Below are 115343 nucleotides of genomic sequence, written 5' to 3'. Positions count from 1 at the left end.
TCTTCCCTTGGATTTTTTTCGTGAAGTGTGTCAATGATTGTATTAATCCTATTGCTCCTTACACTTTCATTTTCAAAGGTCTTATTTTTATACATATCATCTTCCGCATCTTTGAACACTTTGGTTATCTCTTCTTCGCACTTATACTTAGTAGCCCATCCAAAGGAGATACTTACATGAATACCATTTACATGTTCCCTGGCATAAATAGTTTTAATACGTTTGACGATTTCCTCAGCCTCTTCATGCTTCGTTCTCGGCAAAAGTATAATAAATTCATCACCGCCCCAGCGGGCAACAATATCCTCGCTGCGACAGGCACTTTGAATAGCTCCGGCCGCTTTCTTCAGAAGGTTATCACCCTGACCGTGGCCAAAGGTATCATTGACTAACTTCAATCCATTGAGGTCCCCTACAATGATTGAAAAGGGAAGATTCCTTTTAGTATCTAAGCGTTTCATTTCTTCCTCGCAAAATCTACGATTATAAACCTCCGTCAGGCAGTCATGATAACTTAAATAAAAGATTTCAGCATTCCTTTTCATTAATTCTATAGCATTTCTAACCTTCAAGGGCAGCGATGTTTTCATTACTTCTATACTCAAAGGCTTTGAAAAATAGTCAAATGCTCCAAGGGTCAAAGCTCTCTCTATCGCTTTTTTATCTTCGATCCCCGAGCAAACAATAACAGGTATATCCATTACATTGGGATCCAGCTTCATATCCATTAATACCTGAAACCCGTCTTTGACAGGCATCATAATATCTAAAATGCACATATGTATTCTATTAGACACTAACTTTTGGTTAATATTAAGCCCATTTTCTGCTTCAAACACACAAACATCATTAAGTCTCTTTTCTAAAATCAACTTAATGAATTTTCTATCTTGTGGAGAGTCATCAATAATCATTATATTACTGGTCATTCTATCTTTCCTCCCCTCCTGATATTCTTTTTAAAGCCTATGCTTATTTGAAGCCTTCCAGTGATTCCTCCATCCTTCCCAGCAAACTGCCAAGCATTTCATAATCCATTAATTTAATAGCTGCTTCGGACTCTAAAGCAAGCTTTGACAGCTCATTCATCCTCACATTTCCTGAAGATCCTTTTAATTGATGCAAAAGCCCGCCCGCTTCCTTAAAGTTATTTTCAGCGCAAGCCTTTTTGATGCTTACTAACCAATTTATGGCCTGTTCATAAACTTCATTCACAAGCTCTTCACATAACTGCTTATCAAAACCTGTGGCTTCCATTAACAGACTTACAGTTTCGGCAAAAGTACTACTATACATCTATTCCTGCCTCCTAACAATTAGGTTTAATTATTAGCTAACCTGCCCTGAAAAAGAAGACTCCCGTTTTCATCCTCTGCCGGTGCCGCGCCAGCGGCATGGGCGGCTACTCCGAAAAGACCCTAAAGACATACAGAAGAATCCCAGGCCCCAAAGCCAGGGCAGCTTCGTCCACAGAAGCGAACCCATTGCATGGAGAGGCGGTAAAAGCCCACAAGACGGTGCGGGGAAACGGAGCCACGGGTTCACATCAGGTACTACCCGGAGGTTTGGCGAAGTCCCGCACCGGCGCGTGGGCCAGCCTCGGAATGCTGCGGTAAGCGGATGTGGGCGAAGCTGCCCGACCCGAGCGTCCTTTTCATCCTTTGCCGGTGCCGCCTTAGCGGCATGGACAACTCCCCGGAAAAAAGACCCTAAAGACATACAGAAGAATCCCAGACCCACAAGCAGGGCAGCTTCGCCCACAGAAGCGAACCCATTGCATGGAGAGGCGGTAAAAGCCCACAAGACGGTGCGGGAAAACGGAGCCAGGGGTTCACATCAGGTACTACCCGGAGGTTTGGCGAAGTCCCGCACCGGCGCGTGGGCCAGCCTCGGAATGCTGAGTGAGCGGATGTGGGCGAAGATGCCCGACCCGGACCCGTCCCTTTTTCCTCCTCTGCTAGGCACCACGACACCGGCATAGCCCCTACTCTATAAGCCCCAGCTTCCTCATAACTTCCAGCAACTTATTCGTATCAATAGGCTTCGCAGCATAAGCCTCACACCCGACATCAAAAGCCTTCTTAACAAAATCCGTTTCCGCTAATGCCGTCGTCATTATGACATTAACACGTTCTTGCTGGGAAACCCCTCGCTTTGCCTCATATTCCCGGATGGCCTTTAACACCTTTACCCCATCAACCTTAGGCATCATAATATCCAAGCATATTAAATCGTAAGGAGTCTCTTTTAAAGACATTAAGTAAGCATCCAATGCTTCTAACCCATCCACTACCAAATCGACTTCTCCATACTTTGCAAGAAATTTAGAAAGAAATTTCCTGCTCGCCAGATCATCCTCGGCAATTAGAATCTTCATTCAGGCTCCTCCTTCTATAGTCCGGATTTTTTATAAACTTCAACATGATTTTTTAAAAGCAAAGAATATTTGATTACTTCATCAATTGTGCCGCGTCTTGCCGCAAGTTCAATCTTAAAAGCATAGGTCTTGGCCTCATCTGCTTCTAAAAGATTACAATTCACTTTGATTCTATGAGCAATCTCTTCAATCACAGAAATGTCCCTGGTGGTTAACGCCGACATAAGCTGCTCAACCTTCCGAAAAATCTCTTCCTCAATGGCTGGCCGGTCAATACACCTGAATGGTTCCGGTTTCAGATTTAAAACTTTGCCGGATTCATTAATTCTGATCTCATCCCCCATAAATTCAGGTGACGGAATATTATGCATAATCTCTTTTTCGACCACCTGCTCCAGGATCGTAAATAAGGTTTCCATATTTATAGGTTTAGGAATATATTCATCCATGCCGCAGGACAAAAATTTTTCTTTGTCCCCCTTAAGTGCATAGGCTGTTAAGGCAATAATAGGAGTATGCCTGCTTACCCCCTCCCTCTGCCTTATATGCTTTGTGGCTTCAATGCCATCCATGATAGGCATTTGAATATCCATAAAAATAGCATCATACTGAGTTCTCCCATGAAGCAATAGTGCTTCAGAGCCATTAGAGGCCGTATCGACAAAATGACCTTTTCCCTTGAGCATCAGGCTGAGGACCTTAAGATTAACTTTATCATCCTCAACAATCAGGATTTTCAAGGGTTTCGCCACAGGAGTCACTCCGGTTTCTAAGTGAGCTTGTTTAGATGATTCCCCGCTGGATGTGAACTTTAGAGTAAAGTAAAAGGAACTTCCGCTTCCTTTTTTACTTTTAAACCCGATCGTCCCGCCCATCTTTTGCACAAGCTGCTTCGAAATGACAAGACCTAAACCCGTTCCGCCATATTTCCTGGTAATTGAACCATCAACCTGGCTGAATGTTCTAAAAAGCCTGGATTGATCTTCCTCCGCTATCCCAATCCCTGAATCCGTAACAGAGAACATTAATTCAATCTTGTCATCCACTGAGGTTAATTCCCTGACTGAAAGTGTTACCCGCCCATATAGGGTGAATTTGACGGCATTATTCAAGAGATTATTCAGGATTTGCTTTAACCTGATTGGATCTCCGACTAAAATCCGGGGTATAGTCGGAGAACAGGCATAATCAAGTCTTAAACCCTTTTTAGCGGCCAACAGCGTATGCATTTTGATGGTCTCCTCAAGCAGATCCTTGATATCAAAACCAATGTTCTCGATGGTTAATTTCCCTGCTTCCATTTTCGAGAAGTCCAAAATATCGTTAATGATCTTCAAGAGCGAGTCCGCACAGGTCTTGGCAATATCAAGGTTTTCTTTCTGCTCCTGATTGAGACTGGTCAGCAGCGTGAGATCGATCATTCCAATCATCCCGTTAATCGGAGTGCGAATCTCATGACTCATATTGGCAAGAAACTCACTTTTTGCTCTATTAGCTGCATCTGCTTTCATGAAAAGTGCATGGTATCTCGCCGACAAAATCCTATGTTTCTCTTCGCTTGCTCTTAGTGCCATTTCCGCCTGTTTACGTTCCGTAATATCCCTGATGATACTGACTATAACTCTCTTGTTCCCCAGCATGGTTCCTTGTGAACTGACATTAACGGGAAAGGTGCTGTCGTTTTTACGTCTATGGATGGTTTCAAAGTAAATGCCCTTGTTATTGGCTTCTTGCAGCTGCTGAGCTGTAACTTCATTATTTTCACGCAGATCAAAAACCTTTAAGGATAATAACTCCTCCCGCTTATAGCCATAGGCCTTAACCGCCGCATTATTGGCCTCAATTATTTGTCCCTCAGTATCAAGGAATAAGATTATCTCCCGGGCACTTTCCAAAAGAACATGATACTTTCTTGATGATTCCAGCGCCAGCTGTCTGTCTGTAATATCGTAAACAATCCCTATGAAACCGGCAAATTCCCCCTGTAAACCAAAATACGGTTTTCCGGAAGTGATACACCATCGATACTGGCCCGGCTGTTTATATCTGCGGCGGTGCTCTATTTCAAAAGGCCTTCTGCTAAGAATCGCGTCTTTAAACAGCTTCGAACACCGTTCCACATCCTCAGGATGGAGGCTTTCCAGCCAGCTGTGTTTTAAAGCATATCTTAAGTCGAGACCGGTAAATTTTAACCAGGTTTTGTTAAAATAGTCATTCCTGCCTTCCTTGTCAGTTTTCCAGATTAGAGCAGGCAGGTCATCCAGGAGTTTCTGATAATAATCTTTGGACTTGATCATGGCAATCTCTTTATTCTTGGAATCAGTAATATCCACAAGCTCTACGACTACACGGCGTTTGCCGCCGATCATAATAGGGTTTATGCTGGCGCGAAACCAGAGTTCGAGTTCGTTTTCGTCCTGAATGAAGATCTTGCAAAATTCCATGTCTGAAGTAGGCTTTTCCAAATCAATCGCCTGCTTAACTGCAATATTGAGTTCACAGTATTGACACTGTAAGCCGAAACCGCCTCCCCGGTCATCTTCTAAGCTGCATTTGCATAAAAAACTGTTGCCAAAACGCTTTCCCAGAACATCCTCTCTTTGTTTATCAAAAAACCTTAACCCGGAATTGTTAATCATTTCGATTAATGAACGGTCATTGAGCACAAACATTCCGATGGGGCTGGAGTTAAATATAATTTGAAAATTATCGGCTTTATCTTCCCGGCAGCTAATTTCCATCTCTCTCACCTGCCTCAGAAATTTATTTGCAAGGTTGTCATACTAATAGAGCCTGTTCGCACATCCATTGCTATGCTTCTGCTCAGAGTCCCGCCTACCTGAGCTTCCATGATTTTCAGGTTCATGCTTGCCAGAGTATCTCTGACGGCCAATAAATTTCTGGGCCCTATTTTAAAAAAATCATCCGCTCTCACCGACAAGGCTCCGCCATAAACCTTTATTTGAAGATCCTTAATTCCACACTCAAACTCGGCGCCCATTCTCTTGATAAGGAGGGGGACCCCTGTCGTAGCATAATATCCCGGCCTTCGCTTACCATCTTCCCGGTCTAAAGGGTCCGGCAGCGCTATATGGATCATCCCGGCCACCTTTAAAACCGGGCTGTAGGCTGTTACGGCAACACAGGAAGCTAAGGCAAAGGTCTTTAAAACGTCTTCGGCATTTTGGGAAATAGCATACTCCCCGATTCCAATAATTTTGTTCATTTCTTCACCTAATTCAACAACGTCAGGATGATTTTAGAAATAGCCGCCAGGGGAGCCTGTTTCTGAACGGCTCCTATTTCATAGGCTACTTTGGGCATGCCATAGACTATGGATGAATGTTCGTCCTGTCCTATCGTCACAGCACCCTTTCGCCTCATTGAGAGAAGCCCTTTTGCTCCGTCATACCCCATGCCGGTGAGTATTATGCCGATCGCCCTGTCACCGGCTTCTTTGGCAACCGATTCAAAGAGCACATCGATGGACGGACAGTGTCCGTTAACTTTCTCACCTGCGAAGCACTCAACCTTATATCTCTCGCCGATTTTCCTGAGCCGCATATGCTGTCCCCCCGGAGCAATCAGGACGCTGCCTTTTTCCACATAGTCCCCCGTCTGCGCTTCCTTAGCCTGCAAGTGAGTTTTTTGATTGATTCTCTCAGCGAACATCTTGGAAAAGACAGGGGGAATATGCTGAGCGATCACGATTCCGGGAATTCTGACCGGAAGCGCTTTAAGAATGGAGAAAATCGCCTCTGTTCCGCCGGTGGAGGCCCCGATAGCAATAATCTTTCCTTCAATAGCGGCATCTTTATTGCCCGCAGGATTTGTTGTACACTCGACAATTTGGTTAAGAACCTTTGCCTTGGCGGCTATTTTGATTTTAGCAATTAATTCATGGATAAAGGTTTCCACATCTCTGGCGGACTGGGCATTGGGTTTGGTTACAAAATCCACTGCTCCGGCATTTAAGGCGTCAAAGACAGCATCACTGACCGAACTAACGACAATAACCGGCAGAGGATACTGGGGCAAGAGCCTTCGAATAAAATCTATTCCGTTCATTCTGGGCATTTCTATATCACAGGTCATAGCATCAGGCGCATATTCCAGGATCTTGTCACGGGCATCGAATGGATCCATTGCTTTGGCAACCACTTCAATCAGGGGATCTGTGGAAATTCCCCGGAATAGCAGTTCCTGAAACACAAGAGAGTCCTCAACAATAAGTACCCTAATCTTTCTCATCATTGCTTTTCCTTTCGATAAACAGCCGGCATGATGTATTTATAATCAGTCTCATTTCGATTGAGGGATTCCGAGTGTCCAATAAACAGGTATCCCCCTGGCTCCGTTACCTCATAGAACTTTTTAACCAGTTTGATTTTTGTTTCGTTATCAAAATAGATCATAACATTTCTGCAAAAGATGGTATGGAATTTTCTCTTAAAGGGAAAGTTCTCATCCATCAGATTAAACTTCCTGAATATTACTTCATCCCTTATCTTCTTAGTCAAAACAGACCTTTCGCTGTCATATTTCTCAAAATAGTTCAGCTTCCAGTAAGCAGGCATTGCGGCTAGCCCCTCATTGTTATAAATCCCTTTGGAGGCCATCTCTAAAACCTTACTTGAAATATCCGTAGCCAAAACTTTTGTGTCCCACCATCGTTTATCCAGGCCAAAGAATTCGTCGATGATCATAGCTAAGGTATAGGGCTCCTCTCCGCTTGAACACCCGGCACTCCAGATCCGCAGGTCTTTATCCCTGGCTGCGCCGGCCAGGTAAGGAAGTACTCTGTCTCTAAAGAAGTTAAAATGATCCGCTTCCCGCATAAAGAAGGTATGATTTGTGGTTATTTTATCAATTAGAGTAATGCCTGCCTCCCCTGTTTTATCGGTTATGAGATAGTTAAAGTAATCAGCAAAACCAGCGAACTGCTTTTCCCTTAATACATTTCTCAGCCTGCCGATCAGCAAGGTTTTCTTTTCGCTCTTAAGGTTAATTCCATAATTAGCTTTAATATAATCCGTTAATTGTTTAAACTCCTGATCTGATATTGTGAGCATAATTCACCCCCTTGCTCATTCTCAGTGGTTACAGGCGGTGAGATACTTGGCGCTCCATGGAATAGGCTGGCTTAATACTTGCCAAATTCATTATTGCTCAGAGAAATCCTGGGCTTGCTGCCCGTTGCTGCCACCTCAGCATACCCCTGGCTGGAGTAAGGATTTTTGGCGCCTTTCTTCTTGTTGGACATATCTTCAAGTACACGCAAGACCTCCGGATTCAGATTATCAAGCTCTCTGTAACCGGTTCCCATGCCTTTCTTAAGTTTGAAGCGGCTGACCAGTTCTCGAAGCAATTCAGCCTGACTGGATAATTCCTCACTTGCGGCTGCACTTTCCTGCGAAGTAGCGGAATTCGTCTGCACAACATCAGAAACCTGTAAAATACCCTGATTCACTTGATTGATTCCCAGCGCTTGCTCATTAGATGCTGACGCGATTTCCCCTACCAAGTTAGTGACTTTAGTAACATCTTCAACAATTTGACTTAGGGCGAGCGCCGTATCGTTGGCGATCTTTGTACCACCCTCAACCTTCTTCATAGAACCTTCAATAAGCCCCGTTGTTTCTTTGGCTGCATTTGCGCTTCTGGCGGCTAAATTGCGGACTTCTTCCGCGACAACTGCGAACCCTTTGCCATGCTGTCCCGCTCTGGCAGCCTCCACTGCCGCATTAAGCGCCAGGATATTGGTTTGGAAAGCAATTTCATCGATCACTTTAATAATCTTAAAGATATTACCCGATCCTTCATTAATATCATCCATTGCCTTAAGCATGCCCTTCATTTGCTCATTGCCCTTGGCGGCTCCCTCCTTGGCAGCCAGGGCCAGCTCATTAGCCTGATTGGCATTCGTGGCATTGAGTTTGGTCTGGGACGAAATCTCCTCCATCGAGGCCGTCAATTCTTCGATAGCACTTGCCTGCTCTGTAGACCCCTGGGACAGCCCCTGGGCGGAATCGGAGACCTGTCTTGCTCCTAAAGCGACTTGAGCCGATGCATTATTCATGTTACTTAGGACTTCATTTAAGGAGATAATAATATTATTCAAAGAATTCTTAATGGACGCAAAATCCCCTCTGTAGTCATTAACAATTTCGACATTCAAATTACCATCAGCCATTTCCGTCAGTACTTTGGATATTTCGTTTACATAAGAGTACAAATTGCCAATAGTATCATTAAGGGCATGCTTGATTTTAGCGTGATCCCCTTTGTAATCCCCTTTGACACTGACCTTAAGGTTTCCTTTAGCCATTTCTTCAAGCACACTTTGGGATTCCTGCAAAGGCTCGATGACCGCGTCAAGAAGTCCGTTCAGCCCCTTGATTAATTCAGCCCAGTCACCATGAAACGCTTTGGCGTTCCCCCGTTGGCTTAGTTGGCCATCATGTGAAGCACCGATCAGCTTATGAACTTCGGAGCTGACTTCTTTCAAATTCTTTCTTAAAGCTTCGATATTATCGTTGACAATGGCCTTTTTACCCGGGAATTTCTCGATCGCCACATTAAAATTGCCCTTGCCGAATTCCCCGATACAAGTTAAGACTTTTTGAATGGTAAAGAGATTACTTTTGGCCATATCATTAACCCCTGTAGCCATAACTCGATAGTCACCGTCAAATTTATCGTCTGAAATAAAGACGTCCGTGTCTCCCGCATCCTGGTGTTTAGCCATTTGATCCATTTCCGCTAATAATCCCTGGAGGGTATCCACAACTTTTTTCAAGCTCTGATTGAGAATATCCTTCTCTGATTTAATATTTACGCTAACTCCTAAATTCCCTGCCGCGATTCGTTCCGTTACATGGACTTGATCCTTGATATTTACCACCATTTTTCCGAAGGATTCCATTAAGATACCGATTTCATCCTTTGTTTTCCTTTTTGTATTAATATCTACATCAACATCCCCCAGAGCCAGCTGATCGGCAGCTTGGGAAAGGATCTTCATTGGTTTGCTGATAATTGAACTGAGGAATACGCCTAAACCTATAGCTATGAGTGCACCTGCGAGGATGATCAGAATCATGACAACTACCGTCCTGTTGGCCTGGCTGGTATTGATTTCCGCCATCTTCTTGGCTTCCCCTAATTGAACCTTAATAACATTGGCGATAGCATCCTGCAATTCCCTGGAGGCAATGCCCGAGGCGCCCGTTTCACTCATAAGAGCCTTGGCCTCTTCGTCCATGTCCTGCCTGGCAAGATCAATTACCTTATTAATCTGTTGAGCAAAGGTATTATTTTTCTTGACCAGATCATTGTATAATTCTTTCATATCGTCTGATTCTATGGTTTCCCTGTACAACTCCAAATCCCTGGAGATATCTGCTTGTCTCTGGGTTATTCTATTGGCAAAGTCCTCTACCACCACAGGATCATCCGTTAGTATTGCGTCGCGTACATTCACCCTGGCCCGTTGAAATTGAGTCGATATGTCCGATAACTCTGAAATAGGCACAGTCATGTTCTGATAAAGCTTGGCATCCGATTGGGCAATCAATTTAATATTTCTGATACCCACAACCCCAACCACTGCCGCAATAACGGCAACCAGCACAAAACCGGTTAAGAGCTTCATAGCAACGTTCATATCATAAAACCATTTCATACTTTCGACCTCCTATTCATACTTGACTCAAACCTTGCCGGCATAGGGTTCTCTAAGAGAGGCTTTCAAACTCATCACCATTAAGCAGCTTATCCGCATCAAGCAGGAGTTTGACATCATTTTCGACTTTCCCTATCCCCTTAATGAATCTATTGCCCTCTTTAGTCCCATTGGGCGGAGCGACAATTTCTTGATCAGGGATGGAGATCACCTCGGAAACACTATCCACAATCAGGCCTATGGAGATATCCCCTATCTCAATGACAACAATGCAGGTTCGATCGTTATACTCTCTATGGTCTTTTTTAAACCGCAGCCTTACATCCATTACCGGAATAATCTTGCCTCTCAGGTTAATGATTCCTTTAATATACACAGGCATTTCCGGAATCTCGGTGATCGGCTGAAGTCCAATGATTTCCGTTACATATCTGATTTCGATCCCGTAGAACTCCTGACCTAAAGCAAAGGTCAGGAACTTGCCTTTTTGCGTGTCTTCTATCTGATCCAGCCTATCCGGTTCAGCATTAATATCCATCTTGGCTCTCCTTTCTCAAACCATGGTTACCCAGATTTTCTCAAACCAATAAGCTCCCCAATATCAAGAATCAAGCTGATGCTTCCATCTCCTAATAAGGTGCACCCTGCTAAGCCCCTCACTTTCTTGGTATTTCTTATATAGGCGGGAAGTGCCTTTACAACAACCTGCTGCTGCCCGATCAGCTCATCCGCAAATAGACAAAGGGTTTTATCGTCTTGTTCTACCATCATAATGATCCCTTCGGCAAAATCGGTCACCCGGGTTTTCACATTATAGAGTCCATGCAGCCTTACTATGGGAAAACACTGTCCTCTGACCATGATCATTTCGTTGTTATCAGGATCTATAATCACATCTGTGACTTTAGGTCTGAAGGATTCCTTAATAGTGACCAAAGGGATGGTATAGCGGGACTGACCCACCTTAATATTCATCCCATCAATAATAGCCAAGGTCAGGGGAATCTTAAGGGTAATTGCCGTTCCCTTTCCGGTCACACTATCGGCCTCTATGGACCCTCTGACCGCCTCAATATTTTTCATAACCACATCCATGCCTACTCCGCGGCCGGAGAATTCAGTCACATTCTCATTGGTTGAAAAGCCCGGCAGAAATACCAAATTATAGATCTCCTTTTCGGTGACTTCGGCTTCCGGTTGCTCAAGCAAGCCTTTTTCATAAGCCTTGGCTAAGATTCTGTCTTTATCAAAACCCCCGCCGTCATCCCGAATACTGATTAAGACATCCCCTCCTGCATTTTTGGCTTCCAGAATGATTGAGCCTGCTCTGGGTTTCCCCCGGGACTCTCTTTCCTCGGGGGTTTCAATACCATGGTCAATGGCATTCCTGATCAGGTGCATCAAAGGATCTGAGATATGTTCAATGATATTTTTATCGACTTCAGTTTCTTCACCGATCAGCTGTAACCGGACTTCCTTGTCAAGCTTTTTACACATGTCACGAACCGTTCTGTTCATCTTTTGGAATGTGTTTGCCAAAGGTACCATGCGCACCGACATGACCGTATCCTGCAGTTCGCCGGTGATTTTCCTTAATTGGCGCGCGGCCTTTGCAAAGTTGTTTAACTCTAATCCTTTTAAATCAGGATTTTGAGTTACCATAGCCTCGGCAATGACCATCTCACCCACTAAATCCATAAGTTGATCTAATTTCGCTACACTGACGCTAATGATGGTTTGCTGTGCGAAGGGAGAACACCCTTCTTTTTCCTTTTCCTCGTGGTCTGTTTCAAGCCGTTTTCGAAATCCCGTGCCCTGATCTTCAAGCAGAATTGTCCGGTTTTTATGAAACTCATTAAATACATCATCATCTTCCATTCGATTTACTTGAAGGTCTTTTAAAAAGATGGTTTGATTAAGCAATTTATAAATTTCTTCAAAGGAATGGTTAGTTTTCAGGAAAATCGTAAATCCCTGCTCACGGATGATACTTGCACTTTCATCCTTATCCAGGTCTTCAGGAAAGAAGTAACAGTCTTCGGCCATTCCCTGCAGATCATTAATGACCCCGAAGGCCCGCAGGTTTTCCATGCCGCACTCTTGTTCAAATCTGATCGTCGCCTGAAAGGCAGAATTTAGCAGGGTCGTATCTGATTTCACTTTACTTATGTAGTATTGCTGCTTCTTCTGGGTACGGTTTTCATTGGATATCATCTCCGGATTGGGACTCTGCCCTTTTAAGCCGGCCAAAAAACTCATCAGCTTATTGATTAGGACAGAAGCATCGCCATCTGCTTCGTCCAGATTTCTTATTTTGGCAATCTCCACTTTGATAAAATCAAGACCCTCAAGCACAAAATCCGATAGCTCAGAATAATCAACCTCTTGAGGCTGGTCCTCACGAAGAAAGAAAAACAAATCCTCAAGGGAATGAGCCAGAGTTGAAATGTTGTTAAAGAGCATCATGGCTGATGAACCTTTAATGGTATGCATGATGCGAAAGATCTCATTGATAGCATCCATTGAATAGGAACAAGCTTTTTCGTTGCTTATGATTATTTGCTCCATCTGTTCAACCAGTTGGGTTGTTTCAAAGATAAATAAATCAAGCATAGGTTCATTGACATAATGATCAGACACTAAAGCCACCCCCCCTAGTGAACAAGTTCACTTAGATGCCTAATACTCTGCTGATGGTTTGATATAAGAAATCTTCCTTAAATGGCTTTACAATGAAGGTTTTTGCTCCGCTGATAATTGCTTCTTTGACCATGCTCTCCTGCCCCATGGCCGATACCATAATAACCTTGGCCTTAGGATCAAATGCTTTAATAGCCTTAAGGGCCTCGATTCCTGACATTTCCGGCATAGTAATATCCATGGTCACCACATCCGGACGTAATGATTTATACATTTCGACACCCATTACTCCATTTGAAGCTTCTCCTGCAATCTCCAGGTTATACTTACTCAGCATGTTTTTAATTGACAACCGCATAAAAGCAGCATCATCAACAATTAATACTTTTTGCACGGTATCACGCTCCTCAATCATTTGGATCCATCCGTTATTCCTTCGATAATAGATCGAGCTGCATTTTAAGTGCCGATAACGTATGGTCTCGCAAAGAAAAGTTATAATTATTAATACGCCACTTAAGGGAAATAAGTCTTTCTAAACCAATAATGATGCCGGCAAGATGCTCACTATCCAAATCAGCCTTAAATTCCCTATGGGCTTTAGCTTCCTCAATTAACAGCTGCATAGTACTTAGCCGGTTGTTAAAAATCTCTTTGATCCTCTTACTAAGCTGGGGTTCACGCAGAAATCCCTCATAGGTATGAATAATAGCAGTGATCTGCGGATAATTTGCATAGTAAGTGACATAAGAATCCACGAAATAGATGATTGCTTCTATGGGGTGATGTTTCTTATCCTCCATTGATTCAATGATTGCCTGGTCAAATTGAGAGAAATGATCCAGCACAGCCAATAGAAGTTCGTTTTTAGTCTTATAGTGCTTAAATATGGTTGATTCTGAAATCCCTTGCCTTTTAGCAACTTCTTTCGTAGTGAGCCCTTGCAGGCCGCGTTCGCTGATAACCTCAATAGCTGCTATTATCAGACCTTCTTTTGTAGACAACAATTTAGGTCCCATCTCATTTATCCCCTTCATAAAAGGCAAGTGATTACTCGCTTCTTACGTGTTATGGTATATAGTTCAAAACTAACTGTCAATGACTGGCTGATACGTTGCTAATTAACATTTAATATTGTCCAAGCCCCTTATAAAACCCTCGTCAAATAAAAATAAGCGTTTTCTTGATTCCTTATTTTAAGATACGACTGGATATGATATTTTTCTTAACATTAAAAAACAAGGCCAAAAAGTTATTTCTATTCAAGCCTCTTTTTAACCTAAAGAGTATCCAGTAAACTGATTACTAGAACATTTCCTTTTTTGTCAAAAAAATGATTCCACCAAAACAAAGAATGACCGACATACCCACGACGATTGCAAAACCGTAGTCTGAGGTCTGTAAGGGGATTTTTACGTTCATTCCAAAGAAGCTGGCTAACATAGTCGGCAGAGCTAAGATAATTGTAATAGACGCCAAGAACTTCATTACCATATTTAAATTGTTAGAAATAATCGAAGCAAAGGCATCCATCATACTGGTCGAAATGTTGCTATAGGTTTCCGCCATCTCTAAGGCTTGTTTATTCTCGATAATGACATCTTCCAGCAGGTCATGGTCCTCTTCATAGACTTTTAGGACTTTTGTTCTTAACATCTTTTCCATGACCTTTTCATTGGATTTTAAGGATGTCGTAAAGTAGACAAGACTCTTTTGCAGGTTCAGCAGCCTGAATAATTCCTTATTCTTCATGGCTTTGTGAAGGGCCAGCTCTATTTCGTTGGTTTTTTTATCAATCTCCCTGAGCAGAGTCAAATATAATAATGCGCTTTTATAGAGAATCTGAAACAGAAACCGCGTCTTTTTATAGGTTTCCAGGCCGCGGATTTTACCATGAACAAAATCTTTCAGGACATCAACATCCTGCAAGCACACCGTCACAATATGATTGTCGGTCAGGATAATTCCAAGGGGAATTGTTTCGTAGATGACTGCCGCATCTTGAATAATCGGTACATTAATAATAACCAGGATCTGATTATTCTCAGTTTCAATCCGGGGTCTTTCTTCATCATCCAAAACATCTCTGATGAAATAATCTTCTATTCCTGTGGCCTTTATTACGAGGGAAATTTCATCCTCCGTAGGGTTAATCATATTAATCCAGGAACCCTTTTCGTCTAGTTTATTTGTATTGACGATCATATTGTCTGATGTATTATAGACTGCTAACATGTTTATGCCCTCCATTTTTTTGGTTATCTTAACTAACTATACAGTTCCTTCTGAACTTATCATCATCCTGTATGGCGCAGGAAACAGATCTTTATAACGGTTTGGTCCATAGGTCCTTATTTAAGTATTTAAACAGGGAGCGCTGCTTTTGCCCTTCTTAGCTTTATCATGGCCTGATCAGGCATTATCTTTAAATCCTCGATCAGCTATTAATTGACAAAGCATTATCTCTGATCCTTATCTGTCTAGGTTATGCTTTTACGCAAGGCTTATTCGCTCCGTACGGCAACAGGACCCGCAACGCCGGTTTTTTTGCGTTGCGGGTCCTGTTGCCGTATTTCCTTAACTTACTTAATAACACTTTTACCCATGAGGTATTTATCAACTTCACGTGCAGCAAGCTTTCCTTCTTGAAGAGCCCAGACAATGAGACTCTGACCTCTTCTCATATCCCCGGCCGTAAATACCTTATCCAGATTCGTCTGAAAAACTTCGTATTCAGCTTTCACATTGCTTCGTGAGTCTCTGTCAAGCTTAAGCTCATCCGCAATCCTATCTTCCGGTCCCAGGAATCCCATGGCAAGCAGCACCAGGTCGGCCTGCCATACTTTTTCAGTCCCGGGAACTTCCTGAGGCACCATTCTTCCCGAGGCATTTTTGACCCAGGCAATTTCCACGGTATGAACTTCCTTAACCTCACCCTTCTCATTCCCTGCCATCTTTTTAGTCGAGATAAGATAATTCCTGGGATCCTTGCCGGACAGGCTAATGGCTTCTTCCTGGCCGTAGTCTACCTTAAGTTTTTTCGGCCATTCCGGCCAGGGATTCGACTCCTCTATTCTCTGCGCAGGCGGTTCCGGCATAATTTCAAACTGATAGACGCTCTTACAGCCATGCCGTATGGAGGTGGCTACACAATCCGTTCCCGTATCCCCTCCGCCGATAATGATGACATTCTTACCTTCAGCACTAATGAACTTGCCGTCCTGCAGATTGGAATCCAGGAGGCTTTTGGTATTCACTCCCAGGAAATCCACTGCATAGTGAACTCCTTTAAGTTGGCTTCCTTCAACATCAAGTCCCCGGGCCTTGGTTGCACCGGCGCATAACACAACAGCATCATACTGATCCACCAGTTCCTGGGCAGGGATATCGTTGCCCACCTCAGTGTTCAGAATAAAGTTGATTCCTGATTCCTTCAGCAGCACAAAACGTCTTTCCACGATGCGCTTTTCAAGTTTCATATTGGGAATTCCGTACATCATCAGGCCGCCGACTCTGTCACTTCTCTCATAGACAGTTACCTCATGCCCCACGGTATTGAGATAGTAGGCTGCCGATAATCCTGCCGGGCCTGATCCGACAATCGCAATTTTCCTGCCGGTGGCTTTACCTTTCCGGGGCACTACCCACCCTTCAGCAAATGCTTTCTCGATAATTTCATATTCAAGACTGTTTATGGTAACAGACTCCAGAATATGACCTTCTGTGCAGGCCCCTTCACATGGTGCGGGGCACACTCTGGACGTAAATTCCGGGAAAGGACTGGTTCTGGTCAGCCTTTTGTAAGCTTCTTCCCACTGACCTTTATAAATAAGCCCGTTCCACTCCGGAATAAGATTGTGCAGAGGACATCCCGAGGCCATGCCATTTAACAGAACCCCGCTGTGGCAAAAGGGAATTCCGCAGTTCATACAGCGCGCACCCTGAGTCTTAACAACCTCGGGGTCCCGGGGCAGTCTTATTTCATTCCAGTCCCTTATTCGTTCTTCGGGAGACCGTTTCTTCGGATTGATCCTTGTATACTCTAAAAATCCCGTTGCTTTTCCCATTTTAGTCCCACCTCATCCTTAAGTCCTGGAAACATCTTTGAAATTCTCTTCAAATGCGGCCATTAAGGCCTCTTGGCCGCTTAAGCCTGCTTCGTGAGCCTTGGCAATGTTCTCAAGCATACGTTTGTAATCCAGAGGAATAACCTTGGTAAATCTCTGTGCATAGTTCTTCCAGTCAGCAAGAATTTTCCTGCCCTGAGGACTGTCGGTATACTCGACATGTTTTTTAATCATCCCGTGGAGTTCGTTTAGTTCTTCTTCAGATTCCGGCTTCTCCAGGGATACCATGGACTTGTTGCAGTAAGCTTCATCAAAGTCCAAGAGGTAAGCTGTTCCGCCTGACATTCCGGCAGCAAAGTTTCTTCCCGTTTTACCCAGGATGACCACTTTTCCTCCGGTCATATATTCACAGCCATGGTCGCCCACACCTTCGACGACTGCTTTTACCCCACTGTTCCTCACACAGAACCGCTCCCCTGCTATGCCATTGATATAAGCTTCCCCTGAAGTCGCTCCATAGAAAGCGACGTTTCCGATCAGGATATTTTTCTCAGGCACAAAGTCAGAGGTTTTAGGAGGATAAACCACAATTTTAGCACCTGAGAGACCTTTGCCCAAATAGTCGTTCGAATCTCCTTCCAGTTCCAAGGAGATTCCTTTGGGAGTAAATGCACCAAAGCTTTGCCCGGCCGATCCTACAAAATTAAGCTTGATGGTATCTTCAGGAAGTCCGTCTTCACCGTATCTCCTGGATAGTTCACTGCCGATGATGGTACCGACAACCCGGTCTACATTATTGATTTTAAGTTTAGCCCGGATTGGTTTTTGATTTTCAAGTGCCGGTTTACAGATTCTAAGCAGCTTTTTCAGATCCAGGGTCTCTTCAAGCATATGGTTCTGAGCCTGGGTATTGAACCGGTTAACATCTGCGCCGGCATAAGGTTGAAAAAGAATCTGAGACAGATCCAAATGCTTAGCCTTCCAGTTTTTTATGGTTTCCTTGGTTTTAAGCCGATCCGAACGTCCAACCATTTCGTTGATTGTCCTGAAGCCCAGTTTAGCCATAATTTCACGCATTTCCTGGGCGATAAATTTCATAAAGTTCTCAACATACTCAGGCTTTCCTGTGAAGTTTTTCCTTAGCCTTTTATCTTGAGTGGCTATCCCTACAGGGCAGGTGTTCAGATTACACACTCTCATCATCACACATCCCAGGGCAATCAGTGGTGTTGTCGCAAATCCGAATTCCTCCGCTCCCAGCATCGCTGCTATGACCACATCCCTGCCGGAAAGCAGCTTACCGTCAGTTTCAACAACCACCCTGTCTCTCAGCTTGTTAAGAACCAGGGTCTGATGAGTTTCGGCAAGGCCAAGCTCCCAGGGAAGTCCTGAATGTTTGATGCTTGTTCTTGGCGAAGCTCCGGTTCCTCCATCATATCCGCTGATCAGAATGACATCTGCTTTTCCTTTGGCCACCCCGGCAGCAATTGTCCCTACCCCAACTTCAGAAACAAGCTTAACATTAATCCGGGCATCTCTGTTGGCATTTTTTAAGTCATGAATCAGTTCGGCCAAATCTTCAATGGAATAGATATCATGGTGGGGCGGTGGGGAAATAAGACTGACTCCCGGAGTTGAATACCTTTCCTTAGCGATCTCCGGGTAAACCTTTCGTCCCGGAAGCTGGCCCCCTTCGCCCGGCTTTGCGCCCTGAGCCATTTTAATCTGTATCTCCTGGGCATTCACCAGATAGTTGCTGGTAACCCCAAAACGTCCCGAAGCAACCTGCTTGATAGCACTATTTTTCGTATCCCCGTTGGGCATGAGTTTGAATCGTTCGCTGTCCTCTCCGCCTTCACCGGTGTTGCTTTTGCCTCCCAGCCTGTTCATAGCAATGGCCAGACACTCGTGGGCCTCCTTGCTGATGGATCCGTAGGACATAGCTCCGGTCTTAAATCGTCTGACGATGGACTCCACCGATTCCACTTCTTCAATGGGAATAGTGTCGCCTGAATTAATCTTAAAATCCAGAAGATTCCTTAAGGTGTAGATTTCCTCTTCATTTATCTTTTTAGAATAGCCCTTAAAGAGAGGGTAGCTTCCTTCTCTGCATGCCCTTTGCAGCATATAAATAGTTTCAGAGTTGTAAAGGTGGATTTCTCCGTCATCTTTACATTGGAAATAGCCGCCCACTTCCAGGGAATCCGTATACGGTGAATTCTCATCATAAGCGCTTTCATGCCGCATCTGATTTTCCAGCGCGATTTCTTCCAGCCCGATGCCTTCCAGTCTGGAGGGGGTCATGGTGAAATACTTATCGATAAGCTCCTTTTTAAGACCGACTGCCTCGAAGATCTGGGCTCCGTGATAACTTCTCATGGTGGAAATCCCCATCTTAGTGAGTACTTTAAGCACTCCTTTGACTGAAGCTTTAATGAAATTCTTTTTAGCCTCTGCGTAACTCAGCCCGTCCAAGAGATCTTTTTCAGCAAGGTCTCTGATGGTTTCATAAGCCAGATATGGATTGACTGCCGTGACTCCATACCCGATAAGAGTACAAAAGTGGTGCACTTCTCTCGGCTCGCCGGATTCCAGCACGATTCCCAAATTCGTTCTGATCTCTCTTCTGATCAGGTGATGGTGAAGTCCGGAGGATGCCAGGAGCGCGGGGATTGCCGCCAGTTTCTCACTGACTCCCCGGTCTGAGAGAATAATGATATTCGCTCCTTCACGGATCGCCTTATCCGCTTCTCTAAATACCCGGTCCATTGCTCTTTCCATGGCTTTTGCCCCATCTGAGACAGGATAAAGTATGGAAACTGTCACTGCCTTCAGCCTGCCGCTGTTTAACTGCTTAATGGTCTGCAGCTGTTCATTGGTCAGTATGGGGTGCTCTAAGGCTAAACTGGCTGAGTTTCTTTGATCGGGGTCCAGGAGATTTCCCGTATCTCCCAGCAGCATGCTTCCTGAGGTGACTATTTCTTCCCGGATTCCGTCAATGGGAGGATTGGTAACCTGAGCAAAGAGCTGTTTGAAATAGAGATACAGCATCTGGGGTTTCTCAGATAATACAGCCAGCGGCGAGTCCATACCCATGGCTCCTATAGGGTCGGCACCTTCTACTGCCATAGGCTGAATGGTCATGGTTACATCCTCAAAGGTATAGCCAAAGGCTTTCTGCTGCTTAATCAGGTCTTCCTCTAAAGCCTCTTTCTTCGCAGTCTCAACAGACAGCTCGCTGAGATTGACGATATGGCGGCGGTTCCATTCTTCATAGGGATACATCATGGAGACGGTTTGCTTTATTTCTTCATCTGAGATGATTCTCTGGGCCTGAGTATCGATAAGCAGCATTTTGCCCGGTTCCAGCCTGCCTTTGTAGGCTACATTTTCAGGCTTGATATCAATTACCCCGACCTCTGAAGCCAGGACTACCTTGTCATCCTTTGTGACATAATACCTTGAAGGCCGGAGTCCGTTTCTGTCCAGTACTCCGCCAATGACCACACCGTCGCTGAAACCCATAGCGGCGGGACCATCCCAGGGCTCCATTAAGAAATCGTGAAAGCGGTAGAAGTCCTTTTTTTCTTTAGACATTTGTTCATTCTTTTCCCAGGGTTCAGGGATCATCATCATGACAGAGTGCGGAAGCGACCTGCCGGTAAGGTATAGAAATTCCAGGCTGTTATCGAACATTGCCGAATCACTGCCTGACTCGTCAACGATAGGATAGACCTTCGAGAGATCGTCAAACAGCGGGGAAGAGATGCACTTTTGTCTGGCCTTCATCCAGTTGACATTACCTCTGATGGTATTTATCTCGCCATTGTGAACAATATATCGGTTAGGATGAGCTCTCTCCCAGCTTGGAAACGTATTGGTGCTGAACCTTGAGTGGACCATTGCCAGTGCTGATATAAAATCAAGGTCGGAAAGATCGAGATAGAAATGTCTCAGTTGCTCTGCTGTCAGCATGCCTTTATAAACGATGGTTTTAGAGGAAAGGCTGGCAACATAGAATGTCCCGCCCTTATCTTCACACATTGGGACAATGGCTTTTTCAGCTTTTTTCCGTATGACATAAAGCTTTCGTTCAAAATCCATCTCATCCGAGATGCCGGCATCCTTTTCGATAAAGACTTGAATGAATCTGGGCATCACAGCCTTTGCGCCTTCCCCCACGGTCGTCTTATCGACAGGGACCTCCCTCCAGCCCAGGATCTTCTGGCCTTCTTCCGCAACGATTTTCTCGAAGGATTCCATCTGAGTTTTTCTGAAATCATCATACTTGTGTGCAAAAATCATACCTACGCCGTAACTGCCCTTTTCCGGCAGGTTAAAGCCTAAAACATCGCATTCCCTTGTAAAGAAATCATGGGGTATCTGAATTAATATTCCCGCCCCGTCCCCTGTGTTTTCATCCGCTCCGCTTGCCCCTCTGTGACTTAAGTTTTCCAAGACAGTTAAAGCTTCATCTATGATGTCATGAGACTTCTCACCCTTGATATTCACAACGAATCCCATACCGCAGGCATCGTGTTCTAATGCTGGATCATAAAGGCCCTGTTTTTTTGGCAAACCATAACTTTGCATATTACTCACCCTTCGTTGCGAATTTAATGTTGCATAAAAAAAGCGCTCTCAAAAGAATGCACCTCAACTTAGGTACAAAACTTTTTCGAGCGCCTTTGCTCTAAATTATTAAATTAATTTGGTCTCTGATTTAACTTAACATAAGAACAGCAATGATTCAACTGTTTATACAATATACTCGTTTGGGATTACAGCCAAATTGCAGGTTTTATTGTAACTATACTAGTTTGGGGCAATTGGTAAATTAACCCTTAGGTCTTTAAGCCGCACCTGCAGAGAATGAAAATGAAGAGACTTTCCGGGATGCCTATTCAACGGACCAGTCAGAGAGATTAAAACCTTCCTTGCCTGTGTATCTATCAAATAAGTAATGACGGAAGCGCACGTATTCGTTATAGTCACACTCCAGCCCTTCTTTAGCTAACTCCTCGACCATTTTTTCGAGATCCGGCGGGCAGCCCCAAAGCTGAATCCCCTTTTTAATATCAGGATTGTCCTTATTCAGGTGGCAGGCACACTTGCCAAAAAGCAGGGAATGATCAAAACCTGCTGAGGCTAACTGTTGTTTGCCGCTTACTACTTCGATATTCGGAAAGGACGAGCCTTTAAAGGCTGAGGAGAGCAGAATCAACATAGGATTAAATTGTACTGAACAGCCTGTACAGAGGCTGCTGTCATACTTGCGGATCGCCAGGCCTGTGATGCCTTTCTTCTTGAACCCGGATGGTCCTGTATTATCCTCGGACCACTCAAAATCATATTCAACCAATTTCTGATGATCCGCAATGCTCTCCCCGGCTATCTCGTAGTCCCATAAGTCTAAACTATATCCGTGATTTTCAGCATACCTGGCCAAGTGCGGAACATCTTTGGCGGGATACCCCAGAACAGCGGCTCCCACAAGGTCACAGGCAAAAGGATCACCGGACGTTATGAGCAGACCTTTCGGATAAGCTTTCCCCGTTGGACCGGGGCCTTTTTCAAGGGTATATAATCCATCGATGATGGTCAGAGCGACCGGAAGCTTTTCTATGATGCGGGGGAAGGTCAGACTAAGCTCCCCATTACCCAAACCGTGACAATACCTTTTTGAATTCTTGCTCAGACATCCTTTGAGGTTTTTGATTCCTAAAGACACCTTTGCCTGATTATGGGTTTTGAGAACGGGAAGATTAATAATTTTATCTGCTTCCAGAGCCTGCTTAGCAATATCCAGTTTAAATCCATCACCATAATCCATGGGTACAAACTCTTCCTGATTAAAATCGACTAATTTGACGCCATATCGCTCCTGAAGCTTTTTATAACCCAATGCCCCATAGACTTCATGCCCGGCGGTGCTTAACTTAGGAAGAGAACCTTCACCAATGATCAGGTTGCGGAAACCGTGTTCCGCCAAAATCCGGACTAAAGCACTCATCACACTGCTGGTGGTCACCACACCATAGGGAGGAAAAGGCAATTCAAAATCCCAACTGACAATGTTTGGCTTAATTAAGATGTGGTCATGAACACTTAACCCTGCCAGACCATTACTTAAGCTTAGACTCTCTTTGAGCGATTCGTATACATCTGAAACTTTTACCAGTGACACTACTGCTCTGTCCACTTAAAAATCCTCCAGTCTTAGGTTATTTTCTATCTCAGCCTTAAAAAGCCTTAAACCTCTGATTTGATTCGTAGACTTTTCCTTGCCTGATTAGATACTGCAAGTGTTTTCTGACCATTACCTCTTCAAAAAAACGGTAAAGCTTTTCAGGTTCCGGAAAGCGATGGTATATAATTCTTCGATCCACTAACTCTTCGATGGTTTTAGAAACCCCTAATTGCTGTAAAATTTGTTCTTCCCGCAGTTCAAATTTATTTAAGTATTCCTTTAATCGTTCAGGGATGTTATCAGTGACAATTCCGCTGTGACTCGTGGCTAAAACCTTTGGCTTTAAATTAATCAGACGGCGGATAGATTCCATAAACATTTCCAGATCGGAACGAAGGTTGCCATACCAAGGTCCAAAGGGCGACAGATCAATATCCCCCGAAAATAATACCCCGGACTTTGGTTCAAAGAGAGCAATATGCCCTGGTGTATGACCCGGAGTGTGAATCACCTGCAAACTCACCGACCCAAACCACAGTACATCCCCGTCCTCCAATTCTTCATCAATTTCATAACTGGAAGGGCCGCCGGGAAAAAGAAGGGGGTCCGGGCCGAGGGTTTCGTTCAGTCCGGTATAAGCCTGAAATTGCTCAACCGAACGTAAAGCAGGCGCATCCAGAGTGTGAGCCCAAATCTTAGCCTGTGGAAAATACTTGTTGCCAAAAACATGATCCAGGTGATAATGAGTATTGATAATTACATCTACTTGACCAGAGCGGATAATCTCCTCAATCCGGTCGTGCCCATAACCTGTATCAACCAAAACCTTTGCTTCGGCATCGATCATAAGACCGTTGCAGTAAGGAAACCGCCCCCCCAGCTCACCCTCCACGAAGTACAAATTGGGCAGCAGCTCCGTAAACATGTTTTCTCTCATTTATTTCACCAAGTTTCCCGTCACCGAAAGAAGGCGATGACAAATAGAATGAACTATTACTGAATTAAAAATATTCAGTAATCACAGGGCGCACCTAACCTGTAAGCTATTAAGAATTATTAACACTGCAAAAATCATACCAGCTGATCTGATTTTAAAAACTCCGTTTTTTCAGCAAAATAGACAGTATAAGCGGATACAACTGTACAAAATAGAGACAGGTGTTGTTTCTTAATAGCCTAAAAGTATACACCAAGGAATATATTCCCTGTTAAAGGACAAAATTCCTGGTTAGATCATCATATTTTCAACAATGGCTGAAATGCCTTGCCCTCCGCCAATACACAGGGTTGCCAGACCATATTTTTTTCCCGTTCGACGCATCTCGTTAATTAATTTGATTAAAATAATGGCACCGGTTGCCCCCAAGGGATGCCCCAGCGCAATAGCCCCGCCATTAACGTTGGTTTTGGCAAGATCCAGGCCGAGCTCTTTTATCACCGCCAAGGACTGGGCGGCAAAGGCCTCGTTCAGTTCAATTAAGTCTATCTGATTTAAGCTTAAGCCTGCCATCTTAAGAGCAGCCTGAGATGCGGCCACCGGGCCGATACCCATAATTTGAGGAGGTGCCCCTTTAGCGCCAATCCCAATGATTTTAACCAATGGTTTCAGGCCGAATTCTTTAGCCTTTTCCGGGGTCATCACCATTAACACGGCTGCCGCATCATTGCGCCCGCTGGAATTGCCGGCGGTCACTGTACCGCCTTCTTTAAAGACAGGGGCCAATTCAGCAAGCTGTGCCATACTGGTTTCACGAGGGTGTTCATCCTGCTCAAAAACGGCGACACCCTTTTTGGTTTTAATCTCGTAGGGAACAATTTCCTCCGCAAACAGCCCCGCCTCAATTGCACGCAGGGCACGTTCCTGGCTAAGGAGAGCAAATTCATCTTGTTCCTGGCGGCTGATGTTATATTTCTCTGCCAGATTCTCCGCTGTCAGCCCCATAGTCAAGCGCCCGTAACGGTCCTCCGGCTGGCAGCGGGGCTGGCTCTCAGTATTTGAGTCCAGAATCACGGAGTTGCCCATGCGAAAGCCATAACGAGCGTTCCTCAGATAATAAGGAGCCGTGCTCATGCTTTCCGCGCCGCCGGCCATGATCACTTCCGCCGTCCCCGCCCAAATAGCTTGTACTGCGTTGTTGACAGCTGTCAAGGCGGAACCGCACTGACGATGTACTGTATAAGCAGGTACTTCTTCAGGCATATCCGCTCTCAGCAAAGCCAAACGGGCCAGGTTCGGATTATCACCGCTCTGTTTTGTGTGACCGAGAATAACTTCGTCAACGGCCATTCCCGGAATGCCGGTGCGATCGAGCAATTCGCGCATAACCTTAGCAGCCAAATAATCAACCTCGATATCCTTCAGAGTCCCGCCCACTCTGCCGATGGCTGTACGTACACCGGCTGCAATAACCGCTTCTTGCATTTCCTCTCCTCCTTTTATAAGGCAAATTCCTTTCTTAGCTGACCGGCGATAATGTTGCGCTGAATTTCTGAAGTTCCTTCGTAGATGCGCGCAATCCTGGCGTCCCGATAAAATCGTTCTACCTCGCACTCTCTCATGTACCCCATACCGCCGTGAATTTGAACAGCTAAATCTGCTACCCGGCCATAAGCTTCCGATCCAAAGGTTTTTACAATAGCGGCCTCTTTGATCACGGTTTCTCCCCGGTCAATCTTCCGGGCAACATCGTAAGTTAAGCTCCGCAAGGCCTCAATATCAATAGCCATATTGGCCAAATAATGCTGAATAATCTGATTATCAAAAATAGGCTTGCCAAACTGGACACGCTGCAGAGCGTATTTTGCACTTACTTCTAATAATTTTTCACAAGAGCCAAGATTCCGGGCCGCTAAACCGGCGCGTCCATTGGCTAATATTTTAAGAGCATTGACATAGCCCTGACCCGGCTCTCCCAAGACATTCTCCACAGGAACTTCACAGTCTTCAAAGATAAGTTCTGCGGTTTGAGATCCGTGCAGACCCATTTTTTTCTCATATTTACCGACAGTGAACCCTTTAAAGCCCCGTTCTACAATAAACGAAGTGATACCCTTGCTCCCTTTACTCTTATCCGTTACCGCCATGACTGTAAATACATCAGCTATATCGCCATTTGTAATAAACTGTTTGGTGCCATTTAATATATACTTATCCCCTTTTAACACGGCGGTGGTCTTCATGTTGCCGGGATCTGAACCCGCTGACGCTTCTGTCAGAGCAAACGCTCCAATCAGTTGACCCGCCGCCATTTTAGGCAAGTAACGCTGCTTTTGTTCCTCATTGCCGGCCATCACAATTCCCACACTGCCAATTCCATTGTGACAGCCGATAATGGACACGAAGCAATTGGGACCGCGGCCCAGTTCTTCAAAAATCATCACTTTACCCAGCATACCTGCACCCAGGCCGTCATATTCCTGAGGAATACTTAAGCCAAACAACCCCATCTCCGCAGCCTTATCCAGTAAACTGCGCGGAACCTTGTCTTCTTCTTCCATCTGTTCACCTAAGGGTTCAACCTCTTTTTTAATTAAGGTACGTACTGCTTGGCGAATAATATTCAGTTCCTCATCAGAAACATTCATTGCCGCCCCTCCTCCTTGTTCGCTGAAGGTCCATTTCATCTAATATTCATAAAATCCTTTGCCCGTTTTCCGTCCCCATTCTTTTTTTATAAACTTCTCCGTGATCGTAGGGGAGGGGCGGAAGGCCGGATCACCGGTTTCCTGAAAACGCTCTAAACCTACTATATAAGTAAGATCAATGCCTGTCAGATCCATTAGTCGAAATGGACCCATGGGATGACCCAGGGCAAGGGTGACCGCTGTGTCAATTTCCTCTGGACTTGCTATACCCATATCTACTAAATAAATTGCTTCATTCTTAATGGCGGTAAGCATTCGATTAACGAGAAAACCATAGATTTCCTTCTTTAACAGAACCGGTGTTTTCCCCATGCTGACACATACATCCATTAAGGTTTGCACAGTCTCCTCGGCAGTATGAGGCCCTTTCACGACTTCTACCAGTTTCATAACCAAGGCCGGGTTAAAGAAATGCAGATTGCAGACCTTGTCCGGACGCCCCGTCACATCCGCGATTTTAGAACTGATAATGTATGAACTATTCGTCGTGAGAATGGTATGGGGCGGACATAATCGGTCTAAGTCTGCAAACAACTTGCGTTTAATTTCCAAGCGTTCTATTACCGCTTCTATCACCAGGTCCGCATCACAGGCAGCCTCCGCCAGATTCTTAGTAAAGGCAAGGTTTGCTCCGGCGGCATCAGCCTGGGCCTGACTCAGCTTTCCTTTAGCAACCCTCTCCGGGAGATAGGTTGTTACAAATTGCTCGGCTTTTTCCAGCACCTCCTCATTCACATCCGTGCATTTTACTTCGAAGCCGGCCAATGCCGCGCTTAAGGCAATCTGATGCCCCATATTTCCGGCGCCAACGATGCAGATCTTCTGGATTTTGTGCCCTTCCACATTCATTCCCCCCAGCATAATTTTCTTCGAACTCTTCCCTTGCTAAAGAAACCCTAGGATAATATCTCTTAATCCCAACGGGCCAGGGGAGTACAAAGACAGGTTGTTTATTAACCGGCCTTTAAGCTCTTTCAAAGATCGTAGCAATACCCTGTCCGCCGCCGATACAAGCGGTAATCAAACCAAGCTGAACATCCCTGCGGTTCATCTCCCAGACTAATTTTGTCGTAAGTATGGCCCCGGTTGCTGCGATTGGATGGCCATGGGCAATCGCTCCCCCGTTTACATTTACCTTATCCCAGTCGAAATGAAGTTCGCGGTCCACAGCTAACACTTGAGCGGCGAAAGCCTCGTTCAATTCAATGATATCAATATCAGCCAAGGAAAGGCCTGCTTTGGCCAACGCTTTCCTGGTCGCCGGCACCGGACCGATTCCCATGATATTCGGATCAACACCGGCATAAGCAAATGTGCGTATTTTAGCTAATGGTTTAAGACCTAAGCCCTTAGCTCTCTCAGCCGACATCACCACAACGGCGGCTGCAGCATCATTTAAGCCTGAACTATTTCCGGCTGTAACCGTTCCGCCTGCTTTAAAAACAGGAGGAAGCTTGCCTAAGCCTTCAAGGGTTGTCTGGGGCCGGGGGTGTTCATCTGTATCAAAAACCATTGTCTTACCTTTCCCAACCGGAATAGTAAGCGGCACAATTTGCTCCTTAAACAAGCCGGCTTCCATCGCCCTGCCCATTTTCTGCTGGCTGTGCAGGGAGAACTCATCCTGCTCTAAGCGGCTGATCTGGTAGTTTTCCGCTAAATTTTCTGCGGTGACTCCCATGGGCGGATTGCCGATTTCATTGGTCGAAAGCTGAAACCCTTTGCGGAAGACAGGTCCGGTCTTACTGAAAAAGTCCATGTGTTCCATAATATAAGGCCGAAGAGAACAGCTCTCTGTGCCTCCCGCGATAAAAACGTCGCCCATACCGGCCATCACGGCTTGAGCCGCCAAATTCACGGCGTTTAAACCAGACCCGCACTGACGGTCAATGGTCACTGCCGATATATCCACGGGCAAGCCTGCCTGCAAAGCACTTAAACGCCCTATATTGCCTCCGGCATTGAGACAGTTTCCGAAGAAAATATCCTCTATTTCATTAGGGTCCAAATCGATACGTTTGATCACTTCTTTAATAACTTCCGCCCCATAAATCTCGGGAGAAATCCTGCCTAAAGCTCCTCCTGCACGACCTATGGGAGTTCTGACGGCTGATACTATAACTGCTTCATTCATGTAAATACCCCCTATTAATTGCTCTAAAAGCGACTCAAGCGTGTGTCATCCTGAAGGAGGGACGACAGAAGGGTCCGGATCACTCGTATGTGTAATAGCCCTTTTTGGTTTTCTTGCCCCATTCACCCTTAACAAATTTCTCAACAACCAACGGTGAAGGCTTATCTTTGGGGTCCCGGCTGCTCTGATAGCGTTCCATTGCGGAGTAGTAAGCAAGATCAATACCCGTAAGATCCATCAGTCTGAAGGGTCCCATAGGATGCCCCAGGGCATTCGTCACTGCCAGGTCAATTTCCTGGGGGGTTGCGATTCCCATGTCAGCCAGGAACAAAGCTTCTTGGGCAAGGGCTGAGAGAATTCTATTAACCAGGAAACCATAAATTTCTTTCTTAAGTAAAACGGCGGTCTTGCCCAGCCTGGCGCACAGGTCCATGGTCACCTGGGCGGTTTCTTCGGAAGTATGCGGTCCCTGCACGACTTCGACCAATTTCATAACCAAAGCGGGATTAAAAAAGTGCATGTTGCAAACTTTATCCGGCCGATTCGTCGCATCAGCTACCTGCGAACTAACGATATAGGAACTGTTGGTAGCCAGTATGGCGTGAGGAGGCGCAATCCTGTCTAAATCTGCAAAAAGCTTCCTCTTAATGACCATTTTCTCAACTGCAGCCTCGATAACAAAATCAGCGTCCCCGGCAGCATCCTCAAGGTTTGTGGTAAAGCGAATATTCTCTAAGGCTTGATCCGCTTTTTCCTGGCTTAGTTTTCCTTTGGCCACTCTCTCCGGCAAGTAAGAGCGGGCAAACCCTTCTGCCTTATCCAACATTTCCTGACTAATATCCGTGCATGCTGTTTTAAAACCGGCTAACGCACAGCCTAAGGCAATCTGATGCCCCATGTTGCCGGCCCCAACCACACAAATAGTTTTAACATCCTCTAACTTCAATTTTGTTCCCTCCTTAACTATTCCGACAATAGAACTAAAAAGCCCCTTCCGGGATGTCCATTGCCGATGTATCATAGTCCTTAATGATCTGAGCTGTAGCCATTACATCAGGTACAATATTGCGCAAATAGAATTGAGCCGAGTAAACCTTCCCTTTATAAAAGTCCGTATCCCCAACTCCTTGGGCCAGCTTTTCCTGCGCTGCCAATGCTTGCTGCAATAACAAGAAAGCACAGTAGACTTCCGCCGTAACCCGCAAAACCCTCGTACTATAGAGCGGCACCAAACGGATATTTGCCTTGATATAGCCAAAAACGGTGGCGATCAGCTCTTGATAAGCCTTTAAAGCTTGACTCAGCATGGCGAAATCCCGGGTTAGTTCGGGATTGGCCGAATTCTCCTTAACAAACTCGCCAATTTCCTGCAGCCACTCCTTGAAAACACTTCCCTTGTCCAGGCCAAATTTGCGGAAGACCAAATCCAATGACTGGATGAAATTTGTACCTTCCCAAATGGAATAAATTTTAACATCTCTTGCCTGACGGGCAATGGGGTATTCCTCCGTATACCCGTATCCTCCATGGACTTGAATGGCTTCAGTAATCATCAGCCAGGCCTGGTCGGAGCTGTAGGCCTTAATTAAAGGAGTGATCAGTTCGATATAACGTTTTGCTTTTCGGACATCCTCCGGATCATCACCGAAATTCAGCATATCAACATAGTAATACCCTTTAAAAATCATGGCCCGCAGAGCTTCAAGAGTCGCTTTCTGGGTAAGCAGCATTCTGCGGATATCTTCGTGTTGGATAAGGGGGACCCGGCTTCCTCTGGGATTATCGATAGGACGGCCTTGAATACGCTCCCTGGCATAGGCAACCGCGTTATTATAGGCAACAGTCGCCACAGACAGAGCACAGTGTCCGGTGTCTAGCCGGGATCCGTTAATCATCTTAAACATCTGGGCGATGCCTTGCCCGACCCCTTTTTCATCAGGGGGCGCACCCAGCAAAAAGCCGCGGCATACCCCTTCCTCACCGAAGTTAAGTACAGCTGTAGCAGAGCCTTGAAGTCCCATCTTATGCTCAATTCCCACGGTTGCAACATCGTTTGCTTCCCCCAGGCTGCCATCTTCATTAACCCATAGCTTGGGAACAAGAAAAAGTGAAAGACCTTTGGTTCCGGGAGCTGCTCCGTCGATTCTGGCCAAAACCAAGTGGATAATATTTTCCGTAAGATCGTGATCTCCTCCGGTGATGAAGCACTTGGTCCCTTTGATCTTGTATATCTTAGAGTCCTCTGTGGGGTAAGCCTTAGTTAACATATCCCCTACATCAGAACCACCGCCAGGTTCAGTGATGCACATTGTTCCGCCCCACACTGTCTCAAACAGCTTAGGAGTGAAAAAGTCGATTTGTTCCTGGGAGCCGAAATGCTTGATGACAGTTGCCACACCGCCGGGCAAACCCAAATACGCTACGAAAGCAGGGTTGGCGGCAATCATATATTCATGGACTGCTCCATACAAAAGTGACGGGAGAGAACCTTCACCGTCCACATCCTTGTTGCTGGCCCCCCAGCCATTATCCGCTATATACTTAAAAGCATGTTTGAACGAAGGCGGCAGGGTTACTTTCCCATCTTTAAAGACGGCCTTAATCCTGTCACCGTCGTCATTTGTAGGCGCAACAACGTCTTTACAAACTCTTAGAGACTGGTCAAGAATACCATCCACATCCTCCATGCTGTATACATCCCGAAATCGTTTTAAACCAAGAATCTTTTCTCCATCAAGCCATTCTTTGATAATAAATTTATGGTCACGGTTACTGTATAGAAAGTTGCTGGCCATGACACTCACTTCCTCTTAGCTTAGTTATGATAAAAAATCTCCCGCTTGTCAGAGATAGATTATTTCCCCTTGAAGTTAGGTTTGCGTTTTTCAACAAAGGCCTGCATGCCTTCCTTCTGATCTTCGGTTGCAAACAATAGGCTGAAGCATTTGTGTTCATACTGCAAGCCCCGGTCCAGATCCATCTGCAATCCTTCATTAATGCAGGATTTGGCCATTTGAACAGCTACAGCCCCGCGGGCCGCAAATTTCCCGGCCATCTTCCTGGCTTCAGCTAACAACTGGCCGGCAGGTACCACTTTATTCACAAGACCAATCCGCAAAGCTTCCTCTGCAGGGATAAAATCACCGCTGAAAATCAGCTCTTTTGCTTTGCCGGGGCCAATCAGCCGGGGCAACCGCTGTGTTCCTCCACCGCCCGGCAAAATACCCAGCTTTATTTCCGGAAAGCCAAGCTGAGCATTCTCGGCGGCGATACGCACATCGGCTGTTAAGGTAAGTTCACACCCGCCGCCCAAGGCATATCCGGCAATTGCCGCAATGACCGGTTTGGGCATATTTTCAATTCGATTGAAGGCTATCATTGAGGGTCTGACACTTGAAGATACCTCCACTGCTGTTGCTGAAGCCATTTGTTTAATGTCAGCCCCGGCTGCAAAGACCTTTTCTCCACCCGTGATAATCACTGCCCTGACTGATTGATCAGCCGTTAACTGAGCAGCAGCCTCACCCAATTCATTAAAGACCTGACTATTAAGGGCGTTTAGTACCTCGGGCCGGTTGAGAGTGATTGTGGCAATTCCTTCTTCGATTTCTACCAGAATTGTTTCGTAAGCCAATTTTTCTTACCTCCTCAAATACTTATTTGTCTTACCTGAAATTTACTCTTAGGACTTAACCTTCTCCGAATATTCCGAAAAGCTTACATACCTTTCTACATACAAGAACCATGCCAATTGCCGAAGACGTATTGCAAGGATCAAATTCTGTTCCCGGAATAGCCTGAAAATACACACTTTTTAAAATAAACCCTTAACCCTTATTTATTAATAATGATCCTTTTTTATAAATCCCGATAATACCAGGGGCATATTTTAAGAAGGAAAAATCATCAGTTATGTATACAAAATATACATCTGCTCCATCCCGGCCAGAAAATGTATACAATTAATACACTTATCATTTTTGAGCATTCATCTTATCGAGTATTTCTTTCACAATCTCCGGCACTTCAAAAGGCAATTCCGCGACCCTCGCCCCTGCAAGAGTTAAAGCGTTTACTTTACCCTCATAGGTTCCTTTGCCCCGCTCGATAATGGCACCGGCATGACCCATCCGCTTTCCGGGAGGTGCGCTCTTGCCTGCGATATAGGCAACCACAGGCTTGGTCATCTCCTTGATATACCGGGCAGCTTCTTCTTCCGCGTTACCGCCGATTTCGCCGATTAAAACCACTGCCTTAGTTTCCGGATCCTGCTCAAATTGCTTTAACACATCCACGAAGGTAAGACCAACGACCCGATCCCCGCCCATACCCAGAACCGTCGATTGTCCGATTCCTTGGGCTGTTAAGTTCCCGACAATTTCGTAAGTCAGTGTTCCGGAGCGGGCTACAACTCCCACAGATCCCGGTATGAAGAACTGATTGGGCGGAATGCCCATTTTGCATTTTCCTGAAGACACAATACCAAATGTATTGGGTCCGATCACGACAGCCTTTAAACGCTTTGCATAGGCGACAATCACCATTTCGTCATGAACCGGGATGTGTTCGGTAACCACCACAACAACTTTAATACCCGCTTCAAGGGCCTCTAAAGCGGCATCTTTAGCATAAGCAGCCGGAATAAAGATGACGGAGGCATCAATCCTATGCTTTTCACATGCTGCTCGAACACTGTCATAAACGGGGATACCTTCAATAACGGTTCCGCCTTTTCCCGGAGAAGTACCGGCGATAATCCTGGTGCCGTAGGCCAGCATTTGCCGGGTATGAAAGACACCCTGTTTACCTGTTATGCCCTGGACTAAAACATTTGTGCTTTCATGGATTACAATAGCCAAATCAATTCCCCCCCGCCAGCTCAACTGCCTTTTTAACTGCATCTTGCATGAAATCATAGGCCTCAATACCAATATCCTTAAGAATGACTCTTCCGGCTTCCTGGTTTGTACCAACCAGACGAATGACGACCGGAACCGGGATACCTCTGGTCTTCTTGACCGTAGCCAAGGCGCTTGCGACATCATCACAGCGGGTAATTCCGCCAAAAATATTGATGATAATTGACTTGGGGTTTCTTGATAGAATAAGTTCCAGGGCCTTAGCTGTCCCTTCTGTTCCTGTTCCGCCGCCGGCATCCAAAAAGTTGGCCGGCCGGCCGCCATAATAGGTAATCGTATCTAAGGTTCCCATGGTAATACCTGCGCCGTTGGCCATAACTCCAATATCTCCGTCTAATTCGACAAAGGAAAGACCCAGGTCGTGGGCGGCTTTTTCAGCTTTGGTACGTTCCTCCGCACGGGGCAGATCTGCTTGACGATAGAGAGCCTCGTCATCAATGGTTAGCTTGGAGTCAGCGGCAATAACCCGCCCCTTACTGATCACCAGCGGATTGATTTCAACCAGTTCTGCATCCTTCCGGATAAAAAGTTCGTACAGGGAATTAATGACTTTGACCAATTCTTTACCATGAGGACTGTTCAAAGGGATACCCAGGCTTCTCACCACATCACTCGCCATGAAGTTTTGCATTCCCAGTTCCACATCAAGGTATTTTTTTATGATATGTTCATCCGCAACCTCTTCAATATCCATACCTCCATAGACTGAGGCCATAAGTACCGGTTGTTTAGCTGCTGAATCAATGGTAATTGCCAAATAAAGCTCCCTATCGATTTGAAGCTTTTCTTCCACAAGGAGAATCTCTACCGGAAGACCTTGGATTGTCATGCTCAATAGTTCCTGGGCTGCTTCTTTGGCGCCTTGCGGATTATTGGCAAACTTAATCCCACCGGCCTTTCCCCGTTTGCCTGAGAGAACCTGAGACTTAATGACCACAGGCCCACCTATTTCTTCCGCTGCTTGAGCTGCCTCATCCGGGGTAGCAGCCATTCTCCCTTTCGGCACCGGAAGTCCGAACCTGGCAAAAATCTCTTTGCCCATATATTCGAACAACTTCACTTTCCGATCACTCCTCTCTCAATTAACCCGCCAACCTCTTGCGGCAGCCTTAAGCATAAGGGTTATGTTTACGCTTTATGGGTTAACCGATATCCTGGCTGACCCTGATAAGACCCTCTCCATTTTGTCGTTGATCCCCTCTAAATCACAAATTAAGCTATTTTCCATTCTTGCTTTAACAAATCCATAGAACTTAACCATGTCGCCCGGACGAACCACGCGCTCAAAACGAACCTCAAGTTCACTGATCGTCCCCTCGGAGCCGATCCAATCCGAGAGCATAGCCGCCAGCTGCGCCATGGTCAGCATCCCATGAGCTATCACTCCCCCTAACCCCACTTGGCGTGCGTAATTATCATCCAAGTGAATGGGATTAAAATCCCCTGAAGCCTCCGCATACTGGCGTATTTGCACATGGGTTGGCACCCACTCCCGGACAGGAAGCCTATAATAGACCTCATAATCCAGTAAGCTCCTCATTCGGTTTCCCCCTTTGCCGGGGCAATCAGCGTGGTTCTGGTAGAAAAAACCAACTCACCCGTCTTATCATACCCCTTTGTCCCCAGAACAACAAACCTCATCTTACCAAGCTTACCCACACGATCATAAACATCGTCAATGCGCCGTTGATAGGTAAGGGTCTCGCCTATTCTGAGCTGACGATGGTAAGTAATCTTTTGTTCTCCGTGGATCATTCCGGGCAGAGGTAATTGAATTCCGGGAAAACCGGCCTGCTTTAATGTACACACCAGGGTCGGGGGCAGCTGATCGCTGAACGGAACCCCAATGGCCTCGGCAAACCTTCGCCCCAGCTCAGGCTGAATTTGCCATTGGACAGGCTCAGTCTCAAGGCCAATCAATTCTTTGCCAATCATATGTTTCCTCCTTTCCAATCATCGCGACCGATCAACTTGTATTCAGCTCTCACTATGGAATTCTGCAAATCACCGGCTCATGAGCTGACTTTCATCATCATTAAATAATATTGCAAAAACTATGCCAAAGCTTTTTAATTCCTGACAATGATTCCGTTTCTTGTTGGTCTGTATATTAACGTTAACGTCCTTGTAGTGCGTGACAACTTCCATTACTCATTCCGTCGCTGTGATTTCCCTCCTGGATTGTCCATTTTCTATCATAGTCGAATCTTTAATGTATAGATTACATACATCAATTTTTCAGCGATTGTTTACTTTTATTATATCGTGCCAAATGAGCCATCCTTTAATCAGCTTATTTTTCTGCCCAAGCTATTCCAGCAAACACAATAAAACCATAAGAGAATATCCTCCGCGGAGCCGGCAAAAACACTAAGAGGATGCATCTTTCATTAAAGACACACCCTCTTAGAGTTTTTAAATAGACTTATCAGTCTTCAATACCATATTTACGCAACTTATCATAAAAAGCCCGCCGGGAAATACCTAAGGCTTTCATAGCTTGAGTACGGTTATTGTTATATGTAGCTAAGGCAGATAATATTAATTCCTTTTCCATTCTGCCCACGATTTCCTTCACATCATAGGGTTTTTCCTCAACGCTCGCCCGTTCATCATTTGTCGGAATAATATGCGCGGGCAAATGACGCACTTCAATCGTTGTACCGCCGCAAACAATGCTTGCATGCTCCAACACGTTCTGTAATTCCCGTATGTTGCCGGGCCACTCATATTTTAGAAGAAACCGTTCCGCCTGTGAAGACAGATTTAGTTCATGACCTAATTCACGGGAAAATTTCTTAAGGAAGGTCTTGGAAAGTTCCAGAATGTCATCTTTCCGTTCACGAAGCGGAGTTAGAACGAGAGGCACTATATTCAGCCGGTAGTACAAATCATGACGGAAGGTACCCTTTTCTATCATGCTTTCCAAATCCCGGTTGGTTGCCGCAATCACCCGTATATTAACTTTAATCGTCTTTGTTCCGCCAACACGTTCAAATTCTTTTTCCTGCAATACACGCAATAATTTAGCCTGCATGGTTATACTCATATCCCCTATTTCGTCAAGAAAAATGGTACCGCCGTGTGCTATTTCGAACTTGCCAAGTTTGCCGCCTTTTTTAGCTCCGGTAAACGCTCCCTCTTCATAGCCAAAAAGTTCACTTTCGATCAAATCCTCGGGTATTGCGGCACAATTCACTTTAATCATGGGCTTATCTTTGCGCCGGCTGCAATTATGAACAGCCCTGGCCAGAACATCTTTGCCAACGCCGCTTTCCCCAAGAATTAACACCGTACTTTCAGTTCGGGCCACTTTGGCTGCCAGCACCAAGGTTTCCTTCAAACGACTGTTTTGCCCTACATATTCTTTAAAGGACATAGGGAGATGTTCCCATTGCTCAAGCTGTTCTTTCAAATAGTCCGCTACACCCTTAGTCTGCTGTAATTCACGATTAAGTTCTACTACTTCTGTAATATTTTTGAAGATCGAAACTGCCCCAATAATGTTCTTCCCATTATACAGGGGAAAAGAGCTGCCCACTACAGTAATATTCAGAGATTCCAAATAACCATTACCTCTGCTCGGTTTCCCTGTATGGAGCATTTTAATCGTCGGAGAATCAGGTTCAATTGCATCCAGCCTCCGACCCAGAACTTTGGCAACAGGTACCCCTAAAATTCTTGCATAAGCCTCGTTGGCATAGACGATAGTGGTATCTGAATCGATGACAAGTACAACATCATGGATATTATCCAGGATTTCAAATAAGAGTTCACGATTCCATTGCGGAATAATACTAGTTGTGACAGCATGGGCTCCGGCACTCATATTTATCCCCTCATTTTCCAGCATCTTATGAAAACATTATAAAGGGCACAGAGTTTTAAGTAAAGCCAAACACAAAATATTTTAAACATTCAAACTATTTATACCAAACCCTTCTTACTCAGTGGAGATCCCTTTTTCATGCTTCCCGCCGGATGAGAAACCCTTAGCCAAAACCCTCTGCCTCTTACTTGCGGTTACCTAAAATAAGTCTATGTTGCCCTATTGCAATTAAGACCCACAAAAGACATGCAGAAGAGTCCCTAGGCCCGCAAGCAGGGCAGCTTCGTCCACAGAAGCGAACCCATTTGCATGGAGAGGCGGTAAAAGCCCACAAGACGGTGCGGAGAAACGTAGCCACAGGTTCACATCAGGTACTACCCTGAGGTTTGGCGGAGTCCCGCACCGGCGAGTGGGCCAGCCTCGGAGTGCTGCGGTGAGCGGATGTGGACGAAGCCGCCCGACCCAAAGGATCTATTTTCATCCTCTGCTGGTGCTGCGCAGCGGCATGGGCGACTCTTCTGAAAAAATTTCATTTTGACTTGCTTAAGCGTGGCAAATCCCAGAATTCCTTCTTTAGAGGTACTTCATAAGTGATCTTCATATATTGCTCTTTGTCATAAGTTTGGCCTCTTAAGAGATCAACAAGAAAACGCTCTCCACTTTTTTTGTCTTCAATAACAACCATACGACTAGGATTGCTTTGTGGTCTTTCCAACACTAAAATCTCCTTACCTGTGTAAATTTGAGAGAATACCAATGACTTTAATACAATTCGCTGAAAACAAGCCGATTCCTTCCGCTTCTAAATATATCATGGCCATTCGTGAGATAATATATAATCATAAACCACATGGAAAGCAGGAACAGGTATGGACGTTTCATGGATTCCGCTATTGCCTTTTTTGGTAGTCATTCCTATAGCCATTCTGTCTAAACAGGTTCAGCCAGGATTATTTGCAGGTTTACTCTTAGGCAGCTACCTCCTCCAGCCCGATCTCTTGGGCGGAATTAAAACTCTGATCTCTTACCTTATCAACAACCTGGTTAAACCCAATAATCTTCGTATAATCATCTTTCTCTATGTTTTTGCAGGACTTATTAATCTAACCAAGATAACCGGAGGAATCAAAGGATTTGTTGACCTAGTGGGGCGTAAAGTAAAAACTAAACGCTCCGCTATGCTGCTTATCTGGCTTTCAACCATTGGAACCTTTAATAATCCCAACTTTCGAATTGTAACCGTGGCTCCGATCATGAAACTTTTAAAAAAACGCTTGCCGATTTCTACTCAGAAAATTGGGTTCATGATTGAAGTCACTTCAAATCCAGTTGTTGCACTTGTACCTATAGCAACTGCTTTTGTGGGCTATATGGTGTCTTTGATAGGGACGGCACTGCGGCAAGTTGGCATTAATGAATCCCCCTATAGTGTTTACATTCAGAGCATACCCTTTAATTTTTTCTCCCTTGTCATCATCGGAATAGGAATTTACTATAGCTTCTTTAAAGAAATGAGTGCAGGGATGAGCATCGATTTATCCGAGAACTCTGATGCCCAAAAAGAAGAAGAAGAGTTGCAAAAATGTCTGCAGGCCTTTGAAAAGGAGGTTCCAAGTAAACCCCTCAACCTTCTCTTACCCCTCAGTATGGTCTTAATAATGACCGTCTTCTTAAGTTGGTGGGATGGTCATACTCAAGCAGCCAACTTTTTTGATGCTTTTGTACAAGCTGATACCTTGGCAGCCATGCTTGAGGCTTTATTTATTACCTTGATTTTGGCCTTAGCTTTTTTCTTTATGCAAGGCTACAAGATCTCCAAATTAGTCAATCATTTCATCGACGGAGGAAATGAGTTAGTCTCGGTTATAGTTATGCTCACTTTAGTTTGGGCTTTATCGGCAGTCTCGGAAGATCTGGGTTTCTCAAGCTATATCGCCTCAAATTTGGCTGGTTTTATCCCGCCGGCCTTTATCGCACCTGTTGTTTTTATCTTAGGAAGCTTACTGGCTTACTTTATTGGTTCGTCATGGGGAACTTGGGGAATGTTAATGCCCTTAGCAGTTACCCTGGCCCATCAAACAGGATCTGACATTATTCTTGTCATCGGAGCGGTATTTGCCAGCGGCACCTTTGGAGCTTTCGCCTCCCCTTTAAGTGATAATTCAATAACCCTCTGTGCGATCCTTGACCTGCCAGTGATGGAGTATGCCCGGTCTAAGTTAATGCCCTCATTAATTGCCGCCGGAATTACCACTATTTTATTTGGAGTTGCATCATTCTTTATTTGAGGGGGGACTCTTCTGAAGCCCATACAATCCAGGAAATCAGCCAATTAAGATCCGCTCTTCCGGATATTTAAAATCGGCTGCTGACTTCTCTGCTCTCTGGGAAAGAAAGAATCCTAAGGTCAAAAGCCCGACTCTCCCCATAAACATAGAGACAATAATGACTACTTTGCCGGCTGCCGACAATTCCGGTGTGATTCCTAAAGAAAGGCCCACGGTTGCTAAAGCAGAGATTACTTCAAACAGCAAGACAAACACATCAGCACTTTCAGTTATTGTAAGAATTGACGTCATACTGAAGGTCATAAAAATTGCCAAAGCCGTAATTGCCCAAGCCTTCTGAATGTCAGCCTTAGGAAGGGTCCGCTCTCCTAAGACAACATGGGGATGACTTTGAAAGGTATTCAAGACTGATAAAACTATGGCCAGGAACGTCGTAGTTTTAATTCCCCCTCCCGTTGATGCAGGAGAAGCCCCGATGAACATTAGCACCATCATGGTCAGCAGCGTCGTATCCCTCATGCTGGCAATATCAACCGTATTAAATCCGCAAGTCCGGGTCACGGACTGAAAAAATGCAGCCATGACTTTTGTTCCCGCAGGAAGGCCCCCTAAGGTGAGGGGATTGGTCATTTCCAACAAAAAAATAACTCCGGCGCCAATAACAATAAGGAATCCTGAAACTTTCATGACTGTCTTGGAATGCAGGGTTAATTTCTTTTTGGGATAAGTATAAAGATTGGCTAAAACCGTAAAACCCAATCCTCCTAAAATTATCATCAGCATTATCACACTATTAGTCACAGGGTCCTCCACTTGAGACATCAGATTAGAGGATTGGCCAAAAATGGCAAAACCTGCGTTATTAAAGGCTGAGACGGCATGAAAAACTCCATAATACAGAGCATTGCCCCAGCCTAAATCACCCGCCCAACGCAGGGTTAAAATCAAGCATCCCACAGCCTCAATGATGAAAGAGAATGAGATAACAGACTTAGCCAAACGTACTACACCTTCCGTTGACACTTGATTCAAAGCTTCTTTTAATAATAAACGCTCCCTGAGGGTGATTCTCCTCCCCAACATAATCGCAAACATTGCCGCAAAAGTCATAAAACCAATTCCGCCTACCTGAATTAAGAAGAGAATGACTAATTGTCCGAAAATCGTAAACGTTGCCGCAGTATCTACAACCACTAATCCCGTAACAGAAAGTGCCGAGGTTGCCGTAAAAACTGCATCTAATAAAGGCAAGCCCCCGCCATCCTTTGTTGAAATGCTTAAAGTAAGGAGCGTACTCCCTAATATTGCAAACAAGATAAACCCCATCACTAAAATTCGAGAGGGAGTCATTAATCTTCCAAATCTGTTCAATACCTTTTCCTCCAAGGTCGTAACTGTTGCTTTATTCTATGGTTAGTCAGGTAAACGTAAAAGCGCTTTTTTATTACAAACAATCACCAAAATATCCTTTTCTTCAATGACATCATTGGCACCCGGTGCAATAAGAATCTGATCCATACCTCGTTTGATGGCTACCACATTAATTTTATAAATTGCGCCTAACCTTAAAGTCCCTATGGATTGATTAACAAACTTGGCCGGAGCAATTACTTCAAAAATACTGTAATCTAAGGACAGATCTATGAAATCCATAATATTGGTTCTAATTAAGTTGTTAGCCAGGCGGATCCCCATATCTTTTTCCGGATAGACGATTTTATCGGCTCCGATTTTCTCCAATACTTTCCCATGCTGAGCCGTTTGGGCTTTGGCAACAACATAAGGTATTCCCATTTCTTTGAGCATAAGAGTGATAAGTATATTCGCTTCCAGATCATCCCCCATGGCGACAACAGCTACATCCAAATTCCGAACTCCTAAAGCTCGAAGAGTCTCCTCCTCGCGGGCATCGGCCTGTACCGCTTGGGTAACATCATTCATTATGTCATGAACGGCATGTTCATTTTTATCTAAGGCAAGAACCTCGTGCCCTAAGGCAGTGAGTGTTTTAGCCACACTAGTCCCGAATCTTCCCAGCCCAATCACCGCAAATTGTTTGCGCATTCATTTATCCCCCCAGGAAAATAATTTGTCAGATCTAAAATCCTTCTTAATTTGTCCAAAAGAACCTTATCTATTTATCCTGCCAGACAATATGCATGATAAAAAAACCAAACTATGGTTATACTCTATATCATCGATGTGCATTATCAAGAAGTTACTCTATGTTCCTCTCCTGAAATGATATCGATATCCACTACGAGCTAAAGAGGTGTTTTTATGTTTAGTGACAAGATTCTAACTTGTCGGGATTGCGGTCAGGAATTTGTTTTTTCAGCGTCGGAACAGGAGTTTTATGCTGATAAAGGGTTTACAAACGAGCCTGGAAGATGCCCTCAATGTCGTGCTGCTAAAAAGGCACAGACCAGGTCTTCCGGCGGATATAACAATAACCGTCAGGAACGCGAAATGTTTCCTGCCGTCTGTGCTTCCTGCGGAAAAGAAACAACAGTACCATTTCGGCCCTCAGGTGAGAAGCCGGTCTATTGCAGAGAATGCTTCCAATCGACTCCACGCAACAATTGGTAGAAAAGAAAACCTCCACAGTTAAAACACCTGTGGAGGTTTTCCTTTCCCAATCCTCACTAATATTCAAGTCTTTTAAAAAATAAAAACCTCCCCGGTTTAAGACCTTGAAGGCTGTATCGTTCAAAAAATCCTTGATTCTTATTATAGTCTTATTGATTTTATAGCCTTATTGATTCAAAAAACTAAGATAATCCCCATAACCCTCTTTCGTCAGTTCTTCTTTAGGAATAAAACGCAGAGCAGCCGAATTGATACAGTATCGCAATCCGGTAGGCAAGGGACCATCATTAAAGACATGTCCAAGATGTGCCTCGGATTTAGTACTCACAACTTCTGTCCGCCACATTGAATGACTAAAATCCGTCTTTTCTTTAACCACTCCCAGCTGGATAGGTTTAGAAAAGCTGGGCCACCCACACCCCGAATCAAATTTATCTCGGGAACTAAAAAGGGGCTCACCAGTTATCACATCCACATAAATCCCCTCTCTATCATTATCCCAGTATTCATTCTGAAAAGGGGGTTCGGTAGCTTGATTTTGAGTAACATCGAACTGTATCGCTGTTAGTTTAGATTTCAATAGTTCTTTTTCCTTATCCGCACTCCAATGTTCATTAATAAAAGTATCCCGTCCTGACCCTTGGCGATATGCACCATATCTTAAAGGAAATTTCTTATAATAGCCTTGGTGATAATCCTCTGCAGGATAAAACGCTGTAGCCGGTAAAATTTCTGTAACGATAGGATCCTTGAATCTTCGGCTTTTTTCAAGGGCCTCTTTTGACCTTTCGGCTAAGCTCTTTTGCTCCTGATTATGATAAAAAACTGCTGTTCTATAGGGTTGACCTAAATCAACAAATTGCCCTCCAGGATTAGTAGGATCAATCTGTCTCCAAAAAACCTCCAGCAATTGGGTGTAGGATACGGCATGGGGGTCGAAAGAAACCTGCACGGCTTCATAATGTCCTGTCTTTTTAGTGCAAACATCCTCATACGTCGGATTCTCCTGAGTCCCCCCAGTATAACCTGATAAAACTTTAAGAATACCAGGCAATTCCTCAAATGGTTTTACCATACACCAAAAACAGCCTCCGGCAAAGGTAGCAAGTTGGTATTCGATATTATCCATGATTCTTCCTCACATTCTATTCGTAATCATTTAATCACTAGTACTCATTTCCGTCCTATTGAGATAAAAGCACCAATTCCTTAGAACTTATTATATTATCTATACTATTGTTTGATATAATTCAATAAACATACTCATTTATTTTAAATAAGTTGCTCAGAAAGTACTCAAGTTCTACAACAAGCAGCACAAATCATATAGAATCGTTAAACTATAAAGCCCTTCGTCATTTGGTGAACGAGGGCTTCTCTATTAGTTTTTATTGCCAACACTATTTTACTCTGCGTAGTTTTGTCTGATTCTTTGCTTTTGCTAAAGGATAGATTTTTGATACTTTTGAATTTGGTTTCTGCTGCTTCTTCTTTGCTTTGAGACGATGTCTTCCCGACCAATAAGCCAACAATAGTATAATTCCGACAGCAATCCCTAACGTCAAAAAGTCCATAATGCACCACCCCTTCTAACCGATCCAATTAGCCATTCGTTCCGTTCCCCTGTCCGCTTGTTCCCATCTCTAACCTTTATCGCTCAAATTATCCTCTTAATAATTTATATTAGCAAAGTTTTTAAATAGTATAAAGAAAACTTGGCTGGCACCAAGCCGCAGGCGCGGCGGCAGCCTTAGTTGCCCTTATGCTTAGAAAGTATAATAACGTAAGTTTTATACTTTCTGACAGTATGAAAAGAACCCTCAGGATTTAATGTCCCATGGGTTCTTATTTTGTTATTGTTCGAACTGAATCGCAGCCCCCACTGTTCCAGGGCCCGTGTGCACTCCAATAACCGGCCCAACTTGTGTAAAGACAGTCGTCGGCAGTTGAAAAGCATACTCTAACGCTTCCTTCAGATATATGCCGGCTTTTTGAGCAGCACCATGAGCCACTACCAAACGGACCGGTTTTCTTCCTTTTGTTAAATCATGATAAGCCTGGACAACACTATCTAAAGCCTTCTTCTGACTGTGTGCTTTTCCATAGGTATGGTATACACCGTCATCCCCGACCCTGATAATTGGTTTGATATTCAAAAGTGACCCCATGAAACCTTGAACCCTTCCGATGCGCCCTCCTTTCTGCAGGAATTCTAGCGTATTTAAGGTAAATAGGGTTTCTACGTTCTTTCTGACCTTCTTAAGATTTTCAAGAATCCAGGCCGCATCCTGACCTTCTTTAATATTCTTAGCCACCTCCAAAACCATTAACCCTGAACCTAGACTAATGGTTTTGGAATCTACGAGGTGGATTTTTTCTTTAAATTTTTCTTTTGCCAGATATGCCGCATTGAACGTACCGCTCAGGGCCGATGATATATGAACGGAGATAACTTCTTGATATTCCTCCAGTAACCTGCTGTATAAACGGCTGAACTCCTCCGGAGTAGGCTGGGATGTTTTCGGGAGGATCTTCCCTTCCATTAAACGCCGATAGAAGTCTTCACTTGTTAGCTCTCCGTCAGTATACTCCTGCTCTCCAAACCTTACTTTGAGGGGAATTACATGAATATTACAATCCTTTTTTACGTCCTCCGTCAGGTCAGCCGTACTATCTGTTACCAGGGCAATCCTTTTCATTTTGAACCCTCCGTTTGATACTATTTCCTATCTATTTTCAAGGATTCGTTAAAATACGCTAAATTCCTCCACTCTTAGAAAAGAAATTTTAAAAATAAAAACAAAGCTGGAAGGTGGTTTCCAACTTTGTTCTGCACGCCTGATCAGTTACACAAATCTCGACCTCAGATTTTGGGATATTTCCCGTAACAGTGCAAAGGAATGGTCGATGCTTGCAGTCCCATCACTATTAATGAGACAGCAGCGGGATGGGGCTAACCAGGAACGATCAAAGATTAAACCATCGTCCAGTCCGTATTGATTTAGAAACTTCCATAGATCAAGCAGACGATTAGTTAGAGATTCGGTGGTCTCCATACTTAATTCGCTGGTCAAGGTAGGAATAATTCCCCATGAAATTATTTTTCCGCGATCCAAAAATTCTTTTACCTCATCAACATAGCGCACAAAAATGTGTCCCCAGCTAAAAGCATCGACTGAAAGAATATCAATGTCGGCTTTTAACAGAAAAGACCAGTCAGGGTTGCCGCATAGATGAACTCCCTTCGGTCCAGGCAGTTTAGATAAGAAAGCTCTGTATTCCATTTGAGCTACTTCCGAAGTATAAGCGCTAAGTGAGTTAAAAATCATTTCTAATCCCGGTTCATCCAACCAAACAAAGGGGTTAGGGTGAACTTGTTTTAATTGATTATATTGCCAGGTTATCTTATGAGCAAGAAAATCATAAAGTATTTCTCGAACAAAATCATTATAAATCATTGGTTTTCGTTCTTCATCACAGATTTTAAGTCCAAAACTAATCGGACCAACAGTCTGTCCGTGAACCATCTTATAGGAAGATAAATCTTGCGCCAAAAATCCATTAAAAGCCGCTGATGATTCTTCAGATAAAGCAAAGTAATCGGGGTCACCGCTGGCCTCCAGATATTCATCAAGTTCCTGTGTAAAGCGTTCATGAGAAAAATGGAGCCTTTGGTTTTCTTCATCAACAATAACCCCCGGAAGATGCTCGGCGAATTGAGCATACATATCTTCTCTAAATCGAAAACGCGGTAATTGAGGCCAAAAGGGAATATCCAAACTGAGAGCCAATTTCTGAGCCTCCGGCAAATTTGTATGAGGTAAAATACCCATGGCGGTTGTTAAAGCTTGACCTGAAAGCATTATACAACCTCCTTCCTTCTTAGTCAGAATAGTTTTTCTATTTCCTTTCTCAAATTATATCAAGACCCAGGCTGTCTAATCGTGACTAGAATCACGAAAGAGAAATAAATATAAGGGCTTGGTCCCTTTCCAGGAGGATAATTGCCTGTGTGTAGCTCAAATTCGGAATCGATTCCGAATTTGAACAACCTTACCCATGGCCTATGTGTCCAAGCCCTCACTTGTGACAAAAATAAGGACAAGCCCGTCAGCGCATAGGCACTTTGCGGCTTTGCCCTTATTTTGTCATCAATGCCCCCGGACAAGAGTAACCCCTGCCGGACAAGGTGCATAAGATAATACCACATACCATGGTTTGGCCGGTCAAAATCCAGCATAAAGGTGAGGAGGGATTGGCATGGCAAATACCCAGCAGAAGACCCTGCGGCTGATCTTTGCCACAACGCTGGGCAGCACATATACACTTACGCTCCGGCACCACGGACGGACCTGATTCAACAACTACCGATTTATATGATCCGCCCCTGCATTAATGCCCGCCAGACGGGAAATGCATGTCTGCCGATGGCAGTTGTCATTGCGGCCCAAGGGCCGCTCTTATAGGATAAAAAACTGGCCCGCCTCTGACCATGGTAATTCAAATTCGGAATCGATTCCGAATTTGAACCCGAAACAAGACCATATCTTCTTGAATCGTAGAGCTTACATCACAAGACAGCAAATGGCTAAAAGCTCAGAAACTATAGGGTTTCATCAATTAGCCAAGTTATAAAATGATCAACTAGTTCCAGCTTTTTCTTATCGCACAGCTTGACTTTTTGACTAATTTGAGAATGTAGGCTGTCATTCGTGTCTCTGACAATACCTAGCAGGAAGTAATCCGGTGTAATGTCCAGGACATTACAAATTTTAAGCAATGTTTCGATGCTCGGAATAGAGTGGTTGTTTTCTATGTTGGAAATGTGGTTGTTGCTAAGTCCCGTGGCTTCCGCGACGTCATCCTGGGTCAGGTTCAATACCTTGCGACGTTTAGCAATCCGTTCTCCTAGTTCTTTGTAACTTATCTCCATATCTTATCACCCTCTTTAACTTTATCAAGTATGAATAGTATTCTTAACAAAGCAAGAAGGTATTTATACACTTGTATTTGTATTTTTATGGATATATAATGGGTAAAATACCTTTTTAATTGTATTAAAATAGGCTTTGGAGGAGGATATTTTGTTTACGATCGGGATTTGCGATGACAGGCCGTTGTGTCGCAAGCTATTGGAGGCCTTCATTCATTTATATGAAAATGAAAAAGGGGTTTTATTTGATATTCACCAGTTTGGCAGCGGTGAAGAGCTTCTCGAAGAACTTAAAAAGCATGTCATGGTTTTTGACCTTCTGTTTCTTGATAACAGCATGAAAAAGCTGACCGGCCTCGAAACCGCCAAACAAATACGGCAATCCGATTCCATGTCAGCATGCAACATAGTGTTTGTGACATCTGAAGATAATCACGAGCAATTCAGGCAGGTCCAACCTCTACAAGTAATATACAAACCCGGTACCCTGGAGTGCATTGGCGCTATATTGGACAAGGTTCTCGTTGAAAAAACGTAATATTACTCGGCGAAACTTGTCGTTCCGCGAAGTGTTTAATAAGGTGATCTCATTGTGTGACTGTGATCGCCTATATTTCTCATTACGCATACAACTATTCCATTAGAGTCTTTCTCGAATCGAAAAGTAAAGCGAATACTCATATTCAAACTAGCTGACCACACCTTGTCAGTTCCGCCCAACTCGTGAATGCGAAATGATGGATGCCGCCAATCATCCATGAATTGGTGTAATTTATCATTAAAAAGGCTTTGAATATTCCTGGGCAGTTTATCATAAGAGCGAATGAAGCGTCGTGTGAAACTAATCTTCATCGCGCTTGCCATCCTCAAGATATTTGATCGCGTCTAAGGGGTTATCAAATGAGGTGTACCGTCCCTCTTTGATATCCTCATCAGCTTCATGTTCGGCAACTTGCCATTCCTCTGTCCAATACCATTGTTGGTCTTTAGGTATGAGCGCCTTTGGTTCAAGAATGATTTTCCCATCTTCGATGCTCATTTCAAATATCTCGCCCTCGTCCTCTAATCGGAGTGCCTGTCGAACCTCTTTTGGTATTGTAAGAGCTGCTTTTTTCTTCATTTGCACTATTCCGAATGATTTTTTACTTCGAGCAACGTTTAACACAAAAATTCCCTCTTTCTGAAAATCGGAATTTCCTACAATTATACTTTAATCGGTTTAATCATATTTTGCAAGTACTCAGCATAACGGATCGGACACGTTTCTGGGTAATTGTCAAAAACGAAGCCTGAAAGCTATTCAGACTTCGTTTTTCGTCCTAAGATCCTAAGTTAGATCCTAATCACAATATCCCTTATTACGTAGTTTTTCTAAATGTTCTTTTAAAATAGCTTCCAGATTAATGCCGTATTGCTCTTCTAGGACAAACATCATTGTGACTGCGGTCTGAGCTACATCGACCAGTTCCCGGGCAACCATCTGCATGGCATCCTCTTCTTCCAACCGTTGTCGTTCTCCGCTTAACCCCCTCAGTTTACCGATTGCTTGCGCCAACTCTCCTGATTCCTCCATAATTTTTAAGGCGGTGCTTTCCAGAGAAGGACTTAAGCGATTTAAACGGGGAAGTGTCACAGTCTTGGAAACTAGTTGCCCTTCCCTTGATAATTCATTATACCCAGTCACTTTAAAATGCCTCCTGATCTAAAAATAATATCTGATCGTTAAGCTATTATATACTTGTTCCAAAAACCCATCAAGGGGACAGGGGGACGGTTCTCCTGTCTATCGTCATCATGGGCATTTTGCAGAATCGATAAAAAGGCCTGGGGGTTAGCGGAAATGTTTAATTTGACAGGAAGCCACTTTCCTCTACATGAAATCGCACGATTTACACTTGTATCATTGTGCTATTTTGGTATAATGAAATCATCTAATAGTCTGGACAAGGGGTGGTTTGAATGCTTATTACTGCGACTGAATTTAAAACAAACATTGGAAAATATTTAACACTCGTTAATGATGAGGAAATTATCATCACGAAGAATGGAAAGGGTATTGCAAAACTCACTCCTTTAAAAGAAGATAAGGTGGAGCTTATGAAGTCATTTTTTGGTTCTCTCTCTAATGATATTTCTGTCGAACAGTCGAGAGAGGAAAGGTTAAAGAAATATGAACGTACTGATTGATACAAATGTTATTCTTGATGCGGGGCTAAACCGTATACCTTTCAACGCTTCCGCAGAAAAGATTTTACTTCTTGTTGCAGGCGAAAAGTTGAATGCATCAATTACTACAAGCTCCGTAACTGATATCTACTATTTTCTTAAAAGAGATTATCATGATAGTAATCGAGCAAAAGAAATGCTTATTAATTTTTTTAACATATTTGAAGTTATTGACGTTACAAAAAGTGATTGTGAAAAGGCACTCGGTCTACCAATGGATGATTATGAAGATGCCTTATTAGCAACTTGTGCCAAACGCAGGAGAATTGAGTTAATCATTACTCGCAATCTGAAAGACTTTGCTGAGTCACCAGTTAAAGCAATTTCCCCTGATGACTTCCTTACTAATTACTTTTAACTCGGACTTCCGGTCGCGACTGAGCATAAGTTTTGTCATTTAGAGAAGACAGGAGAACCGTCCCCCTGTCTTTTCTGTCTTTTAAGTGATTAACTACGTAACGGCATGGATGTCCGACTTAGTATAAAAGCTCCCCTACCTGGCAGGGGAGCCAAAACTTTAACTTTAGTTATTACCTTATTGCTTATTTCTGCATCCCTAAGAAGACCTTTTCCGGTGTGATCGGCAAATGATGCTCTCTGACTCCGACGGCATTATAAATCGCGTGAGAAATGGCAGGCGGCGGGGTATTCGCCACGACTTCCCCTATTGATTTCGCTCCAAAGGGACCTGTAGGTTCAAAGCTCTCTTCAAACTCTATACGAACTTTCCCCACATCCTTGCGAGTAGGGATTTTGTATTGCATAAAGCTGTTCGTTGCCATCCTGCCTATTTCATCATATCTTACCTGCTCATAGAGAGCCATGCCAATTCCTTGGGCGATGCCTCCTTCGGCTTGTATACGGGCAAGATTAGGGTTAATTACCGTACCACAGTCGATAACTGCCACATAGTTAATTAAGTCTACTTTCCCTGTCTCCCGGTCAACTTCCACCTCAGCAAAGCCTGCGACATATGGCGGAGGGGATACTTCACACCCTTGGGTGGCATAGCCCACCAACTGAAGATTTCCCGTGCCCAGGACCGTAAGTTCCGCCAGCTTAGCCAGGCTGATCTCCCGGTCCCCGCTTAAGGTGCGGACCACGGAGCCATCGTATTCAACGTCTTGCAAGGAAACCTCCAAAAATGCTGCACCTTGCTCAAGCAGTTTCCCTTTTAGCTCCTCTGCTGCCTTTACGACTGCACCTCCTGCTACATAGGTCGTACTTGAAGCGTAAGAACCCGGGTCATAGGGGGAAGTATCCGTATCGCCCGCATTAACAATCATCTTCTCCATCGGGATCTCTAAAATCTCTGCGGCCATTTGGCTGAGAATAGTGTCACATCCCGTTCCCATATCGGTTGCCCCGGTAAGAAGGGTAAAGTTTCCATCATCATTTAAGCGGATTTCAGCAGAGGCAGTCCCAATAGCAGCAATCCCCGAGCCCTGCATTGTAATCGCCATACCAACCGCTCTCACTTTATTGTTACCGGCATCCCGGCTTGGAAATTTCTCTTCCCAGCCAATTAACTCTTTACCCTTAGCAATACACCGGTCTAAAGACGAACTGCCAAGCATAACTCCCTGACCTGTGAGAAAGGTTTCTCCGACTTTACTAATATTTTTCAAACGAATTTCCGTAGGGTCCATCTTTAATTGTTCTGCTAATTTATTTACCGTTGATTCTAAAGCGAACGTACCTTGAGTCGCTCCGTATCCTCTAAAAGCTCCGGCAGGCATTTTATTGGTGTACACAGCTTTTCCATCAAACCGTACTGCTCTGGTTTTATTATAAAGCGGGAGAGTGTAATGACCTACACAGCTTAAAACGGTTGGGGCATGCTCTCCATAGGCTCCGGTATCCGATAAAACCTCCATATCAAGCGCTCTGATAAAGCCCTCATGGTCAGCACCCAATTTAACCTTTAATCTCATGGCATGACGACTTGTGGTACAGCTGAAGGTTTCTTTCCGATCGTAAATGATCATCGCCGGTTTGCCTGTTTTTAAGGTTACAATGCCCGCAAAGACGTCTCCAGCCCCAGTTTGCTTACCCCCAAATCCGCCGCCGATTCTAGGCTTGATTACCCTAATATTTGTGGCGGGGATTCGCAGCGCTCGTGCTAATTGTCTGCGAATATGGAAAGGAACTTGTGTGGAGCTGAGTACGACCAGCCTTCCCATATGATCCAGATAAGTAAAGGACCGATAGGTTTCCATCATAGTATGGGCTTGAGCCTGCGGATAATAGACATCTTCCACCACCACGGCGCAACGCTGGAATTCTTCTTCCACATCTCCTGCTTCTTCATGATAGGAGGCCGTAATATTCTGGTCCTTCTGCAGGCCAATATCGAAGTTAAAGCTCAAGTCTTCTTCCGGATGAACGACCGAGGAATGCCCTACGGCCTGCTCAAAATCCAAGACAGGCTCCCTTACTTCATACTCAACTTTAATCTTTTTCATCGCCAGAAGCGCTGTTTTTTCATCCGCCGCTGCTATGATAGCCACTTCATCCCCTACATAACGAACGATTTGATCGAGTATGAGACGATCATAGGGTGAAGGTTCGGGATAGGATTGACCAGCTAAGGTGAATCGTTGGTTGGGAACATCCTTATAGGTAAGGATGCATTCTACCCCCTCTAAGCTCTCTGCTTTAGAAATATCGATAGACGTAATTTTAGCATAAGCGTGCGGGCTCCTTAAAATCTTTACCACTAAGGCATTAGCCATGGCTAAATCCTCAGTATAGACAGGTTTGCCCATAGCAATTGCCATTCCATCAATTTTTCGTATGCTTTGACCGACACGTTTCATCCTATGCCACCCCCAGATAGGTCTTTATCGCCCTGAGCTGTCCCATATACCCGGTGCAGCGGCATAAATTACCCGTTAAATAGTGAATGATCTCTTCCTCGGTAGGGTTAACCAACTCATTTTTCATAGCTAAAACACTCATGATAAAACCCGGGCTGCAAAAACCGCATTGTTCTGCCCCTTCCGCACTGAGAATGCGGGCAAATTCCTCGGCCTCTTTAGGAAGTCCTTCGATAGTTGTGATTTTTTTGCCATGGGCCCGCACAGAAAGAATGGAACATGAAAGCACCGGCTTGTTATCAATCCAGACTGTACAGAGTCCGCAACAGCTTGTATCACAAGCCTTTTTAACACTCAAGAGCCCATGAGATCTTAGGGTATCCGCTAAAAACTCATCACTCCCAACATCCCGTTTAACTGCTTTATTATTAATCGTTAATTCGATTTGCATGCTGCTACCTCCATTATTCCACGTTTAACAAGCACTTGGCAAAGGGCTTTACGATAGGCAGCAGTTCCCCGGGTATTCGTTCCAAAGGTTAATTCTTCCGATGCTCTTTGGGCTGCTTTTTCTATCATTTCGAACGTCAGTTTTTCCTGATCCAGCATAGCAGAAGCACTTACTGCAACAGCGGCTTTACTCGGCCTGGCGCCCACTGCAATTGTCCAGCGGTTATCAAGCTTGGAGACTGCCGCATTTAAGGTCGCATAATCACTGGCAGAATTTCTAAAACTCAGGTAAGTTGCCTGACGAATGGTTTTCCTGATCCATAATCGAACAAGAAGGTCCTTTTCTATTGGCTTGGCAAGAAAGTCTGCCAAAGGCATTCTTCCGCCCTTAAATAACTCAACTTCCGTATCCAAGCATAACAGAGCCGTGATCAAGTCGGAAAAACCATACTTGGAATAAACTGAAGCTCCCACAGTGACACCGTTTCTAAACTGTACGCCAATAATGTCACGAACGGATTTAGGAAGCACCCCATTAAAATTTTCCTTTAAGAGGGGATGAACTTCCAGTTCCCTCAAACTTGTCATAGCTCCGATCTTAATAAAACCATCCTGTTCCAGGATATAACTTAAATTAAGTTGCGAAAGATCGATTCCTTTATTAATTCGCTTTTTACCCATCTTCAGAAACCCACAGCCTCCAAGAATGGTATTATTTCGTTTATCCATCAAGATCTGATAAGCTTCTGCTAAGGTTTCCGGTTGAACTAAATCCGATATGGTAAACACGCGACCCCTCCTCATATGGCTCTAAGTCATTTTGCAGCAAAAATAAACCCAAGCGAACAGGTTTCAGCTCAAATTGGTGAGAGAAATCTGCCGCTTGGGATCTGGCCCAGCGGTATAATCCAAGGACCTTTAAAGAAAAGTCATTGGATCTGTACGAGTGGGACATAAGCCCTTCGTACATCTTTCGCTCATAGTCGGACAATTTACGGCAGTCCGGTAGAAACTTGCAGACCATATCTCTGCGACTATATGAACACTATTTATTTGTCAATCTGAGCTTATTCTACAAGAAATTATCAACGAGGTCAATAGATTTTCCGAACATTAATCGAGATATACCTCAGATCGTTCGTTCTTTCACTGGTCAAATTCGTCTGCGCCGACGAATTTGACCTGCCAACCTCATCCCTGAAAGCAAACAGTTTATCTCTATGTTCTTCAAAGAGCTGCATCAGCCTTCCAAAATTGGGAGCCGGTGAAAACTCCAGCCAAAATCAAGTCTGAAGCAGCCCCAGCCAGCTGGTTCGGACAAAAACAAGGCTGCAAGTTAATTCCTGCAGCCTTGTTTCCCAAACAAGAAGTCCTTATGCTCAGCGCTTTACTAAAGCAGTTTTAGTCCCTTTAAGCCGAATGATAAATCCCTTTAAACTCATCGACTGCTGCGTCGATATTGGCCTCATATCCCATCTCCTGAAGAGTCTCCCCAACAATCTGAAGTGCTTTAACAAACATCTCTTCCGTGGCATTTCCCATATGCCCAATCCGGAATGCCTTCCCGGCTAAAGCAGCTAAAGCTCCGGCTACGATCACACCTTTGGCAGCTAATTTCGAACGGAACTCCGCATCATTTAAACCCTCCGGATAGAGTATACAGCTCAAAGTCGGAGCCGCAACTTCTTCCGCAGCCAGAGGCTTCATGCCATAAACTTTCAGAGCGCCTCTCACAGCTCGTCCCAGAACCGAATGACGACGGTAACGGGTCTCCAGCCCTTCTGCCATAACCAATTCCATACCCTTATTAAAGGCAACAATCATGTTGACCGGAGGGGTAGCAAAGTATTTTACAGGTTCATTCATGACTGGAAGCCAATTCTTAATATCTGTATAGTATCCCATAACCGAAGGCATCGCTTCACGGGCAGCCAATGCTTTCGGTCCAAAAGCTACAATTCCCAGTCCCGGCGGAACCCCAATTGCTTTTTGGGAACCTGTTAACACGACATCTATCTTATAATCCGGGTTTCCGTAAGTTTTTTGCATATCCTCTTCCATAGCAGCGGAAGCACAAACTCCATCAAGAATAAAGAGTGCTCCTGCTTTTTTGACCACTGGAACCAATTCTTCAACATTAGCCATCACACCGGTTGATGTATCGACATGAGTCACGGTTACCGCCTTGAAGCCACCCTCAGCCAATTTTTCCGCCACTAATTCCTTGCTGATCTGCTGGCCCCACTCAGCTTGAAGAGTCTCAACCTGAATACCGAATACTTTAGCCAGGGGAATAAAGCGGTCACCGAAATAGCCGTGGCTGACGACCAGCAACTTTTCTCCTGGAGCAACCGTATTAATAATAGCCATTTCCATCGCCAAGGTACCCGAACCTGCGATAACGAAAACCTCTCCGTCCGTGTTAAACAATTTCTTAGTTAACTCCAAGCCGTTCTTGAAAATCCCGGCAAACCGCGGATCAGTGTGACCCATCGTCTCACTGGCTAAAGCTTCATATATTTCATCCACCACTGGGGTAGGGCCTGGCACCAATAACATTTCTTTATTAGGCATTATGTCTTCCTCCTTAATTTAAACCATTAATATTATTGCGGTGATAAGTAACTTAGGATTATAAGTTCGCAAGCTAATTAAAAACAACGATCCCACTCATGTCACATTTATTAAGATAGTTGTATAATTTTGGTTGGTGCTTTTACCTCCCCTCATATTCTTCTCTCAAAGTTATCATCTAATCCAAGTAGCGATAAGAATATCATAAACTAGAAACATTGCTTAGCTCCAAGCCTCCAGCGCAGGCAATCAGCTTCGGATTAGTACAGAGAAACCCAGGTGACAGTTCAACTCCAATAAAGTGAGAGAAACCTGTCCGCCTGGGTTTTTATCCCTTCGGTGTGATCCAAACATAAAAGTAGCGTACACTTTCGCTCATAGTCGGACTATTTACGGTAGTCCGGTAGAAACTTGCAGACCTTATCACTGCGACTATATGAACATTTTCTATTCATTTGTCAATACCCATTTTACAAGATATTCCGATACAGGTCAACACTTTTTCGAACGTTAATTAATTCACTTGTAAAATCGTTCGACTTATCCAATTGATTTAACTTATCAGCCTAAGCTGCAATCAGGCTCACTTAAAGACTCAGACGCTCTTATCTCCTGCCAATAGCCCTTGTATCCTGGCATAAGCAGACATAGCCTCATCTTCATCGATAAACCACAGGGATCCTTGTTCCGAAGACTCAAGGTTAAAGGTATGAATTAAACCACCAGACAATACTCCCTTCCCCCAAGCAACAAAAAATTGGGCCGGAGAATTGACAGGATTAACTCCTGAGCCAAAATAGACGGGAATCCCGTTAACCTCCGTATTCTCAAAAACATTGGCCTTAGTCGTTCCACATGGATTCTTCATAGTCTTCTTCCTTTCATACTTCACTTCAGATAAAAATTTCAACAAGTATAACCTTGATTCCCGTGAAAAATTATACCTACAAATTGAATTGCAAATCATTATTTTTGTGACTATTCAGGTACTCAGGTTAATTAACCACAGATTACACAGATTAACACAGATTTAAAAAATACATTTTGGCTCTAAACTACAAATCGCTTGTAACGCAATTGATGATCACCAAAGTTGCACCTCTTCATTGACTCCCATCTTCGCCATTTTTTTATACTTAATCCTTCTTAATCTGTGAAATCTGTGTTAATCTGTGGTTTCTCTTATCGTTCTTTTCATGTGTAATCTGTGGTTCCCCGTTCAGAGTTCCCCAAGGCTCTGAATAGTTACTTATTTTTTCCCGCATTTGACTTTATAGCTCACAAATCATTAAATTCATCACTCCACCTTAATATTCCAGCTTGAGGACCCTTTTTCCTTCAAAATAAGACATAGTTTACACTACTTATGCTCTTACTGCTTTCCCCGTGAAAATAAATAGGCTATAATATTAATAGACTAAATGTAGCAAATGGAAACTGTATGGAGGTCGCCAGATGTTTACTCAGGCTTATTCACCTGAACAATCAGCTTTTGGCAAACTCGAAAACGGTTGCGATGTACTTATTCTCTATGTCAAGGAGTTTAAGGATAAAGTCAAGGCCGTTAACCAATCCGGCTTGTCAAAATACACCTATCACTGGTTTGCAACCGAGTCAAAAGATGCCTATGTACTTCAGGTTACTTGGGAAAATGAAACTCACATTGCTATCCGCTTCAACTCCCAACACTTCGGCCTTATAGCCAAATTAATTCAGCCTACGGATGTTATTCTGACAACAACCCCCATCTCCCGACTCATGGAAAAAGCCCAGGTAAGTAATTATAACTTTCTTGAATTTCGCGATGTAGTTACATTCAGCAAATTATCCTTCTCCGTCCCTAATTCCGACTCAGAAACTTAATCCTTGCAATTTTCCGCGTCTATCGTATAATTATTAAAAGATTGGCAAAGAGGCCTACCTATTTTCAGGTAGGCCTTTTTCCGTTTCAGGAGGCGTATGTATGGCAAAGGAAAACTTAGTTATCGATACATCTGTGCTGCTAAATGAACTCAAAAATGCTAACCAGGAAATGAGTCAGGTCATCGAATCAATTCGGCAAATTGCGCAGCACACAAATCTTCTATCTCTTAATTCAGCGATCGAAGCAGCAAGAGCGGGCGAAGCAGGCCGGGGATTCAGCGTGGTCGCTGATGAAATAAAAAAATTAGCCACCCGCAGCCTGACCTCAACCAAAGAAAGCACCAAGATCATTGAGAACATACAAACCAAGGCCAATGAAGTAATGGCTGTCCGAACAGCCGATGTAGCTTATGATACAATCGATAAAATTGATCGGAATCTTTTTGAACGCAATTGTGATGCCCAAGCATGGGCCAGCTTTGATAAGGTAAAAGACTGCGTTTGCTCGACAACCTCTGATCGCTCTTCAATCGCCAACCAGCTTCTGAAAAAACTCGTTGATATTTATGAAGTCTATCTTGATCTCTATGTGCTGGATCTGGAGGGAACAATTGTAGCCGCCGGCGTTCATCACCAACAAATCGGCCAGAATATGGCCGAGAAAGGTTGGTTTAAAGAGGCTAAGGCTGCCAATGAGATATCCGTAAGCGATCTTTATTATTCGGCCGTTGTTAACTCTCATACCGTAGCTTACACCTGCCCTATTCGCAGCGACGAAGGCCAGATTCTGGGGTATTTTTCCACAAGGTTTAATTGGAATTATATTTACGACATCATTGATTCGGCACGAATCAGTAAAAATGGGGACTTATTTATCATTAATGAGCAAGGTTATGTCATTGCCTGCCGAAGCCGCAAGGGGATTCTGGCGGATAATTTTAAAAATCTTAAGGCCGCCCAGCTTGCGATCAAGGGCGAGACCTACGGCTATCTCTTTGAAAAAGACCTGACGGGTATTAAAATATACGGTTACGCTCATACCCGCGGTTACAACGCCTATAAAGGCAAAAACTGGTCCGCTCTTGTCTGTGAAACCCTGTAACATTACAGGATTCCCATCCCTCTTTATCCGGCTATTTTAGAGTTGGGTCTGAAGACGCTTATTAACGCTTGGATATCGTTGAAGGTCTGTGTGCGGAAGAAATTTACTGCCTACAAATTTGTCCATAAAAGCAGCGTTAGCATTCAACTCGAAATAGGTGACCTTTTCGGCAATAGCTTCCGCTTCCAAACGCTTAGCCCGGGATAAGAGCACCTGGCGGGCAGCTTCACCTGAGCTATTACCAAGACGAACAATCGCTGAACGTGGAAGATCCGGGTAAAGGCCTATGGTGACGGCCGATTCGATGGGCAAATATTGACCAAAAGCTCCGGCTGCATAAAAGCGGCTGATATCCTGCCAGGGACAACCTACATTCTCCATTAATAGATCCGTGGCTGCGTTAACCGCTCCTTTAGTGGCCATGAAATTATTAATATCCACCTGAGAAATAATTATGTCCTCCCCCGCTGCCGCCTCATGGGCAGGGACCACAACGAACTCACTTTTTCCGTTCTGAAAACGAGCTGTCCGATTAATAAATCCGCCCAGAAAAAGTCCCGCAAGCGTGTCCACTAAACCCGATCCACAGATACCACGAGCAGGGAGATTGCCTATGGTTGAGTATTTCACCCAACCCGTCTTTGGATTTATGGAAACATGATCGACCGCTCCGGGTTCGGCCCTCATACCAAAGGTTGTAACTCCGCCTTCCAGAGCCGGCCCGGCTGCTCCGGCACAGGCAACAAGCCAGTCCTCATTGCCCAACACGATTTCCCCATTGGTTCCGATATCTACAAATAAAGAAATGTCCGGCTGTTGATGCATACCGCTGACTAATATTCCGCCTATGACATCTCCGCCAATATAACTTCCTACACTCGGCAGACAGTAGACAGGGGCCAGGGAATGGATATCTATGCCTATTTCTCCCGCAGGAATTAAACCTGGGTTATTCACTGTGGGGGTATACGGAGCGCGGCAAATCGAAGCGGGGTCTAAACCTAATAAGAGATGGATCATGGTTGTATTAGCGCCGATAGCTGCAGCGGTAATCTTGTTTGTCTCCATAGGCAAAGGGCAAAGGATTCTAATCAACTGATTTATAGTATCTAAAACCGCATTTTGCAGCTGACGCAAACCGTCTGGTTCGGCCGCATGACGGATGCGATTTAAAATATCCTCACCCATACTGATCTGACCATTATAATCGGCGGCATGTCCTAAAACCGCACCACTGCCTAGATCTATAAGGTATACGACAACGGTTGTCGTGCCTATATCAATGGCTAGTCCAAGTTGTTCACCGGAAGTATCACCCGGCTCCAAATCAATCAGCTTCCATCCGCAGCCAATATCCGCCAGGGTAGCAGTAACCTGCCAGCCGGCACTGCGGCATATCTTAGGTATTTTGGACATGAGTTCCAGGGGCACGCTTACAGAGCCATGGCTGCGTTCTAACCTTTGCCGCACTTGATCGACATCTGCCCGGTTATCCATTGATGTAGGCGGGGTCAGAGACAGAAAAACTTTCTGAGTAAGGGGAGCCAGTTCAGCAAGAGATGTCTGAACCTGCTCGGCAAGGATCACGGGCTTATTTCTCATATTTAGCATTATTGTACCTTCTTTAAATTATTTTTTTGTAGTTTTACTTCTTTCATTTAGTTCTTTTTTCTTAAACCGTGAACTATTTTGCATTATTAATAATCCAATCAATCACTAAGCATAAACTCATAGTCTACCTCGACACCTTGTTCCTGACCTGAATAAAAACTTTTTTCCTTAAACGTTACATGGTTGTGACGATCTATTAAAAGTACTGTAGAAGATCTTGTTCCATAGTCAGACCCTTGGATAAAGATCGAAGACAGCAGTTTCTCGAACTCATAACTTATCCCTGTTTCAGGCAATTCATAATCCTGAGCAGGTTCCCTATCTACCAAAATATTAAAGAGAACTTGTGGATCAATCGCCAACTCATTTTCTATGTAGTTTGCTAAGGCCTGCTTGCTTTTGAGAACCTTAGGCCAAGGTGTATCCAGACTGTGATTGCTGAGACCATAAATTCCAGGGCTAAGTTCCATAATAGACGATGATTGTCGATAATACATTAACCTTGATTTATCCCCTACTAATAGATTAAAGGGATTATAGAAAGCATCGTTTAGAGCAACATCTTGCAGATATTCGACAGGGGAATCCTGAGAACACAAGAAGTTCTTTACCAACATCCCCCGCGATTGAGCATTGGTGATCTGTGCCGCAGGATCACGAACGTTAGTTAGTGCCGCCAAACGACCTGAGCGGGTAATCCCCATCCAAGTCCCGAGCATCTCTAAGTCTCTCCCTGCGAGAACCTCAGGGTGAGACTCCCAGAAGCGGGCACTTTGGGTAGGCCGCTTATAATACTCATCTCTATTTGCTGCCAGAATCAAGCGATAGCGTGGATGACAGTCATATGCAAAAAAGAGCAAACACATACTTTTCCCCTTTCAAAAACTAAACTTCTAAGACAAACTTGCTGAAAAGTCAGTCATATACTCACAACACCTGATTGACCTTAGCCCCATAATATTCATAAGCGACCTCAATGCGAAAACCGGTCGTCTTGTAGAGCGCTAAAGCACTTTCATTCTCACTATGGACCTCTATGGTTATTTCAGATCTTCCTCTTTTTAAAAACCTATCGACCATTAAATGAAGCAGTTCTTTCCCGTACCCCTTACCGTGATAGTCAGGCACCACTCCCAGCCCAAATATCGACACGTCTTCTCCTTCTAGATTGGCTGAAGCTACCCCAATAATCTCCTCATTTAAGACCGCCAGGTAATGGACTCGCGTGTCTGATTCGAAGCAATTTTTAATGAGACTCTTAGATTCTTCGTAACTATCCCCAAAAACACTCATGTTAGCGGTAATGGCCCTTTCAAAATCCTTTTGCTCTGCCTTTAAAAGCTTTAGGCGATATGACTTTAAACAAGAATACCTGGATTTATCAAGTCTCATAAAATACTCGGTATGTTTATAATCTGCCTTGAGTGCCTTAATTACCTGTTTGCCTAAGGTTGAGTTACTTTCACAGACAAACAGCAGCTCAGGGATATCAAATTTTGTTAATTCTTCAACTGCCTTGCCTAATAAAGACTTGAAATACCCTTTTCCTCTACATGCCGGCAGCGTATATGCCGTAATCTCAGCCTCATGTTTTGTGGGAATGAACATAGACAGCATGCTTATTAACTGACCTTTTTGGTAATAAAGAAAAAAGCTGTTTATCTGCGGCTCAAAGTTCAAAGACGGATCTAAAAAGAAGCTTCCTCTTAGATTATCATGTTCAATACAACTACTTTCCAGGTCAAGGATCTCCTCTTTCGCTTTGTCACTTAAACTTCTATAAGCATCTATTGTCATTTTTAACCCGAGTTGCCTCCTCACACATATAGAACTATCATGAGTTCAAGTCATTCGTAAATTTCGGAGACTATTTGAATTTTATACTAAATTGTAACATTAACCGCCAGAGAAATAAAGAAGAGTCCGCTCCCCGTCTAAAGGAAGCGGACTCTTCAAACTATTAAAATCAACTCCTGCCCCTTAAGCTAAGCATAAATACCCAAGAGCACCATGACCGTTCCTGCCGTCATTGCCGTTAAAAGCAAGGCAAAAACAAAGGCAATTCTGATAACCTGGGTTTCTTCCCCCAATTTATCAATTGCTGCCGAAGCATTCTGCAGTTTTGCCGGGGAAACAACGCTCGCCAATCCCCCTCCAAAGGCTAAGCCGGCAGTAATAATTAACATTTCAAGCAATCCCATATGAAGCATATTTGAGGTTTTCAAAGTATAAGTTGCAAACATAGCTATGGTAGAGGCTTCGCTGCCTGTTATAAATCCTCCCAATAAGCCGATAAAAGCAACGACGGCACCATAAGCATCACTAAAAATCTGAGATGAGAAATTCGCCAATACTTGGACCATACTTGGCACAACATACTTATTTGATGCCATATCAAAGCCGGTCATATTCATTATTTCTCCGATAACGAAGAAAATTGCTGCTGCAAAGACCGGTCTGGGAGCCCTCTTCCACCACAAACTGAAGGTCTCTTTTACTTGAGATGCTGTTGGCTTGATAAAGATCATAGAAACAAAGGTGCTTACAAAAATCCATGTATAAGCATTCCATAAAGCTCTTGTCATGATAGGCTTGCCATCAGCCGCCAAGCCTGCGATCGGAAGGGTAAACTTTCGGTATAGAAGATTGAACATATCCGTTGGCAGGTTGAGAGCCAGGATGACAATAATCAGGAGGCCCCAGGGGGATAAAGCCTTCCATAAAGGATAGCTTCTCTCGTAGTCTAGCTCTTCACGAGAAAGCCGGCGTCTATCAATGATCTTTTTTCCTGTGGATAATAGATAAACTGCCATAACAATAATAACTGCGGCACCGCACATGATACCCGTCAGAACGACTAGTCTGTCGACTTTGTTCGTAAAATATGAAACGGCTGTTATCGCTGCTCCGGTAATAACAACCGGCAGCCAACCCTCTTTAATTGCCTGCCACTGTCCGACAATCCAGAGCATGCAAAACCCAATCATGGTAGAAATAATCGGTAAGAACATGAAAAAAACGCTGCCCGCCTGGGATAAACTTATTTCGTGGCCTTTACCCAGAAAGGAATTGGCTACATCGACAAAGACAACAATAGGTGCCCCCAATAATGCATAAGTGCAAAGAGCATCATACCCGATGCACGGAAGAGCAATGGAAACATAGGTTGAATAGCCCAGGGCCAGCATAATAGGCGGCAGCAATGAGACAGGAGTTGCCCCTACGGACACCATAAGCGTCCCAAAACCAATGTTAATCATCATGATTTGTACTGCTTTATTTTCGCAGGCAATGGTTTTGATAAAAATGATGATCCTTTTAAGAGCCCCGGTTTTTTCCATAAAAGCCATCTGCAGCAGGGAAGCCGCAACCACTAAAGAAACCGTAAACGAGCGAACAACTCCTGCTATGGTGGACCGAAAAATCACTTCAAGACTCGTTTGAAAGAATAAGAACGCGATCAGGGAAACAACAATCCAGCCGGCCACACCACTTATATCCGCGGGTTTTTTCCAGATGACCAGCATCGCTATAATAACGGCAATCGGCGTCAATGTTAATAAAAGTGAACTGATAGACACTATAATTTACACCCCGTCTCATTTTATTTATCCTATAGCTAATCATGCTCCTTAACCAGCACAATTCATGCATCGCCTGCTGCAGGCATTTTAAAGACAAAAATAGCTACCCTAAATAGGATAGCTATTACACACAAAATAACTACATCCTACCATCCTACCATCCTTCCATCTTATTAATTTGTTCCAAACCAGATTTTCAAGCTACTGTTTCTACCCCACTACAGCCCTGTGAATCAGTACACAGGATTTCTACATTTCATATTCTAACCAACTATTGCCTAATTGTCCAGAGTTTTTTTACCGCCGTATGTTCACCCTCTGCCTTATTCTACCGATAGTTTACTTACGTGCTGATAAACATCAAGAACCTGCTCGGCCCGTACCGTACTTCCCAGAATTCCTGCGCTGCTGCCAAAGATATATCCGCTCCCCATCTCCCCTCCGGAAACCGCGTTTAATAATTCCGAAACCTTTTCAAGCCTGTCCGTTCCTGCAAACCAGCTCAAATCATATCCGCCCATCATACAGAGTCTGTTTTTTGTCATCATTCTGACCTTCGCAATGTCAACAAGGGAAGGAAAATCCAGGGAATGCAGTCCGCTGAAACCAATATCAACAATATCCTCCATCACTCGCAGTAAATCTCCATCGGCATGGAAAAAAACCGGAATGTTTTGTGCTCTGAAACTATCCACCTGTTCCGCGAGTCCAGGAAAAAAGCCCTTACGCAGAGCCGTTGGCGAAACGAACGTTCCACTTTGATACGCTATATCATCCGCAACGATTATTCCGTTAGCCCCTAAAGCCAAAGCTTTGTGCCCAAGCTCAAGATTAGCGGTCACAGATTTAGTGACAAGCTCCTGGATGATCGGGTCATGTTTTGCTATTGCCATCAAATAATCCGTAAATGAAGTAAATAGCTTAGCCGTTCCTTGAAAAGGGCCATCAATAATTGCAAAGATAAAAAAATCAGTCTCTTTCCGCCATTGTTCTAATTCTTCCCAACCTCCCGGGTTGTTATCTTGAGAACAGGTTGGGGTAAAAGCCAAGGCATCGAGCCCACAACGTTCACAAGCCTCAATTCTGTCCTTGAACCTCACCTTCTCCTTGAGACCTAATAATTCTGCTATAAAATCATCTTCAAGATGAAACTCCCCTTTAGGTATGCGATCAACCTTCTCAAAACGTACCGACGCCAGAATTCTTTCGATTTTATTCACTTATCATACTCCTTCTCTAAGATTTGATAAATATTATAATCGTTTAAGTACACAAAAACCAGACATCTCAACATTTAAGCCTTACCTATCTCATGACACTTTATCATAGAAATCATGAAAAGCCACGCTTAAAGAAGCGTGGCTCGTTGTTCAACATTTAAAATTTAGAAGAAAAGGCGATTGCCAAAAGCTTGATTGCCAAACATCCCTTGACCTTGGCCTAAGAAACCCCGGCCTTGAGCAGGTTGAGGCTGAAACCCTTGATTAACAACAACGTTTCTTGAAGTCTGTTGAAAAATATGCTGAGGTACATCAACAATATTTTGACGATTAATAGTCACGATAGGATGAATAACGGGAATAAATCTTTGAGCGTAAAAATCTTGAACGCGATATTGCGGGGGACAACAAATTGGTCTGCATCCGGATCCACTCATTAGAAACTCACCTCCTTAACTCCAATATATGCATCATGTCGCGATGTTGCTATAATATTCCATTTTTATTTGGTATTTATTTTCAGCATTTATCGCTTGGGTTAAGGAGGTTTCCATTCCTATTCTCTTGTCAAAAACGCAGCTTCTCCGGATCCACCTTCGGTACCAGCCCCTCCAAGGAAGCCTTACTGAGCAAAGTTTCTACCGCTTTATAACCGAGCTCACCAATAGTTTCGGTGAATTCGTTAACATAAAGCTTAATATGCGCTTGAGTGACTTCGGCAGACAGTTCCTGGCTGTGATGAAGCACGTATTCTCTTGACCGCTCGGGGTAAGCCCATGCATATCTGACAGAAGCCTGAATCCAGCCGGTGATTGCCGGAAGATCGAGCGACCGGCGGGCAATAATCGCCCCCAAAGGAATCGGCAGATTCGTCGTTTGCTCCCACCAGCTTCCCAAGTCCGCCATTAGGATTAACCCGTACGAAGGATAGGTGAAACGAGCCTCGTGGATCACAAGCCCGGCATCAACCAAACCATCCCGCACCGCCGGCATGATCTCGTGGAAGGGCAGAACAATAATCTCGCCCACTCCTCCCGGTACATGCTGAGCCGCCCATAACCGGAAAAGTAAATACGCGGTTGAACGTTCACTTGGAACCGCCACCCTGCTATGATGCAGCTTTGCCGGATCAATAAAACTCCCTGCCCTGTTTGAGGTCAGCAACAATGGCCCGCAACCTTTACCCAACGCACCTCCACATGGCAGCAAAGCGTACTCCGACAATACCCACGGCAGCGCTGCGTATGAGATCTTAACCACATCCGGACCGTTAGAACCGGCAGCTAAACTATTCGTGATGTCAATATCCGCGTAGGTTACTTCAAGCTTAGGTGCACCGGGTACAAGACCGTGTACCCAGGCATGAAAAACAAACGTGTCATTGGGGCAAGGAGAGAACGCAATGTTCATACTGCAAATACCTCCGTTAATACTTCGCAGGCGGCCTTCAAAACCTCTAATGCCTCTTTAATCTGCCAGGCGGACCGATCACGAGGGCCTACCATATTTGAGATCGCGCGAATCTCCAGAACAGGCAGACCGCGGTCAAGCGCTGCAAATCCAACGCCGAATCCCTCCATGGCTTCCGCTGAAGCTCCCTTTACCCGGGCAGCCATTTCCGCAGCAGTCTCCGCCGTACCTGTAACAGTTGAGACTGTCAGGACCGGGCCTGTAATAACGGGCAGCTTGGCCCTTTGTAAGGCATTAGCAACACGCTCTACCAAATAAGCATCCGATTGAATTCGGGTAAAACCGAAGCCCAATTTTTCCAGACCAGCGAATCCGTCCGGAGTCTCCGCACCTAAATCAGCAGCTACAATCTCTGTTCCTACTACGAGTGAACCTACCTCTGCTCTGCCAGGAAAGCCTCCGCCAATACCTGCACAAATAACTAAACTGTATTCAGCTGCGGCAAGAGTTCTGGCCGTATTCACTGCGGCAGCCACCGAACCGGCACCCCCAACTAAAACATCAAACCTTGGATCCCCTTGTAAAGCCTGTAATACGGTCTCCTTCTCAGTTGGAACTGCGGTCACTACTAAGACACGCAAGTTAGATTGCTGTGAGTAACCCTTTATACTCTTTGGCCCCTGTAATTCTAAATTCAAAATCTTACTCCCTTGAAAGAAAGTTCATAACAGTTTCGAAACCAATTCTTTCCACGGTCTCGGCGAATCGTTCTCCTTTTTGACCGTTTTCGAGGTAATAATCCATCGCCCTTTCCACCATATCCAGCGCCTCACTGACTGGATATACCCCTGGCAATTCCCTTCCTATAAAGGACTCCTTACCAGACATCCCACCGATGATAATCGCGACTTCGCCAGGTTTTCGCCCTTGTAATCCTATACACCCCAACTGAGGCTTTGAGCAGCCATTTCTGCACCCGCTTATTGTTACTCTAAATTTATTCGGGAGCGCAACGTCGTACCTCCCTTTATAAAACCGTTCGTTAATCTGTCCAGCTATTTCTGCTGTGTCGAAAAAGCTAAGTTGACAAACATCCCCTTTACAAGCAAGGGCGGGCCTGGCCCTCATTCCCGTGCTTCCGATCGATAAACCGGCTTCCTTAAGTTCACGAGTAACTGTCTCCAGATCCTGATACTTAATCCAAGGAATTTCCACATTCAGGCGTTGGGTTAGGGTAAAATACCCCCTGCCATAATTCTCGCAGATCTCTGTTATCTTTCGAGATTCCTGAGAATTTATTCTCCCTGCTTGTGTCAAAACTCTGCAAGAAAAATGGACACCATCCTTATAGGCAATGTATCCCTGCCCCTTTAAAGCCTTCTTCTGTTCATCTGTCAATTCCATAGTTCAGTACTTTCTCCTCTCCTTATACTCTATAGCTCCCAAGTTTTTGGCTTCGCTTTTAAGGTAAGCCTTAAGTTCACTTAACATCCAAAGGAAACCCGCCCGTGGTTCCCTGAATAAATTTCTCCAGTGCTTCATAACTCTGAGCACCATGGACAGCGCGGCCATCCGCGATAAAACATGGAACACTTTGAATTCCTAAGCGTTGCGCTTCCTCTACATCGTCCGATACGGCTTGCCCGTATTTTCCAGTTAAGAGAGCCTGCTTAAATTCCTCCTGATCCAATCCGATTTGTCCCGCTATATCACTTAAGACGCTCAGGTCATTAATGTTTCTTTGTTCCTGAAATTGAGCTCTAAAAACTGCGTCATGATATGGGTTGCCAAGCCCATGCTCTTCTGCAAATTTAGACCCTTCCAGAGCTAATCTTGAGTGCTTGCTCTTTTCATTAAACGTCATACGGAGCCCGTACTTCTGACCTAAAGCTTCGATTCCCGCCTTAGCTTTGGCCAGGTAATCAGCCGATTTCACGGGGAGTTCAATCCCCTCGGGCCTAAGTTCAAACGCTTTCCACTCTACAGTTAAATTTTTATCCCTGGCCAACTGGTCAAGGGGGACCTTCCCTATCATGCAATAGGGTCATAAAAAATCCGAGAAAACAATTATTTTATTGCTCATAAGGTCTACAACTCTACATAGAAAGGCAATTGTTCCCCTTGAATACAGGCCACTCTCCATAGGTAATCATTGCCCATTACTTCTCTTTTATCTTCTGAAAATCCCTTACCTTTCAATAGGTTTAACGTGCTGCGGTTAGCTGCATATCCGGATAAGTACTTAACTCCTTGTTCTTTTGAAAAAGCTTTTAAATTATTAAGGATTTTCTCAATAAGGTCGTCACTTAATAAATCAAAGTCCTCATTTTTGACCAGGACGATATCATTGATAAAGATTTCATTTTTATTTAACTTTGAAATATGAAGACTAATGATCGGTTCCTCAAATCCTAAGGTATCCAACCACATAATTTGTGGTATTTGTATTCCCAGCAAACCTGCAAGCTCAGGACTATTGCAGTATGTAGTATAGTACTCCTGCAAGAGTTGAACAAGCCTTTGAGTATATGCTCTGGCCTGAACAGAGATGTTATATTGTCCGGGATATTGGAGTCGTATTTCGTCATCACGCAGTACTTTTAGGCCAGGGTCCCTTCCAATTTCAGCTTTTAACTCATCAGCAGGAAAGAGACTCTTGATTGCCTCCTCAGAGGGATTCCACTCTTCAGAATAGATACGCTGCGCCTTAAGTGCCATGTTTTATCTCACGCCTTTCAAAATAATAATATTAAACTACCACTTATGAATGAAAATAGGTCCCTCGGGTCGGGCAACTTCTCCCACATCCGTTCACTCAGCACTCCGAGGCTCGCCCACTCACCGGCGCGGGACTCCGCCAAACCTCTGGGCAGTACCTGATGTGAACCCGTGGCTCCGTGTCCCCGCACCAGCTTGTGGGCTTTTATCGCCTCTCCATGCGATGAGTTCACTCCTGTGGGAGAAGCTGCCTTCCTTTGAGGTCTACAGATTTTTTGGGGTGTTTTTCAGGGCAGTATTAATACTTAAATGATACAGTATTTATCATTAAACGCCAACTTAAGCCCTTCACTTCCTCCTTTGTGATTTCCCGGGGATAGTTTTCCCTATAGGTTGAGAAATTGGGCTGCCCATAAAAAGCTTACCACTGAACGCTCCTGCCACAGTTTTTATAAAAACGTACACCCAGAGCAGAACGAGCAATAATGTTAAAAGCAAACTAAAGCCGTAAGTAAGGGGCGAGAGAAAAATGGACGCTATTTTCTGGCTGGCTATTGTATAGGCAGCCAAGGGGAAGATAAACGCCCACCATCCCAAGCCAAAAGGGATTCCACCTCTTCGCATATGATGGATTGAAATAAGGATGGTTATTCCAATCACCCAAATTCCAAACCCCCATATGATTGCCGCTCCCAAGTCGGCTAGATCAACGGATGTCAATATTCCAAGGCTTTGGGCGCTTTTAGCAACATCGATGATAGCAATAACAGCGAGACCAACCGCGCTTAATAAGATTCCAAAAGAAGGGGTTAACTCTGCAGGAGGAAGCGCGTGCTGGACAAGCCGAACAAAAATCACGGCACTGATAAATACAAACAATAAAAAACCTATTCCCAGCATAATTATGTTGACAATTAGTATAGACATACTCCAGGCCGGCTTAAAGTTCAGACTTAGAATTACTACGGCATTCCCTAATAATAAGGTGGCCATATTAGCAATGGGTGCCATAATCCAGGAGAAGTTTGTGGTTTCCGGCTTAGGTGCCGCTTCAACCTGAATAATCCTAAAGGTCGTATAAAAAGAGAAGAAGCAAACTCCTGCTACCCCTATCATCCAGGCAATTATCGCAATCATGAACGTCGTGGATCCCCCAAGATATGGGCTCCAGATTGTATAGACATTAGTTCCTACAATAATAGTTGCAACAGGCATAGTGACAAAGAAATTGCCTGCCACCGGATGATGAAGATCTCTTTGAGCATACTCAAAAAAAGAGAGCCAGCGCATAACCCAAGGAACGAGAACTACAAAGTAAAGGAGATCCGCCAGTGCTGCGACGACTAAACCCAGCGTCTGTCCGGCAGGAAAAACATACCGCCATTGATATAGGATATTTGCGAGACCTCCTGTACCCATAACTACGGCGAACCACCCGGGTGCCAAGTATTTTATGATGTGACGCTCAAGCATGTCCAATAATCCCTTTCCGTCTTTTCATTTAACAAATAGTTCAATCCTTATACTATAGCACCCAGACTTTTGACAATAAACTTAGTGATTTCCTCTTCTTGCAATCATTTCGATTTCCACCTTGGCCCCCAGCGGCAATGAGGCAACACCAATAGTCGTTCTAGCGGGATAAGGAGAAGAAAATTGAGTTTGATAGACTGAATTCATAGCCCCAAAGTGACTCATGTCCGTTAGAAAAACATTAACCTTAATAACATTAGCCTGGGTCAGACCTGAATCTGATAACACGTTAAATAAGTTCTTAAAGCATTGTTCAGTTTGATTCATGATATCACCCGTGACAAGTTTCCCGGTTGTCGGATCGATAGGGGTTTGACCGGAAAGGTAAATCAGATCACCTGATTCGACTGCATGGGAGTAGGGACCAATTGCTACCGCCCCATCAGCGGTATAAGCTTTGCGCAGCATTGAAAAACCTCCTTAAACTTTCTCAAAACTTAATAGATCATCCTCTGAAACCGTATCAGGTTTCCCGAACGCGGATAATAAGTAACTCAATTAATGAAACATAGTCAAAAATAATTGGTCCGCTTTATTAGTTTACCTAGAAATCAGCTTGGAAACAATCCCTTGGTCATTAATCAAACATAGAGCAAATAGAAAACAAATCATCAAAATAAAAAAGCGTGCTATTGGACGCGCCCAAATCAGTTATCCACAAGTCAGAAATCATATACTTTCCTGTACAATAAAAAGAGGGAAGTTATACTTCCCCCTCAGATCCAAGCAAATGACTTTATGAAATTATACATTAACCCAATAGCCCATTCCAAACAGGAAGTGCCGCAAAAACAATCAGACAGCGTAAAGTGAGCCCGCCTATCATTACCGCTCCGTCACAAAGCAATACTATTTTTGAACTTCCCCCGGCTCCTGATTTAGAAACCTCTGAACTCTGGGAATCGTTTTCTTTCATCGCTGAAAGCACTTTTTTCTGGCCGCGTGACTGTTGAACGTAATATACCAACGGTCCAACTAAACCTATTGCTACGAGCAGCAGCCAGAAAGGTATGGCAAGGGATTCGGACAGTAAAAGATTAGCGGATAACTTAGCGACCGTTCCCTGGCTTCCAGAATAAATGAGTGCGAAGAAAGCGGCAAGTACTGCGATTTCAGTGCCAACCAACCCTAAATGGACTTGGTTAACCCGAGCCTCATGAGCTTGGTGTTCTTCAAATAAATGTGCTAATAATGATGTCAACGACAGACCTGTGGAAAGAGCCGATACGACAAAAACCACTGGCATTAGATACGAGTTCCAAAAAGGCACTCCTTCAACAACTGCTAACAGCATTCCTGTATAAGCAGCGGTCGATAAAGCTAATATCGCGCCAACATAAGTTAATATATCCGGAGTTTGTTTTTTCTTCCAAACAAAATACCCCTTAATAAGCCCTACAAAGATAAAGGCACTGAGAATATAAATTCCCCAGGTCATAACCGAACTAAAATTGAGAAACATGTTTATGATTAACCAAGGCTTCTTTAAGCCTTGCCCCAAATCAAAAATCAATAGAAATGCCCCAATAGCAACAAGAGGTGCTGAAACATAATAACCCACTCGATTTAAATTAGTTGTCTTGCCTAATAGTCCTTTCTCAGCTGCAAAAGACGTCAAATATGCGCCTGCACCAAGTCCACCTAAAAATAGGTATATAGCAATGAGCCAACCCCAATGTCCCATTTCAAAATCCCCCTCTCGTTTATTATTCCTTAGGAATCGCAATCATAGATGGGTTCGTGATCTTAGGATCAGGAAGCCCTTTAAAATTCAGATCTCCCTTTTTCGACAATTCTTTCATATCCCCCATCGTCAGCGCTTGAGTAGGGCAAGCTCCTATGCAAGCAGGACCTGATCCAGCATCCTGCAGCTTGTAACAAAAATGACATTTAGAAGCGGCACCTGTTTTCTTATCGATATGAGGCGCGTGATAAGGGCAGGCATAGAGACAATAGCCACACCCTACACATTTAGAAGCGTCGTGAATGACAATGCCATCGCTTTCTCTCTTCGTATAGGCTTTAACCGGACACACTTTAGCACAAGCCGGTTCTGCACAGTGATTACAACTCATAGATAAAGCGTCACCTTTTTTACTGCGAAGAAGAGTTCTCCATGGAGCATCCTTCTCCCATTTGTTAGTTTCTTGGCAAGCTAATACACAGGCCTTACACTTAATACACTTACCTTCATCATAGCAGAAACCAATTTGTTTTTTCCCAGTTGCTGCCGCACTATCTTTTAGGCTTTCTTCTGCCCCTACTATCTTTAAGGGATTGAGTCCAATTGCAACAACCGTTCCAAGCAGTACTCCACCCTTAATCACGGAACGACGAGATAAGTTTATATCCTTATTTTGAGGCATCTCTTTACAACTCCTTTCACATATCATGTGTAAAACAGACAAATAATCGCTCTTTCTACGATAATCTAACATAATGCGACATGATTCACAATGGTATTATTTGTAATGTTAATCCTTTTAGTTTTACAACCATAAAAGGTCGTTATGGAGGAATTGCTATGTTCCTGGTTTTAGAGGATCAGGTTCTTTAAAATTACTCCTCGTACAATCGGCGCAAATAGTGTGCGTGTGGAAAAACTGTTTTGCTTATAAGGTAACTTAAAGTTTTTTAAGTATTTTTAAACTAAGTATCACTTCTTATAGCTCATAGCCAGGCAGAGAATCCTTATTTTTCGCGATAAATTATTGAAACAAAAAGGGATCTGCTAACTTAACCTAAGTCAAGTTACAGACCCTTTTTATTACACTTCCGTATTGCAGGGAGCATATCAAATTTTAATAGTAGATGCTAACTGGTTAGCTCTAAATTCCTCTTATCCAGAGTAGCTGCCCATGCCGCTGACGCGGCACTCCTCCAAACTCTACCACCCTTTTCTGCTGCGCCAGAATTCGGGCTGAATAAGCACTAACAAAGTGAAGAGCTCTAATCTGCCTAGCAGCATGCAAATAATAAGGACAATTTCCCCGAAGGAGTTAATTGAAGAAAAAGTGGTGGATGGACCTACTACCCCAAAACCTGGTCCGACATTCCCTAAAGCGGCAGCCGCCGCACATATCGCGTCAAATGGCTCTAATCCCGTTGAAGCAAGAAGAAGTGTAGCCAATGCTAAAATGGCGAAAAAGAGAAAGAAAAAAACGGCAACCGTATTAAAAATCTGAGGATCAACGGACCTTGTAGCAAAGCGTACATTGATAACAGCTTTCGGATGAATGGCTCTTTTCAACTCTACCCAACCAAGTTTGAAAAGCAGAATTATCCTGGAAACCTTTATTCCGCCTGCTGTAGAACCTGCACAACCGCCGATAAACATGAGGAGCAGGAGGATAATTTTACTTACAGAAGGCCATTGGTCATAGTCGGCTGTAACAAACCCTGTGGTAGTTATAATAGAAACAACTTGGAAGAGCGCCTGCCTCAGTGAATTGCCGCCGCCAAGACCCAAAGTCCACCACAAGCTGAGAGTCACAACGAAGGTTGATACGGCAATTATGATAAGGTAAAATCGAAATTCAAGATCTTTAAAAATCTTATCTATCCCAGATCTTAAAGCCAGAGAATATAATCCAAAGTTAATTCCAGTAATGATCATAAAAACAATGGTGATGAGTTCGATCCACAGACTGTCATAGTACATGATGCTGGCATTTTTTGTTGAGAAACCTCCGGAAGCCATGGTAGAAAAGGTATGATTGACAGCATCAAACCAATTCATGCCCACAAGCAGCAATAGAAAAAATTGCACAGCTGTTAAACCCAAATAGATTTGCCAGAGTTTCAGAGCATTATCTCGAATTCTGGGAAGAACCCGTTCGGAGGTTGCTCCGGTAACCTCCGCCTTAAACAAATGAACTGCACCCGTCATATTAGGGAGGAAGACAATAAATAATACAATAATCCCCATACCTCCGAGCCAATGGGTTAGACTTCTCCAAAGGAGAATGCTTTTAGGGAGGATTTCAACATTGTCAATGATAGTTGCACCTGTTGCTGTTAAACCTGAAACTGATTCAAACAATCCGTCAAGATAGTTTGGTACTACTCCACTCATAGCGAAGGGCATTGCCCCTGTTGAGCACGTTAGCAGCCATGCCCCGGCAACAATGACAAATCCTTCCCTTACACCCATGCGTCCGTTTTTCTGTCCGTGGTGCAATAATCCGAGCCCAATAACCATGATTACAATAATAGAGAACAGAAATGCCGGCATGCTTTTCTCCCGCCATATCAGAGCTCCTAGAAAAGGGATTACCATAAATCCGGCATAGGCAATCATCAAGCGTCCAAGAATATGTTCTACAAATAAATAGTTCATTTGAACTAACCCTGCCTTAAAAGATTCTGCTTATTTTTTTAATAAGGGTGGGGAGAGTAAAGATTACTATATGGTCTCCCGGCTGAAGCACTGTATTACCATCAGGAATGATAAGCTCATTCTTTCGCATAAGAGCGCCGATCAAGATATTGTCCGGTATTTTAGCATCTTTAAGTTTACGTCCGATAACCGGAGACTTCGCGGAAACCACTATTTCCATCGCCTCAGCTTTCGCACCTTCCAGCAGCGACACTGAAACAACTTCCCCTTGGCGCACTTGGCGCAATATAACTCCTGCCGTTAAGAGTCTGGGAGAAAGTATCACGTCAACTCCTACTTTACCCATGAGGCCCATATATTCGGAACGGCCTACACGGACAATGGTCTTTTGAGTTCCTAAATCTTTAGCCAAAAGAGCAAGTAATAAATTCAGCTTATCATCACTGGTCAGGCAAACGACAGCATCCGTTTCCCCAACTCCCTCTTCTATCAGAAGATCAATATCTGTCCCATCCCCACAGAGCACAAGTCCCTTATCAATAACTTTTGCTAAGTCATTACAGCGTTCCCGGCTTTTCTCGATCACCTTGATTGATATACCGACATCGTTTAAAATTCTTGCCAGATGTCTGCCGATACGGCCGGCGCCGATGATCATCACTCGTTGAATCTTCGTTTTCCGCTCAGAGAATTGTTCGCTGAACTCTTCAATAGCCTCCTGTGCTCCGACAAAGAAAACACTATCTTGAGGGGATATGTGATCCGTACCATGAGGAATGATCATTCGATTCTGACGCAGGATTCCGACAACAAGTATTCCATTGGGCAACGTCAATTTTCTCAATGGTACATTAACATAGGGAGACTCGGCTCTAACGCGGACTTCTAAGAGACGAACTTTGCCATCTCCGAAATCTTCGACATCTAAAGCTGCTGGGGTAAGAAGAATGCGGCTAATTTCAACCGCTGTTACCATCTCCGGATTAATGGTAAGATCAATTCCTAAGGCTCTGTTGAATTCTAATTGGTTTTTTCCCGCATATTCTTGATTCCTTACCCGGGCAATGGTTCGAGATATCCCTGCTCGCTTAGCAGCCATGCAGGCAATCATATTGACTTCATCACTATCCGTCACTGCTACCATTAAATCAGCTTTCAACAAACCATAATCCGCCAGGAATTGCGGACTGGCTCCGTTTCCGCTGATTGTCATCACATCCAAGCTCTCCTGAACGATAAGACGCCGCTCTTCATCCTGCTCTATCACAGTAATCTCATGTTCCTCTTCGGATAATCGCTGGGCTAGACTAAACCCTACTTTTCCTGCTCCAACAATGACAATACGCATAGATGTCCATGTTCTCCTTCCCGATTGCCAAATAAGGAACCTTTAACTTCACCGTTAAGTTACCAAATTTGAGTAAATTATACATGCGTAAAACTAAAATACTGATATTCGGCAAGGTATCGCGAAATTCCTTTATTTATTCCGGACTTGAAAAAGTATTACCCTAAGCGACATTCTCTCCTTTTTTTGCAAAACGATTCTCAAATTATAGTTGGCTTCTACTCAAATCCTGTGGTAGACTATTCATTTGGTAACTTGAAAGGAGACGTTAAAATTGCTTTTTGGTGCACGCACTATTAAAACAGGACTTGCAGTAGCTACGACACTTTTTATCTGTAAGGTTTTTAAAATTGAACCTGCATCCTTTGCCGCCATTACAGCTGTAGTAAATATGCAGCCTTCCGTCAGCAAATCCCTGACCAACGCTTGGGAACAAATCGGAGTCCATTTACTCGCCGTCATTTTCTCTTTGATAGTTGGTTTATTTTTGGGAACAAATCCTTTATTCATTGGTATTATGGTGATGTTTCTTATTCTTTTGTGTAATTGGATAGGCTGGTCGAGCGGGATTGTCATGGGGATTGTTTCCATCATTTTCGTCCTTGATTCTCCGGGAGAAACGTTTCTCACCAACGCCCTGTCCCGATCTCTAAGTATCTTTGTTGGTCTTGCGGTCGCCTTGCTTATTAACCGGGTTTTAGCCCCGCCCAGATACAAATCTAAATTTCTCAGCAGTCTTCCCTCTCTTGTACTTGTCACTTCAAACTATTTTTTAGATAGTCTACGCACCTTCATTCATGCCGGAAACTTGACTTACTATGAGAAGCCGGATCCTCAAGAACAGAAAAACCTGTTTGATGAGATAACGCTCCTCTATGAGCATGCTCGAGAAGAAATGACCCTTGAAGACAATCTTGGCTTTATAGAACGATTATTGGAAATTTGCCGCGGTTTTATCGAACGGGGAGAAAGCATTAATCAAATGACTGCTCAACGAGTCACGAGACGAAGAGAATCTTATTCTCCTGAAGAATTGAAAAAAATCACAGAAGAATTTCAGGGAATACTAGAAGTCTTATCGATTGGTTACGATAAGCTTGCTGAGCTTATTAGTTCTCTGCACCTCGGAATCTCAGAGAAAAAGAGTTCAAGTTCCTATGAGGAAGACCTTGTCTATTGGGAATTATTTGATCAAGCTATTGATGAGTGGAACCGTAAAGTCAGCGGCGTTTTCTATTTACGAGCTTTGATGGAAGTATCCGTCGTTGCAACGGAACTACGCTGGGCAAATCGCCGTACAATAACCTTGCTTAATATGATTAATAAGCAATCTAAAAAGAAACCCAAAAAATAGTGCTGAATAAACCTTTTTCAGACTAAAAATGCCTTCTTCATAATACTCCGAAATACTCTGGCAGCAGGTTCTTCTTTTCACAAATAAGTATGGCGTTTATCCTAAATATGTTATAAAATTAATCAGAAAATAAGCAACTACAGGTTCATAAAGGGGTAAACTATGAAAATCAAAGGATTTATATTTGATCTGGACGGAACATTAATCAATTCTTTGCCAGTAGTACGCACCAGCTTGAGCCGTACTGTGTCAAAATTCTCTGGTCGTGAATACTCAGACAAAGAATTATCGGGTTTATTTGGACCATCAGAAGATGGTATCTTTAAGAAACTGTTTCCTGATTCCTGGAGAGAAAGCTTGCAGTTTTATCTTGACGAATATGACCGCCTTCATGTGGACTATGCCGAGCCCTTTCCTGGTATTGTCGAGATCCTCAATCTATTGCAAGAACGAAATATTAAGTTAGCTCTTGTCTCTGGAAAAGGTGCCGGAAGCATGGAAATCTCTCTGAAACATTCGGGATTGAAGGCATATTTTGAAATTATTCTAACCGGCTCAGAGGACCGAGCGAGTAAACCGGAACATATTCGGCAAATCTTAGAAGGATGGAACCTTTCTCCGGATGAAGTGGCCTATATAGGTGATATTGCCTACGATGTTCAGGCCGCCAAAGAAGCCGGCGTTTTACCGATTAGCGCACTTTGGGCTGAAACCGCTCAGTCTCAAAAAGTATTAGCTATGAATCCTGCATTTGCCTTTGACACAGTGGAATCCTTTAAAGAATGGATTATTCATTTTTCTACGTAACATCTTGGCAACTACTTTAACAATTTATCTATAATAAAATGCAGAATTATGTTATTGTGAAAATAAGTGACATAAAGGAGGAGTCTGAATGCTTGAGCTTCAAAAAGTATCTCTGGAAATAGAAGGAGATACAAGTTTTGAGATTCTAAAGAATATTAATCTGAAATTCCATGATAAAAAAATATATGTTGTTACCGGACCCAATGGTGGAGGAAAATCTTCACTGGCTAAAATTATTATGGGAGTCTATAATCCGACTTCAGGTGAAATTCTGCTTGATGGACAAGCTATTACATCTATGAGTATTACGGAGAGAGCACGTTTGGGTATAGGGTATGCATTTCAAAGCCCTCCGCGCTTTAAAGGTATAAAAGTCAAAGAACTTCTAAAAATGGCCGCCTCACATAATCCTGAAAAAGTCAATATTTGTGATTTGCTGTATGATGTCGGCTTGTGTGCTCAGGATTATCTGAACAGAGATGTGGATGCCAGTCTCTCAGGCGGAGAAATGAAACGAATCGAAATTGCTACAGTACTTGCCCGAAATCTAAAGGTTGCGGTCTTTGATGAACCGGAAGCCGGGATTGATTTATGGAGCTTTCAAAAGCTTGCCGAAACCTTTAGAGATATACACATGAAGTATGATACTACGATCATCATTATCTCCCACCAAGAACGAATCATGGAGCTGGCGGACGAAATTATTATCATGTCCAATGGAACGATCAGCGCGCAATCCGAACGGGATATAATTCTCGCCGGAATCATGAATAACGGTGATTGTGCCTGTAGTACTAAATGTGTGAAAGGGGTTGGTCAAAATGCTGAATGCGTTGGATAAACTAATGCTTGAGAAAGTGGCCGATCTTCACGAGATTCCCCAAGGAGCTTTTAACATCCGTAAAAATGGAGCGGGAGTACAGCGTAACACAACCGCAAATATTGATATCGTCACCAAGGCGGACAAATCAGGGATTGATGTAATTATCAAACCCTATACTAAAGGGGAAAGTGTCCATATTCCGGTTATAGTAACAGAGGAAAACATTAACGATGTTGTCTATAATACCTTTGAAGTGGGAGAGTATTCGGACGTGTTGATCGTCGCAGGATGTGGAATACATAATTCCGGACATCACAAATCTCAGCATGACGGAATTCATACCTTTTATGTTAGAAAAGGCGCCAAACTCAAATATGTGGAAAAACATTACGGACAGGGTGACGGAGAGGGACAACGAGTTCTCAATCCTAAGACCATTCTTGAGATAGAAGAAGGTGCCGTGGTCGAACTTGAACTGATTCAAATAAAAGGGATTGACCATACTAAAAGGGATACTGAAGTTCGCTTAATGGATAATGCAAAGCTTGTCGTCACTGAAAGACTTCTTACTTACAAAGATCAAGAGGCTGAATCAAATATCGTTGTAGAATTACATGGAGTAGATTCCTCTGCCCAAATAATATCCCGGTCGGTTGCTCAGAACGATTCGAAGCAAGTCTTTTATTTTGATTTAGTGGGGCGGAATAAAGGCCGCGGACATATTCAATGTGATGCTATCATCATGCATAATGCCCAGGTCCTTTCAACTCCCAGGATTTCTGCTCATCATAGTGAAGCACAACTAGTCCATGAGGCAGCCATTGGCAGAATAGAGTCCGAACAGCTAATCAAATTAATGTCCCTGGGATTCTCGGAGCAGGAAGCTGAAGACACAATTCTTAACGGCTTTCTTAAATAGCTAATGACAATAAGGGAACGTGCAGAAAGTATAACAAGGCTAGAAGCTCAGGGCTTCCAGCCTTGTTTCTTTCAATATTCTCAGCTTAAGCTTAGTCTGTTTTCCTTTAAGCCTTTCCTTACAAATCACTTGCTAATTTGTAAAGAGCTTCATCCGCTACTCGATAGACTGTCCAATCATCCATTGGCACAGCCCCCAACTTTTTGTAAAATTTAATCGAAGGTTGGTTCCAGTCCAGGCACCACCACTCTAATCTTCCGCACTTCCTGTCAATAGCTAATTTTGCGAGATAGGAGAGGATAATTTTCCCCATCCCATTACCTCTCATTTTAGGTTTTACGTATAAATCCTCCAAGTAAATGCCAGGTCTCCCTAAAAAGGTTGAAAAGTTATGGAAGAACAAGGCGAAGGCAACCGGTTCTTCCTGATATTCGCCAATAATTACTTCCGCCATTTTCCGGTCAAAAAGGGACTCTTTTAAAACATCTTCAGTTGCCACAACCTCCGGCAACATTTTTTCATACTCTGCCAATTCTCTGATAAAACCAAGAATGAGTGAAACATCCCCGGTATCAGCGAATCGTAATTTGAAATTGGGCAAACTCGTTTCTATGAACGTTTTCATACTCGCTCCTTATTATTTTCTGATTTAGTCGATCAACAAGCAATCTATGAATAATGTATCACGTGTCAAGTGTTCCATACTGAATAATTGACTTAATAATCTCGAATGATCTTGGGAGGTAAATGTGGTGAAATATCTCAATCCATTGCTTTTGGCAATTCCGGTCAGTATTTTCGTACATCTATCAGGCCACTCGCCGGTCTTACTTTTTTTTACTGCCTGTTTAAGTATTATCCCCCTTTCCGGATACATGGGCAAAGCCACCGAAGAAATCGCAATCTATGTCGGCCCAAGAGTCGGAGGTTTGCTTAATGCCACGTTTGGTAATGCCGCGGAACTCATCATCACGATTTTTGCTCTGAAAGCAGGGCTTCTGGAAGTTGTCAAAGCATCCATAACAGGGTCTATCATTGGCAATCTTCTACTGGTATTAGGACTAAGCATGCTTCTTGGTGGTTTTAAATATAAGAGACAAAGTTTCAACCGGGCGGCTGCCGGCATGCATACCTCAATGCTCCTGATGGCTGTAACAGGATTAATTATACCCGCAGTCTTTCTCAATACACACTCCAATCCTGCTGCAGAACCCTTAAGCCTGGGAGTAGCCGGAATTTTGATGCTTGTCTATATACTTAGTTTAGTTTTTTCTCTTCATACACACAAGGATGTTTTTCGTCCCAGTCAGGAGTGTTCAGATTCTCCCAGTTGGTCAAAGGCTCAATCTTTAGCGGTTTTACTTATTGCTACGTTTTTTGTCGTTATAGAAAGTGAATTTCTAGTGGAAAGTATTGACCCTGTGGTTAAGGCTTTGGGTATCAGTGAACTTTTCATTGGAGTCATAGTCATCCCCATCATCGGTAATGCGGCCGAGCATTCCACCAGCGTATTAATGGCTATGAAGAATAAGATGGATATCAGCTTGGAAATTGCTATCGGCTCAAGTACTCAAATTGCACTTTTTGTAGCACCCCTCTTAGTTTTCCTAGGCTACTTTATGGGGCAGCCGCTTGACTTATTGTTTACAGGTTATGAACTCATTGTCATCATCATGGGAACCGTGATCACCGCGATTATTAGCATGGATGGCCGTTCTAACTGGTTAGAGGGAGCACAGCTTTTAGCCGCCTATTCAATCATGGCTCTGGCTTTTCTTTTTGTTTGAAGACCTTCCGACTAGTTCCCATAGCCTTCCTTATCAGGACCCTGGGCCAAAAGTTCTATGCTTTGCCCTAGGGTCCTTTTCAAGTTCCCATTGTCACATAACAATATTTGAGGAACCTCTACATAATATCATAATAATCAATCTATACTAAAACGGATTAAAGTGAGAGGAGGTTCTTATGAAAAACTTATCGTCAAGGACAAAAAAGTGGCTGGTAATAGGCTTGCCGATTCTGATAATCTTTGGAGTTTTTCTTGTAGGTCAATACAAACGAACATCGACCACCCATTATTGCGGAACGACCTGTCATATCATGAAGCCGCCGTACGAAACCTCTTTTCACAGTGTACACCGCGAGACAAACGGAGTCGGCTGCAAGGACTGTCACATTCCTCATGATAATATCTTGGAACAAATTGTTTACAAAGGCTATTCAGGGGCCAGGGATTATTATAAAAACACCTTTGATCCGCCTGACGCGCTGCATACAAAGGAATGGAGCCGCAACATACTTCAACGCAACTGTCTGCGCTGTCATTCCTCTGTCGTTGCCCGGATTAACACCAGTGATGGAAAACAATGTTTCGAGTGTCATCGCGGTGAACCACACGATACGCCCACTCAACCTTTCAGTAGTCAACCTGTCTATACGGCCATACGTTAAGAATGGAGGTCACAATAAATGAAACGATTTTGGCAAAGCTCTCTATTACTCGGTCTTATGTTAATCATGATAGCAGTCCTGGCAATTGGCTGTAATCAACAATCACAAACTCCTCCAACAGCAGCTTCCATACCTGAAGGAGAACTGGATCCTGCCGTCTGGGGGAAGGTATATCCTGATCAGTATGCCAGTTACCTTAAGCAAAAGGAGCAAACCAAAGGTAATTCTAAATACGGGGGTTCTGTTCCTGAATCCCATCTCAAAGAATCCCCCGCCCAAGTAAAACTATTCGCCGGATATCCTTTTTCTGAGGACTATAATGATGAACGGGGGCATGTTTGGGCATTGGAGGATGTTATCAACACCCAACGTGTGGGAGCAACCACCATTGGTTCCTGTTGGAATTGTAAGAGCCCTAATGTAAAGCCGCTGGTCGATAAGATGGGGGACTCCTTCTGGTCAACTCCATTCGCTGATTTAAAGGATGAGATGAAACATCCGATCTCTTGCGCCAACTGTCATGACCCAAAAACCATGGCTTTAACCATCACCAGTGTTCCGCTTCTCGATGCTCTAAAAACCCGGGGAATTGATCCCGCTAACTTTAGCCGGCAAGAAATGCGGACCATGGTCTGTGCCCAATGCCATGTTGAATATTATTTCAAACCTGATAACAAGAAAGTCACCTTCCCTTGGAATTACGGTCTGAAAATGGACGATGCAGAAAAGCTATACACTGAAATAAACTTCAAAGACTGGAATCATAAAGAAAGCCAAGCCCCTATGCTTAAAGCTCAGCATCCGGATTATGAACTTTTTTCTACAGGTGTTCATGCCGCCAATGGTGTCGCCTGTGCAGACTGCCATATGCCCTATGTTAAACAGGGACAAACAAAAATCTCTTCACATCATCTCCAAAGTCCGCTCAATCACATCTCTCAATCCTGTCAAACATGTCACAAGCAAAGTGAAGATTACTTAAAGAATCAAGTTATAGGAACACAGGATACAGTATTTAAAGCTAAAGTATCTTTAGAAACTGCGCTCACAGACGCCATCAATGCCATTGCAAGCGCAGCCAATAACCCCGCCGCCAAAGCTGATATGATGAATGAAGCCAGAACCTTGCACCGTCAGGCTCAGTGGCGCTGGGATTACATCTCCGCTGAAAATAGCATGGGCTGGCACAGCCCTAAAGAAGCCTTAAGAGTACTTAGCGAAGGACTTGATTTAGCCCGGCAGGCACAGCTTAAAGCAAATTTAGCAGTAGGCGCAGCCGTTGGAGGTACGTCAGGACCTGAAGCAGGAAAAACCCCTGGTGCAGGTACTGCCGTTGATGCAACCGGTCAAAGCCCGGCACCTAAACAATAGGCTATAATATTGTTTGATCTTCCTCGAAACCTAATAATTCCATCTGAAGGATAATTGTAGGGGCAATTCATAAATTGCCCCTACAATTATCCTTCAGACACTCACTTCTTATAAAAAGCTCACTTTCCGGTAACAGTTTTATTTGACCTGTTAAACTTTTAGGGAAGCATACCATAGAACGTACTATTGGCTCTTATTAATCTCTGAATTGATTAACGTTCGTCTGCACTATACTACATTAGTTTACGTACCACAAAGTTACCTTGTATCAGAAGCCAATTCTGCGGGAAGTCATTGCCTAATACCCAGTAATAGAAGCCTCGAATCCCGAGTTCTTTGACTAAATCAAACTTAGCCTGCATACTTCGCGCATCCTCAAACCAAACCTCATGCTGTTTTCCCTGTTCATCTGTATATCTAAACCATGGGGCTTGAGAGGTTTGATCATAGTTGATACTAACCCCATAGCGAAGAGCCAGCTCCAAAGCACGTTGAGGACTTATAGATCTGGCAAATTTGCCTCCGGGCACATAAGGCAGAGTCCAGTCATAGCCGTATAAGGGCATCCCCATCATAATCTTTTCCCTAGGTACGACTGATACCGCATACTTCATTACCTGCCTCATTTGAGGCAGCGGCGACACTGCCATTGGTTTGCCTCCGGACCATCCCCATTCATAAGTCATAAAGAAAATAAAATCCACAACTTGCCCAATCGCTTGATAATCATGCCCTTCGTACAGAACCCCGCGCTGGTCAGCTCTATACTTTGGTGCCAGCGCAGCAGAAAGATAATAGCCGCGAGGTTTTAAGCGTTGCCTGGCTTTCCGCAAAAAACGGACATATGGTTCCCTATTCTCCGCACCTAAATACTCGAAATCAAAGTCAAGACCCCGATATCCTTTTTCCTCCATTATCTCAAGCACTTGGTTCAGAACACGATCCTGTAAGGCTTCGTTTGTCAGAATTGCGGTGGCAACTTCAGTACTGAACTGTCCCTCCTCAAGGTTCGTTAATACTAAGAGCGGCAAAACCCTATTCTTAAAAGCGTCATCCAACGAAGGCTGGTCCTCGACGGGAGTAAGCTCTCCGTTCCGATTTACGGCATAACTGAAAATAGCCAAGTAAGTAAGGTGTTCTCCTACTTTATCAACGGCGCCCGCAGACCGGGCCCTGGTCATCCTGGGGTCAATGTAAGCATTCGTCTCTACTGTCCGCTTCGGTTTCTGGGGTAAGTATAAGCGTAAACCAACTGGAAGGTTATCAGGATTTTGGATATTGTTAATTCGAACTAGTTCTTCTACTGTTACATTATAGCGCCGGCTGATCAACCACAGACTTTCTCCAGGTTGAACCCGATGGTATTCTCCATAAGTTGGGATTACCAGAGTTTGTCCGACAACCAGCCTATTTCGATCCGGGACTTCGTTTGCCTCCGCAATCTCTTGGACAGAGACACCATACCCTTGGGCAATTTTAGCAAGAGTTTCCCCCGAACTTACCACATGTATTTGCATGATCTATCCTCCTCTAAGTACGCACCATCTTTTTTAATTTATGTTCAGAAAGTTGGTTACGCGCCTAAACAAAGAAAAAAGACACAAATGAGAAACATCTTAAGGATGTACATAGCCCCTTTTTAAGCTATAATAAATAATGGTCTGCTAAGGTGATTAAATTAACTTGAAAGTTAAGCGGTGAAGCACATGAAATTTAAATACGCTCTAAATGAAATCCCCCCTTTGGGGCATCTCTTGTTGTTTGGTGTACAGTGGCTTGCAATATTAGCCCCCATTATACTTATTATGGGGACTGCTGTAACGAGCCTTCATCCCAACGGGCTAGGCCAACAAGTTGTTTATATTCAAAGACTTTTTTTCGTAGTCGCCGTAGCCTTATTCTCACAAGTAATCTGGGGCCACCGCCTGCCAATTATCATCGGACCGGCGACGGTCTTCTTAGTAGGGATGGCGGCCGGAGGGAAAAGCAACCTCGAAGCAGTTTATACCTCAATCTTCTTAGGCGGACTCCTATTGACAGCCATAAGTATTACCGGTTTATTTGCCCACCTTAAGAAACTTTTTACTTCAACCGTCGTAGCCGTTATTTTGATTCTGGTTGCGCTTACCCTGACACCGATGATTCTTAATCTAATTACCACTCCCACACCTCAGGCTGATTCATTTGCCAACCTGTGCTTTTCGTTAGTCATGGTACTTAGCATGTTTATTGCAGCAAACAATATACGCGGTTTGTGGAAATCAACCCTCATTTTTTGGGCTATACTCGGAGGAAGTTTAGCATACTACCTTATTTTCCCTCAATCATCTCTTCCCACTTATGACCTTCCCACAGTGGCCGCCTTTTGGCAAGGTCTACACCCTTCCTTCGTCTTCGATTCAGGAGTCTTCCTCTCCTTTTTAATTTGTTTTCTCGCACTCTCCGTCAATGATCTGGGGTCAATTCAATCAGTCGATGAACTTATCAAACCCGATAACATGGAACGGCGGATTACAAGAGGGGTTACAGTGACCGGATTAATCAATGTCTTATCCGGTTTTCTCGGAGTCATCGGTTCCGTGAACTTTTCCTTCAGTTCCGGGGTAATTATTGCTAGCGGAGCAGCCTCCAGATATACCCTGATTCCCACAAGCATTGGACTATTAGCTTTGTCCTTTTTACCTAAAACAATCGCCGTTTTAGGCAGCATCCCTTCCGTAGTGATCGGCAGTTCTATGGTTTATCTGATGTGCTCACAGATCGCGGGTGGTCTTCAAGTAGCCCTGAGCCAGAACTATAGGTTTGAAAAAGGGCTGACCATTGGCTTGCCTATGATCTTAGGAGTTCTGATATCCTATTTGCCCCCTGCGGTGCTTAACACCTTCCCCTCTATTCTAAAGCCTGTCTTAGGCAACGGTTTTGTTGTCGGGGTAATAGTCGTGCTGATTATGGAACACATCGTATTTCGCAAGCATTCCTCGTAAAATTTCCCTATCCCTGCACCCAAGCGTCATGCTCATATCCACGTTGGCCCCAATAGCCGATATAATTCTCTTCAATTAACTCAATACGATTCAGCCATTTGACTGATTTATAAGCATACATCTTCGGAATTATTAATCTAACCGGGCCACCCAGCTCGTTTGGAATAGGTTTGCCATCGTGCATCACTGCCACCATAATGTCGTCCATATCAGCTTGCTCCAACGTGAGTGAGTCCGTATACACACCATCCCCTGAGTACAGCTTGACCACCCTCGCCGCCGGCTTAACACCAGTTTTCTCCAGCAGTTCTTTAAGGGGGATGCCTTCCCAGGTATTGTTATATACCGACCAGCCTGTGACACAGTGAAAATCACTGACTTGCACAGAACGCTTCAGTGCGACAAACTGCTCCCAATTCCAGGTTATTGGTTCCTCAACCAATCCATCAATTGTAAAAAACCAGTTATCATTGTTAAAGAACGGGAGCCTGGTTACCGAATAGCTGCGAAATGAATCACTCGCCCCTCCACCAATCGGCGGAGCAGACTCTGCTAACGGTTGAGGGGTTGGCAGAAGCTTGTTAGCTCCCTCCTTATTAACCTGAACCCCTTGCCCTGATCCGAGGTCGCCGATCCACTTGATCATTGAAGGGATAACCGAAATTGTCAATCCAGCACCGATGACGGTACGAATGAAGGCCTTGCGGGTATAGAACGATCCTTCCCCCTTGCTTTGATAGCGCGGAGGTTCCTTAAGTCGTCCGAGCTTGGTTAGAGAATGATAAAGGATTAAGGGAAGCCCAATCCAAACCAGCAGATCATGAACTGCCAGGGCAACATTAGAAACTATAGGTCCCGCTGCTTGGAACTGCCACAAAAGAACCCCTGAAAAAAAACAGCCCAATAGCAGCGTGAAGACAACAATGAGGTTCAACCGCTGCCAAAACTTACCCTTGAGCTGCTTCCAGTGTCTGGCTGCAAACCCTAAATAGTAAAGCACAGGAACGATCGAAACCAATCCGATACTTATATGTAACCACTTGATCCAAACCTTAGCTTCCCCAAGCACTGCCCGCCAAAAACTGCTGTACAATAACAGGCCGGACAAGGTTAATAAGGTAACGAACAAAGCATTCCATAAATGAAGTTTTGTTAATTTCCTTTGGGTAATGTGAACCAAAAGCAACTCCCCCCTTCCGGCCTATTGAAGACCCCAATTTCTCCACCTTGCTGCAGAACTAATGATTTTGCGATTGCCAGCCCCAATCCTGATCCTCCTCCTATACGGCTGCGTGAGCGATCAAGCCGGTAAAAACGTTCAAAGATTTGTTCTTTTTCCTGATCCGGAACCCCTTTTCCTTGATCCGTAACCCTGACTTGAACAAAACCCCTCGCCGCACTTACTTCGATGCCAATCGTTCCCCCACTGGGAGAATGTCGTATAGCATTCTCCAGCAGATTCTGCAAAATACGCTGCACCTGCTGAGGCACCATCCGACAGGGCAGAAACTGCTCGGGCAGCTTCACCTGAAGATCGAGAGCTTTATCCTCTAGTGGCTTGGCAAAACGAGGCAGCAGTTCTACCAGCACATCATCCAGCAGTGCCGACACAGCTTCCTGAGCCTGAGTACGTTGCTCGGCATCCAAGACAGAAAGCTCAAAAAGGTCCTGAATTAACGCCCCAAGCCGCAGCGATTCGCTGCGGATGGTTCCTAAATATCGCCGGAACGTCTCTTCATCCTCCACCACCCCATCCTCCAAGGCCTCCACATAGGACTGCACTGAGGCCAGTGGCGTCCGCAAATCGTGGGCCAAATTTGCCACCAATTCACGTCTTGACGTTTCCGATGCTTTTACTTGGCGAAAACTCTCTTCCAGCTCAGTACCCATGGCGTTAAACTGCTCCGCCAGAACTTTCAGTTCAACAGGTCCAACGACCGGCACACGGGTTCGCAATGCTCCCGAAGCAAATTCGGTGGCAGCAGCACCGATGCGCCGAACTGCATCCACCACCGGCCGCATGATTAATAAATGGAAACCGGCAGCGACGCACCCTGCTGCAATTGCGGCGATAGTAAGCAAAATCAACTGTTCTGAAGATAACAACATGTAATTGTAGAAAACTAATAGTACCAAAACAATGGTCAGAATGCTGATTAAGTTGGCAATTAGCAGATAATTACGCAGCTTCATGATCGTTCTTTCCCATCCAGTTTATATCCGATACCCCATACTGTTTTTATCCACTGGGGTTGAGACGGATCAGGCTCCACCTTTTCCCTTAATCGTCTTACCAGCACAGTAACGGTGGTTGTATCCCCGTTATAATCCGTATCCCAAATTCGTTTTAACAATTGACTTCGGGAAAAAACCTGCCCGGAATGGCAAGCCAACAAGAACAGGAGATCAAACTCCTTAGCCGTCAAATCCACTTCGGCTCCTGCTGCTATCACTCGGCGCTGGGCTGGAAAAATCGATAATCCATCAAAATACAGGGCATCCTGCTCTTCTCCCGCCTCCAATCCTCTCTGAGGGATTTGGACTTGGGCTACACGTCTCAAGATATTTTTGACTCGCAGCACCAGCTCCCGCGGGCTGAAGGGCTTAGTCATGTAATCGTCTGCACCCATACTAAGTCCCAACAGCCGGTCCCGTTCCTCTCCTCGTGCGGTTAACAGGATGACAGGCGTCTCTCCCGACTCCCGCACCTTTTCACATACTTCCCAGCCGTCCATATTAGGCATCATCAGGTCAAGCACCAGCAGATCGGGGCTATGCTCCTGCCAAAGACGCAGAGCTCCTTCTCCATCATGAGCAACCCATACCACATACCCTTCCCGTTCTAAGTAACGACGACATACATCTGTTATATTTTGTTCATCATCCGCAACCACAATGCCTGCAGCCATCAGCTATTCCTCCTTGACCCGCTTTAAGTTTACACCAAACAGCGTTAGGATATTTATAAGTCTTAATTATACTGTCAGGACTCAAAGCATGGCAACCGGCGAGAATACCCCTTCATCCTTCCTTATTACATCTTATCCTTTTTCATATCATCCTTCATCGGAGCCTTATCCATCATGGAACCTTTATCGTCTTTCATCGTGTCTTTGCTTTCCGTCATCCCATCTTTACCCTCGTTCATTGTATCTTTGCTTTCCATCATCCCGTCTTTACCCTCGTTCATCGTGTCTTTGCTTTCCGTCATCCCATCTTTGCCATCGTTCATCGTGTCTTTGTTTTCCATCATCCCGTCCTTATCATCCTTCATGGTGTCTTGGTCCTGCTTCATTTCCTCCTGCTTCATAGAATCTCCGTTTCCCATAGTCTGTTTGTCGCTTCCACACCCACTTAATGGGAACGCGAAGGCTGCAGCGAGCATAATCATAATTACATGTTTTTTCATCATAGTGATCTCCTCCTCAATATTGACTCCATAGATAGATTAGCAAAGAAGAATTACTATTCATCAACGATTCTCTCTCAAAACCCTTAAGCGAATATTACAAAAGAATTACAATGCCCTGTCTCAGATTCACATAGTGATATATCCTCTGCATAGACCAATCTGAAGGAGTCCTCTGAAAACGAGGGTCTATAATGAAAGCCCGATCGATTGATGTCAGCACATCAATCGATCGGGCTTTTAGGCAAACAGGGTTAATTCTCCCCTGAACGTACATCCACTTTAACATCATATAAAGTGCTGCCCTCAGCTCTATCCGTTAAGCGTTGGGAGGTCAGGGCATTTACGGTACTGCCTCCGGGTTGAGTTTCACTGGAAAATAAACCTTCGGTAACCACAACACCTTGGGGAACGGTGGTTGTCAACTTAAGAATAAACTGAACCTCTCCCCGCTCATTGAAAGCAATTACCTTCTGACCGTCTTGCAAATTCTTGCCGCCGGCATCTTCCGGATTCATTTGGAGATAGGACGCCTCTTTTTTCCGAAGTAAATCCGGTCGCTCGGTAAACGAAGAATTCAAGGAATAAACACTAGGGGCGCTCATTAAATAAAAAGGAGCGTCATCCTCGTAAGGTTCAAAATAGCGCGGTAATGGCTCCGCTTCTAAAGGATTGAATAATTCGATCTTACCTGATGGAGTAAGGTAGGTTGTCTTATAATTCTCGGGAAGGGAGAGTTCTACAGGATAGCTTGCTTGCAGCTTTACCAAATCAACCCCTTCCAGCCATGGTTTCGGCGGATCAATCAGTTGACTAATTAAGTCGTCAACCTTTTGATCGAAAAACCGCTCGCTAAAACCCATTGCTTGGGCCAGCAACTGAAAAACCTCCCAATTGGATTTAGCCTCACCTGCCGGCGGAACAACCGCTGCCGCTCTCTGGATGCCATAATGCCCATAGGATCTGTATAGATCCGGATGTTCTAAGGAACTTGTAGCCGGCAAAACAATGTCGGCATAGCGAGCCGTATCCGTCATAAATCGTTCATGAACAACCGTAAACAGGTTATCTCGCTTCAGTCCCTTGATAATTTTAGTTTGGTCAGGGGCTACAACGGCAGGATTGGAGTGGTATACATACAGGCCCATGATCGGAGGTTCAGTTAATTCCGTCAAGGCATAGCCCAGCTGATTCATATTTACAACACGGGTAGGCCTTTGTAAGAAGTCTTCACGTGTTACTTGACTCATGTTAAAAGCGGAACCAGAGGAAATACTAGCCAGCAGTCCGCCCCCCGGCTTGCTCCAAGCCCCTACGAATGCAGGGAGACAGGCAATCGTCCTCACCGTCATTGCACCGTTCCCATAACGGCAAAGCCCTGACCCCAAAGCAATAAAGGGTGCGCTGGCTCTGGCATATTGAAGTGCCATTTCTTCCAGCAAACTTACTTCTATTCCGGTAATCCGGCTTACTTTATCCGGCGTATAATCAGGCAAAACCTCCGATTGGAGCTGTTCAAACCCCTGGACATACCTAGCAATGAAAGGCTGATCTATCCACCCCTCACGAACTAGGATGTGCATTAGGCCTAAGGCCAAAGCACCATCTCTTCCAGGCCTTACTAACAGGACTTTATCAACTATTTGAGCTGTCGGATTCTCATAGGTGTCAATCAGCCAAACCATGGCGCCACGTTTTTTTGCTGCTCGGACCTTATGCAGCAGATGAATATTTGTCGCCAGAGCATTCGTACCCCAAAGAAGTATAAAGTCGCTTTTTTCGACTTCATTCGGGTGCGGCGCTAACGTTCTCCCCATAACTGTGGCCCAGCCATAGCCTTTTGAAGAGGAACATATTGTGCGGGCCAGTCTTGAGGCTCCCAAGCGATTGAAAAACCCTTCTCCGCAATTGCGTTGGACAAGCCCCATGGTTCCTGCATAAGAATAGGGTAAGATTGCTTCCGCCCCGTATTCTGAGATCATCTTCTTCCAAATGTCGGTGATACGTTGAATTCCTTCATCCCAGGTAATCGCCTTAAACTGCCCCGCTCCCTTTTCCCCTATACGCAGTAAAGGCTGAGTTAGCCTCTGAGGGGAATGAACCGTTCTCTCATAGTGATGCATCTTGGGGCATAAGGTGCCTCTGGTAAAGGGATGTTCCGGGTCACCTGTTACCTTTACTGCTTGACCATCGACCACTTCTACTAAAAGTCCACACATGTCGGGGCAATCGTAAGGACATACAGATCGTTTTACTTCAGAATTCATAGTACACTTCCTATTCCGTCAAAATTTTGATAAGAGCAACCTTATGGTGAACTCGTTCGGCTAAAGCTGAACATTAGATCAAATTTCACAAAATCCCCACTTAAGTCCCAATAAACGTTCATAATTTGTACCATTTTCCTTAACACGTTTCGGATATCCTTAATACATAAATCCAGCAAGGAGCTTGATTATACAAGGAGGCTTAATTATGGAAGAAGAAATTCGTTCAGAACTCAATAACAATAACCTTACAGATATCAATATTGACGACAACAAGGACATTGAATCAGACTCCTCTAAGCAACCACACATACCCTATCATAAACCAAAGAGGAATGTCGCTGCCCTGGCCAGCCTTTGTCTGATTAGCGCCGTCATCGGTGGTCTTACTACAGTTGCTGCTGTCCCCTATATATATCCTACTAATATAACCTCTCCAACGCAAACAACAAATTCACCGTTTACACAAGTTTCGAGTGTTACTGCCCCTGAAACCAATTTCCCGGTAGCACAAATTGCCAAGAATGCCGGTCCCGCTGTTGTGGGGGTTTCTAATTTCCAAACCGGTCGGGGCTTTTCAGGAAACTCAAGTCTTCAACAAGCCGGCAGTGGTTCCGGTTTTATTATTAATGCTGAAAAAGGATATATCGTAACGAATAATCATGTGATTGAGGGCGCACAAAAAATCAGCGTTAGTTTGAGCGACGGACGTACTCTTGATGCAAAACTCGTTGGTGCCGACCCACGCACAGATCTTGCCGTATTACAAATTTCGGATACAACTAATCTTACGGCGGTTACTCTTGGGGATTCTTCAAAAGTCGAAGTTGGAGAATCTGTCGTTGCCATTGGAAATCCCGGCGGAGACGAATTTGCACGTTCTGTGACCACAGGAGTCATCTCTGCAACCAACCGTTCCATAAACCTCCAAGGGGTAGCAAGTTATAATCTGATTCAAACCGACGCCGCCATCAACCCCGGAAATAGCGGCGGACCCCTTGTGAATTATCAAGGTCAGGTTATAGGCATCAACTCGGTTAAATACGCGGTAACCGGTTTCGAAGGAATGGGCTTCGCTATTCCAATTTCCGACGCTCTGCCAACCATCAATCAATTAATTGATTCGGGTGTGGCTAAACATCCAGCCCTTTTAGTAAGTACAGACGATCAATATAACTCCTACGCTAAAATTAATAACAAGCCCCAAGGAGCTTACATTGCAAGCGTATCACCGAATGGACCAGCCTCGAAGGCTGGAATTGCGAAAGGGGATATCATCACCAAGGTTAACGATGTTCAAATAGAAAATTCTTCGGACCTTATTCGCGAACTCTATAAAAAGAATGTCGGCGATAAAGTTACAATAACCTATATTCGCGATGAACAGACAAAGCAGGTTGAGGTAACTTTAGGAGAGCTGGCTTCAACTTAACGTCATGAATAAAATCTTCGTAACTAACACAGTTTAAAATAGATCAAAAAGGTTTAAAAGGAGATTAGAAAATGTCAAACGCTTACGAAATGATTGGACTGGATCTCTATCAGGAATGTATTGAGCCATTGGATACCGATACCCAGAAAAAAATCCTCGCTGGAAAAGACAACAAAGCATTTGAACATGCCTGCCAATGGACAACTCTTTATCCAAATTCCTACTCTTGATTCTTATGATATAAAATCCCTTTTTAACCGGCTTAGAAGTTAATCTTCAAAGCCGGTTTATTCATTAATGTATGCTTCTATAACATTTCCGGGTAAATGTAAAAATCTCTTCTGTCTATAACTAAAACAAGTAATATTCCACAATACATTTGGTATAATACTCCTATGCTTATTAGACTAATTTGGGAGGTTAAACATGACTAGATGGAATGTTTATGTTACTAATGAAATTCCTAAACCAGCTCTTGACAAACTAGAAGAATATTGTGACATTGAAGTCAATCGTACGGGACTTGTCCTTGAAAGATCCGTGTTATTAGAAAAGGTTAAAGGCAGAGATGCCGTTTTAAGCTTACTGACTGATCCAATAGATGCTGAGGTAATGGATGCAGCTAAAGGGGTTAAAATTTTTGCTAACTATGCTGTCGGCTACAATAACATAGATATCCCCTCTGCAACGGAACGGGGAATTATGGTTTCTAATACTCCCGGTGTACTTACGGACACAACCGCTGAAATGGCTTGGGCATTGTTGTTTTCTGTAGCTCGAAGAGTCGTTGAATCAGATAAGTACTCAAGAATGGGAAAGTATACAGGTTGGGGTCCGATGCTCTTCCTGGGACAGGACGTAATGAATAAAACCGTTGGCGTAATAGGCGCTGGAAGGATAGGTTTATCCTTTGCTAAAAGGGCAAAAGCCTTTGATATGAAAGTACTCTACACCGATGTAGCGGCTAACCCTCAATTCGAACAAGAAACCGGCGGTCAATTTGTCAGTCTAGATACTCTTCTCAAAGAATCAGATTTTGTTTCTATCCATACTCCTCTTCTCCCTGAAACCCATCACTTACTGGGCGAGAAAGAGTTCAAACTCATGAAGAATACTGCAATTCTGATTAACACCTCCCGCGGTCCGGTCGTTGATGAATCCGCCCTGGTAAAGGCCTTACAATCCGGAGAAATATGGGGTGCAGGCCTGGATGTCTATGAATTCGAACCTGAGTTTACTGAAGGCCTATTGGAATTAGACAATGCTATAGTTTGTCCTCACATAGCCAGTGCCACAATCGACACTCGCACAAAAATGGGTATGATCGCTGTCTCCAACATCATAGCTGCCATGAAGGGGGAACTTCCCCCCACTTGTCTGAATCCCGAGGTTTTTCAAAAGTAAACCCATTTGCAGAAGTGGGTGGCAACGATTGGATAATTACAAATAAGTTAAAAGGATGGGTAGCCGATGAAAAAAGTACTTGCAGATAGAATGGCGTTGCTTGGCACCGAAACAGCTTTTGAAGTTTTAGCCAAGGCTAAAAAGTTGGAAGCGCAGGGAATGGATATTGTTCACCTGGAGATTGGCGAGCCGGACTTTGATACTCCTAAGAATATTATTGAAGCCGCATGCCATGCTCTAACCAGCGGATACACCCACTATACCCCCGCGCCCGGCATTCCGGAAGTAAGAGAAACAATCGCCTCCTATATTCGTAATCATAAAAACGTTGATGCTTCTGCCGAGGAAGTTGTTATCGTCCCCGGCGGAAAACCCATTATGTTTTTCTCCATTATGGCAACCGTCAATCCAGGTGATGAAGTTATTTATCCGAATCCTGGCTTTCCGATCTATGAATCCGTCATTCGTTTTGTTGGCGGAAAGCCCGTCCCCATACCCTTGCGGGAAGAAAACCAGTTCCGTTTAGATGTCAATGAGCTCGCTCAGTTGATTACACCCAAAACAAAAATGCTCATTATTAATTCTCCAGGTAACCCTACCGGCGGTGTTCTCACAAATGAAGATATCAAATCTATTGCGGACTTGGTTCGAGGAAAAGAAATCCTGGTTCTTTCCGATGAAATATATGATCGCATCGTGTATGGAGATACACATCCACTTTCTATTGCTTCATTGCCGGAAATGAAGGATTGGACGATTATCTTAGATGGATTTTCTAAAACCTATGCTATGACTGGATGGCGGTTAGGCTATGGGGTGATGCATGAGGAAATTTCTGCTCGTATTGCTCAGCTTATGGTTAATTCTAACTCTTGTACCTCGGCCTTTACACAGATGGCTGGTAAAGAAGCACTCACAGGGCCCCAAAACGACGTCGATAGTATGGTTGCTGAGTTTAAAAAGCGCCGCGATCTTATGGTAAATGGCTTAAACTCGATCCCTGGAGTAAGCTGCTTGTTGCCTGAGGGATCATTCTACGTATTTCCGAATATAAAATCCTTCGGTAAGAATAGCAAAGAAATTGCAGATTATCTTTTAAACGAGGCAGGCGTTGCTTGTTTAGGAGGTACCGCTTTTGGTTCCTACGGTGAAGGATATCTCCGGTTCTCCTATGCAAATTCTGTGGAGAATATTCAAAAAGCCTTAGAACGTATAGAAACGACATTAAAGAAACTACGATAACCGTCAAGAATAAGACTGGTAAGCGATAAAAGCTTCCAGTCTTGTTCTTTAAGAATTTGGTGAAAACAATTGATCACGGCAATTTAAAACCGCTGAGCCTTAAAGCCCAGCGGTACAATACCATTATATTCAGTGGAGAAGAGCGAGGATCTTATCCTTGTTGAAACCTACGACAGTTTCATCCCCTACTAAGAAAGTTGGTACACTATTGATATTACGGCGTTGTAATTCTTGTAAAGCATCTTGATCCGTACTAATATTCTTTTCCTCAAAAGGGATATTGTTCTGCGAAAGAAACTTCTTCGCTACGGTGCAATATGGTCAGGTGTTGTTGGTAAACATAGTTACATTTTTCATTGTCAGACCCTCCTGTTACTAAACTAATGGTTAGTATGGCATTAAATTTGATTTTCATTCTTAAATATCCGTAATTTCTAAAACCATTTTTTAGCGTCCAGAGATAGTCATCGAGCTTACACTTAAGACGAAGGCTTTCGTAATATTTACATAAACGTCTGCTATTTACCTATATGATGTGTAAGAAAATCATTTTAGGGGGTTACTAGTGATGAAGCTAAAAACAGCATTATGTCAATTGCCTGTTAAGGAAGACAAGCAAGAAAATCTTAACCAAGCAGCACTGATGTTAAAGGCCGCCGCCGCAGGCGGTGCGCATATGGCAGTCTTACCGGAAATGTTCAATTGCCCCTATGATATACATTCCTTTCGGGACTATGCTGAGATAATACCCTCTGGAGAAACAACAAACCTTCTTGCTGACCTGGCTCGCACCCACGGCCTTTTTCTCGTAGGTGGCTCGATTCCGGAATTAGATGGGGAACTGATCTACAATACCAGTGTTATATTTAACCCAAAAGGGGAGATTATTGCCACCCATCGCAAAGCCCATCTATTCGATATAAATGTCAAAAATGGTATCGAGTTTACTGAATCAAAGGTATTGTCCCCGGGCAATACTGCCACAGTGTTTGAAACACCCTGGGGCAAATTCGGAGTAGAAATATGCTATGATATTCGCTTCCCGGAATTGACAAGAAAAATGGCTAAAGACGGAGCCAGCGTAGTTATTGTACCTGCCGCTTTTAACATGACTACGGGGCCGGCTCATTGGGAATTGCTGTTTAGGAGCCGTGCCTTAGACAACCAAGTCTTCATGCTGGGCACTTCGCCCGCTCGCAATCCTCAGGCTTCCTATGTAGCTTATGGTCACTCCTTAGCTGTCAATCCATGGGGCCAAGTCCTTGCACAACTGGACGAAAAGCCGGGAATTCTGATCGTTGATCTCGATTTGACCCAGATTGAGGAGGTTAGAGAGTCCCTGCCGATCTTAAAACAACGCCGGGATGATCTTTACTAAAATTCCCCAACCTTCTTCACTGTGTATTCTTTTGGCGAAGGAATCAAATCTACGGTCGGTAAATTTCTCTCATTATAATGAATTATTTAAGCCCATAAAGAAGTACCCCGTCCTTATTGGTTCGCTCAACGAGTCCCCTATGCACTAAACATTCTAAATGGGACAGAGCTTCGCCGGAAGCAAACCACATTTGGGACGAAGGGAAGTCAGACCATTTCTTATGACCTATATCCCAGTGCATGGATGCAGCCACATCAATCGGAGTTTTTCTGCCTTCTTTTAAAATACCTAAAATCTCATTGAGACGTTCTTCATGATGGTGCAGAAGTTCATTAATTCTTTTGTGATGATCCGTAATGATTCTCCTGTGGGCCGGGAATAAGTAATCAATTTCATAATCATATACCTTATTCAGGCTTTTGAAATAAGTTGCTAAAATGTCTTGTTCAAATCCCCAAAAGGTTATATTAGGGGTTATCTCATCCAGTATATGGTCTCCACAAAAAAACAGCTTATGTTGTCTCTCATATAAACCAATATGCCCCGGCGTGTGCCCGGGAATATCCACTACTTCAAAACAATAATCCCCGATGACTAGTATATCCCCTTCATACAATGGACTGAAATCAAGAGTCCCACTCCGCCTAACCCCAAACTCTTTGCCAAACTTTATAGTAAAGTCGCTTTGAAAGCCCAATAGTTGATTGAGTGATTTGAAAAACACATCCCTTTGAGACGTTTGATTTGAGATTTCTCCATCAATCTGACTAAAATATACGACTCTTACTCCGTAATCTTTGAGAACATGCGCAAGTCCTGAATGATCAACATGCATATGGGTTATAAGCAGATCAGTCTTATTCAGATCAATATTTAATTCTCTAAGACCGTTCATTAATTCGGTCAAGCACTCTGCTGTGTTAAAACCTGTATCGATGATCAAGTTCTTGCTCTCGGAAACAATTATGTAATTATTAATAGCTTTTAAGGGATTATTAGGAAGAGGTATTTCATTCTTGAAAATATGCGGGTAAATTTCAATGACCATTGTAAAGCCTCCAAATCATAGCTGCTTTTTACATAGTAAGCATTACTTGTTCTTTGTATTTAAGAACTATATTCGAACTTAGAAGTATCTTCATTATACCTTATTCTACCAGAGATGTAACCTTTGAGATGTAAAGAACCACTTGGCTACTAAATCTTCAGCTCGGCGAAGGAATTTGCAAAATGATCCCGAATAAAGACTAGTGCAATTATTAAAGGAAAAAGAAGGCGTTATTAATGGAAACTGCAAAATTGCTGATTGTATTTTTGATTATGATGGTACTGTTATGGAGAAAGATTCCTTTAGTCTATGTGGTGATCGGAGCCTCAATTGTTTTGGCCTTTTTATTCGGGACTGATATGACGGGTCTTCTCATAATGGCCTGGGATGCGACCAAAGACCCTTCAACTATAGAGATTGAAGCAATTTTAGTCTTAATCATGATTCTGGAGCAAGTGTTGAGACAAAAAGGTTATTTAGAACGCATGCTCAACTCCCTAACCCGGCTAATCAAAGACCGCCGAATTGTGATGGCAATCATACCCGCCTTTATCGGACTCATGCCCAGTGCCGGAGGGGCTCTTTTCTCCGCCCCCTTAGTTGAGCAAGCGGTGGGTAAAAGCGTCCCCGCTGTGCAAAAAACCTTTATCAATTTCTATTACCGTCACATTTGGGAATTCTTTTTGCCTCTGTATACGGGAGTACTTCTAGTCTCAACCATTACGGGTATACCACTAACTCACGTACTTCTGGGGCTTATGCCTTATGGTATCTTAGTCATTCTTTTAGGACTTCCCTTTCTGTTCCGTATCAAAGTTGACGAGGAATTAGCCATAGTTCCTCAATCGTACGCTGAAGAAATGCCTCAAAGCTCAGTAAAAGACGTTTTCTTCAGTACCCTCCCTGTCTTAGCACTTGTGGGCCTTGTTTTTGCTAAAGTCCCTATAACCTTGGCCATTACAATAATTATTGCAGTACTCATCCTGAGACACAAAATTAATCTTAAAGAATTGTATAAACTTACTCGCAAAGCTATTGTTATTAAAACTTTAATCATGATCTGGGGGATTATGCTTTTTAAGCAGGTGATGGAAACCGTCGGTTCATTTGATGAATTGCCCGCCTTATTAGGATCACTTCCCGTACCTGAGTTTCTAATCTTCGCTTTAATTGCCTTCTTGCTCGCTTTCTTGACCGGACAAACCGGTTCTTACATCGGCATAGCCTTTCCGATCGTTATGGCGGCTTCTAAGGGACAGGTTAGCCTACCGCTGGCAGTGTTGGTCTTTATGGCGGGATCCGCGGGAACAATGCTTAGTCCTATGCACCTCTGCCTATCCCTAACGATTGATTATTTCAAGACTAACCTTAATAAAGTTTTACGAATGCTGATCATTCCTGAGAGCATCCTTGTGGGAACGGCCATCTTGTCCTATTTACTTCTTTCTTGAAACAAGGGGACAGGTGCACTGTTTTGCTTTTTCGGCAAATAGTGCCCTGTCCCCTTGTTTCCCTATTTCTTGCTTCCAGTATAAATGAAAATTGCATCTCTTAAGAATTCTGCAGCACCCGGTTGTTTCTCGTCATAATAAGCTGTGAATCTCGGATCATCTACATACATCTGAGCAAGCCCGGCATGAGCTTCTTTTGAATAGCTATTCCACGAATAACATAGCCACTGACGATGGAGATCCGCTGTTTTTTGAGCAAGTTCTCCTGCAGGATCCCCCGTTTTAAAGGCAGCATAAAGGGTCTCATTAACCTCTGTAGCAAGCTTCATCATTTCGTCGTATTGCTCTTGTGACAAACCCATAAGCTTTTGATTGGATTTGTTAACCGTTTCATCACCATATTTTTCGCGGATTTCCTTACCATACTTTGCTTCATTGTCATCTACAAGCTTTTGCTTAAAGCCTTCAAACTTTTCTTTATCCGTCATTGTAATTCTCCCTTCGGTTAGCGCAATAGTTTTGTCAACATTGGAAATCAATGCATCTAACTGCTCTCTTTTTTCAAGAAGCTTCTCACGATGTTCTCTCAGTGCCTTTGTTCCGTCGAAGGACGGTGCTGTAACGATGTTTTTAATACTGTCCAAGCCCACACCCAACTCTCTGTAAAAAAGAATCTGCTGCAGCCGATCGACCTCCGCCTGACCATAAATGCGATACCCTGACGAGTTAATCCTTGCCGGCTTAAGGATTCCTATCTCATCATAATATCTCAGAGTACGAGTGCTGACGCCTGCCAGCCGACCTAATTTTTGCACTGTGTATTCCACGTGATCACCTCCTGAAACAAATATACACCTTTACGTAACGTCAATGTAAAGAGGTTATTGAAACTTTTTTATAAACTCCCAGCTAAGATTTAAACCGAGGCAATAAAAAATCCAGGATCAAAGCTGTAATCAGCGCCGAGACAAAGCCTGTGAGAGACATTATTGATAGTAATAGATTCGCTAAGTCTTCAAATCCTTCACCGCTGCGCACAATCATAGCTAAGTAAAGGTAATACAGACCTACAAGTAAGCACAGTACGGCTGGTGAATATTTGATACTCTTTACACGCGGCAATACTCGCCCAAGAAAATAGGTTATACCCGCAAAGAATACTGCAATTCCAAGTAGAATCAGTGCTAATCGATCCATCCAACGACCTCCTGTAACTTTTAATATCTACAGTGTACTCCAGTCAAGCACTAATATCCAAAATCACTAAAAAACTCGGCTGGTTTAGTATTAAAGGCTCTCTCAGCTTTGAGCTGTGAGAGCCCTTATGACGAAACTGACGAATTATAACTGATGCCACTTATAGCCTTCTCGGACGTCCTTCACAATACCTAGCAGATCTTTCATGATTGGCAGTCTCCTCTTCCAATCGAATTTTGATAAGAACTTAAGATAACGCAGAGTAGGCGTCGCATTCATGATGGTCCTGGCATATTCGCTGTAGAATTCTTTCAGAGGCAGGGTTGTGGGCAAGACTGTATGCATAAAGTCGAAAAATTTAGGATCTGTCGCTATTAGCTGATGCTCTGTCTGTTCAAATAACTGAGTACCCGGTAAGGGGGTAAGAATTGAAATGGCCGCATAGGACACATTGAGTTTCCGAACATAGTCAGTTAATTGGTTAAACTCTTGGCGTGTAAAGGATGGATCAATGACGAAGGCTGCATAGATATCCACTTTAAGGTCATTTAAAATCTTAACCGCTTGTTTTTGCTGTTCGACAGTGATTCCTTTGTTCAATTCCTTTAGCCTTGTATCTGAAAAACTTTCAAAACCTACGAAGACTTGTGTTAAACCAGCTTTCTTCCACTTAGCAAAGAGTTCTGGGTGCTTGATAATCGTATCCACACGACCATAAAGGAAATACTTCTTTTTAATTCCTGCTTCGATAATTAAATCTGCCAATCTATCCATCCTGCGAGTATCACACATGGATTCATCATCACAGAAGAAAACAATCTCTTCCCGAACGTTCTGCAACTCCTCCACAATTTTTTCCGGTTGTCGTTGCAGATATCTGCCTCCCGTAATTGCCCAGAGAGCACAGAAGTTACAGCGGGCAAAACAACCCAGGGAGGTTCGAATAGAGGCTATGGGTTTCATCCAATCACTGAAATATGATGTTCTGTATTGGGCAGTAAGGGAACGATCCGGAAAGGGCAAGTCATCAAGATTAGTATAGGGGCGATCCTTCGTAAACACCATTTCACTTCCGGGAATCGCCAGACCCGGTATATCATCGAGGGCTCGTTGGAGTGATCGATGTTTCATGACCTCGCGAAGGGTAAAAACTCCTTCTCCCAATACCACTAAATCAATGGCCGGGACATTATAATCCTTAGGCTTTACGGTGGCGTGATGTCCTCCCACGATGATAAAGACCCTTGGGTCGATCTCTTTCAGACGAATAGCGATGTCTTTGACGATCGTTAAGTGGTTAGTATATCCCGTTAATCCTACGATGTCTGGTTGAAAGGACAGGAAAGCGGAGACAAAATCAGGTTCCAGACGAGCATCCAGGAGCAAGACCTCATGACCATCTTCTTTAAGACCCGCCCCCAGGTACTCCAGCCCAAGGGGTTCATACATATACACTTTATCCATAAACAAAGTACTGCTGGGAGGTTGGATCAACATTACTTTCATCATCTGTTCCTCACTCTCTTCGACTTTCGACGCCGTGCATAAATAAGTCGACCATCGCTCCAAGATTTTTCTCAGCATCCCAGGCTTCAGGCTCTAATACCCATACTAGAAACTGCATGATATACATCATTTCCAGGTGTTTTGCCAGGTACTCAGTGGACATATCTGTTCGCACTTCACCCTGTTCTTGTCCGTGCCGTATGATTTGGGCCAAAACAATATCTAATCCGCTTCCCTGATAACTCTCTGGTTTTAGCATAGATTGAAACTGATGTACAAAGTAAACCTGGAGAAGTTCACGGTACTGAGCATTCCACTCAAACTGTTGGCGAAACATTTCAAAAATCTTCGAAGGAGTATTTGGTTGCTCTTCTAAAGCTGCTAATACTAAATCCACAAATTCATGGCTCATTCTTTGAAAAAACTCACTCACGATCACTTCTTTCGAGGAGAAGTAGTTATACAGCGTGACTTTAGAAATATCAACCTCCTCTGCTATTTGTTCCATGGTCGTTGCCTCGTACCCTTGGTTTTGAAAGTGCTTGATTGCTGTATCAATGATTCTGGTTTTAGTTTCTTCTTTTTTTCGTTCACGGCGGCTTATTGAGTTCCTGCCTGAGGTTCCAAACCGGTTTGAATCTGTAAAATGATCCATTCTGATCTCCCTTTCAAGAGTCTGAAATAATAAGAATCAACTATCAGCTCATTAAATTTAGTAAGTTAATAAATCAGTAAATATATTCCTGCCTGGTTTATAAGCTTTACAAATATAATAACTAAGCAAATTTGTTAACTGAGTAAACTTATTATGTAAGTAAATTTATTAACTTAGTAAGCTATTTGAGAATAATATAATCGATGTGAATCCTGCTGTCAAGGAGAAGCGCTATAACACAAAAAGCAGTTCAGCCGTCATAATAGGCTGAACTGCTTTAAAGCTTTATGTGCTAAATTGCTTAATGCTTACCACTCTCTGCCAGGATCATCCGCCATCAAATTTACGGTTCCTCTAGGATAAAGAACGAGATAGTGATCCATCATAGGGTTGGAATTACTATTAGTTGGTTCCGGGAATACAAATTCAATCTTGAACTCTGGCCCTGCAGTGTACCCAATAATCTCTTCTCCATTGACTTTCACATCATAAGCCGGAGTTCCGTAGACCTCTTTGGTTTCAGCAAGTGAAAGATTCTTCAATTGTTTATCAAATGAACGGACTTCAAAAATTTGAGAGCCTTTGTTGAACCCAAAAACAATGGCATGTTTAGAGTAGGTGGCATAGTTTCCTTTGGCAGCTGCAACCCAATCCGTTTTATCAGCCTTCCCCCATTTTTCTATCACATCTTCAATTACAATTGACTTCACTGGAAAATCGCTGTTAATCACTTTTCCTTGCTCCGCTAACTGCCTCATATTTACTAATAGCGCTTGATTTGCATCCGTAGTTTGAGATGAAGATGATGGCGGAATCGTCTCTGAAGGGGGAGCCGTCTGAGATATAGAATCCGCCTGCGAAGGTGGGGCCGGAGGCTCGGAACTCGATGGTGAACAACCGCCAATAAGGGCTAGAAAAAGAGTAGCTATTACCCCCATTACGGCTTTCTTTTTAATGGTTGTTATCATATTTTTCATCCTCTCTTCATCATTTTTTCCGAAAGGGAGTATACGTTTTAGAGTTCCCCCTGCAGAGCAGAACCCAAATCAAAAACAGGTCAAATATTATGTTATCACTCCTTAATAATTATAGACGAAGAAAGAAGTATTCTTCTGACGTTACTGAACTAAAGTCCGAAATTATTGATCTTAGAATTGGGCTACTCTTCTTATAATTGGTGAGAATTTCAAGCTAAATTGCTAAATCTAGCGAGAAACCAAATTTAATAAATACATGGTAATTATAAATAATATTCGCGTTAACTGCAAATATTTGCGACAAAACTAAAAATAATCTACAAAATAAAAACTATTTAATAAATTCCAATAGTTATTCAGAATAATTCAGCCTCTTTAAAATTTTCCCAATTGTTTAAATGTAAATATTCTAATAAATAATATATTTAAAATAAACTTACACTATTTATTAGTGAAAATAAACTCAATTATTGAAAATATTTTCAATATAGTTTATTATATGTATAACCTTTTGAAAAGTTATTTTTGGCTCAAACCGGTCTGACAGGTCGGCCACCTGCTGTTCTGTTAACTTATGAAAGAGGTATAGTCTATGGGAAAGGGGGGAATGTTTAAATTATTGGTATAGAACAGAGATAACAAAAATCAAGGAGGTTTATTAATGAGCACAGGATTATTAGCTTTACTATCCATACTTCCCATTGCGGTTGTAGCAATTTTTCTTGTAGGTTTAAAATGGCCTGCTAGCAAGGCCATGCCGCTCTCATACATTACAGCCGTAGTACTTGCACTTTTTGTTTGGAAAATTCCTGGTGCCCAAGTTGGTGCCGCAACTGTTAATGGAATTATTACTGCTATTACGCTTATGTACATTATTTTTGGAGCCATTCTACTTTTAAATACCTTGCAAGAAGGTGGCGGCCTTCAAGCTATTCGCAGAGGCTTTACTGGAATCACTGCAGACCGCAGAATTCAAGTTATTATTGTTGCTTGGCTTTTTGGCTCCTTCGTAGAAGGCTCCTCCGGATTTGGAACGCCCGCTGCCGTAGCTGTTCCTCTAATGGTTGGACTCGGATTCCCTGCAATGGCTGCCGTCGTAGCCGGAATGATGATTCAAAGCACCCCTGTTTCCTTCGGAGCTGTAGGAACACCGATGCTCGTCGGAGTCAGCACTGGACTCAACACGCCTGAATTACAAGCGTATGCAGCATCCTTGGGTTACACAGACTGGCATTCATTTATCGGATTCGCTGTCGCTACCAAAGTTGCATTCCTGCATTTTGCCGCAGGCGCCCTTATTCCTCTTTTCGTTGTATCTTTCATGACTCGTTACTTTGGTAAAAATAAATCGTTTAGTGAAGGTCTTCAAATTTGGAAATTTGCGCTTTTTGCAGCGTTTTGTATGACCGTTCCCTACCTTGCTGTAGCCAACTTACTCGGACCGGAATTCCCCTCCATTTTCGGCGGATTAATCGGTCTAGCAATTGTTGTTCCTGCTGCTAAGGCTGGTTTCTTGATGCCAAAAGGAGAAGCTTGGGATTTTGAATCGAAAGACCAGTGGGATCCAGAGTGGTCCGGCACGATCGAAATTCAGGATGTTTCCGCTAAAACCAGGATGAGCAGTATAATGGCCTGGATGCCTTATGTTCTGATTGGACTGGTCCTTGTTCTTACCAGAACTGTAGTCCCACTGACTAATTTCCTGAAAAGCGCTAAAATTACTTGGCCTAATATTTTCGGAACGAGTATTTCTGCCTCTTGGGAAATTCTCTTCTCACCAGGTTCAGCCTTTATCCTTGTCACCATCATCACTTTCTTCCTGCATAAAATGAGTGGCGCAGCTTATGCCAAAGCATGGAAAGGCTCAGCAAAGACGATGCTTGGTGCAGGTTCCGCTCTAGTCTTCACCGTTCCGATGGTTCAAGTGTTTATGAATTCAGCAGGTGGTGCAGCCGGCTTTGAAAAAATGCCAATCGTCCTTGCTGAAGCCGTTGCCGGGTTAGCTGGAGCTGCATGGCCGATCTTTGCTCCGTTGATTGGCGGCCTTGGAGCTTTCGTAGCTGGAAGTAACACCGTTTCCAACATGATGTTCTCCTTGTTCCAGTTCGGTGTCGGAGAACGAATTCTGGTTGATCCTACTTGGATTGTAGCACTTCAAGCCATTGGGGGCGCAGCAGGTAACGTTATTTGCGTACACAATGTTGTTGCAGCTGCAGCCGTCGTAGGTCTGCTTGGCAAAGAAGGTTATGTTATCCGTAAAACAGCGGTTGTATTCACCTATTACGCTTTACTGCCCGGCGCAATCGGTTATTCCATCCTCTACTCTTCACAAAAAGGATTCTTTAATATTGGAACGATTATTGCTGCAGCAATATGGGCTGGTGTAATCTATATTATTGCAACGAACAATGGCAGGCTCAAAAAGCTTTCCGAGCAATCCGCTCTAAAGCGTGCCGCTGCAAAGTAATTTCTCCTAACTTAAAAAGCAGGCAAAAGGCTCCTCAATCACCATAGGATTGAGGAGCCTTTTTTACGTCCGGGAAAGAATACGTTACTTTACCGGCTCTGGTCTAAAACTGGTTGATAACCGGCATGGTATTACCTGAGGCGAACTTATCTCAACAAGTTTACCATTCACAAAGCTATATTTTTGGCGAAAAATCTCCGTGTCTTTATACTTTGGATTTGAATTCCCTCCAAACACAAAGTTTCCCAGACTATAAACGATACATTTACCTTGATAAGTTTCATAGGTCTGGAGAACGTGCGGATGGTGGCCAAGGACTAAATCAGCCCCTTGATCAACAGCAAACTGACCTAATTGACGCTGCTCCTGAGTTGGATTATAGTTGTTTTCTATCCCCCAATGGAAACTTACTATGATTAAGGAAGCTCTTCCTTTCAACGTCTGAATGTTAGCCTTTAGTTCGGACATAAGGTCTCCTATATCGACCCCTTCCTCCAACGGACCTAAGCTATTAACCCCTATCAGCCCTATTTTAACTCCGTTTTTTTCATAAACAGCGACCTTTTTATCCCCAAAATGGGTTATCCCCGCATGATCCAACGTCGATTGAGTATCGGCAAGACCCTTATTCAGAAAGTCCATACTATGGTTATTGGCTAAGTTAACGGCCTCTATGCTCCCATCCTTCAAAATTGACGTATAATGGGGATTTCCCCTGAAGAAAAATGCTCCATTTCCCTGGTGCCTTTTGTCGGGTTTTTCTATTGCGTCAGTCAATGTCCCTTCCAGGTTAGCTATCGTTAAATCATCTTCGCTTAAAATCTCCTTTACCCCTGAGAAAAAATAATTGGGTCCTTTCAGTTGGTAATAATGATCGAAACTACCTTCATATAAAAATCGTTCATCCTGGCCAAGTGTTACATCACCAATGGCACTAATGGTAATACTCGTTTCCTTAGTTTGAGGTGACACTGTGGACGCTAAAACCTGGACAGAATCGGCAGGCTGATAGGTATCTTTATCATCAAAATGCCACCACTCAGTGGCTAATGGTTTAAATCCATGCTTAACCATGACATTTTCTAAGTACCTGGCATTTTCATTTTGATTGGCTCGCGCTGCATCCGGCGTGAAACTGTCAAAACCGGTCGGCATAGCAAGTTCCTTTCCCTCCATGTCCACAAGGGTTAAATCGATAGCAGACCCCCGGGAATGGTTGGAATAACCCTTATACGGGTTCGCTACATACCGTACATCGGGAACGTGATTCCACATCTCAAACTGAGCTTCAGGACACCTATAGGCATCCCAAATCTTTAATCGATACCCTTTCTTTTCTACTTCGTCGGCGACCTCTTTGAGTTTATCCGCGGTTCCTTGACGAAGAAGCGCCTGGGGACGCTCATAAAGCTTGGTGTGGGTAAAATTATCCGCCGTCGCATACTTTATGTCTAACACTACAGATGGAATAATTTGCTGAACATCTACAAAATCAGCCTTATTTTTAACACCCATACTCTTGGCTGAGTGAATAGCTGCCTCCGCTGCTTTAACTTGAACCGAAAGTCCAAAAATTAACATCAGAGTTACGAAAATAGCCCAGAATCGATTGAACACTAAAGACCACCTCCCATTTGACTTTAAATAATATAAACTTAAAGTCTCCAGGAAGGTGTTATATTATCTTTATCTGCCGTTGGAAATATAAAGGCCTTTGCCCTCATTTAATCATTTCAGTCATATTATGTTATAAATCAAAATCTCTCATCCTAAAAATCGTCCCAATCTTCTATTGAAAAAGCCCGTACCGGAGAACCGTCAGCATTCTTAGTTTTCAGAGGCATTATACTTAAGATAAAGGATTCCTGACCAATGGATTCTAAGTTAGTTAGATTTTCAATAATCAGGATGTTCTTTCCTAAGAACATTTTATGAATTGCAAATGTATCCGTATTCATGCCGTCAATGGATATCGCATCAATTCCAATTCCCTTTAAAGCGAATTCCGATAGCCACTGGGCCGATTCTTCACTTAAAGTGGGGAAATTTTCGTAGTACTTATCCTCTCCCCAATAATTGCTCCATCCCGTTCTGAGGATAATGAAGTCAACCTTTCTGATTTTCTCCTCATAGGGTCTTAAATTGTCAAGCTCAACTAAGGGAACATTAATTTTTGAAAAATCAAGGATCAGAGCCTTTCCAATAAATTGATCGATTTTAAAATCATCCAGATATAATCCATCTCTGAGCATGTGTGCCGGCGCATCTATATGAGTCCCTGTATGTGAGTACATGGTGATTTTTGCCTCTTGAAAACCATCCTTCTCCAAGGTATTGGCTTTCTGAAGAACCGGTCGTTCTGTTCCTGGGTAAACAGGCATTTCTGTATGGATCATATGAGTCAAATCTGTAACTTTCATTTAAGATAGGCCTCCTTGCACTCCTCATCAACCGCTGATACCTAATATATCCCTCTGCACTCCCAAAGTAAAGAGAAGTACAGGGACGATTCTACTGTTCCGCCAAAAACAAAGAACCCGTAAGCCAGGTCATGGTGACCTTGTCTTACGAGCTTTTTAATTCAATCCAGAAATTCTATACTATCTATTCTTAAACACAGGTTTACGTTTCTCGGCAAACGCCGCACAACCTTCTTTAAAATCCTCTGAAGACCACGTCAGAACCTGATACATTGCCTCTAACTCAGTCTGCTGATAATAATCGTTCCGGACTGCCTCACGCAAGAGTTTCTTATCGAGACCTACTGTCATTAATGGTTGAAGGGCCAGCGCTTCTGCCCACCTTATGGCTTCCGGCAAGCACTCTTCATGGGGCACTACTTTATTAAAGAACCCTAGTTTCTCCGCTTCCTCAGCGTTAAGGATTTTGCCAAACCAGAGTAATTCCAAAGCTTTATGATAACCCACTTTTTGAATAAGAAAATGCGAAGCTCCACTATCCGGACAGAATGCTAACTGCATAAAGGTAAAACCCATACGTGCCTTTTCTGAGGCGATAATCAGGTCACAAGCCATACAGGCAGCCACAGAAGCACCTGCTACTACTCCGTTGAGAGCAGCTATCACAGGTTTCTTAATTTCATAGATTGCCGTCACAAGTTCACCTGATGCATCATAGATCTCTTTGGCACTGATTGGGTCCTTTATTTTCGCCAGCAGCGAAATATCTCCACCACTAGACCATGCTTTACCTGCTCCGGTAATGACCAAGACTTTGACAGCATCATTTTCCGAAGCTTCTTTGCAAGCTGCCTGGACATCTGCACAAAATTGATCGTTGACGGAATTCATAGTTTCAGGTCGGTTCATAGTAAGCACTGCTACTCCGCTTTCCATGATATCAAGTTTGACTGTTTTCCAATTCATCAGTTTCCTCCGCCTTTCTTAAATGCGTGAGCATTATCAGCTACAACTATGAATGGTCATTCATAGTCTGATAAATTAGAATTCGCCGAAAATTATTATATTCCTCTATTCCTATACCCTTATTTCTGTAAAAATAATTTATTTATCATCTGTCGCCTTGCCATCACCAAAAACCGGGATTGAATCCCCCAGAAAGGTTGGTTCAGGTTTAATGATCTTCGCCCAGAAAAAGTCTTTGTTCCTGGCTGCAATCTCTCTAAAGGTATACATAGTCATAGCCTGTCCATAGTCACGTTTGTCGGACGCTACTCCGTAGGCATCCAGCCCAAGCTCTCTGGCTACGAAAACTGCTCGTTTAAGATGATATTCCTGGGTAACGATAATGACCTTTTGTACTTTAAAAATGTCCCGCGCCCGGTACATGCTCTCATAGGTGCTAAAACCAGCATGATCCATAAAGACATTCTCACCGGGTACCCCCTTGTTTTTCAAAAAGTCCTTCATAGAATTGACTTCATCATAATCCTTCCGGCCATGATCCCCACTAACTAATAGCTTGGGCGCTTTTCCTTGTTCATAGAGTTCGTACCCAACGGTCAAACGATCGTTCAGCATAGTGGACACAGTTCCACTTGGAAAAACATAGGCTCCTAAGACGAGTATAGCATCCGCTTCAGGAATGTCACTCGCATTTAAGATGTAGGCTGTACCGACTGATTCGACATGGCTGTTAATCATTAAAACAGTAGTACAGCCAAGTATCATGATCAGGACCATAGAGACTAAAAACTGTTTCAATCGTTTCTTCATAATAATGCTCCAACCCTCCCCTATTACATCCTAAATTCAATTTTAGCTTCCTTTTTGTCTAATCCGATAATGAAACGCAAGATTGCAATTTTTCCTTTTATTCGGTATCTATTATATGACATGGAAGGGAATTTTCAACATCGGCACTCTGTGGAAAACTTGCCAAAAACGCCGCTAACGATTATTTTCGCTGGCGGCGTTTTGATCTTATCAATTTTCTGCTCATCCTATGCTTCTAGTCAGCCTAATAACATTCTATCGTTATCCAGCTCAGCTCCACTGCGTTTCTCAAACTGTTCGATCAACCGATCCACGGTCATGTCCTTTCTTTCCTGGCCCTGAAGATCCATCATGATCTTTCCTTCGTGCATCATAATCGTCCTTGTCCCATATTCCAACGAGGCCTTCATATTATGCGTAATCATTAAGGTACAGAGCTTTTCCTCAGAAACAAGCTTACGAGTCAGGCTCAATACCTTCCGTGCTATGGTCGGATCAAGGGCCGCCGTGTGCTCATCTAAAAGCAGGAGCCTGGGTTTTATAAGCGTGGCCATCAGAAGCGTGAGGGCTTGACGCTGTCCTCCGGAAAGAAGTCCCACTTTCTGCTTTAATCGATTTTCAAGGCCGAGGTCCAGCAGTTCAAGGCGTTCCTTAAATAGAGCTGTATCCTTTTTGGTTACGCCGGATTGCAGTCCTACGGATTTTCCCTTAGCAAAGGCGATGGCCAAATTTTCTTCGATGGTCATATCATGGGCTGTTCCCCTCAGCGGATCCTGAAAGACCCTGCCGATATGTTTTGACCGTTTATACTCCGGATCAAAGGTGACGTCCGCGGAATCAAGAATGATCCTGCCTTCATCAATCTCATAGACCCCTGAGATACAATTCAGAAGCGTCGATTTTCCAGCACCATTGCCGCCAATGATTGTTACGAACTCACCTTCTTGAAGTGATAGGTTAATATTATTTAGAGCCAGTTTTTCATTATTGCTCCCTTTTCCGAAGGTTTTACTTAAGGATCGTAGTTTAAGCATCAGGTTTTATTGCTCCTTTCATAAGGCGTCACTGATAATTTCCGCTTCACAAACGAAAGGCGCTTCTTAATAACAGGCATAGCCATTGCCAGAGCTACAATCACCGCAGAAACGAGTTTCAAATCAGTGGTAGGCATCCCAATTTCAAGGGCGGCAGCAATAATTAAGCGATAGAGAACAGACCCCAGGACAACCGCAATAAGCCGTCTCAGAAGAGAACTGATACCGAAAACTACTTCTCCAATAATTACTGAGGCCAGTCCAATGACGACCATACCTATGCCCATACCTACATCAACATAGGATTGAGACTGGGCAATCAGCGCACCGGCGACTGCTACCAAACCATTGGAAATAGCTAATCCCACTAAGATGACTGAATCCGTATTAACGCCTAGAGCTCTCACCATATGATCATTGTCCCCTGTTGCTCTTAAAACAAATCCAAGTCTCGTCTTTAGAAAAAGGAACAATAATAGGAGTATTAAGATCAGCACAACTAAGGAAAATACCAACTTGCTATAATTTCCAATAGCTGTCCCTTGTAAAGAACTGAAAACGGTTATCTTATTGATCAGAGGAATATTAGCCCTGCCGTCCATTACCTTCAGGTTTAAAGAATATAAAGCTAACATGGTCAGGATTCCGGCCAAAAGCGGTTGAATCTTTAGTTTGGTATGAAGCAAGGCCGTGATAGACCCTGCTCCGCATCCCGCAATAAATGCAATCCCCAAGGCAAGAAAGGGATGTCCGCCCAGTGTCATAACCGCCGACACCGCTGCACCAAGGACAAAACTTCCGTCCACGCTTAGGTCAGGCATATTAAGCGTTCTAAAGGAGATAAAAACGCCTAAAGCCATAATAGCATAAATTATACCTAGTTCGAAGGAACCCATAAACACCATGACACTCATTACTTTAAACCCCTTGTTTGCTTAATTCTCAAAAACCTGAGCAGCTTCTTTCAATACTTCGTCTGATAAACTAATTCCAATTGCCTCTGCTGTCGTCTTATTAAGATAAATATCCATATCTGTCATGGTTTTTACCGGAATATCTCCAGGCTTTTTACCCTTTAAGATTTCCGCTGCCATAACACCGGTCTCTTTACCTAAGACTGTATAATTGATTCCATAAGTTGCAAGTCCTCCGTCTTTAACCATGGAATCCGCCCCTACATAGATGGGTTTTTTGGCTTTATTGGCTATCTGAGTGACAACAGGCATGGCTGAGGCTACTGTGTTATCAATAGGAGAAAAGAGCACATCAACCTTGTCTACCAGTGACGTCACAGCCTGCTGTACTTCCGAGGAATTTGTTACAGTAGCATCAACCACTGTCATATTGTTTTTCTGAGCATAAACCTTTAGTTCATTAATGACTGACACAGAATTTGTTTCACTTGAATTATATAATGCACCAATTGTTTTGATATTAGGCGTAATACGTTTGCCGAGCTCCATAATTTTCTCTGCCGACACAGCATCTGAGGTTCCGGTAACATTAGCACCCGGTTTTTCCATATTGTTAACTAATCCGGATCCTAGAGGATCTGTACAGGCTGAGAAAAGAACGGGAATATCCTTAGTCTCACTGACCACTGCCTGAGCTGAAGGAGTTGCAATAGCCACAATGAGATCATACTTATTACTGACAAATTTTTGAGCAATTGTTTTTAAATTTGTTTGGTCACCTTGAGCATTCTTATAATCGATTGTAACCGTTTCACCATGTTTAAAGCCCTGTGCCTGCAACTCGTTAATAAGAGACTCTCTTATTGTGTTTAATGAGGGATGTTCGACAATTTGTATGATACCTATTGTCTTTTTCGCTTCTGTACTGCCTGCCGGGGTTTGAGGTTTACTGGGTGCACATGCCGTTAAAGAGAGCACCAGAGCCAAGGTCATAATAGTTGAGATCATTACCGCCAATCGCTTTTTCATAGAAGATACCTCCCTATTCTAATTATAAAATTTGAGGGTTTCCTTCTCTGCACGCCCCATTCTTCGTTAAATGAGACGAAGTGTGGACACAAAAGTAAAACGCCTATCCTTAAATAAGGACAGACGTTAATCTGCGGTACCACCTTAGTTGATGCATAAAGCTAATGCATCCTCTCATGCAGAGTGCCAACACACCCTTAGCCCTTTAACGCTGGCTTTGCGTTGGCAGCTACTGAAGCTTAAGCTCTTTCACACCACCCTCTAGGGCCCATTTACACGCTCCGTTACCTGTCGAGCTTCCACCTTACTCGACTCTCTGTGAGGCTGGTCATGCGGTTTTACTTCCCTTTCAACGGTTTATATAATAATAGCACTCTGTCCCTCATATTTCAAGAATAACTTTATTTTATTCTGTGTCTTTAATGAATAATGAATACATGAAAAAAACCTCTTTTTTTAACAGGAAAACCTAACTCTCAATGTCGAACAACCTTTTGTAAATCTCTGAAATTGTTTAGTAAGCTATAAATAAACAGCAACTTTTAATGAAGAGAATGAAACAATGGGTCTATTTAAAATGCTCCATTGCTTACATGGAGCCGGTTCCATTTACAGGTTAATTTTTGTAATAACATTCCTGATTAATCTTGCCGTAATCCCCCATATTGTTACTCCTGCAACCCTATATACAAAAACATTATTTAAAGTATTACTCCATGGCTTGGCATACCGTTCCGGTAATCCTAATTTCTTCACCGGGAGGAGAATAACTTCTTCACCACTTTGATTAATGTATGAAGGATAGGCGACAATTTTCACTTTATATAGTTCTGGTTCAGTGGTTTCAAAGTAGGAAACCGGAACTGAGAAAATCCTTTCCACTTCATCAGGGTTAATATTTAAATCATCCAGACTGCTTATATCTATAACACCTAAAAA

The 115343-nt window shown here is 43.7% G+C and carries 107 protein-coding genes, 1 pseudogene, 2 riboswitches and 1 other annotated feature (2 of these 111 running past the window's edge); of the genes and pseudogenes, 24 read left to right on the top strand and 84 right to left on the bottom strand.

All coding sequences use genetic code 11. From position 1 onward, the window contains the following. Both DESYODRAFT_RS03820 and DESYODRAFT_RS03815 read right to left on the bottom strand, forming a co-directional pair. Nucleotides 1-929, bottom strand: partial view of a GGDEF/HDGYP domain-containing response regulator gene (locus DESYODRAFT_RS03820; RefSeq protein WP_007779631.1) — the 5' portion only. It extends 508 nt beyond the left edge of the window; 929 of the gene's 1437 nt are visible here — the first part of the coding sequence; its start codon is at nucleotides 927-929; the stop codon falls past the left edge of the window. A 43-nt stretch (nucleotides 930-972) separates the two neighbouring features. Continuing rightward, entirely contained in the window at nucleotides 973-1296 is a 324-nt protein-coding gene (locus tag DESYODRAFT_RS03815; RefSeq protein ID WP_042338182.1) for an Hpt domain-containing protein, read from the bottom strand. Nucleotides 1297-1484: 188 nt separating this feature from the next. Here DESYODRAFT_RS03815 and DESYODRAFT_RS29475 point away from each other — a divergent pair, with 188 nt between their 5' ends. Further along, nucleotides 1485-1616 carry a hypothetical protein gene (locus DESYODRAFT_RS29475; RefSeq protein ID WP_282433047.1) on the top strand — a complete coding sequence of 44 codons (132 nt, stop codon included), beginning with the start codon at nucleotides 1485-1487 and terminating at the stop codon, nucleotides 1614-1616. Then, nucleotides 1589-1981, top strand: coding sequence for a hypothetical protein (locus tag DESYODRAFT_RS29000; RefSeq protein ID WP_042338180.1), 393 nt, complete (start codon nucleotides 1589-1591; stop codon nucleotides 1979-1981). The genes DESYODRAFT_RS29475 and DESYODRAFT_RS29000 overlap by 28 nt, the downstream gene beginning before the upstream one ends. 3 nt (nucleotides 1982-1984) lie before the next feature. Here the strand turns inward: DESYODRAFT_RS29000 and DESYODRAFT_RS03805 are convergent, their stop codons facing one another. The 28 genes from DESYODRAFT_RS03805 to DESYODRAFT_RS03670 form a co-directional block, all read right to left on the bottom strand. Beyond that, on the bottom strand, nucleotides 1985-2377 hold the full coding sequence (locus tag DESYODRAFT_RS03805) for a response regulator (protein ID WP_007779629.1): 393 nt from the start codon (nucleotides 2375-2377) through the stop codon (nucleotides 1985-1987). Between the two features lie 14 nt (nucleotides 2378-2391). Further along, on the bottom strand, nucleotides 2392-5118 hold the full coding sequence (locus tag DESYODRAFT_RS26475) for a PAS domain-containing hybrid sensor histidine kinase/response regulator (RefSeq protein ID WP_007779626.1): 2727 nt from the start codon (nucleotides 5116-5118) through the stop codon (nucleotides 2392-2394). Between the two features lie 14 nt (nucleotides 5119-5132). After that, nucleotides 5133-5603, bottom strand: a complete 471-nt coding sequence (locus DESYODRAFT_RS03795; protein WP_007779623.1) for a chemotaxis protein CheD — start codon at nucleotides 5601-5603, stop codon at nucleotides 5133-5135. Between the two features lie 8 nt (nucleotides 5604-5611). Next, nucleotides 5612-6631, bottom strand: coding sequence for a chemotaxis-specific protein-glutamate methyltransferase CheB (cheB, locus tag DESYODRAFT_RS03790; RefSeq protein WP_007779622.1), 1020 nt, complete (start codon nucleotides 6629-6631; stop codon nucleotides 5612-5614). Beyond that, on the bottom strand, nucleotides 6628-7449 hold the full coding sequence (locus DESYODRAFT_RS03785; protein WP_007779620.1) for a CheR family methyltransferase: 822 nt from the start codon (nucleotides 7447-7449) through the stop codon (nucleotides 6628-6630). Before DESYODRAFT_RS03785 ends, cheB begins: the two co-directional genes overlap by 4 nt. 71 nt (nucleotides 7450-7520) lie before the next feature. Beyond that, nucleotides 7521-10061 (bottom strand): methyl-accepting chemotaxis protein, encoded by a 2541-nt coding sequence (locus DESYODRAFT_RS26925; RefSeq protein ID WP_007779617.1) that lies wholly within the window; start codon nucleotides 10059-10061, stop codon nucleotides 7521-7523. A 52-nt stretch (nucleotides 10062-10113) separates the two neighbouring features. After that, a complete protein-coding gene (locus DESYODRAFT_RS03775) occupies nucleotides 10114-10599 on the bottom strand; it encodes a chemotaxis protein CheW (RefSeq protein ID WP_007779613.1) in 486 nt (161 codons plus the stop codon). A 26-nt stretch (nucleotides 10600-10625) separates the two neighbouring features. Further along, the gene (locus DESYODRAFT_RS03770) at nucleotides 10626-12701 is read right to left on the bottom strand and encodes a chemotaxis protein CheA (protein WP_007779610.1); all 2076 of its coding nucleotides are present in this window, start codon (nucleotides 12699-12701) and stop codon (nucleotides 10626-10628) included. Nucleotides 12702-12732: 31 nt separating this feature from the next. Further along, entirely contained in the window at nucleotides 12733-13095 is a 363-nt protein-coding gene (locus DESYODRAFT_RS03765) for a response regulator (protein ID WP_042339303.1), read from the bottom strand. A 34-nt stretch (nucleotides 13096-13129) separates the two neighbouring features. Further along, nucleotides 13130-13720, bottom strand: coding sequence for a TetR/AcrR family transcriptional regulator (locus DESYODRAFT_RS03760; RefSeq protein WP_007779605.1), 591 nt, complete (start codon nucleotides 13718-13720; stop codon nucleotides 13130-13132). Between the two features lie 286 nt (nucleotides 13721-14006). After that, nucleotides 14007-14936, bottom strand: a complete 930-nt coding sequence (locus DESYODRAFT_RS03755; protein WP_007779602.1) for a magnesium transporter CorA family protein — start codon at nucleotides 14934-14936, stop codon at nucleotides 14007-14009. Between the two features lie 347 nt (nucleotides 14937-15283). Continuing rightward, complete coding sequence (locus tag DESYODRAFT_RS03750; protein ID WP_007779600.1) at nucleotides 15284-16768, bottom strand: glutamate synthase subunit beta; 1485 nt, start codon at nucleotides 16766-16768, stop codon at nucleotides 15284-15286. Between the two features lie 18 nt (nucleotides 16769-16786). Then, the gene (gltB, locus tag DESYODRAFT_RS03745) at nucleotides 16787-21361 is read right to left on the bottom strand and encodes a glutamate synthase large subunit (RefSeq protein WP_007779597.1); all 4575 of its coding nucleotides are present in this window, start codon (nucleotides 21359-21361) and stop codon (nucleotides 16787-16789) included. A gap of 307 nt (nucleotides 21362-21668) precedes the next feature. Next, the gene (locus DESYODRAFT_RS03740; RefSeq protein WP_007779594.1) at nucleotides 21669-22970 is read right to left on the bottom strand and encodes a DUF362 domain-containing protein; all 1302 of its coding nucleotides are present in this window, start codon (nucleotides 22968-22970) and stop codon (nucleotides 21669-21671) included. 40 nt (nucleotides 22971-23010) lie between these two features. After that, nucleotides 23011-23895, bottom strand: a complete 885-nt coding sequence (locus DESYODRAFT_RS03735; RefSeq protein ID WP_157137104.1) for an MBL fold metallo-hydrolase — start codon at nucleotides 23893-23895, stop codon at nucleotides 23011-23013. A gap of 291 nt (nucleotides 23896-24186) precedes the next feature. After that, entirely contained in the window at nucleotides 24187-25380 is a 1194-nt protein-coding gene (locus DESYODRAFT_RS03730; protein ID WP_007779589.1) for a thiolase family protein, read from the bottom strand. 14 nt (nucleotides 25381-25394) lie between these two features. Then, nucleotides 25395-26543, bottom strand: a complete 1149-nt coding sequence (locus tag DESYODRAFT_RS03725; protein WP_007779587.1) for an acyl-CoA dehydrogenase family protein — start codon at nucleotides 26541-26543, stop codon at nucleotides 25395-25397. Nucleotides 26544-26582: 39 nt separating this feature from the next. Continuing rightward, the gene (locus DESYODRAFT_RS03720; protein WP_282433046.1) at nucleotides 26583-27464 is read right to left on the bottom strand and encodes a 3-hydroxyacyl-CoA dehydrogenase family protein; all 882 of its coding nucleotides are present in this window, start codon (nucleotides 27462-27464) and stop codon (nucleotides 26583-26585) included. A 103-nt stretch (nucleotides 27465-27567) separates the two neighbouring features. Next, nucleotides 27568-28734, bottom strand: a complete 1167-nt coding sequence (locus DESYODRAFT_RS03715; RefSeq protein ID WP_007779584.1) for a thiolase family protein — start codon at nucleotides 28732-28734, stop codon at nucleotides 27568-27570. Nucleotides 28735-28813: 79 nt separating this feature from the next. Next, nucleotides 28814-29680, bottom strand: coding sequence for a 3-hydroxyacyl-CoA dehydrogenase family protein (locus tag DESYODRAFT_RS03710; protein WP_007779582.1), 867 nt, complete (start codon nucleotides 29678-29680; stop codon nucleotides 28814-28816). Nucleotides 29681-29714: 34 nt separating this feature from the next. Continuing rightward, nucleotides 29715-31529 (bottom strand): acyl-CoA dehydrogenase family protein, encoded by a 1815-nt coding sequence (locus DESYODRAFT_RS03705; protein WP_007779580.1) that lies wholly within the window; start codon nucleotides 31527-31529, stop codon nucleotides 29715-29717. Between the two features lie 59 nt (nucleotides 31530-31588). Continuing rightward, the gene (locus tag DESYODRAFT_RS03700) at nucleotides 31589-32368 is read right to left on the bottom strand and encodes an enoyl-CoA hydratase/isomerase family protein (RefSeq protein ID WP_007779577.1); all 780 of its coding nucleotides are present in this window, start codon (nucleotides 32366-32368) and stop codon (nucleotides 31589-31591) included. A 340-nt stretch (nucleotides 32369-32708) separates the two neighbouring features. After that, nucleotides 32709-33593, bottom strand: coding sequence for a succinate--CoA ligase subunit alpha (gene sucD / locus DESYODRAFT_RS03695; protein WP_007779575.1), 885 nt, complete (start codon nucleotides 33591-33593; stop codon nucleotides 32709-32711). Between the two features lies 1 nt (nucleotide 33594). Continuing rightward, the gene (sucC, locus tag DESYODRAFT_RS03690) at nucleotides 33595-34713 is read right to left on the bottom strand and encodes an ADP-forming succinate--CoA ligase subunit beta (protein ID WP_007779573.1); all 1119 of its coding nucleotides are present in this window, start codon (nucleotides 34711-34713) and stop codon (nucleotides 33595-33597) included. A gap of 75 nt (nucleotides 34714-34788) precedes the next feature. Then, nucleotides 34789-35193, bottom strand: coding sequence for a MaoC family dehydratase (locus tag DESYODRAFT_RS03685; RefSeq protein WP_007779571.1), 405 nt, complete (start codon nucleotides 35191-35193; stop codon nucleotides 34789-34791). Beyond that, nucleotides 35190-35588 (bottom strand): FAS1-like dehydratase domain-containing protein, encoded by a 399-nt coding sequence (locus tag DESYODRAFT_RS03680; RefSeq protein ID WP_007779568.1) that lies wholly within the window; start codon nucleotides 35586-35588, stop codon nucleotides 35190-35192. Before DESYODRAFT_RS03680 ends, DESYODRAFT_RS03685 begins: the two co-directional genes overlap by 4 nt. A 493-nt stretch (nucleotides 35589-36081) precedes the next feature. Next, nucleotides 36082-37482 carry a sigma-54 interaction domain-containing protein gene (locus tag DESYODRAFT_RS03675; RefSeq protein ID WP_007779565.1) on the bottom strand — a complete coding sequence of 467 codons (1401 nt, stop codon included), beginning with the start codon at nucleotides 37480-37482 and terminating at the stop codon, nucleotides 36082-36084. A 529-nt stretch (nucleotides 37483-38011) separates the two neighbouring features. After that, a complete protein-coding gene (locus DESYODRAFT_RS03670; RefSeq protein ID WP_007779563.1) occupies nucleotides 38012-38200 on the bottom strand; it encodes a hypothetical protein in 189 nt (62 codons plus the stop codon). 151 nt (nucleotides 38201-38351) lie between these two features. Here DESYODRAFT_RS03670 and DESYODRAFT_RS03665 point away from each other — a divergent pair, with 151 nt between their 5' ends. Beyond that, on the top strand, nucleotides 38352-39770 hold the full coding sequence (locus DESYODRAFT_RS03665) for a Na+/H+ antiporter NhaC family protein (RefSeq protein ID WP_007779561.1): 1419 nt from the start codon (nucleotides 38352-38354) through the stop codon (nucleotides 39768-39770). Between the two features lie 36 nt (nucleotides 39771-39806). Here DESYODRAFT_RS03665 and DESYODRAFT_RS03660 read toward each other — a convergent pair whose 3' ends face one another. Together DESYODRAFT_RS03660 and DESYODRAFT_RS03655 are read right to left on the bottom strand one after the other, a co-directional pair. Next, a complete protein-coding gene (locus tag DESYODRAFT_RS03660) occupies nucleotides 39807-41141 on the bottom strand; it encodes a TrkH family potassium uptake protein (protein ID WP_007779558.1) in 1335 nt (444 codons plus the stop codon). Nucleotides 41142-41183: 42 nt separating this feature from the next. After that, nucleotides 41184-41834 carry a potassium channel family protein gene (locus DESYODRAFT_RS03655; protein ID WP_007779556.1) on the bottom strand — a complete coding sequence of 217 codons (651 nt, stop codon included), beginning with the start codon at nucleotides 41832-41834 and terminating at the stop codon, nucleotides 41184-41186. Nucleotides 41835-42050: 216 nt separating this feature from the next. On the opposite strand from DESYODRAFT_RS03655, the gene DESYODRAFT_RS03650 reads away from it, so the two are divergent. Beyond that, on the top strand, nucleotides 42051-42359 hold the full coding sequence (locus DESYODRAFT_RS03650) for a zinc-ribbon domain containing protein (RefSeq protein WP_007779554.1): 309 nt from the start codon (nucleotides 42051-42053) through the stop codon (nucleotides 42357-42359). A 166-nt stretch (nucleotides 42360-42525) separates the two neighbouring features. On the opposite strand, the gene msrB is transcribed toward DESYODRAFT_RS03650, so the two are convergent. The 5 genes from msrB to DESYODRAFT_RS03630 all read right to left on the bottom strand — a co-directional run bounded on the left by msrB (nucleotide 42526) and on the right by DESYODRAFT_RS03630 (nucleotide 47292). Beyond that, nucleotides 42526-43488: a peptide-methionine (R)-S-oxide reductase MsrB gene (gene msrB, locus DESYODRAFT_RS03645; RefSeq protein WP_007779553.1), complete on the bottom strand. Its 963-nt coding sequence runs from the start codon at nucleotides 43486-43488 to the stop codon at nucleotides 42526-42528. Nucleotides 43489-43759: 271 nt separating this feature from the next. Continuing rightward, complete coding sequence (locus DESYODRAFT_RS27895) at nucleotides 43760-43933, bottom strand: hypothetical protein (protein ID WP_007779551.1); 174 nt, start codon at nucleotides 43931-43933, stop codon at nucleotides 43760-43762. 279 nt (nucleotides 43934-44212) lie between these two features. After that, on the bottom strand, nucleotides 44213-45058 hold the full coding sequence (locus tag DESYODRAFT_RS03640; protein WP_007779548.1) for a DegV family protein: 846 nt from the start codon (nucleotides 45056-45058) through the stop codon (nucleotides 44213-44215). A 147-nt stretch (nucleotides 45059-45205) separates the two neighbouring features. Then, complete coding sequence (locus tag DESYODRAFT_RS03635; protein ID WP_007779546.1) at nucleotides 45206-46222, bottom strand: uroporphyrinogen decarboxylase/cobalamine-independent methonine synthase family protein; 1017 nt, start codon at nucleotides 46220-46222, stop codon at nucleotides 45206-45208. 740 nt (nucleotides 46223-46962) lie between these two features. Further along, nucleotides 46963-47292, bottom strand: coding sequence for a helix-turn-helix domain-containing protein (locus DESYODRAFT_RS03630; RefSeq protein ID WP_007779542.1), 330 nt, complete (start codon nucleotides 47290-47292; stop codon nucleotides 46963-46965). 151 nt (nucleotides 47293-47443) lie between these two features. Here DESYODRAFT_RS03630 and DESYODRAFT_RS03625 point away from each other — a divergent pair, with 151 nt between their 5' ends. Then, on the top strand, nucleotides 47444-47830 hold the full coding sequence (locus DESYODRAFT_RS03625) for a LytR/AlgR family response regulator transcription factor (protein ID WP_007779539.1): 387 nt from the start codon (nucleotides 47444-47446) through the stop codon (nucleotides 47828-47830). A gap of 303 nt (nucleotides 47831-48133) precedes the next feature. On the opposite strand, the gene DESYODRAFT_RS03615 is transcribed toward DESYODRAFT_RS03625, so the two are convergent. Together DESYODRAFT_RS03615 and DESYODRAFT_RS03610 are read right to left on the bottom strand one after the other, a co-directional pair. Beyond that, on the bottom strand, nucleotides 48134-48457 hold the full coding sequence (locus tag DESYODRAFT_RS03615) for an AbrB/MazE/SpoVT family DNA-binding domain-containing protein (RefSeq protein ID WP_007779532.1): 324 nt from the start codon (nucleotides 48455-48457) through the stop codon (nucleotides 48134-48136). 174 nt (nucleotides 48458-48631) lie between these two features. Next, entirely contained in the window at nucleotides 48632-48976 is a 345-nt protein-coding gene (locus tag DESYODRAFT_RS03610) for a MazG-like family protein (protein WP_007779529.1), read from the bottom strand. A 275-nt stretch (nucleotides 48977-49251) separates the two neighbouring features. On the opposite strand from DESYODRAFT_RS03610, the gene DESYODRAFT_RS03605 reads away from it, so the two are divergent. Both DESYODRAFT_RS03605 and DESYODRAFT_RS03600 read left to right on the top strand, forming a co-directional pair. Next, nucleotides 49252-49479 (top strand): type II toxin-antitoxin system Phd/YefM family antitoxin, encoded by a 228-nt coding sequence (locus tag DESYODRAFT_RS03605; protein ID WP_007779527.1) that lies wholly within the window; start codon nucleotides 49252-49254, stop codon nucleotides 49477-49479. Further along, complete coding sequence (locus DESYODRAFT_RS03600; protein ID WP_007779526.1) at nucleotides 49463-49876, top strand: type II toxin-antitoxin system VapC family toxin; 414 nt, start codon at nucleotides 49463-49465, stop codon at nucleotides 49874-49876. The genes DESYODRAFT_RS03605 and DESYODRAFT_RS03600 overlap by 17 nt, the downstream gene beginning before the upstream one ends. A gap of 184 nt (nucleotides 49877-50060) precedes the next feature. Here the strand turns inward: DESYODRAFT_RS03600 and DESYODRAFT_RS03595 are convergent, their stop codons facing one another. From DESYODRAFT_RS03595 to DESYODRAFT_RS03575, 6 genes and pseudogenes are all read right to left on the bottom strand, one after another. Then, nucleotides 50061-52337 carry a xanthine dehydrogenase family protein molybdopterin-binding subunit gene (locus DESYODRAFT_RS03595; protein WP_007779524.1) on the bottom strand — a complete coding sequence of 759 codons (2277 nt, stop codon included), beginning with the start codon at nucleotides 52335-52337 and terminating at the stop codon, nucleotides 50061-50063. A gap of 1 nt (nucleotide 52338) precedes the next feature. After that, the gene (locus DESYODRAFT_RS03590; protein ID WP_007779522.1) at nucleotides 52339-52788 is read right to left on the bottom strand and encodes a (2Fe-2S)-binding protein; all 450 of its coding nucleotides are present in this window, start codon (nucleotides 52786-52788) and stop codon (nucleotides 52339-52341) included. Further along, nucleotides 52773-53576, bottom strand: coding sequence for an FAD binding domain-containing protein (locus DESYODRAFT_RS03585; protein ID WP_007779519.1), 804 nt, complete (start codon nucleotides 53574-53576; stop codon nucleotides 52773-52775). Before DESYODRAFT_RS03585 ends, DESYODRAFT_RS03590 begins: the two co-directional genes overlap by 16 nt. Nucleotides 53577-53747: 171 nt before the next feature. Continuing rightward, a riboswitch (purine riboswitch) is annotated at nucleotides 53748-53849 on the bottom strand. Between the two features lie 89 nt (nucleotides 53850-53938). Next, nucleotides 53939-54034, bottom strand: a pseudogene (locus DESYODRAFT_RS29830) (DUF3102 domain-containing protein); the annotation flags it as partial. A gap of 163 nt (nucleotides 54035-54197) precedes the next feature. After that, entirely contained in the window at nucleotides 54198-55361 is a 1164-nt protein-coding gene (locus DESYODRAFT_RS03580; RefSeq protein ID WP_007779517.1) for a pyridoxal-phosphate-dependent aminotransferase family protein, read from the bottom strand. 358 nt (nucleotides 55362-55719) lie between these two features. Then, nucleotides 55720-55821, bottom strand: a riboswitch (purine riboswitch). A gap of 135 nt (nucleotides 55822-55956) precedes the next feature. Then, nucleotides 55957-56229, bottom strand: coding sequence for a hypothetical protein (locus tag DESYODRAFT_RS03575; protein WP_007779515.1), 273 nt, complete (start codon nucleotides 56227-56229; stop codon nucleotides 55957-55959). Nucleotides 56230-56816: 587 nt separating this feature from the next. Here DESYODRAFT_RS03575 and DESYODRAFT_RS03570 point away from each other — a divergent pair. Continuing rightward, complete coding sequence (locus DESYODRAFT_RS03570; protein ID WP_007779513.1) at nucleotides 56817-57224, top strand: hypothetical protein; 408 nt, start codon at nucleotides 56817-56819, stop codon at nucleotides 57222-57224. 100 nt (nucleotides 57225-57324) lie between these two features. Continuing rightward, entirely contained in the window at nucleotides 57325-58326 is a 1002-nt protein-coding gene (locus DESYODRAFT_RS03565; RefSeq protein ID WP_007779510.1) for a methyl-accepting chemotaxis protein, read from the top strand. Nucleotides 58327-58362: 36 nt separating this feature from the next. On the opposite strand, the gene DESYODRAFT_RS03560 is transcribed toward DESYODRAFT_RS03565, so the two are convergent. The 17 genes from DESYODRAFT_RS03560 to trkA form a co-directional block, all read right to left on the bottom strand. After that, on the bottom strand, nucleotides 58363-59937 hold the full coding sequence (locus DESYODRAFT_RS03560; RefSeq protein ID WP_007779507.1) for an ASKHA domain-containing protein: 1575 nt from the start codon (nucleotides 59935-59937) through the stop codon (nucleotides 58363-58365). A 98-nt stretch (nucleotides 59938-60035) separates the two neighbouring features. Continuing rightward, complete coding sequence (locus DESYODRAFT_RS03555) at nucleotides 60036-60803, bottom strand: NRDE family protein (protein ID WP_007779504.1); 768 nt, start codon at nucleotides 60801-60803, stop codon at nucleotides 60036-60038. A gap of 61 nt (nucleotides 60804-60864) precedes the next feature. Then, nucleotides 60865-61734, bottom strand: a complete 870-nt coding sequence (locus DESYODRAFT_RS03550; protein ID WP_007779500.1) for a GNAT family N-acetyltransferase — start codon at nucleotides 61732-61734, stop codon at nucleotides 60865-60867. Between the two features lie 188 nt (nucleotides 61735-61922). Then, nucleotides 61923-63518 carry an L-lactate permease gene (locus DESYODRAFT_RS03545; protein WP_007779497.1) on the bottom strand — a complete coding sequence of 532 codons (1596 nt, stop codon included), beginning with the start codon at nucleotides 63516-63518 and terminating at the stop codon, nucleotides 61923-61925. 326 nt (nucleotides 63519-63844) lie between these two features. Further along, a complete protein-coding gene (locus tag DESYODRAFT_RS03540) occupies nucleotides 63845-64741 on the bottom strand; it encodes a uroporphyrinogen decarboxylase family protein (protein WP_007779494.1) in 897 nt (298 codons plus the stop codon). 164 nt (nucleotides 64742-64905) lie between these two features. After that, complete coding sequence (locus tag DESYODRAFT_RS03535; RefSeq protein WP_007779493.1) at nucleotides 64906-65178, bottom strand: hypothetical protein; 273 nt, start codon at nucleotides 65176-65178, stop codon at nucleotides 64906-64908. Between the two features lie 130 nt (nucleotides 65179-65308). After that, a complete protein-coding gene (locus DESYODRAFT_RS03530) occupies nucleotides 65309-66151 on the bottom strand; it encodes a 1,4-dihydroxy-6-naphtoate synthase (protein WP_007779490.1) in 843 nt (280 codons plus the stop codon). Beyond that, the gene (locus DESYODRAFT_RS03525; RefSeq protein ID WP_007779489.1) at nucleotides 66148-66849 is read right to left on the bottom strand and encodes a futalosine hydrolase; all 702 of its coding nucleotides are present in this window, start codon (nucleotides 66847-66849) and stop codon (nucleotides 66148-66150) included. The genes DESYODRAFT_RS03530 and DESYODRAFT_RS03525 overlap by 4 nt, the downstream gene beginning before the upstream one ends. A gap of 4 nt (nucleotides 66850-66853) precedes the next feature. Next, nucleotides 66854-67555 carry a sulfite reductase subunit alpha/beta gene (locus tag DESYODRAFT_RS03520; protein WP_007779487.1) on the bottom strand — a complete coding sequence of 234 codons (702 nt, stop codon included), beginning with the start codon at nucleotides 67553-67555 and terminating at the stop codon, nucleotides 66854-66856. Nucleotides 67556-67631: 76 nt separating this feature from the next. Next, entirely contained in the window at nucleotides 67632-68234 is a 603-nt protein-coding gene (locus DESYODRAFT_RS03515; RefSeq protein ID WP_083842129.1) for a DsbA family oxidoreductase, read from the bottom strand. 5 nt (nucleotides 68235-68239) lie between these two features. Then, nucleotides 68240-68869, bottom strand: coding sequence for a hypothetical protein (locus tag DESYODRAFT_RS03510; RefSeq protein WP_007779483.1), 630 nt, complete (start codon nucleotides 68867-68869; stop codon nucleotides 68240-68242). 348 nt (nucleotides 68870-69217) lie between these two features. Continuing rightward, complete coding sequence (locus DESYODRAFT_RS03505; protein WP_007779481.1) at nucleotides 69218-70342, bottom strand: TDT family transporter; 1125 nt, start codon at nucleotides 70340-70342, stop codon at nucleotides 69218-69220. 81 nt (nucleotides 70343-70423) lie between these two features. Next, nucleotides 70424-70810, bottom strand: coding sequence for a RidA family protein (locus tag DESYODRAFT_RS03500; RefSeq protein WP_007779479.1), 387 nt, complete (start codon nucleotides 70808-70810; stop codon nucleotides 70424-70426). A gap of 343 nt (nucleotides 70811-71153) precedes the next feature. After that, nucleotides 71154-72086, bottom strand: a complete 933-nt coding sequence (nrfD, locus tag DESYODRAFT_RS03495; protein ID WP_007779477.1) for an NrfD/PsrC family molybdoenzyme membrane anchor subunit — start codon at nucleotides 72084-72086, stop codon at nucleotides 71154-71156. Nucleotides 72087-72108: 22 nt separating this feature from the next. Next, nucleotides 72109-72768, bottom strand: coding sequence for a 4Fe-4S dicluster domain-containing protein (locus DESYODRAFT_RS03490; RefSeq protein WP_007779475.1), 660 nt, complete (start codon nucleotides 72766-72768; stop codon nucleotides 72109-72111). 521 nt (nucleotides 72769-73289) lie between these two features. Beyond that, entirely contained in the window at nucleotides 73290-74741 is a 1452-nt protein-coding gene (locus DESYODRAFT_RS03485) for a TrkH family potassium uptake protein (RefSeq protein WP_007779473.1), read from the bottom strand. A gap of 16 nt (nucleotides 74742-74757) precedes the next feature. Continuing rightward, complete coding sequence (trkA, locus tag DESYODRAFT_RS03480; RefSeq protein WP_007779471.1) at nucleotides 74758-76089, bottom strand: Trk system potassium transporter TrkA; 1332 nt, start codon at nucleotides 76087-76089, stop codon at nucleotides 74758-74760. A 274-nt stretch (nucleotides 76090-76363) separates the two neighbouring features. Between trkA and DESYODRAFT_RS03475 the strand changes: the two genes are divergently transcribed. From DESYODRAFT_RS03475 to DESYODRAFT_RS03460, 4 genes are all read left to right on the top strand, one after another. Beyond that, complete coding sequence (locus tag DESYODRAFT_RS03475) at nucleotides 76364-77443, top strand: FUSC family protein (RefSeq protein ID WP_007779469.1); 1080 nt, start codon at nucleotides 76364-76366, stop codon at nucleotides 77441-77443. 162 nt (nucleotides 77444-77605) lie between these two features. Beyond that, a complete protein-coding gene (locus DESYODRAFT_RS03470; protein WP_007779466.1) occupies nucleotides 77606-78250 on the top strand; it encodes an HAD family hydrolase in 645 nt (214 codons plus the stop codon). Nucleotides 78251-78338: 88 nt separating this feature from the next. Further along, the gene (locus tag DESYODRAFT_RS03465) at nucleotides 78339-79091 is read left to right on the top strand and encodes an ABC transporter ATP-binding protein (RefSeq protein ID WP_007779464.1); all 753 of its coding nucleotides are present in this window, start codon (nucleotides 78339-78341) and stop codon (nucleotides 79089-79091) included. Then, entirely contained in the window at nucleotides 79072-79992 is a 921-nt protein-coding gene (locus DESYODRAFT_RS03460; RefSeq protein ID WP_007779461.1) for a SufB/SufD family protein, read from the top strand. Before DESYODRAFT_RS03465 ends, DESYODRAFT_RS03460 begins: the two co-directional genes overlap by 20 nt. Nucleotides 79993-80110: 118 nt before the next feature. Here the strand turns inward: DESYODRAFT_RS03460 and DESYODRAFT_RS03455 are convergent, their stop codons facing one another. Further along, complete coding sequence (locus tag DESYODRAFT_RS03455; RefSeq protein ID WP_007779460.1) at nucleotides 80111-80617, bottom strand: GNAT family N-acetyltransferase; 507 nt, start codon at nucleotides 80615-80617, stop codon at nucleotides 80111-80113. A 127-nt stretch (nucleotides 80618-80744) separates the two neighbouring features. Here DESYODRAFT_RS03455 and cax point away from each other — a divergent pair, with 127 nt between their 5' ends. The 3 genes from cax (at nucleotide 80745) to DESYODRAFT_RS03440 (ending at nucleotide 83814) form a co-directional block, all read left to right on the top strand. Further along, nucleotides 80745-81779 (top strand): calcium/proton exchanger, encoded by a 1035-nt coding sequence (cax, locus tag DESYODRAFT_RS03450; RefSeq protein ID WP_042338171.1) that lies wholly within the window; start codon nucleotides 80745-80747, stop codon nucleotides 81777-81779. Between the two features lie 178 nt (nucleotides 81780-81957). Further along, on the top strand, nucleotides 81958-82443 hold the full coding sequence (locus DESYODRAFT_RS03445) for a cytochrome c3 family protein (protein WP_007779456.1): 486 nt from the start codon (nucleotides 81958-81960) through the stop codon (nucleotides 82441-82443). A gap of 18 nt (nucleotides 82444-82461) precedes the next feature. Further along, nucleotides 82462-83814, top strand: coding sequence for an ammonia-forming cytochrome c nitrite reductase subunit c552 (locus tag DESYODRAFT_RS03440; RefSeq protein ID WP_007779454.1), 1353 nt, complete (start codon nucleotides 82462-82464; stop codon nucleotides 83812-83814). 233 nt (nucleotides 83815-84047) lie between these two features. Here DESYODRAFT_RS03440 and DESYODRAFT_RS03435 read toward each other — a convergent pair whose 3' ends face one another. Further along, a complete protein-coding gene (locus tag DESYODRAFT_RS03435; protein ID WP_007779453.1) occupies nucleotides 84048-85331 on the bottom strand; it encodes a glycoside hydrolase family 18 protein in 1284 nt (427 codons plus the stop codon). 189 nt (nucleotides 85332-85520) lie between these two features. Between DESYODRAFT_RS03435 and DESYODRAFT_RS03430 the strand changes: the two genes are divergently transcribed. After that, complete coding sequence (locus DESYODRAFT_RS03430) at nucleotides 85521-86798, top strand: uracil-xanthine permease family protein (RefSeq protein ID WP_007779451.1); 1278 nt, start codon at nucleotides 85521-85523, stop codon at nucleotides 86796-86798. Nucleotides 86799-86805: 7 nt separating this feature from the next. On the opposite strand, the gene DESYODRAFT_RS03425 is transcribed toward DESYODRAFT_RS03430, so the two are convergent. The 5 genes from DESYODRAFT_RS03425 to DESYODRAFT_RS03405 all read right to left on the bottom strand — a co-directional run bounded on the left by DESYODRAFT_RS03425 (nucleotide 86806) and on the right by DESYODRAFT_RS03405 (nucleotide 92474). After that, nucleotides 86806-87978: a molybdopterin-dependent oxidoreductase gene (locus tag DESYODRAFT_RS03425; RefSeq protein ID WP_007779449.1), complete on the bottom strand. Its 1173-nt coding sequence runs from the start codon at nucleotides 87976-87978 to the stop codon at nucleotides 86806-86808. Beyond that, nucleotides 87951-88991, bottom strand: coding sequence for a sensor histidine kinase (locus DESYODRAFT_RS03420; RefSeq protein WP_007779447.1), 1041 nt, complete (start codon nucleotides 88989-88991; stop codon nucleotides 87951-87953). The genes DESYODRAFT_RS03425 and DESYODRAFT_RS03420 overlap by 28 nt, the downstream gene beginning before the upstream one ends. Further along, nucleotides 88988-89707, bottom strand: a complete 720-nt coding sequence (locus DESYODRAFT_RS03415) for a response regulator transcription factor (RefSeq protein ID WP_007779446.1) — start codon at nucleotides 89705-89707, stop codon at nucleotides 88988-88990. The genes DESYODRAFT_RS03420 and DESYODRAFT_RS03415 overlap by 4 nt, the downstream gene beginning before the upstream one ends. A gap of 125 nt (nucleotides 89708-89832) precedes the next feature. After that, nucleotides 89833-90210 (bottom strand): hypothetical protein, encoded by a 378-nt coding sequence (locus DESYODRAFT_RS26470; RefSeq protein ID WP_007779443.1) that lies wholly within the window; start codon nucleotides 90208-90210, stop codon nucleotides 89833-89835. Nucleotides 90211-90461: 251 nt separating this feature from the next. Next, nucleotides 90462-92474 (bottom strand): molybdopterin-dependent oxidoreductase, encoded by a 2013-nt coding sequence (locus DESYODRAFT_RS03405; RefSeq protein WP_007779441.1) that lies wholly within the window; start codon nucleotides 92472-92474, stop codon nucleotides 90462-90464. A 208-nt stretch (nucleotides 92475-92682) separates the two neighbouring features. Here DESYODRAFT_RS03405 and DESYODRAFT_RS03400 point away from each other — a divergent pair, with 208 nt between their 5' ends. The 4 genes from DESYODRAFT_RS03400 to DESYODRAFT_RS03390 all read left to right on the top strand — a co-directional run bounded on the left by DESYODRAFT_RS03400 (nucleotide 92683) and on the right by DESYODRAFT_RS03390 (nucleotide 96552). Beyond that, a complete protein-coding gene (locus tag DESYODRAFT_RS03400) occupies nucleotides 92683-93906 on the top strand; it encodes a S1C family serine protease (RefSeq protein WP_007779439.1) in 1224 nt (407 codons plus the stop codon). A 71-nt stretch (nucleotides 93907-93977) separates the two neighbouring features. Then, the gene (locus DESYODRAFT_RS28575; protein WP_007779434.1) at nucleotides 93978-94136 is read left to right on the top strand and encodes a hypothetical protein; all 159 of its coding nucleotides are present in this window, start codon (nucleotides 93978-93980) and stop codon (nucleotides 94134-94136) included. Between the two features lie 196 nt (nucleotides 94137-94332). Then, nucleotides 94333-95310, top strand: a complete 978-nt coding sequence (locus DESYODRAFT_RS03395) for a 2-hydroxyacid dehydrogenase (RefSeq protein WP_007779431.1) — start codon at nucleotides 94333-94335, stop codon at nucleotides 95308-95310. Between the two features lie 66 nt (nucleotides 95311-95376). Continuing rightward, nucleotides 95377-96552 carry a pyridoxal phosphate-dependent aminotransferase gene (locus DESYODRAFT_RS03390; protein ID WP_007779429.1) on the top strand — a complete coding sequence of 392 codons (1176 nt, stop codon included), beginning with the start codon at nucleotides 95377-95379 and terminating at the stop codon, nucleotides 96550-96552. Nucleotides 96553-96681: 129 nt separating this feature from the next. On the opposite strand, the gene DESYODRAFT_RS26910 is transcribed toward DESYODRAFT_RS03390, so the two are convergent. Beyond that, the gene (locus DESYODRAFT_RS26910) at nucleotides 96682-96909 is read right to left on the bottom strand and encodes a glutaredoxin family protein (protein ID WP_007779426.1); all 228 of its coding nucleotides are present in this window, start codon (nucleotides 96907-96909) and stop codon (nucleotides 96682-96684) included. 211 nt (nucleotides 96910-97120) lie between these two features. On the opposite strand from DESYODRAFT_RS26910, the gene DESYODRAFT_RS03385 reads away from it, so the two are divergent. After that, on the top strand, nucleotides 97121-97930 hold the full coding sequence (locus DESYODRAFT_RS03385; protein WP_007779424.1) for a carbon-nitrogen hydrolase family protein: 810 nt from the start codon (nucleotides 97121-97123) through the stop codon (nucleotides 97928-97930). 82 nt (nucleotides 97931-98012) lie between these two features. Here DESYODRAFT_RS03385 and DESYODRAFT_RS03380 read toward each other — a convergent pair whose 3' ends face one another. After that, complete coding sequence (locus DESYODRAFT_RS03380) at nucleotides 98013-98978, bottom strand: MBL fold metallo-hydrolase (RefSeq protein ID WP_007779422.1); 966 nt, start codon at nucleotides 98976-98978, stop codon at nucleotides 98013-98015. A 236-nt stretch (nucleotides 98979-99214) separates the two neighbouring features. On the opposite strand from DESYODRAFT_RS03380, the gene DESYODRAFT_RS03375 reads away from it, so the two are divergent. Next, the gene (locus DESYODRAFT_RS03375; RefSeq protein WP_007779419.1) at nucleotides 99215-100429 is read left to right on the top strand and encodes a DUF401 family protein; all 1215 of its coding nucleotides are present in this window, start codon (nucleotides 99215-99217) and stop codon (nucleotides 100427-100429) included. Between the two features lie 62 nt (nucleotides 100430-100491). Here DESYODRAFT_RS03375 and DESYODRAFT_RS03370 read toward each other — a convergent pair whose 3' ends face one another. The 5 genes from DESYODRAFT_RS03370 to DESYODRAFT_RS03350 form a co-directional block, all read right to left on the bottom strand. Continuing rightward, nucleotides 100492-101256 (bottom strand): MerR family transcriptional regulator, encoded by a 765-nt coding sequence (locus tag DESYODRAFT_RS03370; protein WP_007779417.1) that lies wholly within the window; start codon nucleotides 101254-101256, stop codon nucleotides 100492-100494. 82 nt (nucleotides 101257-101338) lie between these two features. Further along, on the bottom strand, nucleotides 101339-101626 hold the full coding sequence (locus DESYODRAFT_RS03365; protein WP_007779414.1) for a hypothetical protein: 288 nt from the start codon (nucleotides 101624-101626) through the stop codon (nucleotides 101339-101341). A gap of 144 nt (nucleotides 101627-101770) precedes the next feature. Beyond that, nucleotides 101771-103135 carry a B12-binding domain-containing radical SAM protein gene (locus DESYODRAFT_RS03360; protein WP_242833530.1) on the bottom strand — a complete coding sequence of 455 codons (1365 nt, stop codon included), beginning with the start codon at nucleotides 103133-103135 and terminating at the stop codon, nucleotides 101771-101773. A gap of 7 nt (nucleotides 103136-103142) precedes the next feature. Next, nucleotides 103143-103787: a TetR/AcrR family transcriptional regulator gene (locus DESYODRAFT_RS03355; protein ID WP_007779408.1), complete on the bottom strand. Its 645-nt coding sequence runs from the start codon at nucleotides 103785-103787 to the stop codon at nucleotides 103143-103145. A 308-nt stretch (nucleotides 103788-104095) separates the two neighbouring features. Continuing rightward, on the bottom strand, nucleotides 104096-104755 hold the full coding sequence (locus tag DESYODRAFT_RS03350; protein ID WP_007779406.1) for a YjgB family protein: 660 nt from the start codon (nucleotides 104753-104755) through the stop codon (nucleotides 104096-104098). 670 nt (nucleotides 104756-105425) lie between these two features. Here DESYODRAFT_RS03350 and DESYODRAFT_RS03345 point away from each other — a divergent pair. Further along, complete coding sequence (locus DESYODRAFT_RS03345; protein ID WP_007779404.1) at nucleotides 105426-107231, top strand: L-lactate permease; 1806 nt, start codon at nucleotides 105426-105428, stop codon at nucleotides 107229-107231. Nucleotides 107232-107315: 84 nt separating this feature from the next. On the opposite strand, the gene DESYODRAFT_RS03340 is transcribed toward DESYODRAFT_RS03345, so the two are convergent. The 8 genes from DESYODRAFT_RS03340 to DESYODRAFT_RS03305 form a co-directional block, all read right to left on the bottom strand. Next, the gene (locus DESYODRAFT_RS03340; RefSeq protein WP_007779402.1) at nucleotides 107316-108848 is read right to left on the bottom strand and encodes a CapA family protein; all 1533 of its coding nucleotides are present in this window, start codon (nucleotides 108846-108848) and stop codon (nucleotides 107316-107318) included. A 152-nt stretch (nucleotides 108849-109000) separates the two neighbouring features. Next, on the bottom strand, nucleotides 109001-109651 hold the full coding sequence (locus DESYODRAFT_RS03335; protein ID WP_007779398.1) for a cyclase family protein: 651 nt from the start codon (nucleotides 109649-109651) through the stop codon (nucleotides 109001-109003). Between the two features lie 180 nt (nucleotides 109652-109831). Next, nucleotides 109832-110617 carry an enoyl-CoA hydratase/isomerase family protein gene (locus DESYODRAFT_RS03330; RefSeq protein ID WP_007779396.1) on the bottom strand — a complete coding sequence of 262 codons (786 nt, stop codon included), beginning with the start codon at nucleotides 110615-110617 and terminating at the stop codon, nucleotides 109832-109834. A 138-nt stretch (nucleotides 110618-110755) separates the two neighbouring features. Further along, nucleotides 110756-111427, bottom strand: a complete 672-nt coding sequence (locus DESYODRAFT_RS03325) for a SanA/YdcF family protein (RefSeq protein ID WP_007779393.1) — start codon at nucleotides 111425-111427, stop codon at nucleotides 110756-110758. 239 nt (nucleotides 111428-111666) lie between these two features. Continuing rightward, the gene (locus DESYODRAFT_RS03320) at nucleotides 111667-112461 is read right to left on the bottom strand and encodes an ABC transporter ATP-binding protein (RefSeq protein ID WP_007779390.1); all 795 of its coding nucleotides are present in this window, start codon (nucleotides 112459-112461) and stop codon (nucleotides 111667-111669) included. Beyond that, the gene (locus tag DESYODRAFT_RS03315; RefSeq protein ID WP_007779387.1) at nucleotides 112461-113375 is read right to left on the bottom strand and encodes an ABC transporter permease; all 915 of its coding nucleotides are present in this window, start codon (nucleotides 113373-113375) and stop codon (nucleotides 112461-112463) included. The genes DESYODRAFT_RS03320 and DESYODRAFT_RS03315 overlap by 1 nt, the downstream gene beginning before the upstream one ends. Nucleotides 113376-113396: 21 nt before the next feature. Further along, nucleotides 113397-114404 carry an ABC transporter substrate-binding protein gene (locus tag DESYODRAFT_RS03310; RefSeq protein WP_007779383.1) on the bottom strand — a complete coding sequence of 336 codons (1008 nt, stop codon included), beginning with the start codon at nucleotides 114402-114404 and terminating at the stop codon, nucleotides 113397-113399. A 112-nt stretch (nucleotides 114405-114516) separates the two neighbouring features. Next, nucleotides 114517-114766, bottom strand: a binding site (T-box leader). Between the two features lie 247 nt (nucleotides 114767-115013). Beyond that, on the bottom strand, nucleotides 115014-115343 hold the 3' end of the coding sequence (locus tag DESYODRAFT_RS03305) for an NUDIX hydrolase (RefSeq protein ID WP_007779382.1). Its footprint extends 330 nt past the window's final position; only the last 330 of its 660 coding nucleotides appear in the window; its start codon lies beyond the right edge, outside the window; it ends in the stop codon at nucleotides 115014-115016.

Origin of the sequence: Desulfosporosinus youngiae DSM 17734 (assembly GCF_000244895.1) — a bacterium.
Lineage (GTDB): Bacteria > Bacillota > Desulfitobacteriia > Desulfitobacteriales > Desulfitobacteriaceae > Desulfosporosinus > Desulfosporosinus youngiae.
Note: the sequence above shows the minus strand (reverse complement) of the source record. Positions and strands in the feature narration are given on the sequence as shown.

Excerpts from the sequence above, each read along its gene's own strand:
- DESYODRAFT_RS03395 (WP_007779431.1), top strand. The coding sequence starts at position 94,333 with ATGACTAGATGGAATGTTTATGTTACTAATGAAATTCCTAAACCAGCT.
- DESYODRAFT_RS03325 (WP_007779393.1), bottom strand. The coding sequence starts at position 111,427 with ATGAAGAAACGATTGAAACAGTTTTTAGTCTCTATGGTCCTGATCATG.
- DESYODRAFT_RS03360 (WP_242833530.1), bottom strand. The coding sequence starts at position 103,135 with ATGATGAAAGTAATGTTGATCCAACCTCCCAGCAGTACTTTGTTTATG.
- nrfD (WP_007779477.1), bottom strand. The coding sequence starts at position 72,086 with ATGGGACATTGGGGTTGGCTCATTGCTATATACCTATTTTTAGGTGGA.
- DESYODRAFT_RS03365 (WP_007779414.1), bottom strand. The coding sequence starts at position 101,626 with ATGGATCGATTAGCACTGATTCTACTTGGAATTGCAGTATTCTTTGCG.
- DESYODRAFT_RS03335 (WP_007779398.1), bottom strand. The coding sequence starts at position 109,651 with ATGAAAGTTACAGATTTGACTCATATGATCCATACAGAAATGCCTGTT.
- DESYODRAFT_RS03720 (WP_282433046.1), bottom strand. The coding sequence starts at position 27,464 with ATGCTGGGGGGAATGAATGTGGAAGGGCACAAAATCCAGAAGATCTGC.
- DESYODRAFT_RS03430 (WP_007779451.1), top strand. The coding sequence starts at position 85,521 with ATGAAATTTAAATACGCTCTAAATGAAATCCCCCCTTTGGGGCATCTC.
- DESYODRAFT_RS03630 (WP_007779542.1), bottom strand. The coding sequence starts at position 47,292 with ATGGAGATAAGTTACAAAGAACTAGGAGAACGGATTGCTAAACGTCGC.
- DESYODRAFT_RS03725 (WP_007779587.1), bottom strand. The coding sequence starts at position 26,543 with ATGAATGTTTCTGATGAGGAACTGAATATTATTCGCCAAGCAGTACGT.
- DESYODRAFT_RS03315 (WP_007779387.1), bottom strand. The coding sequence starts at position 113,375 with ATGAGTGTCATGGTGTTTATGGGTTCCTTCGAACTAGGTATAATTTAT.
- DESYODRAFT_RS03385 (WP_007779424.1), top strand. The coding sequence starts at position 97,121 with ATGAAGCTAAAAACAGCATTATGTCAATTGCCTGTTAAGGAAGACAAG.
- DESYODRAFT_RS03380 (WP_007779422.1), bottom strand. The coding sequence starts at position 98,978 with ATGGTCATTGAAATTTACCCGCATATTTTCAAGAATGAAATACCTCTT.
- DESYODRAFT_RS03390 (WP_007779429.1), top strand. The coding sequence starts at position 95,377 with ATGAAAAAAGTACTTGCAGATAGAATGGCGTTGCTTGGCACCGAAACA.
- DESYODRAFT_RS03455 (WP_007779460.1), bottom strand. The coding sequence starts at position 80,617 with ATGAAAACGTTCATAGAAACGAGTTTGCCCAATTTCAAATTACGATTC.
- DESYODRAFT_RS03755 (WP_007779602.1), bottom strand. The coding sequence starts at position 14,936 with ATGTTAGCAGTCTATAATACATCAGACAATATGATCGTCAATACAAAT.
- DESYODRAFT_RS03775 (WP_007779613.1), bottom strand. The coding sequence starts at position 10,599 with ATGGATATTAATGCTGAACCGGATAGGCTGGATCAGATAGAAGACACG.
- DESYODRAFT_RS27895 (WP_007779551.1), bottom strand. The coding sequence starts at position 43,933 with ATGGACTTTTTGACGTTAGGGATTGCTGTCGGAATTATACTATTGTTG.
- DESYODRAFT_RS03650 (WP_007779554.1), top strand. The coding sequence starts at position 42,051 with ATGTTTAGTGACAAGATTCTAACTTGTCGGGATTGCGGTCAGGAATTT.
- DESYODRAFT_RS03445 (WP_007779456.1), top strand. The coding sequence starts at position 81,958 with ATGAAAAACTTATCGTCAAGGACAAAAAAGTGGCTGGTAATAGGCTTG.
- DESYODRAFT_RS03655 (WP_007779556.1), bottom strand. The coding sequence starts at position 41,834 with ATGCGCAAACAATTTGCGGTGATTGGGCTGGGAAGATTCGGGACTAGT.
- DESYODRAFT_RS03530 (WP_007779490.1), bottom strand. The coding sequence starts at position 66,151 with ATGAACATTGCGTTCTCTCCTTGCCCCAATGACACGTTTGTTTTTCAT.
- DESYODRAFT_RS03400 (WP_007779439.1), top strand. The coding sequence starts at position 92,683 with ATGGAAGAAGAAATTCGTTCAGAACTCAATAACAATAACCTTACAGAT.
- cheB (WP_007779622.1), bottom strand. The coding sequence starts at position 6,631 with ATGATGAGAAAGATTAGGGTACTTATTGTTGAGGACTCTCTTGTGTTT.
- DESYODRAFT_RS03685 (WP_007779571.1), bottom strand. The coding sequence starts at position 35,193 with ATGAGGAGCTTACTGGATTATGAGGTCTATTATAGGCTTCCTGTCCGG.
- DESYODRAFT_RS03465 (WP_007779464.1), top strand. The coding sequence starts at position 78,339 with ATGCTTGAGCTTCAAAAAGTATCTCTGGAAATAGAAGGAGATACAAGT.
- DESYODRAFT_RS03350 (WP_007779406.1), bottom strand. The coding sequence starts at position 104,755 with ATGATAACAACCATTAAAAAGAAAGCCGTAATGGGGGTAATAGCTACT.
- DESYODRAFT_RS03550 (WP_007779500.1), bottom strand. The coding sequence starts at position 61,734 with ATGACAATAGATGCTTATAGAAGTTTAAGTGACAAAGCGAAAGAGGAG.
- DESYODRAFT_RS03675 (WP_007779565.1), bottom strand. The coding sequence starts at position 37,482 with ATGAGTGCCGGAGCCCATGCTGTCACAACTAGTATTATTCCGCAATGG.
- DESYODRAFT_RS03605 (WP_007779527.1), top strand. The coding sequence starts at position 49,252 with ATGCTTATTACTGCGACTGAATTTAAAACAAACATTGGAAAATATTTA.
- DESYODRAFT_RS28575 (WP_007779434.1), top strand. The coding sequence starts at position 93,978 with ATGTCAAACGCTTACGAAATGATTGGACTGGATCTCTATCAGGAATGT.
- DESYODRAFT_RS03435 (WP_007779453.1), bottom strand. The coding sequence starts at position 85,331 with ATGCAAATACATGTGGTAAGTTCGGGGGAAACTCTTGCTAAAATTGCC.
- DESYODRAFT_RS03505 (WP_007779481.1), bottom strand. The coding sequence starts at position 70,342 with ATGCTTGAGCGTCACATCATAAAATACTTGGCACCCGGGTGGTTCGCC.
- DESYODRAFT_RS03535 (WP_007779493.1), bottom strand. The coding sequence starts at position 65,178 with ATGAGTGGATCCGGATGCAGACCAATTTGTTGTCCCCCGCAATATCGC.
- DESYODRAFT_RS03805 (WP_007779629.1), bottom strand. The coding sequence starts at position 2,377 with ATGAAGATTCTAATTGCCGAGGATGATCTGGCGAGCAGGAAATTTCTT.
- DESYODRAFT_RS03420 (WP_007779447.1), bottom strand. The coding sequence starts at position 88,991 with ATGAAGCTGCGTAATTATCTGCTAATTGCCAACTTAATCAGCATTCTG.
- gltB (WP_007779597.1), bottom strand. The coding sequence starts at position 21,361 with ATGCAAAGTTATGGTTTGCCAAAAAAACAGGGCCTTTATGATCCAGCA.
- DESYODRAFT_RS03735 (WP_157137104.1), bottom strand. The coding sequence starts at position 23,895 with ATGAGAGAAAACATGTTTACGGAGCTGCTGCCCAATTTGTACTTCGTG.
- DESYODRAFT_RS26475 (WP_007779626.1), bottom strand. The coding sequence starts at position 5,118 with ATGGAAATTAGCTGCCGGGAAGATAAAGCCGATAATTTTCAAATTATA.
- DESYODRAFT_RS03730 (WP_007779589.1), bottom strand. The coding sequence starts at position 25,380 with ATGCAAGAAGCGGTTATTGCAGCCGGTGTACGTACAGCCATCGGCAGA.
- DESYODRAFT_RS03575 (WP_007779515.1), bottom strand. The coding sequence starts at position 56,229 with ATGAAGAATCCATGTGGAACGACTAAGGCCAATGTTTTTGAGAATACG.
- DESYODRAFT_RS03600 (WP_007779526.1), top strand. The coding sequence starts at position 49,463 with ATGAACGTACTGATTGATACAAATGTTATTCTTGATGCGGGGCTAAAC.
- DESYODRAFT_RS03415 (WP_007779446.1), bottom strand. The coding sequence starts at position 89,707 with ATGGCTGCAGGCATTGTGGTTGCGGATGATGAACAAAATATAACAGAT.
- DESYODRAFT_RS03485 (WP_007779473.1), bottom strand. The coding sequence starts at position 74,741 with ATGAACTATTTATTTGTAGAACATATTCTTGGACGCTTGATGATTGCC.
- DESYODRAFT_RS03590 (WP_007779522.1), bottom strand. The coding sequence starts at position 52,788 with ATGCAAATCGAATTAACGATTAATAATAAAGCAGTTAAACGGGATGTT.
- DESYODRAFT_RS03330 (WP_007779396.1), bottom strand. The coding sequence starts at position 110,617 with ATGAATTGGAAAACAGTCAAACTTGATATCATGGAAAGCGGAGTAGCA.
- DESYODRAFT_RS03580 (WP_007779517.1), bottom strand. The coding sequence starts at position 55,361 with ATGCCTAATAAAGAAATGTTATTGGTGCCAGGCCCTACCCCAGTGGTG.
- DESYODRAFT_RS03520 (WP_007779487.1), bottom strand. The coding sequence starts at position 67,555 with ATGGAATTGACAGATGAACAGAAGAAGGCTTTAAAGGGGCAGGGATAC.
- DESYODRAFT_RS03760 (WP_007779605.1), bottom strand. The coding sequence starts at position 13,720 with ATGGGACCTAAATTGTTGTCTACAAAAGAAGGTCTGATAATAGCAGCT.
- DESYODRAFT_RS03500 (WP_007779479.1), bottom strand. The coding sequence starts at position 70,810 with ATGCTGCGCAAAGCTTATACCGCTGATGGGGCGGTAGCAATTGGTCCC.
- DESYODRAFT_RS03440 (WP_007779454.1), top strand. The coding sequence starts at position 82,462 with ATGAAACGATTTTGGCAAAGCTCTCTATTACTCGGTCTTATGTTAATC.
- DESYODRAFT_RS03375 (WP_007779419.1), top strand. The coding sequence starts at position 99,215 with ATGGAAACTGCAAAATTGCTGATTGTATTTTTGATTATGATGGTACTG.
- DESYODRAFT_RS03490 (WP_007779475.1), bottom strand. The coding sequence starts at position 72,768 with ATGCCTCAAAATAAGGATATAAACTTATCTCGTCGTTCCGTGATTAAG.
- trkA (WP_007779471.1), bottom strand. The coding sequence starts at position 76,089 with ATGCGTATTGTCATTGTTGGAGCAGGAAAAGTAGGGTTTAGTCTAGCC.
- DESYODRAFT_RS03715 (WP_007779584.1), bottom strand. The coding sequence starts at position 28,734 with ATGAATGAAGCAGTTATAGTATCAGCCGTCAGAACTCCCATAGGTCGT.
- DESYODRAFT_RS03510 (WP_007779483.1), bottom strand. The coding sequence starts at position 68,869 with ATGGCACTTAAGGCGCAGCGTATCTATTCTGAAGAGTGGAATCCCTCT.
- DESYODRAFT_RS03320 (WP_007779390.1), bottom strand. The coding sequence starts at position 112,461 with ATGCTTAAACTACGATCCTTAAGTAAAACCTTCGGAAAAGGGAGCAAT.
- DESYODRAFT_RS03345 (WP_007779404.1), top strand. The coding sequence starts at position 105,426 with ATGAGCACAGGATTATTAGCTTTACTATCCATACTTCCCATTGCGGTT.
- DESYODRAFT_RS26470 (WP_007779443.1), bottom strand. The coding sequence starts at position 90,210 with ATGATGAAAAAACATGTAATTATGATTATGCTCGCTGCAGCCTTCGCG.
- DESYODRAFT_RS03565 (WP_007779510.1), top strand. The coding sequence starts at position 57,325 with ATGGCAAAGGAAAACTTAGTTATCGATACATCTGTGCTGCTAAATGAA.
- DESYODRAFT_RS03470 (WP_007779466.1), top strand. The coding sequence starts at position 77,606 with ATGAAAATCAAAGGATTTATATTTGATCTGGACGGAACATTAATCAAT.
- msrB (WP_007779553.1), bottom strand. The coding sequence starts at position 43,488 with ATGGATAATATCGAATACCAACTTGCTACCTTTGCCGGAGGCTGTTTT.
- DESYODRAFT_RS03750 (WP_007779600.1), bottom strand. The coding sequence starts at position 16,768 with ATGGGAAAAGCAACGGGATTTTTAGAGTATACAAGGATCAATCCGAAG.
- DESYODRAFT_RS03555 (WP_007779504.1), bottom strand. The coding sequence starts at position 60,803 with ATGTGTTTGCTCTTTTTTGCATATGACTGTCATCCACGCTATCGCTTG.
- DESYODRAFT_RS03665 (WP_007779561.1), top strand. The coding sequence starts at position 38,352 with ATGGACGTTTCATGGATTCCGCTATTGCCTTTTTTGGTAGTCATTCCT.
- DESYODRAFT_RS03560 (WP_007779507.1), bottom strand. The coding sequence starts at position 59,937 with ATGCTAAATATGAGAAATAAGCCCGTGATCCTTGCCGAGCAGGTTCAG.
- DESYODRAFT_RS03795 (WP_007779623.1), bottom strand. The coding sequence starts at position 5,603 with ATGAACAAAATTATTGGAATCGGGGAGTATGCTATTTCCCAAAATGCC.
- DESYODRAFT_RS03785 (WP_007779620.1), bottom strand. The coding sequence starts at position 7,449 with ATGCTCACAATATCAGATCAGGAGTTTAAACAATTAACGGATTATATT.
- DESYODRAFT_RS03815 (WP_042338182.1), bottom strand. The coding sequence starts at position 1,296 with ATGTATAGTAGTACTTTTGCCGAAACTGTAAGTCTGTTAATGGAAGCC.
- DESYODRAFT_RS03570 (WP_007779513.1), top strand. The coding sequence starts at position 56,817 with ATGTTTACTCAGGCTTATTCACCTGAACAATCAGCTTTTGGCAAACTC.
- DESYODRAFT_RS03635 (WP_007779546.1), bottom strand. The coding sequence starts at position 46,222 with ATGCTTTCAGGTCAAGCTTTAACAACCGCCATGGGTATTTTACCTCAT.
- DESYODRAFT_RS03705 (WP_007779580.1), bottom strand. The coding sequence starts at position 31,529 with ATGGCCAGCAACTTTCTATACAGTAACCGTGACCATAAATTTATTATC.
- DESYODRAFT_RS03355 (WP_007779408.1), bottom strand. The coding sequence starts at position 103,787 with ATGGATCATTTTACAGATTCAAACCGGTTTGGAACCTCAGGCAGGAAC.
- DESYODRAFT_RS03680 (WP_007779568.1), bottom strand. The coding sequence starts at position 35,588 with ATGATTGGCAAAGAATTGATTGGCCTTGAGACTGAGCCTGTCCAATGG.
- DESYODRAFT_RS26925 (WP_007779617.1), bottom strand. The coding sequence starts at position 10,061 with ATGAAATGGTTTTATGATATGAACGTTGCTATGAAGCTCTTAACCGGT.
- DESYODRAFT_RS03405 (WP_007779441.1), bottom strand. The coding sequence starts at position 92,474 with ATGAATTCTGAAGTAAAACGATCTGTATGTCCTTACGATTGCCCCGAC.
- DESYODRAFT_RS03460 (WP_007779461.1), top strand. The coding sequence starts at position 79,072 with ATGCTGAATGCGTTGGATAAACTAATGCTTGAGAAAGTGGCCGATCTT.
- DESYODRAFT_RS03595 (WP_007779524.1), bottom strand. The coding sequence starts at position 52,337 with ATGAAACGTGTCGGTCAAAGCATACGAAAAATTGATGGAATGGCAATT.
- DESYODRAFT_RS03310 (WP_007779383.1), bottom strand. The coding sequence starts at position 114,404 with ATGAAAAAGCGATTGGCGGTAATGATCTCAACTATTATGACCTTGGCT.
- DESYODRAFT_RS03640 (WP_007779548.1), bottom strand. The coding sequence starts at position 45,058 with ATGAAAAGGATTGCCCTGGTAACAGATAGTACGGCTGACCTGACGGAG.